Here is a 113672-nt window from a genome sequence, read left to right on the forward strand (position 1 = left end):
TAGGGCGCTCTAAGAGCGCTTTAGAAAAAGAGTTTTACGAAGAAATTGTGAGTCTGGTAGAAGAAAGTCGGCTTATATTTCCCATTAGCCAAGATGTTTTCCTCGAAGTCATTAAGCAATCCGACCCGGAGACGCTGCACCAAACTGTGACGTTGATTGATCGACTTTCTTGTGGTGTTTCTCTGATCAATTTTGAGGAAAGGCTGGAATTAGAAATAAAATATTTTCTGTATTCTAGTTTAGGAAAAAGCGTCCATGACTGTCGGGAGATGGTTTGGACAAAGCTGGCATACAATATGGGTTTTCTTACTCCCTCAAATGAAAACATTGACCCAGAAATAAATAAAGTAATCCAGAAGGCATTCATCGACCAAATGTGGGTCATATCTTTATCTGATATTGTCAAAACAATAAATGAAAATGGTGGGCTTTCCGAACTGAATATGCCTCGACTGTCCGAAAAGCTCAATGAGGGTAAGTTTAGTCACGAAAATGAGAATAGCTCGTTTAAGCAGATGTTTCTTAGTGAGCTCGCCGGGGCATTAGAGGGGTATGGGGATGTTGTCGCTAAGTGCCTGGAAGATATGTATGAAGCTGAATACGGAAAGGCCTTGTCTGAGGATGAAAGGAAAGATTCCGATTCAGGAAAAGGTCTGCGCAATGCCATTTACAATTTATTCAGGCTGAATAAGGCAAAGGACTACTTCCCAACATTCGATGTAATATCAGGATTACATGCGGCAATCCGGTGGGACAAAGGTCAAAAATACCAGGATAACGATCTTCATGACATTAGACACGCTGCGTCAGCGCTTCCATACTGTGATGCGTTTTTTACCGAGAAAAGGTTAGCTCATTTGGTTACTCAGAATATTACCGGATATGATCGGAAATATTCATGTGAAGTTTGTTCATCTGTATCCGGAGCGCTTGGCGTACTTCAGTATTTATAGATTGTATTTGTCCGCTTATGTCCGGATACGGAACATAGGAGTTACATTACCCAGTAGGAGATATTCTTGGAATGGAGTCCATTTCCATAATCGAGTTTTTGCCGTCGGCATTGGCTGCGGTCGCATCAGTCGCTGCTGCTGTTGCAGCTTTCGGATCTTTACGTGTCGGGCGAGAGGCAAAAAGGCTTGCCGAGAAGGCGGCCTTAGCCGACCACCACTCGGCCGCGGTGGCGCTCCTTTCCGAGGAACTGATTTCTGTAAATGAGTACACGAGCTCGCTTGTTCGGCTGTCTAGACGGCTGTGGATCGATTGGTCGTCAGAAATTGGTGCCCTAGATGAGCCCGAGAAGGGCGGGGTAGATCCGCGCCCATTGAGACATGTACTGGGTAATGGCGTGGAGATGCTAGTTGCTCACGGTAAGGAAAAGAATGGTTACCGGGGAGTGGGGCGCAATGCCTTCTCTATTGTTCGTGATGGCATAAATCAGCTAGATGATGTTGAGTATGCCAAGTTGCTTCAAATAGCAGATAAAACTTACAGCGATTTTGAAGCCACTTTTGGGAAGCCAAAACAGCAAGAACTAATTTCAGAGGCGCGGGCGTTTAGGTGGGTCATTTATCAGCTGCAAAAGAGGATTGGGATGCAGCAATGGAGAGACGTGTGGAAAAAGGGTTGGTCAGAAGATGGGTGGCTTACAAGGTACAAGAAAGAGTACGAAGAAGTATCTCCTATGCTGAGGGAGACGATGTCGAAGATCCAGCGCGAAAAGGTAAGGCTTTCCAATAGCACTTTTCCGCTAAATTCAAACCCAAAATTGGCTGCTAAATTCAACCTCCTCTTGGAAGTCTTAGAAATTGTTGACGAAGATTGCGATATGGGAATGGCAGAGTTATATGGGTTACAGCCGCATGATGATGACCTGATTGCTTTAGTTATCTACACGATGGCAATTTCGTACCTGCTTTGGCGTGTGGTCGAGGAGGCAATGGACGAAATGGTGACGCGCGCGGCGTAGTGATTTTTCACTACTGTCACTTTGATAAATGCGACAAAGAATTGCGGGTTAGAATAGGCGTGGCTCGGCAGGCGACAACTCCATTTTTTGTGCTCACTTGGAGCTAGTGAAATTTTCGCTAATTCTGCTGAGCCAGCCTCCATTCACTGGCCTAGACGGGCCTTGGCCCTATCACTTCGGCGGCAATATTCGCACATGCAAACCTTTGCAAAACATGAGTGTTTGGTGCGCTCGTTTTGACGCCGAAATGAATCCTTGTTTATCGGTATAAGTGCCGATAATAAAAATTCGAGTAATGACCCAAATCGAACAGCTTTATAGAGTTTCCTACCATATCTAACGAAAGGGGCTAGGTCGAGTTGCTGTGCTAATCGGATGCCAGCGGCCTTCTACAAAATTGAAGTGCCTGATGCCGCGGTTAATCACTCGTCTCGCGTGGTCAAGAATATGCTTCTTTGTGCTTGCGAAAATCAATCCGAGAATCTCGTTCTGTCGGATAGCTCCTGCATATAGAGATAGCATAAGCTCTATTTTAAATGACGACATTGGTGACTCCTGCACCTCTATGAGTATCTGATAGGGATTTTTGTGACTTCCGAGGTGAATGACGGCATCGGGTATTTTGTAATTATTTCTTAGATAAAATTTCTCCCTCAGCCGGAGCTGTCGATCACTCAAAAATCTGGCATTTTTATGCTCGTTTTTAAGGCGTAAAACATTTCAAGGCCTGTCTCTCCCGTTGGTAGGTTTCGAGAAGGCAGTGGGAGGGGGTGGAGCATAGTTCGCGTGTGAGCGGCGCGCATTTGTCCAGAATTGGTCCAAAACGGCGGCATGGCCACATCGCAATTATGCTGGGATTTTTAAAAGTATAGGAATATTAGGTAGTCGAATGGTGCCCAGAGACGGAATCGAACCGCCGACACGAGGATTTTCAATTTTCAAAGCGAGAACATTAAATTTTGTTAATGCTGTTATAACAAAGGCAGTTGGTCTCCTGTTTCAATTCTCTTTGCAGCCTGGACCAAATGATCACCACTTAAATGCGCATACCTAAGCACCATTTCAAACGTCTTCCATCCCCCTAAAAGCTGTAACTCCTGAAGTGATGTCCCATTCTGAACATGCCAAGACGCCCATGTGTGCCTAAGGTCATGCCATCTAAAATTATCAATATTTGATCTTTTCTTAGCAGCGGCCCATGCCTTAGTTGATGTGCGATCAACTGGCGCTCGATTGTAAACAAAACAATATTCATGATGTTCATTGGCGACCGAATTCAAGATATTCATAGCATCAGAGTTTAACGGAACTGTTATAGGTCGATTATTCTTAGATTCTGATGCTGGAATAATAGCTAATTCACGATCAAGATCTATTTGTGACCAACGTAAGTAACTTACATTGTGCTGTCTAAGACCGGTTGAAAGCGTAAATGCAGCCATCTTCGATAAATGCGGCGGGAGCTCTTTTATTAATCGTGCCGCCTCAGCTCTTTTAAGCCATCTAACGCGAGGCTCTGGCTCTCTGAATAGCTTTACCTTCGGTGCATGATCAATCCACCCCCAATAATCCCTTGCAGCTCTTAAAATAGCCCTTAGCAACGCAAGATATCGGTTCGCAGTAGACGGAGACGTTTCTAATTTCTTGTCATGACCTATCGTAAAGATAATATCTAAACTGATATCCGTAAGCGGTACACCGGATAAATACCTATTTAACCACCTAAGCTTAATCAAATCCTTTGAATGATCACGCTTATGGCTAGTAGTCAAAACCCAGCGATCAACAGCGTCATTCCATGTTTTACTTTCCACACCCTAACCTTAAAAATTCCAAAAGAATAATATGTAAATAACAATATGGGAATGCTGGCCGCAAGCACCCACGGAAAGTAACCGAAAGATAAAGCCATTCAGTTACTTTACGCGGGCATTTACGAGATATACACGACGACAAAAAAATGAGGTAGTATTTCCAGCCAAGATCTTAAAGGGAAAAGGATATGGTCAAAGGATTGATAGCGCTGGTATTAATTTCTACACCAGTAGCCGCGAGTACAGTCTATAAATATACCGACGCAAACGGTGTAACCGTTTATAGCGATAGCGAACCAACTAACACACAAAATGTCCACACAATAGAACGTAAAGACCTGCCGCCACTCCTGATAACTCAACCCGAGAAAGTCCAAAGAAAGCCGATATTCAACAACCCTAAACCCCGTCCAGCACAGCAACGCAACTATCAAAGTGAACAATGCAAAACGGTAACAGCACAGCTCGAATGGATAAAAAAAGAAATCAAACGCCGAACAGGAAGTTGGACTATCGAACAATTAAGAGACGGAAAACGGAAATACACCGACCTTAAGCATAAACACTGCATTTAAAATCCTTGAGAATAAGACGGCTCAGCTGAGGAATAATTGTTATTTGCAACGCTCCCACCAGCATTGACGGCAGAGGAAGGAGCAGTACGCTCAACACCCGTACCGTTAAAAAAATGATCATAAGGACGACGAGTGCCGATAACATATTTATTAATATGTTTTTCAAATTCCTCAACCGGATTTAACCCAGCTTTAGCGGCAGATTCCATAGCGACCCTATATTGCATTTCTTCACGTTGATTAGCTCTTTCGATTTCTTCTGGATCTTGTTTTGCGGGATCAAAATAACCATTATTCGCTAAATTTTTACAAGTAGAGATAGGAACCTTAGTGGTAGTTCCTTGCTGGGTAATGCACTTGCAAGTTTCGTATTCAGTATCGGGACGCCAGATAATACACGCAAGCTTAGGATAAGTTTTAGGCTTTGTTACATCATCATAAACAGGCGCGGTATGCGGTAAACCTTCGATTCTCGGTTGGTATTGAGCTACATATTGTTCAAACGTAATTTTTTCAGCAGTAGACGCTTTCGGGAAAAAACTATTATTAGAACTTGAAGAGGTAGTTTGAACAGTATCATCAGATAGACGATCACCACCGAAAACAGTAGACACACCATACCAAACGAGAAAGACAGCAATAATTAAAAGCACTGGAATAAGTAAAAACCTTTTCCACGGTACGTTAGCTTTTACAGTATGAACTTCAGCCGAATGATATAAACCGAAATATTTTTTATCTATTGTAATCTGTTTAGCTTGCGCTGCTTTTCTGGCGTGATAATCATTGACATTTTCACAACATTTCTGGAATTGATATCTAGTGACTAGTTGAGTACCGAAACGGCGATCAAAATGATAATGAAGCTCAATAAGGCCGCGCACAAAACTATCTATCTGCCCTCCGACTTTTTGCGTGATGATAACAATGTCATAACCATTATGGCGGTGAGTAGCTAATTTTTTAACTTGCTCTGGAGCCTCACCGCGTAAACGTTGCGGAAAAACATCATAAGCCTCATCAAATATAATTACAGAACCAAAAGGTAAGTCAAACCACTTCATAGCCTCTTCAAGAGTTAAGGCGGACCAAGGAAGTTTAACGTCACGAATGTTGAAATAGTAAACAGGTCGCCGTTTATCAGTTTTCACACCCTCTTCAAAAATAGCAAACGTGTCATCTTCATTTACAAACTTAATCGCATTAAGTGTTTTGGATGCGCCCGGTGTGCCAGTAAATAAATAAATCATGAATCACCTAATCACAAACGAAGTCTAATTTTTTAACCTTTCGGCCAGCAGAAGTCGCACCGCACAAAAACTTAATAGCGAGTGACGCATTCATCGCACTAAACAAGATGCTTAGAGCGTCAAAAACCCCTATATAATCAGCCCATAACAAAATCGTAGAGGGTAGACCATTGTAATATTGCAAAACCGTATTGATTCCATAATCAAACGCTAAATCTAGGCCAACCATCGACACAACACCAAGGCCCAAAGTAAACAACGCAACTTTAATAAGCCAAGGGACGGTATAAGCAGCGGCGGTAGTGACAACACCAGCAATCACAGCTCCAACAAGAGGCGCAGGCATAATTAATAACTCCAATGTTAAGCGGCGCGGTGGTGTAGCCAGCTACTACCACTCGCGCTCGCTTTTAACTATTAACAAACGAACGATAAAACATCATTAAACCGAGAAAAGATGCAGATATCAGAATAAAAACGCGAACGTAGCCACCGTACTGACAAATTATTGTCATCGGAACAGCTATCTGATTACCCATGATGGGTATCACTAAATCGGGAGGGCAAGAACCAGACCGAGAGTCAGCATTAAGAAAATCGCCAACGATGGCGTTACCATCACGCTCAGTAAAAATATCATCATCAGTAAAATCTTCTACTTTTGAAAACCCAAGATTCTGAAATGCAGTTTCCATATCAGAAGTCACTTTTTCTTGAGTGAGCGCACAGATGTTATCTCGATGCATTTTGGCAATTGCACATTGCACGGGATCGTTTTCGCATTTGAATTGCGTATTGCAATCGGAGATATCGCCAGCAGTTTTAACGGCATCGCATGACGTAACCCACGACTGCCGAAGTATGGCGCACTCTATAGCATCAGCATCACCACACTCAGGAGTTACTTTGCAATCTTTAGAAAATTGACCTTTTAACGAATCACAAGTTTCAGTTTCAGGATCACACTCTTGATTACAATCGCCTTTAACATAGCAAGACCCTAAGTCATAACACTTAGGATCAGAGTCACCGATCGAGCCGTAAACCTGACCATCTTTACAAACAGTCGCACCGTAACAGCCTTCTTTACCATCAACCTCACCCCAATATTGACCCTGCCCACACTGACCACCGTTTGAGGGTTGCCCATAACAACCATTCACACCGTTTTTTGATCCCCATGATGTACCAGAGGGACAACCGCCGGAAGGCTCAGGCTCAGGCAAACCTCCACTTTCAGACGTAGGAACGGCTGTGTCAGGCGGAGTAGCTTTAGGCGGCGGATGACAGTCAATGAACTGACAAGCCCAAGGTTCAGTAATGATTTCCTGAAATGGAGGCACTTCTGGCGGTGGCCCAGTCGGAGGCTCTACCGGAGGAGGCTCACAACCAGCGCCTAAACACTCTTGAGGCGGAGGCGGTGGCGGTGGATCATCGTCAATAGGAGGCGGTGGCGGTTGATCAGGTGGCGGAGGAGCGGTCGGGGGATAGTTCGGCGGCGGCGAATTTGGATCACGAATTGGCGGAACATCACGAACAGCAGTTGGAGGAATATAATAATCATTTATAGATTGTTGATTTTGGTAGGGGGGGATTCCACTAGAACCGCCACAACTAGCGTTCTGAACGTATAGGGATTCAGAAAGACTAATAGCGTAAGAATAAGCATCTTCCGAAACATCCTGAGTAGTAAGCCGCGTGGCTTGACAGCCGTTTAAACAATAGTTTTCTGTCTGATACCCAACGCTGACGTGGAGACCTGTACCGCTAGCAGGTTTTGCAAAAGGGCCAAAAGTCTCAGGGCCACCACTTTCTGCATTAGCAGCGTCCACAGCAGATTGAGCCGTAGCAATGTCACAAACTACAGTACACGTGGAAATAGCTACAAGCGGATAAGATAGAACCTGGCCACTAGACTTATTCTTTAAACGACAAGGACCATTAGGATTAGTCCAGTTACCAGAGTATGTCTGATGATCAATCGCTAAACACGCTTGTTGTTGTGTCGTATAACAATCAGTCTCATAACCGACTTGAGAAACCTTATATCCAGCTAGGGAATTAGCGGAAAATGAAACTAAAAAAATATATATAATTTTACGAAAGCGCGATATAGAACCCAGCGCAAATGACACAAAGAGTAAGGAACGATAACGACACACGCAGAACCCCTTAAATTGGAAAGGAAAAACCGCGCCCGAAGACGCGGCAAAAGAACAATTCAACCTTAGAAGAATTGCGCTTTAGTCCAGCGGATAGCCAGAGTCAGACCGGCAAGCGCTAAGATAGCAACGCCAACAGCAGTGATCGCAGTACCAGCGTCAGTAATCGCAGCAACTGCATCAGTAGTATCAAGAGCAGCGTGTGAAGCATTCGCAGCCAACATACCACCACCAACGACGGTCAAACGACCGACATTTTTTCCGATTTTTTTAAGCCCTTCGAAATGGGCTACTTTTGCTAATGGCATAAAAACCACCTCTTTAAAATGACGACCGCGAAAACTAATTAAGGTGATAGGCAGTCATTACTATCAACCACCCCGAGAGGGGCTAGATTCTGCAACGAAGCGAACGACAAAGCGAACCACCGCGCACACCGTAAAAAAAACTAATACCGCGCCTGTTAAATCCTGCACCTCATTCGCTGATAAATCTTGAACATATGAAGATGCATATTCGCGATTTTCTAACGTGCCAGTACAGCGGATTTGTTGTCCGCCCAGAGTGGAAGACTGAACGAAGGTTCCTTCGATACAAACAGCGGTATACGTAGCCATTAATTCAACCTACTTTTGCGCTTGCGAATTAACAGCAGAGGAACGCTCAAACGAAACAACCTCAAGCTTCCCATCATCACGAAGCTCGACTTGCGCCATCACTTCAACAGGGAATTTTTCCGAAACGAGAGACATAGCCAATTCAGGAGGACACCCCATCTCAACGGATTTATACCCGGCAGCAATGTTATTCGCATCACGACCGCGCGCAGGTTGCATAGTGTGTAAAGTGCCCATGTCGTAAGGATTACCGGATTGTCTACCGATGCCTTGTCTACGAGCTGTACCCAAAATAGTTAATTTCTGTTGCATGGTTATCACCTCTCTTAACCGCCGCTAGTTGGGCGTACATTGAATAGTAGTCAACGCGACTACCAGTTTCGGAATCAAAATAGCTGTGGGTTTGCTGATATTCCCTATCAGATAAATGTTTCGGCTGATTACGTAGTGCACGCCGCCAATAATGTTGTTTTTTGAACTCAGCGTAAAATTGAGAGTCAGGACGATCACCCGCCCGATACGCTTCACCGGATGGCTTTTCAGGTAAGAAATCACAGACGTCAGCGTGCCAATGCCCGGGCGACCTAGCCCAGTTCATAAATTCATAAAATGAATCTTTATTTTTGAAAATAATTTGATAGCGAGTTGCAACAACAGGAATTTCATTAATTAAATCCCTCGTCTTTTCTAGTTGCTTTCCAACGTAGCGACGAAGGTCACGCATTGTTACAGCATCAACCGTTTCTAAACTATTTTTTAAAGCCTTGCGCTTGTTATAAAGATCACCATATTTATGAGTCAGATGATCAGCAACATCAGCAATTAGAGCGCCCATAATATGAAGTTGACTCTCTTCGATTGTTTCCCAGTCGGGAGCACGAGCGCCGGCGGATATACCGTAACGGTTACCGCGAATAGAACCTTGATCAGATTTACCCTGAGCTTTACAAAGATAACCGGCGGCTTTCATCATATACGCGGCAGCAGCATCAGAATCACGGAGCTTTTCAATATGGGCCATGCCCTGACCCCAAAGCGATTCAATACGCTTAGCCCACGACGGAAACAAAGAATATTTAACACGCCAATTAATCAAAACGTGTACATGCGGATTAGGTGTGCCGTCTTTACCATCTGGACATTCAGCCACCCACAGATAACGCAATTGTTGATCTGAACCCGACTCACCAAGAACAGAGCCGTTTTGTCTAACGCAAGCGATACGACGCCCATTAACAACGAATTGAGCTTTCCAACCCCTAGACCACATTTTTTGCAAACCATCCATAAAACGGGAGACTTCTTTTTGAATTGAAGTTTCACCTAGGGCCATTGCGTACCGAGCCTCAGGAGAAAACGTCAGGGTGAAAAACGTCCTAAACCCACCGTGTTTTTTCGCAACGTAACACGCAGAATCACATATTTTTCTGACACCACGGTCAGAGAGCAAAGAGGTAATGCGCGGCCCGTAATTGTCTGGAGGTACAGAACCAACAGTAGTTTCAACACGCGAACGAATACGATATTCATTCGACCACTCACGGAATTGAAAAACCGCATAAGCAGCCCTTTCGCCCTCTGGAGTGTGCGAACGCTTAAAGCCACCGTAGTGAACATCACGACGAGGGGCAGACTCTAACGAGTCTGAAAAAACCGGCTCAGAGTGTTGGATATTTTTCTGAAATTGTCGTGTCGGACATTTGGTTGCCTTGACTAGCCTATTGCGCTCAGCTTCGCTGAGCGCCTTACACCAGTGCTGATCACGCTTTACATCAGCCAATGAAACGCCATCAGCAAAAATAAAATTTTCATTTATTTTCGTCGGCTTTTGAGGATTGGAATAGAGAAGATGCGCATTACGAATATGCGAACTAGAGTAACCGGCAGAATTGAAAAACGCGGGGTTTTTATCCATCAGTTAAAACCACCAATTGAATAGAATCAGCGTCATAAGGCAAGCCGAGAGTATATTTCTCTACTTCCTTGGAAACGTGGACAAATAACGAAACCGCCGTAACAACGGCTTGACCCAAATCACGCGGCAACGATTCAAGAGCCTCATGAAAACAGTCACCACAGAAGTGGCCAATAGGTGTATCGATTGCGATTGCGTCCCCGCATTTATCACACGCCATGAGTACGGTCTCTTAATAAATTCAGTAGAAGAATTGTCCGTCAGGACAGGAGAAGGAGTTTTTTCAACGAAGTCAGCTAAGCGAAGAACCATCCACAAAAGACAAAAAGTAATGATTACCGTAATGACATAAGGCGAGACGGGCGATACGGGCGCGAAATAGACCGCGAGAGGGCAGAAGCCGAAAAACCAGAGATCAAGGAACCGTTTTTTATTTATCATGCCAGAGCCTGTATAGTGCGCTTCAACGTTGAGGCGGACTGTACATTGATAATTTTCGCGATGTCAATCATGATTCAACAGGTGACAGACACGCTAAGTAGGCAAAAGCTATGAAAAGTTACGAATGGATAGTAAAAGTTAAAGAGTTTAAGAAATTGCCGAGCGACAATTCAGCGGCAAATTTGATAGGAATTACGCGATCAGCGGTAAGCCATCACAAGATCGGGACATGCTTAAGCTTAAATGACGAGCAATGTCTGAAAGTGGCGGAATTACTGGAAATCGAGCCGATTGTTGTAATTGCAGATCAACGCGCAGCAGGTGCAAAAAGTGACAGCATGAAAGCGGTTTGGGAGAAAGTGAAGAGCAGTATTGTAATGGTGCCCAGAGACGGAATCGAACCGCCGACACGAGGATTTTCAATCCTCTGCTCTACCGACTGAGCTATCTGGGCCTAGTATGAGGGCTTTGGCTGCCTCTCAGAAGGCGCGTATTAAACCTGTTCCGAAACAACGAGTCAAGCCCCTGAGATTGAAGACTTATTCGCTGGGGGGGACGTAGCCTTCAGCTTTTTCATAGTCTTCGCCGGATAGAAACTTTTCCATCTCCGCCTGTAGGAATTTCCGTGAGGCGGGGTCCATCATGCTCAGGTGCTTTTCATTGATGAGCATGGTTTGGTGGGCGTGCCATTCTTCCCAGGCTTTTTTGGAGACGTTCTCGAAGATGTCTTGGCCTTTGGGGCCTGGGTAGGGCGGCTTGTCTAGGCCGTCGAGTTCTTGCTGGAATTTCTTGCAGAATACGGTGCGGGTCATAGTGGAGTTTCTCTTAATAAATCTGAGCTGAATACGGCGTCGAGCAGTTTTTTAACTGGCGCTGCGAGGCCGACTTGTTGTTCAGGATGTCCCTTATACCAAAGCTGTGGCTTGGCTTCCATGACGACGTTTGCTTCGGTGTTCAGCCGTACGTGCACAGGAGTGATGTCTAGATGGAAATGGCTGAAGGTGTGGCGCATGACCGGCCAGTGTTGTTTGGTGCTGCCAGCGCTGAGGTTTTTGTCTATATAGTGATCGAGTTCGTCGGCATTTGCTGCCTCAGGAAAGCTCCACAGGCCACCCCATATCCCGCTGTCGGGGCGCTGCTCTAGTAATATTTCGCCGCGATTATTTTCAATAATCAGCATGTGAACTTGTCTAGTCGGTATTTGTTTCTTCGGCTTTTTGCTGGGGTAGTTGGTTTGGGTGTTGTTTGCGAAGCTCTGGCAGTTACTTTGTACTGGGCAGCTAGGGCAGTCGGGGTTGCTGCGGGTGCAGAGGGTGGCACCGAGATCCATGATGGCTTGGGTGTAGTCGGCGACTCGCTTTTCAGGGGTGAGTTCTTCTGCTAAATCCCATAATTGGCTTTCGACTTGTTTTTGACCGGGCCAGCCATTTATGGCGGCGTAGCGTGTGAGCACTCGCTTTACATTCCCGTCGAGTATTGGCGCGCGGCCACTGCAGGCGATGGAGTATATGGCTGCAGCGGTGGAGCGGCCAACGCCGGGAAGTTGCTGCAATAGTTCGTGGTCGTGGGGGAATTCGCCACCGAATTCGTCGCAGACCATTTTTGCCGCCTTGTGTAAGTTTCTGGCGCGGGCGTAGTAACCCAGGCCTGTCCACAGAGCTAGCACGTCATCACTTGGCGCATCGGCGAGACTTTTTACGGTCGGGAAGCGCGCCATAAAGCGCAGGTAATAGTCGATAACGGTGGTGACTTGGGTTTGCTGAAGCATAATTTCAGACACCCACACCCGATACGGCGTGATGTCTTGTTGCCACGGCAGATCTTTGCGACCGGCAACGTCGAACCAGGCCAGCAACTGTTGGCTGAAGATAGGCTTATTACTCGATGTCATTAAGTATTGCGCTGCCAACACCAGAGGCTGTTATTGGCGTTAAAACCCAGTTCTGAGAATAGATTGACTAGCTCTGGCGCTTTGCGCAGATCGGCGGAAATAGATTTCAGGTCATCGGGTAGTTGCTTCATCGCTTGAATGATGAGCTGCCTCGCCACGCCCCTGCGACGTGTTACCTCGCGAACGGATAAGCGCGCTATTTGGTAGTCGCCACCGTATATGGGGGTGAGCGTGAAGGCCGAGAGAATTCGACCATTAAAGCGGCCACCGTAGATAATTAGCTTACCTGACACGGCGGACGCCAGTAGTTTTACACTATCGTTGGGGTACAGTATTTCGAGGTCAGCCGCATCCTGAGGATCGGGTTGTGTGATTATTTCTGCATATACAGGCATTTAGTACGTTTCTGCTTGGTGTAATACGGGTCGGGATTTTTTATAATACGCTATTGTAAGCAAATAACCGATGAGGCGTCGATGAACGAGCGCAAAGCTACGATCAGCCGTAACACCCTAGAAACCCAAATTACCGTGACAGTGAATCTGGATGGCACGGGCACGTCTCATTTTGAAACTGGGGTTCCGTTCCTAGATCATATGATGGATCAGATCGCACGTCACGGCCTGATTGATTTGGTGGTCAACGCCAAAGGTGATCTTCACATTGATGCGCATCACACCGTAGAAGATATTGGTATTACCTTGGGCCAAGCTTTTGCTGAAGCCGTGGGTGATAAGAAAGGTATTACTCGCTACGGTCACGCTTACGTGCCGCTGGACGAGGCTTTGTCGAGGGTGGTGATCGATTTCTCTGGCCGCGCTGGCTTGGAATATCACGTGCCTTATACCCGAGGTAGCGTTGGCGGATTCGATGTGGACTTGTTCTCTGAGTTTTTCCACGGATTTGTAAACCACGCCAAAGTAACGCTGCACATTGATAATCTGCGCGGTAAAAACACCCATCACCAAGCGGAAACGGTGTTTAAAGCATTTGGTCGCGCCTTGCGCATGGCTTTGCAGGCCGACGAGCGTATGGCGGGAATTACGCCTTCTACCAAGGGCAGTCTCTAGGGTTTATCGGTATGAGTTCTTCTTCCGTTGCCGTCGTTGATTACGGCATGGGTAATTTGCATTCGGTAGCCAGCGCTCTCGAAAAAGTGGGTGACGGCGTTAAGGTGATTGTCACCGACTGCCCAGAGACTATTCTCGGCGCCGATCGCGTTATCTTCCCCGGTGTTGGTGCGATTCGCGACTGCATGGCTGAACTAAAAGCCCGTGGCCTTGATGAAGTGATTCAAGAGGTGGCAGCGCAAAAGCCAATGCTCGGAATCTGTCTTGGCATGCAGGCGCTACTGGAAAGTAGCGAGGAAAACGGCGGTGTAGAGTGTTTAGATATTCTGCCCGGTGCGGTTAAGTTTTTTGGTAACGATTTGCATGACAGCGCGGGTACACGCCTTAAGGTGCCGCATATGGGCTGGAATAACGTTGCCCAAACTATTGAGCATCCGCTGTGGGCCGGCATCGCCAATCATAGCCGCTTTTACTTTGTGCATAGCTACTACGTAGATGCGCCTGACTTTGTGGCTGGCACCGCCGATTATGGCGTACAGGTTCACGCAGCGCTTGCCTGTGAAAACGTGTTTGCTGTGCAGTTTCACCCAGAAAAAAGCGGTGAAGCTGGCCTGCGCCTGCTGCGTAATTTCTTGAATTGGGATCGCCCCGTGGCGAGCTTCTTTCCGGTAACAGATTGATCTCGTTGTCAGAATTTATTTTTAGGTTTTTATTATGTTGATTATCCCCGCAATAGATTTAAAAGACGGCCAATGCGTGCGCCTGCGTCAAGGCGAAATGGGCGACTCTACGGTATACGGTAATGACCCCGTGGAAATGGCCGCGCGCTGGGTTGCCGCGGGCGGTCGTCGTCTGCATTTGGTTGATCTTAATGGCGCTTTTGAGGGCAAGCCGGTGAATGGTGAAGCGGTAACGGCCATCGCTAAAGCTTACCCAGATCTGCCGATCCAAATAGGCGGCGGCATTCGCTCTTTAGATACCATTGAGCAGTATTTAGATGCGGGTGTTAACTACGTGATTATTGGCACCAAGGCAGTAAAAGAGCCGAAGTTTGTTGCCGAGGCGTGTAAGGCATTTCCCGGCTCCGTCATTGTTGGCTTAGACGCTAAAGACGGTTTGGTTGCCACCGACGGGTGGGCAGAAGTGTCGACATTATTGGCGACGGAATTAGCCAAGCGTTTTGAGCAAGATGGCGTTAGCTCCATTGTCTACACCGACATTAGCCGCGACGGCATGATGCAGGGCGTTAATGTTGACGCCACTGTGGCCATGGCCAAGGCCTCTGGTCTGCCTGTTATTGCCTCTGGTGGCGTGACCAATATGGATGATATTCGGGCGCTAAACGCGGTTGCTGAGGCGGGCATATTAGGTGCCATTACCGGTCGCGCGATTTACGAAGGCGAACTCGATTTAGCCGAAGCGCAGCGTTACTGCGACGACAATCGCTAAAAGCGGACAGGACGAGAAACCAATATGGCTCTGGCTAAACGCATTATTCCCTGTCTAGATGTAGACAAGGGGCGCGTTGTAAAAGGCGTTAATTTTGTAGGGATTCGCGATGCTGGTGATCCTGTAGAAGTGGCCAAGCGCTACAACGAACAGGGCGCTGACGAAATCACCTTTCTCGACATTACCGCGACCCACGAAGGCCGTGAAACTACGGTTCACACCGTTGAGCAGATTGCCGCCGAGGTGTTTATTCCACTCACGGTGGGCGGTGGTATTCGCGAGATTAAAGATATTCGCACTATGCTCAATGCTGGCGCGGATAAAGTTGGTATTAATTCGGCGGCGATTCACCGGCCAGACTTTGTTAAAGAGGCAGCGGATCGTTTTGGCTCCCAGTGTATTGTTATTGCGATAGATGCCAAACGTGTTGCCGATGAAGCCGATGGTCGGCCGCGCTGGGAAATTTTCACCCACGGCGGGCGCAAACCAACCGGCATCAATGCGGTGGAGTGGGCGATTAAAATGGTCGCCAACGGCGCTGGCGAAGTGCTACTGACCAGTATGGATGGAGACGGCACCAAGGCAGGTTACGACTTGGCATTGACCCGCGCTATATCTGAAGCCGTGCCGGTTCCGGTTATCGCCTCTGGTGGCGTGGGTAATCTGGATCACATGGTGGCAGGTATTCAAGAAGGCTTGGCGGATGCGGTATTGGCGGCAAGTATTTTTCATTTTGGGGAGTACACGGTGCCAGAGGCTAAAGCCTACATGGCGGCGCGAGGAATAGAAGTCCGTTTGTGATGTGGTAAAAGAAAGCATAAAAAAAGCGGGCCTTGGCTCGCTTTTTTTATGCTTGTGTATTGGCTACGCCTTATTGCGTTCCTGTTTCGCTTTTTTTGTCTAATAAGGCTGTTTTGGGTGCAGACATGATATTTAAACCCTTGAGAAGATTCAGCGCCTCGTAGAGTTGGTTGTCGTCCGCAGCTAGGTCTTTGCGCTCACCTTTCTCAGCTTTGCGGCTAGAGCTGTCGCTTTCCTTTCCGTCTCCTCGGCCTAAATGACCGGCAAGATCCGCTTCGGTAATCTCTAGGCCATTGGCGGTTAACGCTTCAATACGGGCGCGTTCTACTATGATGTCAGGGGTGATGCCCTGTGCCTGAATTGAGCGGCCACTAGGCGTGAAATAACGCGCGGTGGTTAATTTAATAGCGCTGTCTTCTGATAGCGGCAATACCGTTTGTACCGAGCCTTTACCAAAGCTAGTGGTGCCCATGATCACAGCGCGACGATGATCTTGCAGAGCGCCAGCCACGATTTCAGACGCGGATGCAGAGCCGCCGTTAATCAGCACAACCATAGGTGTACTGTCTGCTGGATTTCTTGCGCTGGCCATAAACCGGCTGTAGGCGTTAGGCAGGCGGCCTTCAGTGTAGACAATTAGGCCATCGTCGATAAATTCATCGACCACCTGCACTGATGCCTGTAGCAATCCGCCAGGGTTATTGCGCAGGTCTAAGATCAGACCTTCGAGTGGATCGCGGCCAGCTTTCAGCTTTGCCAATTCCTTTTTTAAGTCCTGGCCGGTGCGACTCTGGAATTGTGAGATACGAATATAGCCATAACCGGGTTGCAAGGTTTCACTGCGGACACTCGCGACGGTAATCACATCGCGTTTTAGTTTTACCTCAAAGGGCGCGCTAATACCGCTGCGTAAAATGGTGAGTACAATTTTGCTGCCGGCGGGGCCGCGCATTAGTGTTACCGACTCCTGCAACGACATACCTTTTATAGGCTTATTGTCGATTTGGATAATCAGGTCGCCGGTTTGGATGCCCGCGCGCGCAGCTGGGGTATCATCAATGGGCGTAACAACTTTTATAAAGCCATTTTCCATGCCGACTTCGATGCCTAGGCCGCCGAATTCACCGGTAGTGTGATTTTGCAGATCTTCAAAGGAGCTGGCGTCGAGGTAATCCGAGTGTGGGTCTAGTCCGCTGAGCATCCCGCGTATCGCATTTTCAAGCAGGGTCTTATCGTCTACTTCTTCTACATAGCTAAGACGAATCTGATTAAAAACGTCGGCGAAATTCCGCAATGATTGTAAGGGCAGTTGGCCCAGTGGTGCAGCGTCGGAGTCTGCGGTATCGGCGGTGTCATTTTCGGCGATCGCGCCTATGGGGGCGGCCAGGAGCACGACCATAAGAGCAGTAAGTGTGTGGCGTAGCATGTGTGGCATGTATTCAGTTCCTGGACGACTTAAATCGAGGTTTATTGTATCTTGCTTTATCGGCGATTACTTCGCCCTTACTGGCACCAGCGCCGTGGATCTGTGGGTTGGCCTTTGTAGCGAATCTCAAAATATAACCCAGCTTGGCGTTGGCCACCGCTATTTCCTACAGTTGCCACCGCTTCGCCACCCTTTACCCAGTCGCCTTCAGTGCGCAGCAGGCTTTGGTTGTGTGCATATAGGCTAAGATAACCGCCGCCGTGATCGACAATAATTAGTAAGCCCGCGCCGCGCAGCCAATCGGCAAATACCACGCGGCCATTGTGTATCGACATAACCGCATCGCCTTCTTTCGCCGCTATTTGAATGCCCTGCCATGTCACGGCGCTGCCTTGGCGAGACGCCCCATAACGATTGAGGGGTTTACCTCTTACCGGCCAGGGCATTTTTCCGCGCATGTCTTTAAATGGTTTATAACTAGCTGGAATGGCGATATTGGTAATTTCACGCTCGACCGCTTGTAAGACGCTTTCTAGGCTTTTACGTTCCTTGTCGAGCATGTTGAGCGAGCTGTTTGTGTTGACTATTTCCCGATCTATTCCGGCTAGCGCCCTGGCGCGCTGTTGTTTTTGTTGCAGCAATGCCTGTTGCTGGCGTTGCAACTCTGAGCTCGTCTGGGCCAGAGCTTGAGCTTCGGCTTCAATGGCTGGTTTGAGCGAATCCAGTTCTGATAGTGTGTCCCGGTACTTGATGAGTTCTTCGCTGCGGGCGCGGTTAAAGTAGTAAAAGTAGGTCAGTGTTCGGCTGAGTTTTTCGGGATTCTCCTGATTCAGCAGCATTTTTAATTGGCTTTCTTTGCCGAGAGTGTAGGCGTGGCGAACATGCTCGGCAATCAGCTTTTTCTGGCTCTGTTGCTTCTGACGGAGCTGCCCCTGACGCGTTTCCAATTCGGCCAGCTTACGCTGCTGTTGGTCACGTCTATTGCTGGTGTGGTGAAGTTTTGCCGCCAGTGTGCCGATGTCTTTTTCGATAGTGCGCAGTGCTTTAGCGGTATTACTGCGATCGGTTTGCTGTTTGCTAATTGATTTTTTTAGCGAGCTTATCTTTTCGTTTAGGGTATCGAGCTGGCGCTGGGTGTTGCCATTGTCTGCGACAGCCAGCGTTGCAGCGCCTATCAATAACAAGGCAAAAAGTGATTTGCGAAGAATGGCGGCGCGCAGCAGCACGTGAATAATCGCCTTAGGCTTCGCGCAGCAAATTAACGCCGGTCATTTCAGCGGGTTGGTCGATAGCCATTAGTGCCAACATAGTGGGGGCGATGTCGGCGAGTCTCCCGCCATTGGCTTGTAGTACGCCCTGTTGGCCGCCCACGTAAACCAGCGGCACTAGTTCGGTTGTATGTTGGGTGTGGGCTTGACCGGCGTCGTAGTCGACCATTTGTTCGCAATTGCCGTGGTCTGCGGTGATTAGGCAATGACCGTTCATTTCAATAACCGCATCGGTGACGCGTTTTATGCAAGCGTCCAAGGCTTCAACGGCTTTGACTGCGGCGGAAAGTATACCTGTGTGGCCAACCATGTCGCCGTTGGCGTAGTTGCAAATAATGGCGTCGTACTTTCCGCTGCGGATGGCGGCCACTAATTTATCGGTTACTTCGGGTGCGCTCATTTCTGGTTTTAAGTCGTAGGTGGCGACATCAGGAGAGGGGATGAGCTCTCTGTCTTCACCCTTATAAAGGGCTTCGCGTCCGCCGCTAAAGAAGAATGTCACGTGGGCGTACTTTTCTGTTTCGGCAATGCGAAGCTGGGTTTTGCCGGATTTCTCTAGCACTTCACCTAAGCTGTTGTGCATTTTTTCTGGTGGGTAGGCGACGGCGGCTTTAATAGTGTCGGCATACTCGGTGGTCATGACAAATTCCGCTAAGGCGGGGATGGCGCCACGTTTAAAGCCATCAAAGTCCTGATCTACAAAGGCGCGGGTGATTTCCCTTGCGCGGTCGGCGCGGAAGTTCATGAAGATGACACTGTCACCGTCTTTGATATTGCCGTCGAGTTGACCTTCGGCCTTGATCACTGACGCGTTTACAAATTCGTCGTTTTCATCTCTCGCGTAAGCGGCTGCAAGTGCTTCTGTGGCGGAGCTATAACTGTATTCTGCGCTAGATTGGGTGAGCAGATTGTAGGCTTTTTCGACGCGATCCCAGCGGTTGTCTCGGTCCATGGCGTAATAGCGGCCGATGAGCGATGCGATGCGTCCCTTCCCGAGTTCGGCGAATTTCTGATCTAATTTTTCTAAAGAATGCTGCGCACTGCGCGGTGGTGTGTCGCGACCATCTAAAAATGCGTGCACATAAATTTGCTCGGCGCCGCGCTTGGCGGCGAGTTCTATCATGGCGAGAATGTGGTTTTCGTGGCTGTGGACGCCACCAGGCGAGAGCAAGCCGAGAATGTGTACTGCTTTGCCCGCAGAAACGGCTTTATCAACCGCGCCTGTGTACGTTGGGTTGGTAAAAAAATCACCGTCAGCAATGTCTTTGTCGATGCGAGTAATGCTTTGATAAACAACGCGTCCAGCGCCAAGGCTCATGTGGCCGACTTCAGAATTCCCCATTTGACCGTCAGGCAGTCCGACATCGAGACCCGATCCAGAAATAAGTGTGTGCGGTGACTTTTTCCACAGGGCGTCCCAGTTGGGCGTATTTGCCTGGAGAATAGCATTGTCTTTGGGGTCTTCGCGGTAGCCAAAGCCGTCAAGTATGATTAATACAACGGGCTTTTTGGTTTGCGTGTCGGCCATAATAGAACCACTTTAAATCGGCTGGAATGAGCTCGCTATTGTAACTTTTTCGGCACAATGAGGCTATGCGGTGAAGGGTGAGAATTGCACAGTGGCAGTGTATACTCTCGCTTTTTTCGCGAATTGTGTTCACCGCGACGTATAAAGAGAGTTTTCATGGAAAAATTAATCCCCTTTGTTGCTGAGCAGTGGATACTTATATCGGCATTGATCTCTTGCTTGCTGTTATTGAGCTTTCATGAGTCTAAGCGTGCTGGTAAATCCATCACGCCTCAGCAGATGGTAAGCTTACTGAATCAGGAGAGCGCGGTGGTCATCGACCTTCGCGATAAGGCTGAGTACAGCAAGGGTCATATTTTAGATTCAGTGAATGTGCCGTTTGCAAAGCTAGATAAAGAAATTGACGGTATTGCCGACAAAGACAAGCCAGTTGTATTAGTGTGCAAGCTCGGGCAGCACGCAAGTGCGGCGGGCAAGAAGTTCGGCGCCAAAGGCTATACTCAGGTTCACCGCTTGAAAGGCGGCATTTCTGAGTGGCAGGCCATGCAAATGCCATTGGTAAAAAAGTAATCAGCCGACTTACAGTTGGTACTAGTGTAACGGGGAGAAGTGAAGATGGCGAAAGTAACAATTTACACCACGCGATTCTGCCCCTATTGCGTCCGCGCTAAGCAGTTGCTTAGTAGCAAGGGCGTGACATTTGAAGAGATTCCGGTCGATGGCCGCAATGATCTTCGCAGTGATTTATTGGCTCGCACCGGTCAGCGTACCGTGCCGCAAATCTGGGTCGGTGAAACCCATGTTGGTGGTTGTGATGAGCTAATGGATCTTGAGCGACGTGCTCAACTAGATGGATTGCTCGCCTTGTAATTAACGATGGCGCCCATATTGTTTATTTATACCCAGAATTAGGAAATAGAAAATAATGTCAGAAGAAGCACAAGCTCCCGCCCAGCCTAAATTTGCGTTACAGCGTATTTACGTTAAAGACGCGTCGTTTGAATCGCCTAGCGCACCGTTGATTTTCACGAAGACGTGGAAACCAAAAATACAAGTCGATTTGAATACCCGCAGCAACCCTGTCGCTGAGAATAATTTTGAAGTTATTCTCACCGTCACCATCACTGCCAAATTGGAAGATGATGAGACCGCATTCTTGGTGGAAATTCACCAAGGCGGATTATTCCTTGCTGAGGGCATTGAGGGCGAACAATTACGTCAGCTTTTGGGTATAGCGTGTCCAAATATGCTATTCCCGTATTTACGCGAAGCGGTTGATGCGTTGGTCGTTAAAGGTGGTTTCCCTGCCCTTGCCCTGCAGCCGGTTAATTTTGAGGCGCTTTATCGTCAAGCGCAGCAGCAGGCAGAGCAAAAAGCGGCCGCTGAACCAACTACTCACTAAGTGAGCTTGCGACGCTGGGCTGATCAAGTCTAGCGTTGCCCAATTTCCTCATGTTTCATATCGCCCTGCATGAGCCGCGTATTGCGCCCAATACCGGTAATATTATTCGTCTTGTTGCGAATAATGGCTGTCATCTGCATTTAATTGAACCGCTGGGTTTTGATCTCGAAGAAAAGAAACTTCGCCGGGCAGGGTTGGATTACGCTGATTTAGCTCGGGTGAGCCGGCATGCGAATTATGAAAGTTTTCTGCAAGAAATGGCCGGTCGGCGTATCTTTGCTCTAACTACCAAGGGTAGCCGCAACTACGCAGATGCCGAATTTAAAGCCGATGATGTGCTGTTATTTGGCTCTGAAACCGCTGGCCTACCGCAGAATATTCGCGATGATTTGGGAGTTGAGCATTGCTTAAAAGTCCCGATGATCGGTACGTCCCGCAGTTTGAATTTGTCGAATACCGTGGCGCTGGTAAGTTATGAAGCGTGGCGGCAGGTGGGGTTTCTGGGTTCGAGCTAGGCGACGTGAATCTGAGGTCGGATGTAAAAAAGCCCAGCGCGAGTGCTGGGCTTTTATGTTTTGCGTCAGACGTCCGACATTAAGCGTCTGTCTTATTTAACATCAATCATCGTCATCATCACCACCCATGCCTAGCTCTTTAATTTTACGGGTCAGAGTATTGCGCCCCCAGCCGAGTAAATTGGCTGCATCGCGACGGCGTCCGTGGGTATGCTTCAGTGCGGACTCAATCATAATGCGTTCAAACTGTGGCACAGCGCGGTCGAGTAGTTTATCTCGGCCAAGTATTAATTCTTGGTCTGCCCAGCGTTTAAGATTATCTTGCCAGTTGGAGGCGGGTGCCGCTTCGCCCTGTGGTCTTTCTAGTAATTCGGGTGGCAAATCGTCTATATGTATCTCACGACCAGCAGCCATTACGGTCAACCAGCGACAGGTGTTCTCTAATTGCCGTACGTTACCTTGCCATTCCATTTGGCAGAGATATTCCTCTGTTTCTGGGCGTAGTCTTTTAGGTTCAACATTTAGCTCATTGCCAGCACGAGTAAAGAAATGCTGCATGAGTTTGGGAATATCTTCTCTGCGTTCTGACAGTCGCGGCAGATGAATTCGAATAACATTGATGCGGTGGAAAAGGTCTTCCCTGAATGTGTTGTTTTTTACCAGCTTTTCGAGATTCTGGTGGGTCGCGGCAATAATACGAACGTCGACTTTCACTGGCGTGTGGCCACCAACGCGGTAGAACTCGCCATCGGCAAGTACGCGTAATAATCGTGTTTGGGTGTCGGCGGGCATATCACCGATTTCATCTAAAAATAGCGTGCCGCCGTTGGCCTGTTCGAAGCGGCCGCGACGCTGCGCGCTGGCGCCAGTAAATGCGCCCTTTTCATGGCCAAATAACTCGGACTCCATGAGATCTTTAGGGATAGCTGCCATGTTTAGGGCAATGAAGGGCTTTGTGGCGCGGGGGCTGTGGCGATGCAGTGCCTGAGCAACTAGCTCTTTACCGGTGCCTGATTCACCGTTAATTAGTACGGTGATATTTGACTGGGCCAATCGGCCGATAGCGCGAAACACCTCTTGCATTGCGGGTGCTTCACCAATGATTTCCGTGGTTTCTAGCGGCGGCTGCTCGGGCAATAAATTACGATTTTTATTGGCGTGTTGAAGGGCGCGCTGGGTTGTTGCAACCGCTTCGTCAACGTCAAAAGGTTTGGGTAAATATTCAAATGCACCACCTTGATAAGAGGCGACAGCGCTGTCTAAGTCCGAGTGTGCGGTAGTGATTATGACTGGTAAGCCGGGGTGTGCGGCGGTAATTCTGGAGAGCAATTTTAAACCATCGATTCCGGGCATACGGATGTCGCTGATGATTGCGTCCGGAACTTCACCTTCAAGTTGCCCGAGTAGCTCATCACCATTTTCAAAACAGCGGGTAACAATGCCAGCTTGGGTGAGGGCTTTTTCTAGTACCCAGCGTATCGATCGGTCGTCGTCGGCTATCCAGACGGAGTTGGCTTGGCTCATTAGGCGTGCTCCAGTGGAATGTGCAGCGAGAACGCGGTATTCCCGGGTTCGCTACTACATTCTATAAGTCCGTTATGTTGATTGAGTATTGACTGTGCAATAGACAGTCCAAGTCCGGTACCGTCGGCGCGCCCGCTAACCATAGGTAAAAATATCGAGGCGCGAAGGTCGGCAGGTATGCCTGGCCCGTTGTCGATGATATCTATGCTGCAAACGAGGCGATGACGGTGTGCGCCAATGGTGAGTTGGCGTATCGTGCGAGTGCGGATAATGATAGTGGGGTCGCGGTCGCCGAATGAATCTTGGCGTAGCGCCTGCTGGGCATTGCGAATAACATTCAGGAAGGCTTGTATCAATTGTTCTCGGTCGCCAAGAATGTCTGGAATGCTCGGGTCGTAATCGCGAATGATGCGAATGTCGCCATCGCTTTCCGCCTCAACAAGCTGGCGCACACGCTCTAGTACTTCGTGAATATTGGTGTTTTGTTTTTCGGGCGCGCGATGCGGGCCGAGCATGGTATCGACTAAATTGCGCAGACGATCCGCTTCTTCAATGATGATGTTTGTGTAGTCATGCAGCTTGGGGTCGTTAAGTTCACGCGCTAGGAGCTGAGCTGCGCCGCGTAGCCCTCCGAGCGGATTTTTGACCTCGTGGGCGATCCCGCGAATCAGTGCTTGGCTGTTTTGCTGGGAGGACAATAAACCTTCCTCTCGACTGATGCGGATTAGTCTGTCTAAGGGCTGCAGCTCGATAATGAGTGACGTGCGGCGATTTTCCGTGACCGGAGTGACAGCGTAGTCAACGGTGATTTCGGTGCCTGAGCGAAGTGTTAAAACGGTCTCTCGCTTGGTGTAGGCCTCGCAATTATTGATCGCGTCGAGAAGCTTAACTAGAGTGTCTTCCTGCTCGTGAAAAAGTTTAGTGATTGCCTCGCCGTGTATGCGTTGATCCGACACCGCCAAAAGTGACTCTGCCGCCGGATTAATATAGCTGACGGTCAGATTCGGCTCGACTAACAGGATCGCTGTTTTCAAGTTGTCGAGTATTTGGTGGTAGATATTGTGCGGGGGCATAGCATGGCCAGTAGGTTTGTTATGCTTTGCCTTCAAGCAATTTTTAGGCCAAGCGAAAGCTGAATGATTTTATAGGTGGAACAACAATTTTCAATGGTTGCAACGTTAAAAGGCCCTGATATGGGGCTAGCCTATGCTGCGACGCGGGGTCGCTTTTTGGGGCGAAAATCGACTTCAATTTGCAGTATGCACATATATGGTGCAAATAAATACTTAAAACAGATGTCGGTGAGATTAATTTGATGGGCGGTAAACGGTGACGTTGATGCTACTTTTGCTGAGGCTTTTACCGTCGCGGTCGATAATGTGGGCGCTAATCTGATGTGGGCCACGTTGGATTTGTGGGATCGAAAACGATGTCGATGTCGATGTTGATGTACTAACGATACGGTCGTCTACTCGAATGCGTACTTGTTGGCCGTCGCGCAGAGGATGATCAGTGCTGATGGTAATGGTGGTTGCTACTAGGCCATTCGGAATAATGCTGCCATCCCTGGGACTGGTGATTTGAATACTGTTTTTATCTTGGTCTGTATTGCTGGCTTTGCGTTGGGGTTCGGTGACTTCCACTGCTGGCGTAGTGTTGATGGTGGGTAAAATAATGGGGTTTCCACTTTTCGGTGCTTTGTCCGAATAAACGGTGTGTCCGTTTTTATCGGTATATCGATAGATCTCGCCATTTGCTGCGTGGGCGCATATCGCAAACAAAAAACTGGCTAAGAGTATGCGGTGCATGGTGGCTCCGGTGTGGTGGTCCTCCTTACATCATCTCTTGAGAAAGGGTTTGCTACAAGTATAAAAAAACCCGCCAGAGGCGGGTTCTTTTAAAGCGCTATCAAGTATTACACGCTGTAGTACATGTCGAACTCAACGGGGTGAGTTGTCATGGCTAGGCGCTCAACTTCTTGGGCTTTCAGTGCGATGTAAGCGTCGATGGTATCGTCGTCGAAAACACCGCCAGCGGTTAAGAACGAGCGGTCTGCGTCTAATGCTTGCAGTGCTTGATCTAGGCTAGAGGCAACGGTTGGGATTGCCGCTGCTTCTTCTGCTGGAAGATCGTAAAGGTCTTTATCAGCAGCATCGCCAGGGTGAATCTTGTTTTTGATACCGTCTAAGCCGGCCATCAGCATTACCGCAAACGCGAGGTAAGGGTTGGCAGATGGATCTGGGAAGCGAACTTCTACGCGACGTGCTTTCGGGTTTGGAACAAATGGAATGCGGATTGACGCAGAGCGGTTGCGCGCTGAGTAAGCCAGCATAACAGGTGCTTCAAAGCCAGGAACCAAACGTTTATACGAGTTGGTAGAGGCGTTGGTGAAAGCATTGATAGCGCGAGCGTGCTTGATGATACCGCCGATATAGAACAGCGCTGTTTCAGACAGGCCGCCGTATACATCCCCAGCAAACAGGTTAACGCCGTCTTTGCTCAAAGACTGGTGAACGTGCATGCCGCTGCCGTTGTCGCCAACGATTGGCTTAGGCATAAACGTTGCTGTTTTGCCGTAGGCATGAGCAACATTGTGTACGCAATACTTTAGAATTTGAACTTCGTCAGCTTTCTTAACACAAGTGTTTGGGCCAACGCCGATTTCACACTGGCCAGCTGTGCCCACTTCGTGGTGATGTACTTCTATAGTCAGACCCATGTCGGTCATGGCGTTACACATAGCGCCACGCAGGTCGTGTAGGCTGTCGACTGGCGGTACGGGGAAATAACCACCTTTAACGCCTGGGCGGTGACCGGTATTGCCTTCTTCGAAGTTGTCGCCAGATTTCCACGCCGCTTCGTCAGACGCAATCGCGTAGCTAGCGCCTTCCATTGACACCTTCCACTTCACGTCGTCGAAAATGAAGAATTCTGGCTCTGGACCGAATAGGGCGTTGTCGGCTATGCCGCTTGAGCGCATATAGTCTTCAGCGCGCTGAGCGATAGAGCGTGGGTCGCGGTTGTAGCCCAGCATTGTAGAGGGTTCTACAATGTTGCAGCGGATGATAATGGTGGATTCTTCGGTGAAAGGGTCTAAAACAGATGCTGAGTCATCTGGCATGAGAATCATGTCTGATTCGTTAATGCCTTTCCAGCCAGCGATTGACGAACCGTCAAACATTTTACCGTCTTCAAAAAAACCGGCGTCAACTTCGGTTGCCGGAATGGTGACGTGCTGCTCTTTGCCTTTTGTGTCGGTGAACCGCATGTCGGCCCATTTCACGTCGTTATCGGCGATTAACTTCAGAGTGTTCTCTGACATTATGTACGTCCTCCAGAATAGAGAGTCTGTTAAAAGTTCGGCTAGGCCGAGTTGATGATAATTATATTCGCAACGTATTGTGCCGCATAGCGGAGCAATCTGTGAACCGTAAAAGCAATATATATGCCGTTTAATTGTGCCTGATTTTTAGGTTTGGTGGCTTTCTTCCTTTTCTTGTGGCTGAAGATTGTGCGTCGAGATAAAAAGCGCGGTCTTTTTTGGTGCAATATCAATATTTATGTTCTTTTTTGGTGCGGGTGCGCTTTGGGCTGCGTCCGATGCTAGGGGCCGCTATAATGGCCGCCCATTTACAAAAGTGACCCGTTAATGAAATTTATCGTCAAGCTGTTTCCTGAAATCATTGTTAAGAGTAAGCCTGTGCGTAAGAAATTTACCCAGCAGCTTCGGGATAACCTGCGTAAATTGTTATTACCGCTCGATCCGGATTTAGTCATTGTTCGTGATTGGGATCGTATCACTTTAGAGACCCGTAGTACCGACCCCAGTGTGTTAAAACGCTTTACAGTTGTTCTATGTCAAACACCAGGCATTGCTCATGTTATCGAGGTCCTGGAATATCCTTTGGTGGATGTGCACGACATTTATGAAAAAACCCGAGAGGTTCTTGGCGACAGTCTTAAGGGGCGTACTTTTGCCGTGCGTTGCAAGCGGGTTGGTAGCCATGATTTTAGTTCCGGCGAGGTAGAGCGCTACGTGGGTGGCGGGCTTAATCAACATGTTGAGTCCGCCGGTGTTGATTTGCGCAACCCGGATGTCACCGTGCGAATCGAAGTGCGTAATGCGGTGGTCTATATCGTTAAACGTCGTATAGAAGGTTTAGGCGGCTACCCTATGGGAACGGTTGATGCCGTGATGTCGCTTATTTCCGGTGGCTTTGACTCCACAGTGTCGAGTTACATGACTATGAAGCGGGGTATTCGCACTCACTTCTGTTTTTTCAATCTCGGTGGGCGTGAGCACGAGGTTGGGGTAAAGGAAGTCGCGCTGTACTTGTGGCTTAAATATGGAGCGTCACATCGGGTTAAATTTGTCAGTGTACCGTTTGAGGATGTTGTTGCTGAGATTTTGAAAAACGTCGAGAACTCTCAAATGGGGGTTGTTCTTAAGCGCATGATGCTGCGCGCAGGGGCTGAGGTGGCAGCTCAGCTGGAGGTGCCAGCGTTGGTTACTGGCGAAGCTGTGTCTCAGGTTTCTAGTCAAACACTGCAAAATTTATCGGTGATTGATCAGGTAACGGACACACTCGTGCTTAGGCCTTTGATTACCATGGATAAGCTCGACATTATTAAAATAGCCGCGCAGATAGGTACCGAAGAGTTCGCCGCTAATATGCCTGAATACTGTGGGGTGATTTCGGTTAAACCTACGACCAAGGCGAAGCCTGAGCGCGTAGCGGCCCAAGAGGCGAAGTTTGACTTTGCCGTACTTGAGCGGGCGATTGCTGCCGCGGAGTTTATTAATATCGATCAGCTAGCCGACGAGGATAGAACGGTAGCGGAAGTTGAAATGCTACCGATTCCGTTGCCTGGCTCGGTAGTGCTAGATGTTCGTCACCCTGATGAAATTGATCGTTTGCCTTTAAAGCTTGTAAGTGGCGAAGTGCAGGCGATACCTTTTTATGAATTGCATCGCCGGTTTGCGGAGCTGGATTCTGCTCGCACGTATTTGCTGTATTGCGAAAAGGGTGTAATGAGTCGGCTGCATGCTTCGCATTTAGTTGAGCAGGGCTTTAATAATGTGAAGGTGTATCGTCCGTCATGAATGAAATAAACGTATCTCCTTTGTTTGATGTCTTGGTGTCTCCGCGCTGGGCAGACCAAGACAGCATGGGCCACATAAACCATGTTCAATACTTTCGCTATTTAGAGCAGGCGCGCGTTCAGTGGCTGATCGATTCGGGTTTTGGCAATAGCGGCGATGCCAACAATCTTTCAGGCTTGATTGTTGCGGCAATTGGGCTCAATTACAGAAAGGAGTGGCACCACGACAAACTATTGCGCGCCAAGGCGTGGGCCGTCCATATTGGCAATAGTAGTTTTCGTCTGCTGCACAGACTTTATTCTGAAGACGGCAGCGAGTTAGTCGCTGAGGGCGAGATAACATTGGTCTGTATTGACGCCGAACATCGTCCGATACCGATAGGCCATAATGAGCGCAGCCAATTGCATGCCTGCGCCTTGAGCTAGCGATTTATTCGCTAGCGGGTTTGCCTAGGTTCAAATTGTAGTATTTGAAGTGCTGATTCTCTAGCGTTAGTGTCGCAGTCATAATCGCACTACCGTGTTCAAAGCGAACGTTGCTGCTGTAGCTGAGTTTCGGCGGGTGGTTAAGGATAGATAGCGCGCCACTAAGGCGGGAAAACAAGGGCTCGTCCATGCTGGTGAATGCGCCAAGATGGCGATAGTTATCTGTTAATTGCTGGAGTTGCTCATCGCTCACTTCGTCGAGTGTTTCTCTGCCTAGCTCCGACTTTAGATCCTGTACATCCCAGCTCGAAATTTTCGCCAGTGACGCCTTCAAATAGCGATTGGCATTGTCTTTATAATGGTCTTCAACTTCCCCGCTGTAGTAGTAGAGCCCGCCAAAGCCAAGTAGGCCAGAAATAACAAACACGTTTAGAGTGATATTGCGCACAGAGAGAATCCTGTTTAGATAAGTTTAAGGCTGTTTAAAAAGATAAGAATAATACCGATAGGCGCAAGGTAGCGCAGTACAAACCACCAACATTTAAATAGCATGCCCGTTCCCATGCCTACTTCTTCCTCGACAGTATTTTTCGAAAGCGCGCGGCCTACAAATAGCGCAATCATCAGTCCGCCTAGGGGTAGCATAATATTAGCCGTTATATAGTCTAAGGCGTTAAACACTTCTCCGTAGAATATACAGGCGACCCCGCCTAGCCATGCAATGCCGGTGAGCCCAAATGTCGAAAACACTCGTTTAACATCACGTTTTTCTAACCAAGCGACGCCGGGCTCGATTAGTGAAATCGAAGAGCTGAGTGCGGCAATGCTAACCAAGGCAAAGAAAATAGTACCGAAGAACTGCCCGCCGCCCATATTAGAAAAGGCAATGGGTAGTGTGACAAACATCAGGCCGGGACCTTGGCCCGGAGTGAGGTCATTCGCAAAGACCAGTGGGAACATTGCCATGCCAGCGACAAGAGCGATTACGGTGTCGAGGGCGGCAATCGTTAATACGGTTTTGCCAATCGACGCTTTTCCGGGGAAATAGGCGCCATAGGCCATGATCGCGCCCATGCCCAAGCTTAGCGTAAAGAAGGCGTGGCCCATGGCAACGAGCACCGCCTCGCTGGTAAGTTTGCTGAAATCGGTGTCGAACATAAAGTGCAGGCCGGCGCTAAAATCGCCGTTGAACCAGCTATACCCAAGTAGTAATAGAAGGAATCCAAACAGCACTGGCATTAAAATATCGACAGATTTGCCGATGCCATTGGTAACGCCACCGGCGACAATCGAGGCGGTGATGAGACAAAAGATGCTGTGCCAAAACAGTTGTTCATACGGGCTGCTGAGCAGTTCTGAAAAGCTCTTTTCTATCTGCTCCACCGGTGCTTGGTGATAACTGCCACTTAGGCTTTGGGCGACATAATCTAGCGCCCAGCCAGCGACCACGCTGTAGAACATCATAATCATTAGGCCGGCTAGAATGCCAATGGCACCCACTGCGCCCCAGTTGGCCGTTTTGCCCGCCGCTTGTCCTAGACTGCTCATGCTGTCCACCGGATCGCTGCGACCGGCTCTGCCAACCATGATTTCTGCAATCATCACCGGTATACCGATCAGCAAAATGCAGGCTAGGTAGATCAGTACAAATGCACCGCCGCCGTATTCGCCGGTAATGTAGGGAAATTTCCAGATATTGCCGAGTCCGACGGCGGAGCCGGTAGCGGCAAGAATAAAGGTCCAGCGGCTCTTCCAGGTGACATTGGCGGTCATCGTGATCGGTATCCGTAGCGGAATTTTTGTCAATTCGGGTTTGATTGTAACGGCTATCGTGCTTCCGCCCAAGCGGCGCGCTTTTTTGAATTATTATGGTAATAGTTGCTCAAGGTGAAGATAAATTGATCAGTTACTGCTTTGCGGTGCGGTGCTGGTGTATAATGCGCGGCCATTTTATCCAACGACGAATGCCATTTCATGATTGATACGCTGCGTAATATCGCCATTATCGCCCACGTTGACCACGGTAAAACCACACTGGTGGATAAACTGTTGAGTCAGTCGGGAACCCTTGACCGCCGCAACCAAGATTCCGAGCGGATCATGGACTCCAACGACCAGGAGAAAGAACGCGGTATAACCATTCTTGCTAAAAACACGGCAATTGAGTGGAACGGCTACCGTATCAATATCGTTGATACCCCAGGTCACGCTGACTTCGGTGGTGAAGTAGAACGCGTTCTGTCGATGGTCGATAGCGTGTTGCTGCTGGTTGACGCCGTTGATGGTCCGATGCCGCAAACTCGTTTTGTTACTCAAAAAGCCTTTGAACAGGGTTTGAACCCTATTGTTGTGGTTAATAAAGTCGACCGTCCGGGCGCACGTCCAGATTGGGTTGTGGACCAAGTGTTCGATTTGTTCGATCGCCTAGGAGCAACTGACGAGCAGTTGGATTTCCCGATCATATTTGCCTCGGCCTTGAACGGCATTGCCGGCTTAGACGCTGACGATATGGCCGAAGATATGACGCCGCTGTTCCAGATGATTGTTGATAAAGTGCCGACTCCAGAAGTCGACGCCGATGGCCCGCTGCAAATGCAAATTTCGGCACTCGATTATAATAGCTATGTCGGCGTAATCGGTGTTGGCCGTATTACTCGCGGCACCATGAAGGCCAATGACCAGCTAGTTGTGGTCGGTGCAGACGGCAAAACTCGCAAATGTAAGCTGCTGTCTGTCATGGGTTATTACGGCCTTGAACGAGTAGAGGTACCGGAAGGTAAGGCGGGTGAAATTGTCTGTGTGACAGGTATTGAAGGCCTGAATATCTCAGACACGCTATGCGCACCGAGTCATCCAGAGCCGCTGCCACCCTTGAGCGTAGATGAGCCTACGGTCAGCATGACCTTCCAAGTAAACGATTCCCCGTTTGCCGGTAAAGAAGGTAAATTTGTCACCTCGCGAAATATCCGCGACCGCCTAGATCAAGAATTGATTCACAACGTGGCACTGCGCGTTGAACCAGGCGAAACCCCCGATAAATTTAAAGTATCTGGCCGGGGTGAATTACATCTTTCAGTACTGATTGAAACCATGCGTCGTGAAGGTTTCGAAATGGGCGTGTCTCGTCCTGAAGTGGTACAAAAAGTGGTTGATGGCGTAGTTCAAGAACCGTTTGAACATGTTGTTATCGATGTAGAAGAGCAGCACCAAGGTTCCGTTATGGAAGAACTTGGCTTGCGTAAAGCCGAGATGACCAATATGGAGCCTGACGGCAAAGGTCGCGTTAAGCTTGAGTTCATTGCACCGGCGCGCGGCTTGATTGGTTTCCGTGGTCAGTTCCTGACCATGACGTCTGGTAGCGGCATCATGACCACCGTTTTCGATCACTACGGTGAAGTGAAAGGTGGCGAACTGGCAGGCCGTCAAAACGGCGTGTTGGTGTCGATGGTAGGCGGCAAAACCCTGAGCTACGGTCTGTTTAACTTGCAGGATCGCGGTCGCCTCTTCTTGGGCCATGCTGCAGAAGTTTACGAAGGCCAGATCATCGGAATTCACAATCGCAGCAATGATTTGGTTGTTAACCCAACCAGAGCGAAGCAGCTAACCAACGTTCGCGCCTCAGGTACTGATGATGCTTTAACCTTATCACCGCATATTAAGCATACCCTTGAGCAGGCCCTGGAGTTCATTGAAGACGATGAATTGGTAGAAGTAACGCCTAAGAGTATTCGTCTGCGTAAAAAACTGTTGAAAGAAAACGAGCGTAAACGCGCTAAGTAAGCTTTCAACTTCGAGCGGCTGTGTTCCACAGCCGCTTATCATTCTTCCTGCTCGACCACATACCGATAAGCTTGCGACTGCGCTACACTGAATAGGCGCAATTTCAGATTGGTTATCGATATGCTTACCCTATTCCCAGATATAAAGCCCTACCTTACCCATCACCTGCCGGTTCAGTCACCGCATATATTGTATGTCGAAGAGTCCGGAAACCCAGATGGCATTCCTGTATTGTTTGTTCATGGTGGCCCCGGTGCGGGTTGTAGTCCGCGAGCGCGGTGTTTTTTCGACCCCGAACGCTACCGCATTATTCTATTTGATCAGCGCGGCTGTGGTCGCTCTGAGCCCCATGCTTGTTTGGAGAATAATTCTACCTCTGCATTAATCGACGATATGGAGCATATTCGCCAGCATCTCAAGATCGACGATTGGGTGCTGTTTGGTGGTTCCTGGGGATCAACGTTGAGTCTCGCCTATACGCAGGCGCACGCAAGTCGGGTGCGAGCGATGATTCTGCGCGGTATCTTTTTGTGCCGTCCAAAAGAGCTGGATTGGTTCTACGGCGAAGATGGTGCTAAAAAGGTCTTCCCAGATTATTGGCAGGAATTTAGTGATTGTGTTACGCCGCGCGATGGCGAAAACAGAATTCAGGCTTACCACCGTGTGCTGCATGGCGAAAACGAAGTGGCTAGAATGTCTGCCGCCAAGGCTTGGTCTTTGTGGGAAGCCCGCTGTTCAACACTGCGTCCACATCACGATATAGAAGATCACTTAATGGATGCGCATACGGCAGTCTCTATGTCGCACATAGAGACTCATTATTTTGTTAACCACGCGTTTTTGGAAGAAAACCAATTGCTGAATAATATGGCGGTAATAGAAAATATTCCCGGCATTATCGTTCATGGCAGATACGATATGATTTGCCCGCTGGAAAATGCGGTTGAACTGCACCAACTGTGGCCTAGCTCTGAGCTTCATATTATCCGTGACGCTGGTCATTCTGCGTTCGAGCCTAGTATCTCAGATGCACTTGTGAAGGCGAGTAATGATATCGCCGACTTATTAAGCAACGGTGAGCTGAGTTATTAGACGCATTTTGTGAAGTGTAAGATTTTTAAGACATTTTAATATTTAAAGAAAGAAGAAAATAAATGAAAGCATTGTTACAGCGAGTGCGTTCCGCGAAGGTAGAGGTTGACGGGGCGTGTGTTGGTTCTATAGAGCAGGGTTTACTGGTTTTTCTTGGTTTAGAAAAAGAGGACAGTGAAGAGGCTGTTACTAAACTTTGCGCGCGAATGATGGCGTATCGAATTTTCGCTGATGATGAAGGCCGAATGAATAAATCTGTTGCAGATATAAATGGCGGCGTTTTACTTGTGTCCCAGTTCACCCTAGCTGCTGATACGAACAAAGGGCTCCGGCCGGGCTTTTCAACTGCGGCGGAACCTGTCCGCGCAGAAGCGCTGTATGAGTTTGCGCTAAAGGAAATGCGCAGAATGCACGGCAACGTGGCTTGCGGTCGTTTTGGTGCGGATATGCAAATTAGCTTGCTAAATGACGGGCCGGTCACATTTTTACTTGAGGCTTAAAGTAAAAAATTATTAAAAAGTTCATTTATTTTTGCCAATAGTAATAATTCACAAACTCATAAATTAAGATGAACTGTTTACCTAAGTGCAGTCTAAATCTCCGTCTACATTATGGAGAGCGAAAATCATGTTATACAAAAGAACGATATTACTTGCTGCAGGTTTCACTAGTGCAATTGCCGCAGGACCTTTATTAGCAAAAGATTTTAGCTATACCTATGTCGAAGGTGGTTTTGCCGATGTTGAAGTTGATAATGATGATGCGGATCAGATTTACGGCGGCGGCTCATTAGCCCTAGACAAAAATATTTTTGTTCGCGGTTCAATTGGTAATCTGGATTACAACAGGAACTTAGAGTTTGACACCGTTAGTATTGGTGTCGGCGCACCGCAAAGACTGTCTGACCGGACTGATTTAGTTGTGGCTTTAGACTATAGCTTTGCTGAATCGGAAAGTACCAATCCTGTTTTGGATAATATCGATATTGATACGTTAACAGGTAGCGTCATGTCACGTACGTGGCTCACCAATAATATTGAAGGCAACTTGAGTGCAGGTTTGGCGTACCAAGATGTGGACGGTGACTCTGATTCGGGCGCTGTATTGGGTGCAGGTTTACGTGTCTATATCGTGCCGCAGTTTTCGGTAGCAGGTAATATCAGTCGTAGTTTTGTTGGCGATTATGATACCGATTCAGTAGGGTTAAATGCGCGTTTAGAGTTTTAAGTCTCTTAATAATATTTGTGCCTTTGATATTGCATAAAGGCGCATTGTGTTGACTAAAGATCCTCGTCATTGGCGGGGATTTTTTTTGACGTTGTTTTCTGTTTTTCTATAGCTTGGTATATTCCTGCTGTGTTTTCAAAAATCAATATAACACTAAATTACCAATGACTTTGGTCGTCGAATTTACTTGCCAAACTTATACTTGAAGACGATTTGGGTCTATAGTGTATGTACTATAATTAAAATTAAATGTGTGAGCAAAGGTGGTTGGTGAAAAGAGAAAAAGTGACGCTCGGGAGCCATTAGTAGAGGGAGTAAAACTTTACTATTGGCACGGTGGTTTGCTTTTGTTGGCTAAATCCTTAGTGCTGCATCGGCCGACAACATCGATTGCCGCAACCTTACGCATTGCGCTTCGTGAGCCTTATCTTATAGAGGTCGAAGGCCGACGGTTGACCGCGCGGGCGTCAATTGTTGCACCTAAGAGTTGTCGTGCAAGTGTAGAGGCTCGCGATAGTAATATGGCGCTTTTCTATCTTCCCATAGAGCGGCCAGAGTATGGCGGTCTGCGTCGTCGTCTCGGGGCTGAGTCGGTGCTCGAACTGGACCTGGATGATTTTAGCTCCGTGTTGCCCAAGCTACAGCAGGCTTTTGATGGAAAATTAGCTGACTCAGACGTAAAGGCCTTGGCGTATGAAACCTTGGGGATTTTAGTTGGATCGAGTACCGAGGTTGCGCCAATCGATCCGCGTATTGTGAGGTGCTGCGAGATCTTGGCCACTTTACCGTTGAACGAATTTAATGTTGACTGGATTGCGAAACAAGTTCATTTGTCACCGTCGAGGTTGCGAAGTCTCTTTAAGCAAAGCATTGGTCATTCTATTGGCGAATACGCAAGATGGTCAGCTGTGTGGCAGGCAGTCGGTCAGTACACGCAAGGCCGAAGTTTTACTGATGTCGCAATGGACGCAGGCTTTTTTGATCTTGCCCATGTAAGCAGAACCTTCGTAGAGGTCTTTGGTATTAGCCCTACCCTAGCGGTAGATTCGGAACTTGTCGAACGTCACTACGTCCCGTGAATATTGTGAATTAAGGTATTTTTACTGTCGTCCCCGCCATATTTTATAAGACATAAACCAATAACAGTCATTTCATACAAGTCAGCGCTCAGCGTCTATGGAATCATGGGCACTTAGACCAATAAAAGTCGGAAATAGACCGTCTTAGGGGTAAGTACATGATGTATAGAAATAATACTGCAGCCATTCTTTTGGCGGTGGCTACCACACTGTCTTCTTCACATGCGCAGAGCACGTTGTTCGGTTATTCGTTGGCGGCGCAGACGGTCGCAAATTGGGTGGCGGAGCGCGTTGAAAAATGAAATATTTATCCAGATTGGTCGGTGAATTGTCAGCTCGATCTGATACCACGTCAGACATGTCTTTGTTGAAACGACGGGCTTTTTTACAGCGATCAGCGCTCGTGGCGGGCGCTGTGGCCTTACCGGTCGCCTTTGGAGGATGTAAATCCTCTAGTCAAAGTTCAACGTCTACTCCAGGTAGTAACTCTGTGGGTGGCGAACAGTCTGTGCTGTCGTCGGACCCGATGAATCCTGAGCGTCTGCACAGCTGGGTGCGTCAGCTCTGTGAGTTTCAACCGCGCTGGGCTGGATATCCCGAAGAGCGGCGCGCTGCTGAATGGTTGGCGGCGAGGCTAAGTGAGGCAGGACTGAATACCAAAATTGAGCCCTACGACATGAGAAAGTGGCAGCTCGATGATTGGCGTGTGGCCTTGATACACGATACCTATGACGAGGAAATTAAAAGTTTTCCGATGTGGTCTACCAAGGGGGGAAGCGGCACCGCCGAATTGGTCGATGTTGGATTGGGCACCGAGCCTGAATTACTTGCTAGAAACATACAGGGCAAGGCCGTCGTAGTGACAGGTAAGGCTCTGCTGAATGTGTTTGCAACTTACAAGGATACCTATCGTCGCGCGGCGGAACTCGGCGCTGTTGCTATGTTTGTTACCTCAGACGCGCCAGATAACCTTATTCGGCCAACCAGCTCTGGTCAGAATAATTTAGACGATAATGAAATCCCCGCCTTTCAATTAGGTGCGCAGGACCTTGCTCGGCTGCGCGATGCTGCCCGTGATGGTGCTTCGATCACTTGGCGACTAGATGCTGAACATGTAGATGGCACTACCCACGATGTTGTCGGCCGTTTGCCGGGTTCTGGAGCTGAAGCTGGCCCGATTATGGTTTGCGCTCACTACGATGCGTGGTTTACCGGCGCGCTAGATAACGCGACTGGCGTGGCAGGTCTTATTGGACTAGCAGAACACTTCGCGTCGTTGCCAGTACAGGATCGGCCCCACGATATGATTTTTGTCGGCGTAACGGGGCATGACGTTGGGTTTCCCTATGGAGGTGTTCATCATAGGGTGGACGCTCATCCTGACGAAGTTACCAGCCTCGATTTATTTGTAAATTTAGATCACCTCGCCGCGAAAGGAGAGGAGCATATTTCCGGTACCGGGCTGATTGACATGCTCGGCTTGGTTGTTGAGCGACCCGGTGATGAAGAGCGTATGTTATTCACAACGGCCCACCCAGCACTGGCGCGCACCTTCCTACCTTATCTTGTTAAGTATGGCCTTTTGGCCGGGGTATTACCGACTATACCCACTGTTAACGCTAACAGTGATTTAGAGGGTGCGATGGGCGAGATCGGTGTGCCAAGCGTTAATCTCACCATGGCGACGCCACACTATCACACCGAGGAGGATACACCCGATCGTATTCCCGCTGAGCAGCTATCTCGCGCAGTGAGTGCCCACAGAGATTTTCTGGAGGATATGCAAGGCATGAGTCGTGGGCAAATCATGTCGCCATTGTAGTTAAACATGAGAGATATTCTGATGGATTGATCCCGCTGATACTTTTCGTGGTGTCAGCGGGATCAACCTAAAAGACGTCTTAGATAGAGGGGCGCTGCTGAAAGCGTTGCTTCTTACGGTAAGGGAATACGTCTGCGACATAGCCGTTGCGAATTGTTTCCTGTAATCCGCGCCAATACTCAGGGTCGTAAAGTTCACTGTGTAGCCTGTCGAAAACTTTCTTGGCGTGCTGATTGCCAGAAAAAAATAATCTAAATTCTTCTGGAAATACATCTTCCGGATTGACTTCATACCAAGGCTGGGTGGCCATGGCTTGCTCGTCATTTTTTGGTTCCGGCAAACTTCTAAAATTACAGTCTGTGAGCGGGCATATTTCGTCGTAGTCGTAAAAAACAACGCGGCCGTGACGTGTTACCCCAAAGTTTTTAAGCAACATGTCCCCAGGGAAAATATTACCCGCTGCAAGCTGTTTAATTGCGTTGCCATACTCACCCATTACACTTTCTAATTGTTGCTCATCACAATTTTTAAGATATAAATTTAACGGTATCATTTTGCGTTCTATGTATACGTGTTTGAGCAGCAGTGCGTTGCCGCTCACTCTTATTTTCGAGGGTGCTTCTTTCTCAAGTTCAGCAATCAATTCATCAGAAAAGCGACGGCGATCAAAGGCTAAATTATTAAATTCTTGGGTGTCAGCCATGCGGCCGCCGCGATCCCAGCGCTTTACTAGGCTATAGCACTGGCGCACATGTTCTTGGCTCATATCCTTTGGCGGCGTGAAGCGGTCTTTTATCACCTTGTATACATAGCCAAAGTCGGGGCGGGTAAACACCAGCATAACCATGCCCTTTATACCGGGGGCGATAATATAAGGTTCTTCACTGCTGGTAGTGTCTTCAACGGCAAAACGATAGAACTCGGTTTTCCCGTGTTTGGGCATGCCGATGGCGCTATAAAGCTCGAAGATTTCCTTGTTGGGCATAAGCCGGTGTAGGAAGGCGATGTACTCTGATGGTATTGAGGTATCTACCATGAAATAGCTTCGGCTAAAGCTAAACAGAATAGAAATATCATCGGGGTCGTACAGTACGGTATCGACGAAAATGGATTTATTTTCGCTATGCAAAATAGGTAGCACAAAGGGCATATTAAAATCGCCGCTTACAATGCGACCAACGAGATAGGCCGCTTTGTTACGGAAAAATAGCGATTCCAATGTTTCGACTACGATCTCTTTACCGCTGTCGCGAATTTTAGGAATGAACACTTGGTTGACCACGTTCATAATAAAACCGATGTCGCGTTGCTGATCTTCCCACGGAATATTAAATTCACAGTCGTCTAGCATTGAGCGAACAATATCAGAGGCGTTGTCACCGTTAAAACGATAGCGCTTAAGTATTGAATCGCTCGCTGTGGGTGGGCGCTCTTGGTTGGAGGTTAGTGCGAAGGTATGTATGTCGCGGATTTTTTCGTGATCGAAAACATGGCAGTAAATTGAATTGAAAAATGACTGGGCGATTTCATAATTGTCGTGATGCTGGATAAGCTCAGCGTATTCTTGTTTGGCAATTTCCCAATTATCCCGATCTTCTACACTGCCACCAGTGATGGTGTAGGCGGCTTCGGCAACTATGGAGCGCTTTTGTTTCCAGAGGACTAGTCGGTCGCGAATAGCTTTTTGGGCGCCATGCCAGTCTGCCGCTTCAAAGCGTGCTTGTGCACCCAATGTGATATTTTTGTATTCTGCGAAAAACGCATCAAAGCCATTTAAAATGGCCATGGCTAGCCGACGAGTATTGGTGGTCACGTTTGTGTTTAGTCCTGTTGTTACGGGTGCTGTCGAATTGATTGCTAGCAGACGTGATCAGGCTAGCATGCGCCGCTGATCACGTCTGTAGTGAGGGAATAATTCACGCAATAGAGCCGACACTAGCGCCGGCAATTTACAAGAAGCAGTCGGCCATCACTTCCATTACTTCGGGTTGCGCGCAGTTCAGTAGCATTGAATTTATTTCACCCCGTTTTGACGCTGCCTTCCAGTCGGCGGCGCGTTCGCGAATCCGCGCTTCTGGTCCAACCAGTGCAATTTCGTCTACCAATGCATTTGGAACGGCGGCGCGAGCGTCGTCTTTCTTGCCTGCTAAATACAAATCTTGTATTTGTTCTGCTGCATCACCGTAGCCCATGCGCGTGGCGTAGTCAGTGTAGAAGTTTTTACCTTTAGCGCCCATGCCGCCAATATAGAGTGCAAGGAAGTCTTTAATAAAGTGCCGGCAGCCGTCGATATTGTCGTCCATGATCACGCCGACAAACGGAGCAACGTCGAAGTCGGCTTTGCTGCGACCACTTTTTTCTAGTCCTTTAGTGATACTAGGTTCTAGCACTGAGTATTTTTCTGGGCTCATCCACACAGGGAAAACGCCATCGGCCACTTCCGCAGAAGCGGCAACGCCTGCGGGTGTAATCGACGCGGTATAGATGGGGATGTTCGGGTCACCATGTAAAATAGATTTCAGGGGCTTACCAAGGCCAGTCGCACCGGGGCCTTTGTAAGGCATTTGGTACATGCCGCCGTCGAACTCTACGGGGCCTTCGCGCTCAAAAATCTTTTTCATGATTTGTATGTATTCGCGGGTGCGGGTGACGGGTTTACCGTAGGGCACGCCGTGCCATCCTTCCACCACCTGTGGGCCAGATGCGCCAAGTCCGACAATAAAACGCCCATTAGAAAGCTGGTCTAAACTCATTGCGGTCATTGCACACATAGCTGGAGTACGTGCAGGCATCTGCATAATCGCCGTGCCGACTTTAATTTTGCTTGTCTGTGCTAAGATCCATGCGGCGGTGGTGACCGCATCTGAGCCATAGGCCTCGGCCGTCCATACTGAGTCAAATCCGAGTGCTTCCGCTTGCTTAACGGTATCCATGGGCAGTGATAGTTTTGCGCCTGAATAGCCGAGTAGTAATCCTAGTTTCATGTGCGTATCCCGCTTTTTGTTTTATTTTGTCGTGCCTAGCTTAGATGTAGAGTAGCGCATTTACGCTGCCTATAATGCCTCGGACGATACGATAATCCCGCTTAGATCGGCATAGAGGTATTCTCCGGCATCAATAGTCGTGCCGCCAAATTCGAGCTGAATGTCACAGCGGCCGTCGCCGAGTTTTTCAGTTTTGCGAGGTACATTACCCAGCGCCATAATTCCAATGGGCATATCAGCGATTTCTTCAACATCTCGAAGATAACCGTAAATAACGATGCCTGCCCAGCCTTTTTCGGCAGCGGCTCTGGCAAGGTTGTCGCCCAATAGCGAGCGCCTTGGCGATGCACCGCCGTCGACGACCAGCACTCGTCCATTACCCGCTTCCTTTACCCGTTCGGCGACTTTGGAATTGTCTTCAAAACACTTGATGGTAGCAATTTGCCCGCTGAAGTTTTGCTTGCCGCCATAGTGTCGAAATTGCCCTTCAATAACGCGAACCTTGTCGCCATGTTCATCGCAGAGATCGGGGGTGGATACAGTAGGCATGATTTGCTCCTGTGTTCTGGTTTGCCTTGGAAAATAGGCTTAATAGATTTGTCATTGTTTTGTATCTGACGGCTGGCGTCCAGTATCTTTGTAATAAAGGCTAATATTCTGGTCACCGTATTCTTTAATGCACCAGTCTCAAGTTAGCTGTGATCCTCAGCCGGTAATGACTTCGATGCAGGCGGCGTCAATGTCCGCGTCAAAATAGGCCATACCTAATATATTTAAATACTCTAGGCGGTTTGCCTTCATTAGGTCAATCCCAGGCATGTCGTAACCATTTTCCTGGTAAATTCCGGCCAGGAACGCCATAAATTCTTCGCCTTCTTTCAAAAGTAGCAAGCTTGCGGCACCTACGTCCGGTTTCACCTTCTTATTTAGTTCGTTTGGGAGTGTGATACCAAATACTGCGGGCTGCTCGTCGCCCTCAATGCGTACGCTGCGGTTTCGCACCGTTTGCTGTGCCCAGTAAAATGCGACTTCTTTGCTTGGTGTTAAAAACACGGGCTCAATCGATTCTGTATAGCTATTGCCGATGGTTGCCATGGTTTTTTTGGCGGCATCTTTCAGCGCTTTGTCACCTGAGCGCTTCAAGCCTTGCTGTTTGATTGAGTCGACCAGTGCAGATGAGGTGCCGTGATACCAGATGTTGCTCGCCGCAAATCCTTGGTCACTCAGCACATCTTTTGCGTCTTTAAGAAACGTAGGTGTATCAGTCATAATTGAAATCACTTAATCAGGTTTAGGTCGTTATCCTATTCTATTAATAAAAAAGGCGACACCTTTTGCAAGGGGCCGCCTTTTTTTCATCGCCAGAGTGTCTGGCGATGAGGTGTGCCAAACGCTAATCCAACTTAGTTGAACTGGTTAGACGTGTTTTTCGCGCCACCCGCTTTCAGTGCAAGTTCGCCGGCATAGTATTCTTTGTGGTCGTCACCCATGTCTGAACCAGACATGTTTTGGTGCTTAACACAGGCAATACCTTGACGGATTTCTTTGCGCTGTACGCCAGCAACATAACCCAGCATACCTTGCTCACCGAAGTACTCTTTTGCAAGGTTGTCAGTAGACAATGCTGCAGTGTGGTAAGTCGGTAGAGTGATCAAGTGGTGGAATACGTTCGCTTCGCGAGCAGTATCTGCTTGGAAAGTCTTGATACGTGCATCAGCAACAGCAGCCAATTCAGTTTCGTCGTATTCAGCTGACATTAGGTTCGCACGATCGTAAGCAGATACGTCTTTGCCTTCAGCGGTCCAAGTGTCGAACGTTTGCTGACGGAAGTTAAGAGTCCAGTTGAAAGAAGGAGAGTTGTTGTAAACCAACTTCGCATCTGGGTGTACTTTACGAACTTCGTCCATCATGCCTTTGATTTCGTGAACAGTCGGAACGGCAGTTTCAATCCAAAGCAGGTCAGCGCCAGCGTTGATCGCTTCGATACAGTCAAATACGCAACGCTCGTGGCCAGTGCCTTCGCGGAACTGGTACAAACCAGAAGGTAAACGCTTAGGACGAACCAGCTTGCCGTTACGGTTGAAGCAGACATCGCCTTCAGCCATGTCAGCTACGTCGATTTCTTCAACGTCTAGGAACGAGTTGTATACGTCGCCTTGGTCGCCAGGTTGTTTAACAACAGCGATTTCTTTAGTCAGGCCAGCACCTTCAGAGTCAGTACGTGCAACGATAACGCCGTTGTCGACACCCAGCTCTAAGAAAGCGTAACGCAGTGCGCGCAATTTAGTGTGGAAGTCAGCGTGCGGTACAGTAACTTTACCGTCTTGGTGACCACACTGCTTTTCGTCAGCAACTTGGTTTTCGATCTGCAAGCAGCAAGCGCCAGCTTCGATCATTTGCTTAGCCATTAGGTAAGTCGCTTCTGCATTACCGAAACCAGCGTCGATATCAGCAACAATTGGTACTACGTGAGTAACGTGGTTGTCGATTTGATCTTGGATTTTAGCTTCTTCAGCCTTGTCACCAGCTTCGCGAGCAGCGTCTAGTGCGCGGAACAAACCGCCCAATTCACGTGCATCAGCTTGGCGTAAGAAGGTGTAAAGCTCACGTACTAGGTCAGCAACAACTGTTTTTTCGTGCATTGACTGGTCAGGCAGAGGACCGAACGAAGAGCGCAGTGCTGCAACCATCCAACCAGAAAGGTACAAGTAACGACGGTCAGTTTTGCCGTTGAAGTGTTTCTTGATAGAAATCATCTTCTGTTGACCGATAAAGCCGTGCCAGCAACCCAGAGACTGGGTGTACTTGGTCTTGTCTTTGTCAAACGCCGCCATGTCTGCACGCATGATGTCGGCAGTGTATTTGGCGATGTCTAAGCCAGTTTTGAATTTGTTCTGTGCACGCATGCGCGCTGCAGATTCGGGGTTGATGGCGTCCCAGCTGCTGCCAGCTTGTTCTTTCAGTGAGGCAACTGCCTGGATGTCTGCGTCTAGAGTTGACATATATAGTCCCTATTTTGTTGCGGGTTGGGTGGTGTAATGGTGGCCAGTTTACGCTCGGCGATTAAATTTTTCTAATTTATAGTTATTATGTCCGATATTCACGGGGAGAATGGTTTTTGCGTGAAGGTAATTCAGGCGCTATATGGTTAAACGACGTAAAAAATGCGAATCAACTCGCAGATAAACCTGCATCATTATAGCCGCTTTATTTGCACCTGGTATTCTTGTGAGAAATAGCAGTGATAATATGGATAAATTTGCAGAATTATCCTCAGGTGCTAGGATAGTAAACTAATTATCGCCACATTTTTGATTTTATAAAGGAGTGTTTATGTCTTCGGCCATTTCCAGAGTACAGCACAGCGGACTTCAAATTGCCGATGTACTTTATCGCTTGGTCAATGATGAAGTCGCTCCGGGCACGGGTATTAGTCCAGACACGTTTTGGGCAGCTTTTGCGGACATATTAAAGGATTTGGCGCCGAAAAATAGAGAATTGCTGCAAAAACGTGAGCAAATCCAAGCACAAATTGACGATTGGCACCGTGCCAATGCGGGTAAATTTGACGCCGCAACGTACAAAGCTTTCTTGCAAGATATTAACTACCTGCTGCCAGAGCCTGCAGATTTTAACGTTTCTACAGAAAACGTAGATGAAGAAATTGCCACACTAGCTGGTCCGCAGTTGGTTGTGCCGGTAATGAATGCGCGCTACGCACTCAACGCCGCGAATGCGCGTTGGGGCAGCTTGTATGACGCACTTTACGGAACCAATGTCATTTCAGAAGCCGACGGAGCGGATAAGGGCAAGGGCTACAATCCGGTTCGTGGCGCAAAAGTTATAGCCTATGCGCGTCAATTTCTAGATCAAAATACTAGCCTGAGTAGCGGCAGCCATGTAGACGCAACTTTATATAGCGTTGTTGATGGTGTTTTAGCTGTGACCCTGGCCGATGGCAGCGTGACCGGCCTTGAAGATCCTTCGCAGTTTGTTGGCTATCTTGGCGACACGACAGCGCCGACCAATATTTTGCTAATCAATAATGGGCTTCACATCGACATTCAAATCGATGATCAGCACCCCATCGGAAAAGATGACGCCGCACGTGTTAAGGATGTTGTTCTTGAGTCGGCACTGACCACTATTCAAGACTGTGAAGATTCAGTCGCGGCAGTTGATGCCGACGATAAAGTTGAGGTGTATCGCAACTGGTTGGGTCTGATGAAAGGCGATCTTCAAGAAGCCTTTATGAAGGGCGGTAAGGAGCTTGTTCGTACTTTGGCAGCTGACCGCGTATTCACTGCGGCCGGTGGCGGCGAAACCGTATTGCACGGTCGCAGCTTATTGTTGGTGCGTAATGTTGGTCACTTGATGACAAACGGCGCAATTATCGATGCCGATGGGAACGAAGTGCCGGAAGGAATCATGGATGCCATGGTGACCGTGCTCGCCGCTATGCATGACCTTAAACAAACAGGTGCTTTGCGCAATTCGCGCGCCGGCAGTGTGTATATAGTTAAGCCAAAAATGCATGGCCCAGAAGAAGTCGCTTTCGCCGCTGAGTTGTTCACGCGGGTTGAAGATGCTTTTGGTCTTGCGCGCAACACCTTAAAAATCGGCATTATGGATGAAGAGCGCCGCACAACGGTGAACTTAAAGGCTTGTATTGCCGCTGTTCCAGAGCGCGTTATCTTTATTAACACCGGCTTCCTCGATCGCACCGGTGATGAAATTCACACCAGCATGGAAGCGGGGCCCTTTGTTCGCAAAGCGGATATGAAGCAGCAGGCGTGGATCAAGGCCTATGAAGATTGGAACGTCGATATTGGTTTGGCCTGCGGCTTAAGTGGCCACGCGCAAATCGGTAAAGGCATGTGGGCAATGCCAGATGAAATGGCGGCGATGATGGACGCCAAAATTGGCCACCCACAAGCTGGCGCAAACTGCGCTTGGGTGCCTTCGCCAACAGCAGCTACCTTGCACGTAATGCATTATCACCAAGTGAATGTACTTTCGGTGCAGGAGCAATTGGCCAGCCGTCAGCGCGCTGCGTTAGACGATATTTTGACCATCCCGGTTGCGCAGAACCCAAATTGGAGCGCAGAAGAGATTCAGCAAGAGCTGGATAACAACGCCCAGGGTATGCTGGGCTACGTGGTGCGCTGGATCGATAACGGCGTGGGCTGTTCAAAAGTGCCAGATATAAACGATGTGGGGTTGATGGAAGACCGCGCGACCCTGCGTATTTCTAGTCAGCACATTGCCAACTGGTTGCGTCACGGAGTTTGTACTGAGGCCCAAGTTCTTGAAACGCTTAAGCGCATGGCAGCAGTCGTCGATCGCCAGAATGCAAGTGACGCTGGATATATGCCAATGGCCAATAATTTTGATGACAGCGTAGCGTTTCAGGCGGCGTTGGAATTAGTGCTGAAAGGTTGCGAGCAACCAAGCGGCTATACAGAACCAGTTCTGCACCGTCGCCGTATTGAGTACAAAGCAAAGCAAGCGGGTTAAGTTTTATATAGATTTCGTTTGCTGTAACAGTTCCTGTCAGTGAGGCTTGGCCCGGATTTTCCGGGCCTTTTTTATAGTGGGTGCTATGTTGTCAGTTGCCATCTATCATTGTATGGCTTCTCCCTATGCCGAACTCTGCCACTGGCAGAGTGGATAAAAAACGACCATAATTACGGTTAATTATAAAGTTTTGCGGAGTTATTCTTGCTATGAATCTGTCGCGTATCGACCTCAACCTGCTTGTGTATTTAGATGTGCTGCTTAGGGAAAAGAATGTGACCCGCGCGGCGGAGCAATTGGGGATTACTCAGCCTGCTTTGAGTAACGGTTTGCGAAGACTGCGTGATCTGTTCAACGACCCCTTATTGGTCAGAACCAGCGAAGGCATGACCCCCACTGAGCGCGCGGTGGAATTGCAGCCCCAAGTGCGTAATATTTTGTCGTCGGTTGAGCAGGCCGTGTTGCCAGTTTCCGATTTTGAGGTCACTAAAAGCACCCGCGTGTTTCGAATTATGGCCAGTGACTATGCAGAATCCACCTTGCTGGCGCCATTGCTATTCAAACTCAGAGACGAAGCCCCTAACATAACTTTAGATGTGCTAACGCCCAGTGATGTAACCTTTCAGGATTTAGAGCAGGGCAAAATTGATATGGCCATCAACCGTTTTGATCGCCTGCCGCAGTCTTTTCATCAAGCCACTGTGTGGCGAGACAGTTTTTCTTGCCTGATGAGCAGCGAGAATAAAGCGCTCGACAATTTCGATATGGATGCATTCTTGGCTGCGCCACATATTTGGGTAAGTAAAACCGGTATGGGTGTGGGGAGGGGTATGAGTCAGCGCGATAGCCAGCGCCTTGGCTGGGTTGATGAAGCGTTGGCAGAATGCGGCCACGAGCGCCAAATTCGGGTGTTTACCCGTCACTACCAGGTGGCTGCATTATTGGCCAAGCATCCTGACTTAATAGCGACCTTGCCGACCCAAGTTGCCCGTTTGTATGACGAGGATCCCCGTTTGGCGACGCGTAAACCGCCGTTTATGATTATTCCCATCGAACTCAAATTAGCTTGGAGTCCCCTGCTGCAGCACGATCCTGGCCATATATGGTTGCGTCGTCGTATTGTTGAAGTGGGGCAGGCAATTACCAATCCTGATTAAGTCGTCGAATAAGTGTGTGCATGGTGTTGCGGTTTACAGGCGCGGCTAATCTTTGGGCTAGCTAATTTCGGGATAGCGCGTCGATAACGTCGAATACGACGTTAATATCGGCCAATTTCCAATAAATTTGGGCTGTCGCGTGACCTCGTCGGGCAAAACTGTCATGCTAGTCGGCTTATTTTAACGGGAGGCTCCCATGATTATAGCGAATGATTGCGTAGTGTCGTTTCACTACACCCTGACTGATGACAGCGGTACCGAAATAGATACGTCAAAAGGTCAGGATCCACTGGCCTACCTTCACGGCCACGGCGGCATCATTCCTGGGCTTGAGCGTGAATTGACCGGTAAAACTATCGGCGATGCAATGAAAGTAGTTGTTCAGCCAGAAGATGGCTACGGTGAATTAAACCCTGAGCTGATCCAAGCTGTACCGCGCGCTGCGTTCCAAGGCGTTGATCAAATCGAAGTGGGCATGCAGTTTCAGGCGCAGGGCGCTGGCGGTCAAATGCAGACTGTTGTAGTTAGAGAAGTGGATGATGAAAACGTCACCGTTGACGCGAATCACCCATTGGCGGGTCAAGTATTGAACTTCGATGTCAGCATTGAAGAAGTACGTGCCGCAAGCGAAGAAGAGCTTAGCCACGGCCATGTGCACGGCGCCGGTGGTCATCACCACTGATTGCTAAAGCTTTAAACGAGAGGCCAAGCGGCCTCTTTTTTTTGCCTGTCACTTTTTATTCACACTTTCGGTACGATCATTCATCGAATGATGGCAAGAAACCTGCTTAATTTGCATGTAGTACTTAGCGCTTAAAATAGTCTAAGGTAAAGACAAGCAGGCTTGGACGGAGGGATGTTTTGCCCAACGCGACGGAAACCTTGAGCGAATTTCTTGAAAGAGAGAGGTTGCCCGATAGCTATCGGGCGCAGGCGCAAGACGTATTTATTCCATTTATCGAAACTCTTCGCCCAATTTTAGGTCATGAGGGGAAGGTGCCTGTGCTTGGCATTCATGGTTCCCAAGGCAGCGGAAAATCGACCCTTGGCGAACTCATCTACTGGTATTTGCATGAGCAGGGCGGATTAAATGTCGCCTTGTTATCCCTCGACGATTTTTATCTTACTTTGGCGCAGCGGCAGCAACTTGCAAAAACCGCTCACCCCCTCTTGCGCACCCGTGGTGTGCCCGGCACCCATGACATTCCCTTGGCGATGGCGACAATTTCTAAACTTCAAACCTTAGGCGCTGGTGAGACACTTCGCTTGCCTCGCTTTAACAAAGCGCAGGATGATCGCGCTCCAGAGTCGAATTGGCCAGAAATAACCGGGCCAATTGATCTAGTCGTGTTTGAAGGTTGGTGCGTGGGCTCTACGCCGCAGACAGCGGCTCAGTTAGTGTCGCCAATTAATGATTTAGAGCGCCTTGAAGATGTGGATAGTACGTGGCGTAACTATGTGAATAGCGCACTAGAGAATGAATATCAGGTCCTTTTTGCAGAATTGGATTATTTGCTCATGCTACGCGCGCCGAGCTTTAACTGTGTTGCGGCGTGGCGTGGTGAACAAGAGCGGAAATTAGCTCAGCGTCAAAGCGATAATTCGGCGGCAACTGGTTTGATGGATGAGGCGGCGATACTGCGATTCATTCAACACTATGAGCGCATTACTACCCACTGTCTTAACACCTTGCCCGCATTAGCCGACTGTGTAATGAGCCTTGATGAGCGGCGACAAATTTTAAATGTGAGTTATCGGGAGATTAAATGACTGCGGAATCTCCAAGAGATGTGATTTTCACAGACCTTGATGGAACCCTGCTAGACCATGAGAGTTACTCCTTCGCAGCGGCGGCTCCTGCTATGGCGCTGTTAGAAGCGCGTTCGATTATCTGGGTATTAAACACAAGTAAAACCTGCGCAGAATTAAAGCCTCTGGCTAAACGGCTTGGTAACCGCTACCCCTTTATTGTTGAAAACGGCGCGGCGGTGGTGGTGCCGGCGGGATGCCATTTGTTGGCAGATGTTGAAATGACCTTAATCGACGGGGCGAGGCATAAGTGCTTTGCTCCACGTCGTCATGACATTATTCATCTGTTACATGGTTGGCGAGAGGAGAAAGGCTACAAATTTTCCGGCTTCAGCGATTTCGACGCAGTTGCATTGCGCGATATCACCGGTCTTGAGCTTGCAGATGCAGAGTTAGCCTTGCAGCGCGATTATTCAGAACCTATCTGTTGGCAGGATAGCGAAGAGCAATGGCAGCGCTTCGAACGCGATTTAAAAGTGGTTGGTCTTCAGGCCCTAAAAGGCGGTCGCTTTCATCATATTATGGGCCCCGCCAATAAAGGGCTAGCCATGTCGTGGCTGGTTTCTTGCTTATATCCCTCAGGGCCCGCACCACGGGTTATCGCCTTGGGAGATAGCGGTAATGACGTGGCAATGTTGGCGGCAGCAGATATTGGCGTAGTGATTCGCTCCGATCACCATGCACCGCCAGATGTTCCCAATCCAAAAGGTGCGATTGTATTTACAGAACGGAGTGGCCCCGCAGGCTGGAACGATACCTTGTTGGACTTACTAAACTGACGCTAAGTAGTTAACGATTACGGCAGGTATTCAAAAACAATAGGTTTAAAATAAAACGAGATTTATATGGGCGATTTCTATCAGAACGGCATTATTACTACCTTGCATAACTTGGTCGACAGATCAGTCGAAGACCTAGAGGCAGAACTACTTAGATTTTCTCAACGACGGCCAATGGCCCTAATTTTACCGTCATTATTTTCGGAGTTGGAAGGCACGGCACTGCCAGCCATTATTGATGAAATTGCCAAAGTAAAATACATCGACGAAATTATTATTGGGCTAGATCAAGCGACCGAAGAGCAGTACCGTCACGCTTTGAAATTTTTTAGTCGTCTACCGCAGCGTCATCGAGTGTTGTGGAATGACGGCCCGCGCTTACAAGCAATTGATGAACGTCTTAAAGGTCGTGGCTTGTCACCGGCGGAACCGGGAAAAGGTCGTAATGTGTGGTTTTGTATTGGTTATATTCAGGCGTCTGGCCGTGCTGAAGCGATTGCCTTGCACGACTGCGACATTTTAACTTACGACCGCCGCCTCTTGGCGCAATTGTTTTACCCTGTAGCTAATCCTGGCTTTAACTATGAATTCTGCAAGGGCTACTACGCCCGCGTCGCCGACGGAAAGATTAACGGCAGGGTAAGTCGTTTATTGGTAACACCGTTAATACGTTCTTTGAAAAAAATATTCGGTTCCTTAGATTATTTAGATTATCTCGATAGCTATCGCTACCCCTTATCCGGTGAGTTTTCGATGCGCAAAGATGTGTTAAACGACCTACGAATTCCAAGTGACTGGGGGCTAGAAATCGGCGTCTTGTCAGAGATGTACCGCAACTATTCAACTAACCGTTTGTGTCAGGTTGATATTGCCGATGTATACGATCACAAGCATCAATCTTTGTCAGAGGAGGACGATAGTGGTGGTTTGTCAAAAATGTCCATCGATATTTCCAAAGCAGTGTTCAGAAAACTAGCAACCAACGGTGTAGTATTTAACAGTGAAACCTTTCGGACAATTAAGGCAACTTACTATCGTGTCGCTTTAGATTTTGTGGACAGTTATCGCAATGACGCAGTGATGAACGGTTTAGATTTGGATCTGCATCGCGAAGAGCAGGCAGTCGAATTGTTTGCTCAAAATATCGTAAAAGCGGGCAATATGTTTTTAGAAAACCCGATGGAAACTCCATTTATTCCAAGCTGGAATCGTATTAGTAGCGCGGAGCCAACGCTATTAGATGACATGATGGCCGCAGTGGTTGCCGACAACGAGGAATTTGCTTGAATGACAGATTTAGCGCCGCAGCAGCATTTACGTGAACGACTTAGCGCCCATTTAGAGGTTTTGTATCCAAGCCTTGATAGGGTGTCATTGTTGGAAAACATGATTGCGGTGATGGCGCTGGATCAACGCTGCTTTATGCCAGAGGCACATAAGAACCTGTGGGATGAAAGTGACACCTTGGTGATAACCTACGGCGATTCAATCCTGCGCGAAGGTGAGTGGCCGCTACATACATTGCATGATTTTTTACGCCGAGAACTACGAGGCTTAATCAGCGGTGTTCATATTTTACCGTTTTATCCCTATAGCTCCGACGACGGCTTTTCGGTCATTAACTATGTCGAAGTAAATCCCTCATTAGGTGACTGGAAGGATATTACCGCCATTGCTCGGGACTTCGATTTAATGGCGGATTTAGTAATTAATCACTGTTCTAGTCGCAGCCTGTGGTTTGAAAATTTTAAACAACGTCGCGATCCGGGCATGGACTATTTTGTCGAAGTCGATCCCGCGACTGACTTGAGCGAGGTCGTCAGACCGCGCACCAGCCCGCTACTAAACGAAGTGCAAACCTTAGACGGCAAGCGCCATGTATGGTGTACATTTAGTCACGACCAAGTAGATCTTAATTTTCAAAACCCTACGGTCTTGTTAGAGTTTGTGAAAATTATTCGCTATTACCTCGACATGGGGGTAAAGATTTTTCGTCTCGATGCTGTCGCGTTTTTATGGAAAATTCCCGGCACCACCAGTTTAAATTTAGAACAAACTCATGAGGCCGTGCGCCTGCTGCGTACCTTAATAGAGCACGCTGTGCCCGAGGCGATTATTATCACCGAGACTAATATCCCTCTTCGAGAAAATCTCGCCTATTTCGGTAATGCCAACGAGGCGCATCTTGTTTATAACTTCTCGCTGCCGCCCCTATTAATTAACACCATGGTAAGTGGTAGTTGTAAGGCCTTAAAAACCTGGATGATGGGCATGCCCGCTGCACAGGACGGCACCACTTATTTTAACTTTATTGCCTCCCACGACGGCATCGGCTTGCGCCCGGCAGAGGGTTTGTTAGAAGACGCCGAAATAAATCAATTAGTTACCCTTATGCAAAAGAGCGGTGGTCGCGTATCTTGGCGCGCCCTAGCTAATGGCGAAAATCGCCCCTATGAAATAAACATAAGTCTCTTCGACGCGATGCGTCGTCACATGCAGGCAGAAAACGAAAATGACGGCGAAGATGGCTTCCAAGAGCAGCGCTTCATCTGCGCTCATGCCTTGATGCTCGCTGTGCAAGGTGTACCTGCGTTCTATATCCACAGTTTACTGGCGACTGAGAATGACGAAAATCGCGTGCTACACACCAGCCATAACCGCTCAATAAATCGCCATCAATGGGTGGCGGATGATCTTGAGTCCCAACTTGCAACTAATAGCCACCACGCCAGAATTTTTGGCGTACTCAAAGCGCTTATCACCCTGCGCTCAACGCAGGCTGCATTCCATCCAAATGCTGCGCAATACCCGTTGCACCTAGGTGACAAGGTGTTTGGTATTCGCCGCGAGAGTCACAGCACGGGTGCCGCCATTGTTGCGGTTTATAATATCACTGCTGAGCCACAGGAAATTTTGCTGTCAGATTTAAATCTTGATGAATCAGCACGCTGGCAGGATATCTTGATTGATGGCGCTGATATTCGTAGTCAGCACAGCATACTGCTCGCACCTTATGACTATCGTTGGTTGCGTCGTGGTGAGGTGATGGGGGCATCAAGTTGATATTGGTATGCAGCTTCGAACTGCGATGCTACTAAATATTAGATTTTCGATTATTCTTGAAGAATATAATGATCATCGCTAGTGCGTGAGCCGAACATTATTGATATGACGGTGATACAGCGCTAAAAATTTTCATGCGAACTAGGCGCTATTAATTCCAGGGTTAACGTACCGTCATTGAAGTTGTACCTTAACTGCGTGGCAACCAAAGTCTAACGAGCAAAAAAGCAGCGCGTCTGCGTTGGGAGTGATGTGTAAAAGCTTGGCAGCGCTTATGCACTTAAGTGTCTAAGGTGATAACTCATGAAACTGGAAGTCATTCGTAAAGGCGAGCGCAGTCAAATTTGCCCGGCCCCTTTATTGTTTGTACATGGCGCTTGGCATGGTGCCTGGTGTTGGGATGAGTATTTTCTCGATTATTTCACTGGGCTGGGTTATGAGTGTATTGCGCCAAGCCTGAGGGGGCATGGTGGTAGTCCCGGCGTGGCGAAAATGAATCTCTATCGTATTGCCGACTATGTGGACGATGTGGCGAGTATAGCTCTATCGTTAGATACACCGCCCATCGTCATCGGCCATTCCATGGGAGGATTGGTAACCCAGCACTATTTAGCACAGCACCCGGCAACTGCGGGCGTACTGCTCGGCTCGGTACCGCCGAGTGGAATTAAAGGCGTGGTGATGAGTTTGCTCAAGCATCATCCGCTGCGGTTTATGATTGCAAACCTGAGTTGGAATCTGCATTTATTGGTCAACACGCCGGCGAAGGCGAGGTCGCTGTTCTATTCCTCCGCAGTTTCCGAGGCGGACGTAGAGCGCTATGTGCACAGGCTGACGAATGAGTCTTATCTTGCGTTTATCGATATGTTGGTGCTCGACTTGCCTAAACGAGCTGCGGTGAAAGTGCCGCTCAAGGTGATAGGTGGTGAGCTGGATACAATCTTTCCGCCCGCTGATGTGCAAGCGACTGCGGAGTTTTATAACAGTGTGGCGAAGATTTATCCTGACACGGCCCATAATCTGATGCTGGAGCCACGTTGGAAAGAGGTAGCTGACGATATTCATGGATGGATTCAGGCGGCCGTTGTGGGTCGGTGAATGTTTACCAGAGAATGTTAAGTAGTCGCGATTTGCTTGAGTGCTGCATACCGGCGATTCATCGGCCTCAGTAAACGAGCTGCATCACGCTCCCTTTAAGCTGCGATGTCATGTTGCGGGCCAGCAGCTATTTTGAGGGCCGCCACTCGCTTGCGCATATGCTGCCGTAAATAAGTCTGCACTTGGCCAGGCCGCTATTCTTGCGGTGTTAGTCAGCTTTCTCAGTCTGAGCACAGTATTTGCGTTCTGGTATTACGGTGGTGAATGTTTGGGATTTCTAATCGTTGCGCGTTATCAACACGATTGTATCTGGTTCTACCTACTGCTTATTATTGCAGGCTCTGTTGCCTCACTGAACTTGGTGGTTAATCTGGTAGACTCAATGTATGCCTTGATGGCTATACCCACGATGACCTCGGCGCTATTATTAGCGCCAAAAGCTAACGCCGCCAGAGCGTATTTTGCGAGTTAGGAGCAACAGTAATGAACGTGAATGCACGAAATTTATGGATCAACCCGTGCGTTGTGATCGTTTATAAATTGAAGAATATTGCGTCGATAAGCTTGGCGGGTATTGTTTCATTCCGGCGATAAAAATTTTACTCTTTAGGCTATTGAATCACTCATTTATACCCCAAACTCTTACCCATCAACAAAAACCATAAAAGCTCAATCCATTCCGCGAGGTGATCTACCATGTTCTATGACATTACAGTTGTGCAAGCGAGCAAGATGCTGGGTAATTTGAAGGTAATGCTGGAGAAAGCCGAGGAGTTTGCAGAAACCAAAAAGGTCGCCCCAGAGGTATTATTGAGCTCGCGTTTGGCGCCGGATCAGTTTCCTTTGATTCGCCAAGTCCAAATTTGCTGCGACACCGCCAAGCTAGGTGCAGCGCGTTTAGCCGGTAAGGCAGACAGCGCACCAAAGCATGAAGATACCGAGACAACCGTCGATGAACTCTATGCTCGTATTGCCGCGGTGCAGGAGTACTTGGCGACCTATACCCCAGCAGATTTTGCGGAGACCGCATCCAAAGAAATTAGTCTGCCGTGGTTAGATGGCAAGAAAATGCTGGGCAGTACGTTTGCGACCAGTTTTGTTATTCCCAATTTGTATTTCCACGTGACAACGGCGTATGCGATTTTGCGCCACAACGGTGTCGACTTAGGTAAATTGGATTATCTGGGTAGCATTTCCTTTATTGAGTAAGCTCAAGCCACGGGTCGCCTAACAGTCTGTGTTTGGTGGCCCGATCATTTTATGAAATCTACCATCGACGTTCTGATCGACGACACCACGGCCCGCACGCATTCCATTCGTGAGTAGTTGGGTCTGACCAGCAAGCAAATCTCCCTGCTCGGGACGGGCGCCTTAAAGTGTGTGTAGCGCAGACCGTGTTCCCCTTCTTTGATTGCCAGTTCCGGAATTAGGGTGATCCCCATGCCGCTGGCGATCATATAGCGCAAGGTCTCTAAGCTCGTTGCCTGAAATCGCGAATCCTCCTTGGCGCCGGCGGTAAAGCAATAGCCCAAGGCTTCGTCGCGCAGGCAGTGCCCATCTTCTAGTGTGAGTACCCACTGCCCGTTTAAGTCCTTTAGGCTAAGGTCATTTTTTTGCGCCAAGGCATGATTGACGGGGGTGGCTAATACCAAGGGTTCGTTAAATAGGGAGTAGCGTTCGACATTCTCCATATTGTCGAGCCAGCTTAGAATCAGCACGTCGAGCTTGCCTTCATCTAATTGTTTTAGCAGTACGTCGGTTTGATTCTCGTGCAGAAAGAAATTGATATTGGGCAGGGCGGCGCTCAGCGCCGACATAATATGCGGCAGCAAGTAGGGCGCTACTGTGGGAATTAAGCCCACATGCAAGTCACCACTTAGCGGGTCAGACAAAGCTTTGGCTGTTTCTTCAAAATCTTCGGCGGTACGCAATACCTGCCGCGCGCGTACCAGTAGTGCTTCCCCCGCCGGGGTCAGCATGACCTTCTTGCGATGGCGCTCAAACAGACTCAGCCCAAGCTGATCTTCCAGCTTCATAATCTGTCCGCTCAGTGTGGGCTGGCTGACAAAGCAGGCCTCTGCTGCTCGGCCAAAGTGGCCGTGCTTGGCGACGGCGTCGAGGTATTGCAGGTCGCGAATCTTAATCATGGCGCTCAATAAGTATTGGTAAAACCTATCAATATCATAATAATGATCGATTAGATACCAAATCTTCTCTTCCGTAGTATGGCTCCTGAGCTTAAGGCAAACCGAATTTACTTATACCAACACCTCAGGAGTAACACTATGTTTCCAACTATTATCAATACCAAAGTACAGCCCTTCAAAGCGACGGCCTACCACAATGGCGACTTTATTGACGTCAGCGATGCCGACCTACTGGGCAAGTGGTCAGTGGTTGTTTTCTACCCTGCCGACTTTACCTTTGTATGCCCCACCGAGTTGGGCGACATGGCAGACCATTACGCACAGCTGCAAGAAATGGGCGTGGAAGTCTACTCTGTATCAACCGACACCCACTTCACCCACAAAGCGTGGCACGACACCTCCGACACCATTGGCAAAATTCAGTACCCAATGATCGGTGATCCAACAGGCCGTATTTCACGCAACTTTGGCGTAATGATCGAAGAAGACGGTTTGGCATTGCGCGGCACTTTCGTGATTAACCCGGAGGGTGAAATCAAAGTGGCTGAGCTACATGACCTCGGTATCGGCCGTTCAGCCAAAGAGTTAGTGCGTAAAGTGCAAGCAGCTCAATACGTTGCAGAACACGACGGCGAAGTCTGCCCAGCAGCATGGCAGCCAGGTGAGGCGACACTGTCTCCGTCACTAGACTTAGTCGGTAAAATTTAACACCCCTGTTGGCCTCGGCGACGGGGCCTTTTTTAAAGTCTATTTCCTTGAATGAATAATGAATTTACGGGACGAGGTAGTCATCATGCTAGACGCGAAATTAAAAACCCAGTTGGAGGCCTACCTCCAAAATCTGAAAACACCGGTAGAGCTGGTCGCGTATCTCGATGGCCAGGATAAATCCCGGGAACTTGAAAGCCTAATGAACGAGATATCAGCGCTGTCTGCGCTGGTATCCATTGTTCAGGGCGAAGACGCCGCAGCGCGTCGTCCGGCGATGGGTGTGCGCTCAGTAGCGAACGGCACAGAAATGCGTTTTGCAGGCGTGCCGCTTGGTCACGAATTTACCTCGTTGGTATTAGCCGTGTTGCACAGTGGCGGCCACCCAATGAAAGTCGATAAAGACTTGATAGAACAAGTGCGCAATCTTGACGGTGAATACCGTTTTGAAACCTATATTTCCTTGAGCTGCCAGACCTGCCCAGAAGTCGTTCAGGCGCTGAATATGATGGCGGCGATCAACCCGCAAATCAGCAATGAAATGATTGACGGCTCGCTGTTCCAGCAAGAAGTCGATGGGCGCAAAGTGATGGCCGTGCCCACCGTATTCATGAACGGTCAGCAGTTTTCACAGGGTCGTATTGGCCTGGCTGATATTTTGAAAAAGATCGACAAAAATGCCGGTGCGCGCAGCCTTAAAAAGTTGGCGGAGAAAGACGTGTTCGACATGCTGATTGTGGGTGGTGGGCCAGCTGGCGCATCTGCGGCTATCTACGCTGCGCGTAAAGGTATTCGCACCGGTATACTCGCCGATAAGTTTGGCGGGCAGTTATTAGATACTGTCAGCATCGAAAACTTTATTTCGGTAACAGAAACCGAAGGCCCTAAATTAGTCGCCAATTTAGAAGCCCACGTGGGTGCTTACGACGTTGATATTATGCGCGGCCACAAAGCATCTGCACTGACCGTTGCGGACGACGGCAGTATTGAAGTCAGCGTTGAAGGCGGTGCAGTATTACGCAGCCGTTCGGTGCTATTAGCCACCGGTGCACGCTGGAGAGAAATGAACGTCCCCGGCGAGCAGGAATACCGCGGCAAAGGTGTGGCCTACTGCCCACACTGCGACGGCCCCTTATTTAAAGGTAAATCCGTTGCGGTCATCGGCGGTGGTAATTCCGGCATAGAAGCCGCAATTGACTTGGCAGGCATAACTGCACACGTCACGGTATTGGAGTTCGACAGTAAATTGCGTGCTGACGAGGTACTGCAACGCAAAGCGCGGTCCATGAAAAACATCGACATTATTACCAGCGCTCAGACCACAGAAGTGCTCGGCGATGGCCAACGTGTTACCGGTTTGCAGTACACAGATCGCAACACCGGCGACGTGAAAAACGTCACCCTGGCAGGCATATTTGTGCAAATCGGCTTGGTACCCAACACCGAGTTTTTGAAAGGCACAGTGGCATTAACACCCCGCGGCGAAATTGAAATTAATGCGCGGGGCGAAACATCAATCCCAGGTGTGTTTGCCGCCGGTGATGTCACCACTGCACCGTTCAAGCAGATAGTCGTTGCTGTAGGTAGCGGCGCAACGGCCGCGCTGGGGGCTTTTGATTATCTTATTCGGCAAGTGGTTGATGAGCCGGAGGCGTCAGTAAAGGCTGAGGAGGGACAAGCTGCTTAAATCACTCAAATTTGATATACCTAATTGCCCCTCATTATGAGGGGCATTTTTTGTCTGGATATTGATTAAGGGTAAGTCCATTTCGTCTTGCCTTTACACCGAGAGGAGTAGCTCAATGGCATGGGTTCTCCGTCATTCATACAGCTTTGTGCTAACCACGCTTCATATCACCCTTAGTGAGTTTTGGACATAACAGAACCGTTATATCGAAAACGTCTATATAATTTGACATAAGGGTGGTCTGGGCATACATTCGACATTGAAATAATCTAATGTCGAAAACTAGTGTGGAATATGACATAGCGATGGATATTCACGACTACAAAGCTGGGCAATATAAGCAGCAATATCAGTACAAAAGTTTTTCTCCTGAGCCAATTAACCACGCATGGGTCTTTTCCGATGGCGATATTCAGCAGCTTTTGAGTGAGGCTGACCGGATGTTGGGGGAGCTAAATGCTTTTTCGCAACTCATTCCCGATGTGGATTACTTTATCCGTATGCACATTACCAAGGAAGCTACCCAGTCCAGCCGAATTGAAGGTACTCGAACCACAATAGAGGACGCCCTGCTAAACAGGCTCGATATTGACCCGGAAAACCGCGATGACTGGGAAGAGGTGCAGAATTATATTTCGGCTATTAATCAAGCTATAAAAGAGCTGGAAGCCCTGCCGCTATCGAATCGGTTGCTAAAATTCACCCATAAAATATTAATGACTGGAGTAAGAGGAGAGGGTAAGCAGCCAGGAGAATTTCGAAACAGTCAAAACTGGATTGGCGTTAGTTTAAAAAACGCGATTTTCGTGCCGCCACATCAAAGTGAGGTGGTCGAACTGATGAGTGACCTTGAGAAGTTTTTCAACAACGATGAGTTTAAAACCCCTCATTTGATAAAAATTGCAGTAGCGCACTATCAATTTGAGACCATACATCCCTTTTTAGATGGTAATGGCCGCTTGGGTCGGTTGATGATTACTCTCTATCTGGCAAGCTCTGGATTGCTAAATAAACCTGCCTTGTATTTATCTGATTATTTCGAACGCAATAAAACGCAGTATGTAGATTCTCTGATGGCTGTTCGCGAATCCAGCCGCATAAAGCAATGGCTAATATTCTTTTTGCATGGTGTCGTTGAAACAGCGGGAAACTCTATTCAAGTGTTTAAAGACATCTTGGCGTTAAAGCTTCGTGTGCAACAAGACGTCTTGCCACGGTTTAGTACGCGCAGGCAAGAAAATGCGCAGTTGCTGATGCGCCATCTCTATCAAGACCCAGTGGTTTCAATTAAAGAAGTAGCCGAGTTGTTGAACATTAAGGTTAATACAGCAGCCGCTTTAGTGGGGGATTTTGAAAAGTATGGTGTACTAAACGAATTGACTGGGGGGCGCCGCAATCGACTTTTTCACTTTGAAGATTATACGAGCATCTTCAAAAGTAAGAGTTGATCGGCTAATGCAGCGGTTGCGATAAATATTTAGTGGGTATCCTGAATAATACCGACGCTAAGGAAGTTGACTTAAATATAGGGAGCTCATGTTATGTTTGGCTGGCGTAAAATTCTGGGGCTGGTCTTTGAGTTATGATTTTATTCGGAATTTATGAAAGGTTTATGTCATGTATTGAATTTTTATAGGAGAAATAAAAGTGTTAAGGGCTTTATCTGATAATTAAATATACTAAATGCTTACGTTATGAAAAAACAACTCGACGTCGCCGCCGCTATTATAGTCAAAGATAGTAAAGTATTTGCTGCCCGCCGTAAGATTGGTAAGCATCTAGCCGGCTATTGGGAGTTTCCTGGTGGCAAATTAGAAGAAGGCGAAACTCCTGAGCTCTGCCTGGCCCGTGAGCTAAAGGAAGAACTTAATATCACTACCCGCGTTGGAATTTTTGTCGGTGAAAATATTTATGACTATGGTACTAAGGTCGTTCATTTAATGGCTTATCAGGTTGAGCACTTGGCAGGTGATTTTACATTGATTGATCATGACGAAATACGATGGCTAGCTTTTGATGAGTTGAATAGCGTTCAGTGGGCGCCAGCTGATATTCCCTTGGTAGAACAGTATCAGTTAATGACTAAAATGTTATCAGAGATAGATTAATCGAATGAATCGAACTTATTACAAAAATACTATTGCTAGGTTCTGTGCTGATGACCCCAATCATATTATGGGGAAGATGGTAGTTGAACATCACTTTGCCTTATTAGCCACGCAACGCGATGCTTGGGTGGGGCAGATCTTATTGTTGCAATCGATTCTGAAAGATTTCACCGGTCATATTTATTTTGAATATTCAATCCCGCGGATGGGTAAGCGCATCGATGTTTTGTTAATTATCGATGGTGTGATCTTTGTGGTTGAGTTTAAGGTGGGAGCATCTTCATTTTTAGGGGTAGATCTTGATCAAGTGACGGATTATGCGCTCGATTTGCGAAATTTTCATGAAGGCAGCCATGACGCCTATATTGTACCTATATTAGTTTCTACTGAATTTGAAGGTAGAGTTGGCGATGGTATGGCGAAACCGAAAGACAAATTATTTTTCCCTATTTGTTGTAATGGCGTTGAATTGGAGAGGGTTATTCTCTGTGTTTTAGAATTAATTCCAGCTAACTTTCTTGATATGACAAGCTGGGAGAATAGTGGTTATAAACCAACCCCTACGATTATTGAGGCAACGCTAGCGCTATACAATGGGCATTCAGTGGTCGATATATCTCGTAATGATGCGGGTGCTATCAACTTAAGAGATACATCTGCATCAGTTGCAAACATTATTAAATCGGCAAGGGAGAATAATGAGAAAGCAATTGTTTTTGTAACGGGAGTACCTGGTGCAGGTAAAACCTTGGTCGGTTTGAATATTGCTACTACGCATATCGACAAAGATGACGAGCTTTATAGTGTTTTTTTATCAGGTAATGGTCCTCTGGTTTCAATCCTTCAAGAAGCGTTGGCTCGCGATAAGGTTGTACGCGGTAAAGAAAAGGGCGAAAGAGTAAAGGTTGGTGTCGCACGAAGTGAGGTCAAAGCTTTTATCCAAAACGTTCATCATTTCCGTGATGATGGTTTGGCAAACCTTGAAAATGCACCGGTAGAACATGTTGCGCTTTTCGATGAAGCACAACGTGCTTGGGATAAGGCTCAGACTGTGGACTTCATGAGGATGAAAAAGGGGCAGTCAAATTTCAATCAATCTGAACCTGAGTTTTTAATCTCATGCATGGATAGACATAAAGATTGGGCTGTTGTGGTTTGTTTAGTGGGGGGCGGCCAAGAGATTAATAAAGGCGAAGCTGGAATACATGGTTGGTCACAAGCTGTTAAGGAATCTTTTCCTGAGTGGAATATTTATGCTTCCGATCAATTATTTGATAGCGAGTATGGTGGGCAAGCGACGATTAGTGATTTAAATGCTATCAAAGGCACAACTTTTATTCCTCAGTTACATTTAAAAGCGTCGATGCGTTCATTTCGCAGTGAAAAGGTGTCGCTTTTCGTAAAGCAGTTATTAGACCTAGAAATCTCGCAGGCCCAAGACACTTTTAAAGAACTGTCTGAGAAGTATCCTATAGTCTTGACTCGTGATTTAGATCGCGGTCGGGAATGGTTGCGTTCTAAAGCAAGGGGGTCTGAACGCTATGGTATCGTTGTTTCTTCTCAAGCTGAAAGACTGCGACCACTAGGCGTACATGTTAAAGCGCCTGTTAATCCAGTTAATTGGTTTTTAGATGGTAAAGACCATGTACGTTCGTCTTATTATTTAGAAGATGTGGCAACAGAGTTTCATGTTCAGGGTTTAGAGCTGGATTGGGCCTGCTTGGTTTGGGATGCCGATTTTAGGTATACGCCTAATGGATGGATGAATTGGTCGTTTAGGGGTAATAAATGGCAACGGGTTAAAAAAGAAGAGCGCCAGATGTACCAAAAGAACGCTTACCGCGTTTTATTAACTAGAGCTTGGCAAGGAATGATTGTGGTTGTACCTGAGGGTAATGATACGGATATAACCCGGGCTAGGCGCTATTATGATGACACTTATGAGTATTTGGTAAAGGTTGGGCTTGAGGTTGTCTGAGTATAAAAGTCGTTAAAGACCGATGATTTAGGATTAATGGGGTTAGATTCGAATGGCACTAACTTAAGTATTAGGCCTCTTATATGCAAGGTCGTTAGTGAGTCTTTGATCCTGAGTTTCCTAATGCAGAGTTGCGTTTCCTTGTAGTAATCTTGCTTACACAGGTCGCAGCTGCACTTTGTTCCGCCTAAAATAAAATTCGATTCACTGTCGAGATAGAGAGAAAATTATGGCGCTAGCAATCATTATGATCTTGTATGTCAGCGTCGGTGTTTTGGCTGCGGTCGGTTCGATGTATCTCTCCCACCGTTTTGTGCCGGCTCGATTCGAGTCTGCGTTTTATGGCGTATTTCTGATTTTTATCGCTGCGTTCTATCTTGCATTTACTTCCTATTTTGGCGATGAGTCGGCGTGGCGGCTTGAAACGACAGCGGTTGTCGTCTTTGCCATTTTGGGTTGCCTCGGTATAAGGCTGCCGATATTGCTTATCGCTGGCTACGCACTGCATGGTGCGTGGGATCTTCTTCATGAGATTCATCAGCACAGCGGAGCAGATGTGTTCGTCGGTAGGCAATCTACACAGGTGCCACTTGCTTATGGCGCGTTCTGTGCGACCTTTGATTGGGCTGTGGCGATGTATTTCGTGTATCGGCGTAATGACTGGGTTGCAGCTAGGGCTTGATTGTTCACAAAGAGCGCAACAACATAGAAAGCTCTCGTTCAGTTATGTTGGTAAATCTATCGGGTGTTGAGGCTAACATTTACTCGCTAGCGTAATCCCTTGTCTAGTTTCGATTTCTCTATTTTTGCCGCTAATTCCACCTGTTTTTTCGTCGACGTCTATACTTCCTAAATACGATGTAAGTTGACACTGCACATTTTGCCTATAAAGTGTCATAGTGGTTTTTGTTTAGTAAGGCAGTTCGCAAGCGCGAGCAGGGGTTGTGGCAGTGATTTTAAGAATAATAACGATATTAATGGCTCTGACATTGGCCGCCTGTGGGGGAAGTAGTTCCAGCGGGGGTGGTTCTGCGGGTACGCCAGACCCTGATCCGGGCTCCGGCGGTACGGCGGAAGACACGGCACAGCTGAGAGTGTTATCGAACCGCCCAGATATGGTGTCGGCGGGCGATGTATTGGTCGAGGTAGTCTTAGATAATGCCGCAGCGGTAGATGAGCTCGTGTTGACCCGCAATGGCAGCGATGTGACTAGTGTGTTGCAGGCGACGGCAGATAACCCTCTGCGCTTAGTGGGCGTGGTTGACGGTTTAGCGGTAGGTGACAATACCCTCAGTACCAATATTGGCAACGACATTACCGTGGTGAACCATCCGTCTGGTGGCCCAGTATTTACAGGCCCGCATATTCAGCCTTGGAAGTGCCAAGACACCGCCGTGGATGAGGATTGCAATCAGCCGGTTGAATATACTTGGCTGTATAAGTCGACCAATCCGCTGAACGAGGGTTTGCAACCTTACGATCCGGAAAACCCGCCAGTCGATGTGGCTATGACGACGACGGATACCGGCGAAACCCTGCCGTTTATTGTGCGTCAGGAAAATGGATATCAGGCCCGCGATCAGTACACGATTTTTACTTTGCAGAAGGTCGATGAAGATTGGACGCCAGTGCAGCCTCAGTCGCAATGGAACCGCCGCCTATTAGTCACCCACGGCGGTAACTGCCGTGGCGATCACGATACCGAGGCACCGAGTACCGATGATTATTCCGGTACAATTCCGGGCAACCCGCTTATTGATCAGTCTTATATAACAGCGCTGGGTATGGGCTGGTCTGTACTGTCTACTGCGCAGCTTAATCTTGGTCATAACTGTAATCTTAGCTATCAGGCCGAATCGCTGATGATGGCAAAGGAGCGCTTTATAGAACAATACGGCGAGCTGCGTTATACCGTCGGTACGGGTTGTTCCGGCGGCGCGATAACCCAAAATATGATTGCCAATGCCTACCCCGGTTTGTACCAAGGCTTGTTAACTACCTGCACTTATCCCGATGTGATGAGTACGGCGACCCAGTTTGCGGACTATCATATTTTGCTGCGTTATTTTGGCACCGACCCTGATAATCCGTCGCTATTGGCGAGGGATGGCACGCCGTTTACCGTGCAGCAGCAGAATGAGGTTTACGGTCATCTTAATGGCATCGTTAATGCGTCATTAGCTAACTCGGCTTTGTTTGCCGAGGCGGTTGATCCTGCATCCGGTTGTGGCGGTATCAGCGATGAAGAACGTTTTGATCAAGACACCAACCCAGGCGGCGCGCGCTGTGATGTACTGACCTTTATGCAAAATATGATTGGTCAGCGTGAGCAATTCCCCGCTGAGGATCAGCTTCGCGATCATTGGTCGCAAATCGAAAAAGACTTAGGTTATGCCTTTTCTGGTTTTCCGCTGGGTAATGAAGGTGTGCAATACGGCCTTATCCCCCTACAGCAAGGCATCATTACCCCAAGTCAGTTTTTAAAGTTGAATACCAATATTGGCGGTCTTGATCCTAGCTTGAATGTGACCGCTGAACGTTTGAAACCTGACTATCCGGCACTGCCGAATGCCTACCGCACGGGGATTTTGAATACCGTTGTGAATATGGATACCGTGCCAATCATTAATATGACGGGACCTGATCCCGGGGCTGCTCACGACAGTGTGCATGGCTATTGGGTGCGCTGGCGTCTTGAACGCGAATTTGGTAACCGCGATAACTTTGTCCACTGGGGCGGCCTAACGCCATTGATTGGTGATCTGACGTATATGAGTCAATCGTTGGTCGCCATGGCATCGTGGTTAGACGCGATAGAAGCCGACACCAGCGACGCGCCACTGGCGCAGAAAATTGTCACTAACAAGCCTGCGAGTGTGCAAGATCAGTGCAGTGGCGTTCCCGGTCAAATGTGTCCTGAAGAGGCCATGCTAGTGTTTGGTACGCCGCGTACAAAAGCGGGTGCCGACAAATATGGTGATCAGGTGCAATGCCAGTTAAAGCCCTTTAGCCGCGCTGATGATTACGGCTTGGGGAATATCGTATGGCAAGAAGCGGACTGGCAGAAGCTAGAGCAAACTTTTGCGACCGGCGTATGCGATTGGTCAAAGCGGCCTTTGGAATGGCAGCGGACAATTCCGTGGTTGAAGTACCAAGACGCATTGGGTGAAATGGTTATCGGCGGCGAGCAAATGGCGCCTGCGGATTTTCCTGCTGGCTGGGCGAGTCCTGCGTTTAGTAAAACCTGGGTGCCGGGTTGGCAGTAGCCTTGAATTAACTTTTATCTAGTTTCCAGCTGAATGGGTGCTTGTTCAGTGCCGCTAAGTCCTAGCTGTTGCTAGGACTTAGCTTCGATTTTAGTGATTGAATATTTATATTAAATCCATTTTGGTTCGGGCGAGCGACGACATAATTTTACTGAGCAATTCAGTTTGAGAGCGCACGCCAAGCTTTGCATAGATAGCTTTAAAATGTGACCTTATGGTGCTCTCTTTTACCGTCATGGCGGCTGAAATTTCTCTGACCACAAGGCCGCTGCTTAAGTGGCGCGTAACCATGGCTTCGGTTGTGGTAAGTCCGTATAAAATTTCGAGTCCTGCCAAATCAATATTCATATTTGTATTAATACTTTTAATTTGCAGAAGAAAACCGAGTTCCTGTGTGCCGGGCGTTAAGCTCGGAAGTAAGTGCGGCTCTATGCTAATTTGGTAGTGCTCGGTTCGCGCATAATTTCTTCGATTGCGCCTTTTATTTTCCGTAAATTCATTATTATTATTTATTAATCGTTCGATTGTATTGCGCAATTTATGTGACCGGAACGACAGCTTGCCTGCGTTAATACAGGCGATGTCCTGGCAAAGAAATTCTTCGGCCAATGCATTTTGCGACACGATGGTGGAGTCTGATCGCAGCAGGTAGGCGGCGCTGTCGGTGATGCTGGTGATAGAGTCAAAAATGCTTTGCAAAGATTCTAACGCAATGTTGCGCTTATAAATGGCCAGCGCATTTTGCAGGTGGGGAATAAACAGGTTTAGTGTTTGGAGTTCTTCCTTGCTAAATGGCTTATGCTGGTGGCCGCGCTGAATAGTTACGCGAAAAGCCTGGCCAATCTTTGGGTCTTCAATGTACGCGCCGCAGGCATATCTTATGTCGAGTGGCTTGGTATAGTCGGCATAAAATTCTGAAGATAGAAATTTTCGATCTGGAAACATCTCGTTGCTGTGGAATTGTAATAGCGGAAGATCGGCCATCGCCTCCGCCCACACATCGGTATGTATAAAGTGCTCGCCGTAAAGCTGCAATTCGTCGTCACTCAAGTGCCGAGAAAAAACAATATCGCTTGCGTGAGTTTCGATTTCCTCAAACATCAAGGTTGTCGACCTGGATGGTATTTCAGTTTCTAGCATGGCAAAAAATGCCATCCATCCATCAGCTTGGTGAGCATGTCGATATAGCTCACCAATTAGCTGGGACAATTTACTATTTCGCATTAATTACTTATGGCCTTGTTATTTTTTCTTGACTCGCTTCCCTACGGCCATTTTTAAGTCGTTCTCCCCAATCTAGGGGAGGCGCTGAGTAAACTATACCGTTAGATTTAGTTGTGAGCAATTCTAAGTGCCCCTGCTGTTAATGCTGTGGGTGCTAGATGCGCTAATGAAGGAATATGACGGATTTCTTAGCACGTTAAATAGAGAATCCAAGGTCATAACAAAAATAAAGCGTGTGGCAGCGTTCAGCTACGTCGCGCAAAACCAAGGGTAGATTTATGGTGGGATTTCATAAAAGACAAGCCAATACGGGTTTGCTTGGCATCACATTGTCATCTGTGTTGCTAGCGGCTTGTGGCGGTGGAGGTGGGGGCGGCGGTTCTGCCGGCGCTGGGGGCACTGACATTAGCGGGACGCCGATTAAAGGCCCGATGGTCAATGCAGATGTATCGGCTTTTCGTTTTGATGCCAGCGATGACCGCTTGATAGGGAGTTTATTGGCAAGCGGCACGACCAATGAGCAAGCTGCAATTACCGGCCTAAGACTGCCCACTGATTACAGTGGCGTCTTTATTCTGGAAGTTCGAGTGAACGAGCAAACCCGCGATTTAAGCACTGATCTGGCTCCGGCGATCACCGTGTTTCGCACGGTGTTGAATAGCAGTAATGTGCAAAGCAATGTTCCTGTGTATCCATCGCCGCTGACCTCGTTAGCCTACGAACTGGCAGTGGATAATGCCGACTCGGCCGCATACGGCGGGAATGATGACGGCAGTGTAAGTGAAGAAGAACTGACAGCCGCGTTTGCTCTAGCTTCGCAAAAGGTACTGGCGACGGTGGGCTTTGGTCTAGAGCTTGATACAGACCTTAATGCCACCCCAGCGTTACTTACCTCGGCAACGACGACTACTGATGCCAAGCTTAAAGCGATACGTTATCGCGCTGCGATAGAGGCTTTGAGTGCCATCTTGATAACGATGAAAGATGACGCGATCGCGAACAATGCCAGCTCGACACAAACTACAGATTCACTGTTATCCGCGCTGGCGGCTGACCTTGGTGATGACGTAATTGATGGCTCGGCCGGTGGTGAGCCAATTTCTGCATTTGCCGACATTACCGATGTTGTTGCGCTGGTGACGGTTGACCCGGCAACGCTTAAGGTTCCCGGCACCGACACGTCCATTGCGGATATTGAATCTGTGCTGGTCGCTGAGCAGGACGCCACTGGTGAAGACGTAGATAGCGCTGATGTTGCAAGTGGCAGCGTTTCCGCAGATCCAGAGCCTGCAAAGACAGCCTCGGATATCGATGGTGATGCTGTTGCGGATAGCACAGACAATTGCCCAGCCGTTAGTAATCCCGGTCAAGAAGACTTGGACGAAGATGGCGCTGGTGATGTCTGTGATGGTGATCGCGATGGAGACGGTGTCCCAAACGCAGATGATGCCTTCCCAAATGATGCTACTGAGACCGTCGATACCGACAGTGACGGTATTGGCAACAATGCGGATACCGATGACGATGGTGATGGTGTTGCCGATGTTGATGATGCCTTCCCGCTAGATCCGTCGGAAACCACTGATACCGATCTCGATGGTATTGGCAACAATGCGGATACCGATGACGACGATGACGGCGTTGCTGATGCTGAGGACGCCTTTCCGCTGGATGAAAATGAGTCCGTGGATTCGGATGGCGATGGTGTTGGTGACAATGGCGATACCGATGTGGATGGTGACGGTGTTGACAATGACGTAGACAACTGCCCGGCGGTTGCGAATGAGGATCAAGCCGACAGCGATAGCGATGATATCGGTGATGTGTGTGATGAGGATGATCCAGAACCGACGTTAGCCGTGTGGGATAGCTTTAATTGGGATGACGCCAATTGGCAGTAAGAACACTGTAATTAAAAAAACAGATTTTAGTGAGCAGTTTTAGGGGAATATAAAAATGAAAAAGCAGATTATTTTTGCAGCGGTACTGGGTTTTGCTACACCAAGCTTATTTGCCGGCGAAGTGGATGCCTCTTCGGTCACAACGTTTAGCGCCGGTACTCCGGCAAAGGCGGCGGAAGTCAACAGCACTTTCGGCGCGCTTATTGCTGCGATTAACGACAACGCTGAGCGAATCAGCAATTTAGAACTCGCGGAACCCAATAATTCCGTTGCTGGCGGCACGTACCAAATTCGCAGTATTAATAGCGAAGTGGCAGTGGGTAGCAGTGCTCAAAATGGATATCAACAAGACGGTCCTAACGATTTTGCCAATATCAGTAACGGCAGCCTTGCCGCTACGCTTAGCTTTTCTAGCGAAAGCCTTAGCGGCACATTTGTTGTGGACGCTGGCGCTGATAAGACCTATGAGGCAAATACGCCATTCAATCGCTTCACCGATTTTTCTGATTCAGAAAGTGAAACTAATCAGATTACTTACGTGCAAACTGGCAGTACGGTAAGCGTGACGTTTCCAGACGATGGCGACACATTCACGGTCGACTTTATAGTGAGTGGTGATGGTTCGGTGCTATTAACCAGATCATTTGATGCCGGTGATACTACCTTTAATGATGGTTCTACTGGCGAATTTTCCTTTATGGAATTATTGGTTGGGATTCGTACCGAGTAAATCTTGCTTGTCGCCATTACCAAGTGCAGCTTGTGCTTGGTAATGGGTTTTGTTTGCAGTATTCACTATCTAGCCTGCAATGGGCGGATGGTCGTCATACTCGTCGGCGATGGGGTATATCTCTGGCTCAAAGGCCTCTCTAAACGCATTAACCTGTTCCAGCGCTTCTTCAATATTGGCTTTGTATTTGGCAATGTGGAAGAGTGCGTCGCCCTCATAGACCAGCGGTAAAAACGTTCGGCCGATGACAATGCCGTCGTCGCTGGCGAGTATTTTTACGTCTGAGCTATTGTCGCCCATAGGGTCGGAGATCAGTGCCAGAACGTCGCCCTTCGTAACAAAGGCCCCGAGGGGAACAAGTGCTCTTAATACGCCGCTGCTGGTCGCGCGTAGCCATGCAGACTGGCCGGTAATCATGCTACTGCGTTTTGGTTTTTTACTTCGCGATGGCGGCAACATGCCAATGTGACGCATCACATTGAGAATGCCGCTGACACCGGCGCGAATGGCCACTTCGTCAAAGCGTAGGGCTTCGCCGGCTTCGTAAAGTAGAACCTGAATATTGTTTTCGCTGGCGATTTCTCGCAGCGAACCATCCCGCGTTGCTGAGTGCAAAATAACCGGTGCGCCAAAGCTTTCGGCCATGGCGAGGGTGCTTTTGTCTTTAATGTCGGCGCGAATTTGTGGCAGGTTACTGCGGTGCCTAGCGCCGGTATGTAGGTCGATGCCGTGGGTACACTTCAGCACCACTTCATTTAAAAAGGTGTGGGCCATACGTCCCGCGAGTGAGCTTTTTGGTGAGCCGGGAAACGAGCGATTAAGGTCGCGACCATCGGGAAGGTAGCGGCTATTGTTTAAGAAGCCGTGTACGTTGACGATGGGAATGGCCAGCAGTGTTCCGCGTATTGAGCGCAAGGCCTTGTGTTGCAGGAGCCGCCGAACAATTTCTACGCCGTTGATTTCGTCGCCGTGAATAGCGGCGCTTACGAACAAGGTTGGGCCATCTTTGCGGCCACGCACCGCTTTTACCGTCATCGATAATTCGGTGTGGGTATAAAGGTTGGCAACGGGCAGCTCGATTTGTTGGCGAGTGCCCGGGGTGATATCAATCCCTGCGATGGTTAGTTTTTGCATTCTTGTTTTTTCAGCCGGTTCCACGGGTTTTATTTTTATTCGGGCCGGCATTTTCTTCAATAAATTTTACGATTTCTGCGGCAACATTTTTCTTACTGGCGGTTTCAATGCCTTCTAGCCCCGGTGACGAGTTGACTTCCATCACCAGCGGTCCGCGGGCAGAGCGTAAAATATCTACCCCCGCCACGTTTAGTCCCATGATTTGGGCGGCTTTTACTGCGGTGGCCCGCTCCGCAGGAGTTAGGCGTGTTAGCTCGGCGGTGCCGCCACGGTGTAGGTTAGACCGAAATTCGCCGCTGGCGGCGGTGCGTTGCATGGCAGCAACGACCTTTTTACCAATGACTAGGCAGCGCACGTCGGCTCCGCCTGCTTCTTTAATAAACTCTTGAACAAGGAAGTCGGCTTTTAATTCACGGAAGGCGTCGATGACGCTCTCTGCCGCCTTCGCGGTTTCTGCCAACACTACGCCGCGACCTTGTGTGCCTTCCAGCAATTTGACCACCACCGGCGCGCCACCAACCAGTTTGATGAGCTCTTTGGTGTTGTGAACGTCGTGGGCAAAGCTCGATATGGGCATGCCGACGTTTTTGCGCGATAGCAATTGCAGTGCGCGCAGCTTGTCGCGGGAGCGGCCAAGTGCGACTGATTCGGTCAGGCTGTAGGTGCCGAGCATTTCAAATTGGCGAATTACCGCCAAACCGTAGGGCGTAATGGATGCACCGATACGCGGGATGATGGCGTCGAAGTCTTCTAGTTTTTCGCCTCTGTACCAAACAACGGGTTCGTGCGAGCTTAGCTCCATATAGCATTTTAAGGTATCTAGTACACGTACTTCGTGGCCACGCTCGGTGCAGGCTTCAACTAGACGGCGGGTCGAGTATAGGCGTCTGTTGCGTGACAGTATTGCAATTTTCATGGTGGAAATGTCTCGTTGTGTTGCGGACTCGTGGCGGTGTGCTGTGATCCACCTTAGTCCTAAATAGTTCCCGTGCTGCGTGGGGGTTTTTTGCTGGCACAATAAGATCTGCCTGGATCTACAGTGTAGCGATTTTTCATGGCAGTGCGTCCCAATAGCATTCGGAACATCATTTGTGATCGGTCTGCCAGGGTCATTTCTGCGGTAAATTGTTCACTGCCGATGGTGATGGTGGTCTCTATAACATAGCGCATACTGCGATGACCGCCAGAGTCGGTAACTTGGCGATAGTCTTTTATACGAGCCTTGCAGGGCACTGCATCGGTGTTTTGGTGTTGTAGAGGGTTAACTTTGAACTCTACCCATGCTTCGCCATCAATATCGATTTTTTGAATATCAATAGCATGTAGTGAGGAGCTGCGAGCTCCTGTATCAATTTTTGCTTTGATACCACTGATTGCCAGATCAGGCAGGCTGATCCATTCACGCCATCCCAGAATTGTCTGTGCCAAACGGGGCCTCTCGGTAGATTGATATATCAAGTTGGCCAGCATAGCGGCTTAGGTAGTCAGGGAATAGCGTTAAGCGGGGGTTTTTTGCGAGGTGTAGCGAAGTAGCACTGGTAATCAATGAGATTACCAGTGCTTTGCTGCGGGAATTAACGTTATTTTCTGATCATTGCGGTCAGGGTTTTATCGCATTTCTCGCCGTAGGGCGGCAGCATGCCCCCCAATTTTTGGAAGTTTATATTGCTTTGCTTGTATACCGCCTTGGCGTGACTGAAGGTTTTGAAGCCGTCGAAGCCGTGGTAGCTGCCCATACCGCTTGGGCCGATGCCGCCGAAGGGCAGGTCTTCGCAACTGACATGGAAAATAACGTCGTTGATGGTGACCGCGCCAGATACTGTTGAGTCGAGCACGTGGCGCTGCTCTGCCTTGTCTTTGCCGAAATAGTACAGTGCCAGCGGGCGAGGTCTTGCATTCACGTAGTTAATGCAATCGTCCACCAATGTATACGTTTTGATGCAGATAATGGGGCCGAACAACTCTTCTTGCATCACCATCATGTCGTCGCTGGGGTTTACGATCAGTGTGAGCGGAATTTTATGGGTGCCCTTTTGCTGGCTGAAGTCCTCGTTGGCGGGGTTTATTTCGCGAATGTCCGCGCCTTTTTGGCGTGCGTCCTCTAAATAGCCCATCAAGCGTTGATAGTGCCGCTCGTTTACAACTGAGCTGTAATCTGGGTTTTCCCGCAGGGTTGGGAATAGATTGCAGATATAGCTGTTGGCCGCAGTGGTAAACGCATCGAGCTGATCTTCCGGCACAAATACATAGTCTGGCGATAAGCAGACCTGACCGACGTTGAGGATTTTACCAGTGAAAATCCGCTCTACGGCTTCTTGTAGAGGGTAGCTTTTGCTAATAATGACTGGGGATTTACCGCCGAGTTCGAGCGTGACAGGAGTGAGGTTATCAGCCGCTGCCCTAAGAATGTGGCGGGCAATGCTGGTCGCGCCGGTAAAAATGATGTGGTCGAAGGGCATCGCTGCAAAGCTGGCGCCAACATCTGGTCCGCCGTTGAATACCGCAACTTCGTCGGGGGAAAAGTACTTGGCCGCTAGGGTTTCTAGCAGCGCGCCGGTCTGTGGTGTTACTTCAGAGCATTTAATCATGGCGCGGTTGCCCGCAGCCAACACGCCCGCCAGCGGCGCGAAAACCGTGTTCAGTGGGAAATTCCACGTGCCGATAATGCCGATCACGCCTTTGGGTTGGTACTCTACTTTTGCCTTGCCACCCATTAGATTCATTGGGAAGGGGGCTTTGCGTTTTTCGGTTTTCATCCACTTTTTGAGGTGCTTTTTGCTGTGTTTAAGGCACTCAATGGTGGCGTAGATGTCAGACATGAGTGACTGGTGGCTACTGCGGTGGCCAAAATCTAGCGCTAGTGTGTCGACGATGGTGTCGCGGTTATCGAAAATTAGGTCGATGGCCCGAGATAGGCGGTCGATACGCAGTTCTGCGCTGACCGCACCTTCACTGGTGCAAAGCGCGCGCTGGCTGTTTAGGGTGTCGCGCATGGCGGAAATCACGGAATTGTCGCTGAGATTAGTCATAGTATTCTCCCTGTCATCATTGTTTTAATGGGTTTGGCGTGGTGAGTGTTTGTTTTGGCTGAGCGCAGCCAAGGGTTATTCAATAAATAAGGAATTTGCAGATGAAAAATACGGTGAGTCTTATTTTGAACCGCAGAATTGCATTCGTCTTGTGTGCTTTGCTGCCGATGTTTGCCGCAGCCGCCACGTTGCCAGACGCGCCCCATGTGGTGGTGGCTGCCCATGGAGAGGTCGAGGCCCTGCCCGATATCGCAAGGTTGCAGCTGCAAATTTCTGAAACCCGCAACACCGCCGTTGATGCTAAAAACCGCGTCGATGAACGGACGGCTAGAGTACTGACTGCGATGCGCGAGCAGGGAATTCCCGAGAGCGATATTCGCGCCTCGCAAATTCGAGTTTATCCCGACTACGAATGGCAAGACGGCAAGCGCCTGCTTCGTGGTCAACGTGTTGAGCGCAGTGTCGATGTGACCTTGACCGATTTGAGTCGATATGGGGCCCTGCTGGACGGACTGGTTCAGGCTGGTATTACCGAACTCGGCAATGTGAGTTTTGACTTGTCTAACCGAGATGCATTGATGGCCCAAGCTGTGCAGGCGGCGATTGCCGATGCCAATGCTCAGGCGGCGACGCTGGCTGCCGGTTTCGGTAGAAAAGTGGCTGGGGTCTACCACATTGATCAGGGCGGTAACGGCCCCATTCAGCAAGAGCGTATGGTTATGATGGACGCGAAGATGAGTGCGGCGCCGATGCTGTTGGGTAACGAGACGGTTAGCGCTGATTTGAACGTGGTGTTTTTGCTGAAATAATGAGGTGCGTTTAGTTGGCCTAACGCTGACTAAATGCCGACCATAAAAAAAGCACCCATAATATGGGTGCCAAGCGGGGGTGCTACTATGGAGACCGTTGATAATGGGCTTAGTCATTAACGATGGTCTTAGATTATTCCCAGTGGCGCTCTGTAAATATTCGTAATTATGCGTACGCACATTACTTTTAATGAAATAACTCACCGTGGAGTCGGTTCTAGAAATGAAAGTAATAGTTCAGGTGCGTCACTGAAGTCGCGGGCGCTGTTGACTGTGCGTTTTGCGACCTCGATTTGCGGTCTGCTATAGCTATAGCAAGCACCTAACATCACGTCGAGATGTTCTGCTGCGGGTTGCCCCGCCTGCGCATTGATGTTGTAGCGGCGTGCGCTAGAGACAAAATAGCCTTTTTGTAGCGCGAAGGCCGCTTCTTTGGTGTCGCCGCTAAACTCTGTATTTGCCCACTTACTGAAGCCCTTGAATAAGACTTTGCCTTTCAGGCTTTCTGGTCCGGTAATTTGCCAATTAAGTGCGCGCCAGCTGTGAATGCGTTGGCCGTTGGCGAAGATTTCTGCGCGGGCAGCCTGTTCGTCTATCTGGTCGTCGATGCAAATATCGTAAAGCCATTCGGTTTGTGATCGGTGAGCATGGCGAATGGCCATGAGAACAAGGTCTAACAAATGGGTACAGTTGCCGCTGGCATCGGTATGTGGGATCAGATCTTGAATGTCGTCACATAGCGGCAAGCCAATGAGTTTTCGAATTGGCTCAGATGCGCCGGGGCAGGTGTCGAAGGGGATGCGCAGCACTTCGCTTTGAATGTCGGTGACATGATGCCCGTCGTGGCTGATTGTGCAGCGAAAGGCGTGATTTGTGTCTTCAAGCTCACCGTTGACAGTATTGTCTTGGTTAATTAGGCGTATCCGGCGACGATAGCAGCCTTGCCCGTAATTCGGGTTTTTTGGGTAGTCGGGCTCTGATGACATACTGTTCTCCATTATAGGCTACGATATTATCGACTTGGTGGCCAAAGAGAGTGACCTAAGCGGTCTATTTCAGTGACCGTTTCGGTCATGATGGCGCCTCATTGCACACTGGCGGGAAAACGGCGGGATTTATGGCAATATTTTTGGTTTATTTAATGCTGATGTGGCTTGGTATCGGCGGGTGGTTAATTGTCGATCCCGCCGCTTTGGAAGCATCGGCGGGGGTGGCAGCATTATCGCCAACCGGTGAAACAGAGCTTCGGGCTATGTACGGCGGCTTGGAACTAGCTATTGGCGGCGCCGCCCTGCTGGCACTACTTCGGCCACGCTGGCGCTGTCATGTATTATTTTTAAATGGCGTGGTTGCTGGTGGTATCGCTGGCGGGCGATTAGTCGGTGTTGTACTTTCTGGCGAGATGTCGGTATATACCATGACCGCCCTGGCGTTTGAGCTAAGCACGGTGGTGATATGCGTGATACTAGCCCTGCGAATGCAGCGAAGCGGAGAATAAAAACGTGGAAGAATATCAGCAGTTAATTGGCGTCATCTCTTTGACGATGGGGGTGGCATGGGCGAGTGGTCTGAATCTCTATGCTGCCATTTTAGTATTGGGATTTGCCGGTTCTACCGGTGGTATGGAACTACCAGAAAACTTACAGATAGTGCAGGACCCTGCGGTGATGTTGGCGGCGGGACTGATGTACGCGGTGGAGTTTTTTGCCGATAAAGTTCCCGGTGTCGATACCGGTTGGGATGCGCTCCATACCTTTATTCGAATTCCTGCCGGCGCGTTGCTAGCAGCCGGTACGGTAGGCGATGTCAGTCCTGCCTTGCAGCTAGCGGCGGGTATTGTTGGTGGTTCGGTGACCTCGGTTACCCATGCCGCTAAGGCGAGTACCCGTGTGTTAATAAATACCTCTCCAGAGCCGGTAAGTAACTGGCTGGCGTCTATTTCAGAGGATGTGGCGGTATTTGGTGGGCTTTGGGTGGCTTTGAATCATCCGGTAATTTTCTTAATTGGTTTTGTCGCTTTCCTATTTTTGCTCATTTGGTTACTGCCGAAATTGTGGCGCGGCATTGCGCGAATTTTCCGAAAAATTGGCCAGTGGCTTGGGTTGGCGAAAGAAACTCGGGAGGCAATCGAAGACCCCAGTGCACCAGCTGGCTCGCCCCTGTCTCCCAACGTGGATACTATTGAGCCGCCGGCAGCCTCGGCGAGTCAGTCTTTGGTAGATGCCTTGCGAGGATTGGAAGCCTTGCATAAGTCTGGCTCGTTGAGCGATATGGAGTTTGAGCAAGCTAAAGCCTCAGTGATTGCCAAACATCAATTAGCCTAGTCTATTGGGGGTTTGTGATAGTTATCACAAAACCTCCAGCAAACCGATGTCACTTTCTTAAAAAAGCACGGTATCGCGATAAACTTCATGCGTCGTCGTGCTAAATACGATTTAATTCACTATTACATGGAATTCTCGCGCTGCGTCTTGGTGTGATGCAACGCTCAGGAGTTGAGTTGTCTACATGAAGGAAAAAAGAAACCGCGTAATTGCCGTCGTGCTATCGCTTTTAGCGGTGCTTGTTTGTATACCTGCTCAGGCAGGTGTCTTGCGTGAACTTCTCTCTCAAACCGGCATTTTGGCCCTTGTAACGCCGGTGACCACGGCGGTGGGTATTGAACTAGATGACACTGTGACGACGCTGGATGGCGTTGTAGGCGGTGTCATCGGAGGAGATATTACCGGCGCTGAGTTGAGCATGACTGCGCAAGAGTCTGCTGATTTATTGACCATGGATACACCGGTTTCCGCCTTAATCAGCGATATTGTCGCGGTGGTGTTTACCTCGGCACCAGCAGATGATCAGCCAGCCTTAATTCCGCTCGTTAGCCTTGATCCAGTGTTTTTGGTTGGTCAAATACAAAACCAAACCTACCGCTGCACCGACGTTGATGGTGACGGTGTTTGTGATCAGGATGATCAGTGTTTAAACACGCCTGCGGGCATGAAAGTGTTGGCCAATGGTTGTTATTTGGACGGCCCGCGTGGCGTTGCGTTAGAGGGCGTCTTTTTTGCTAATGACAGCGATGAGCTTAGTATTCCCGCCCAGCAAATCCTCCGTAAGGTCGCGGAAATTATTGAGCAATCTTCGGCCACGTTGATTGAAGTCGGCGGTTATACCGATAACGCTGGTGAACCCGAATATAATCTGCGTTTGTCTGCGTCTCGGGCTGCAGCGGTTCGTGATTATTTAGTAAGTCTAGGTGTTAAGAAATCGCGCTTGCAGGTGAGAGGCTATGGTGAAGCCGCGCCGCGCGCAGACAATGCGAGCGCAGTAGGTCGAGCTAAAAATCGCCGAGTGGAATTGCGAATTTTAAGTCGTGAGCAATAAATAATGCTGGCGGGGCGGTTCTGCCCCGCAGTCGTCAAATGAGCATCAGGAGAAAATGAATGGCAATTGACCTGCCACCCGTCATGCCACCCCAACTGGCAACGCATAGTCAAATAGAGGCCGCTACGCAAAAAAATGCTGAGGCAATCACCGCGGTGGTGGCGGGGATTACCATGCGTGTAGTGGGCAATCAGTATTTATCGCCAGAGCAAATTACGACGATATTGTCGGCAGCAGAAACACCTTCTGCGGCAATTACTGCCCTAACTCGGCGTTACTATAACGCGGGGCATTTACTGGTTGGGGTTAGTTACTTCCGAGTGGATGATACGGTTACGGTATTGGTTAGTCAGGCTACGGTTAAGGGCATGCGGGGTAACCCAGCAATCACGGCACATTTTGATGGTCTTGTAGGGGATCCAGATTTAAGTTTGGCGGAGTTTGATCGCGCGCGGGTATTGGCAGATTTACACGCCAAGCGAGCGGGCTTGGCGTATAGCATTGCCTATGAGCAGCACTATGATGATCAGGTGATTCTTGATTTTCGGGAAGTGCCGGTGGTCGATCACAATGCGACCGATGTTGTAGTGGAAATGAATAATAAGGGCAGTCGATTCCTCGGTCGTTATTTTGGCTTGGCCGGGGTGCGTCATCGTTTTGGAACGGGCACCGAGGCTAGCCTAGCGTATAAAACAATATTTGAAGACTTGGGTGAGGCGGGTGATGGCGATGGCTATCAGCAGCTGGATTTTAGTATTGAGCATCCGTTTACCTTTGGTTTATATGGTTTAGATTTTACTCGTATCGAGTATCAGCGTCAGCCGACGTTTGCTTCTGCGGGAGGCGGCGGCTTGTGTTTGCCACCGCTGATCAGTTGCACGCCAGCTAGTGGTGCAACAGTGGTGAATCTCGACGCTGAAATAGATATAGCAACGCTTTCTGGTGAGCAGGTGCTCTACAGTAATCCCGTTCGTCGCTGGTCTATGTTTGAGCGCATTGAGGTTGTGGATTCAGAGATTCAGTCTGACCTGCAGTCCTTGCCTTTGCTAGACGAGTCCTACCAAACGGTTGAGTTAGGTGCTAAGTACTCTATGCGCGGTGCGCTGGCCGATGCACCGTCGTATTTTAAGGCGCAAGTATCGGTAAGGGGTGGCTTTGGCGACGGCGGTAGTCTAGAAAGTGATGCTAGCGATGGTGTCGGCATAGGCCAACGCTCGGCGGATTTTATAATGTTATTGCCAAAGCTTGGATATAAATTTGCCTTGGCACCACATTACGAATTTGCCTTGAATTTAGACGGACAGTTTGCTGATGACACCCAGCTACCGCAGCAGCAGCAATATGTTTTAGGTGGGATGAACAGTCTTAGTGCTTATTTGCCAGGGGTGTTGATTGGCGACAATGGTTATTTAGTGCATCTTGCGATCACTGCCAAAAGGCGATTGTGGGGTATGCCATTAGAAGCCTCAATTTTTGCGGAATACGGCGCCACGAGTTTCAATGGTGTGTCTGGCGAACTGGGCTCGGATCAGGTATTGGCGGATGCGGGTATTCGTTTTAATTTAAGTCTGGGTTACGGCTTTGAAACGGAGTTGCTTGCAGCGGCGCCATTGATGGATGACGTTGTAGATGAGGCGCGTTTAGATTCTTTGGAAAGTGATTTCTTCTGGCGCCTGCGCTGGACATATTAAACGGAATCTTCTAATTCAGGCCGTCAGCTTTCGCTGTCGGCCATCATCTTTTTCAATAATCGATCTAAATGTGCTCGCTCATTTGCGCTTAAATTGCGCATTCGGTTTGCGTGCAACTGTCCCATCGGGGCGACAAGTGTTTCAATTAATTCTTTTCCTTTTGAACTAAGTTGAACCAATAAACTTCGTCCATCTTCGGGACTGGCCGGTCGGCTGATGAGCTTGGCAGATTCAAGGCGATGCAATAATTTAGTCAGGCCACCGGAGCTGATCAACAAGGCTTTACATAATTCTGTTGGTGTAATGCGGTGCGGGCTACTTTGCCGTCGCAGCGTTGCCAATGCATCAAACTCTGCACGGGACAGCTTATAGTTCTGTAGTTCGGCGGTGGTCTGTTTCATGAATACGTCACTCGCCCTCAATATTCTTAGTACTGTGGGTTCTGCTGCTTCATACATTTCAGGCCAATTATCTAATTGCTGGCGACGCAATTCATCGACGGTGGTACGTTTGTCATCCATAGTCAGTCTCGTGACTTGTTTTGCGTGCGAATAATGGCACCTTCACTTTGGTGAATAGTTGGATTTTATCTTGCTGGAAAGATAAAATCCAACTATTATCTTGCCGGAAAGATAAATTCCGGAAGTCATTATGCCCCCCGTTCTGCCGCCTATGCGGTTAATTATTTCCTTGGCGCTCATTTTTACGCTGTCACCACTCGCCATTGATATGTATTTGCCGACGATTCCTGTCATTGCAGGGGAGTTGGCGGTGCCTGTTCAAAATGTTGCCATTACTGTCAGTCTTTATATTTTAGGTCTAAGCTTTGGGCAGTTTTTCGGTGGGCCAATCAGCGACTATCTTGGTAGGCGGCCTGTGCTGTTTTTTGGTTTGGCGGTTTTTGCGCTAGCAAGTTTATGTATTGCCTTCACGGATTCAATCAACATGCTTTGGGCTGCCCGGTTTATGCAGGCGCTGGGTGGCGGTTTCGCTTCGGTCGTGGTGCCGGCAATTATTCGAGACCATACCGAAGGTCAGGCGACAGCGAAATTGTTCTCGCAAATTATGTTGATCACTATTATTGCACCGGCAGTTGCGCCCAGTATTGGTACTTTTTTATATAGTGTTAGCGGCTGGCGAATGGTCTTTTTTGTGCTGGCGGGATATGCCGTCTTGGTTAGCATTATGGTAGCTGCTTTTATTAAAGGTGAGAGTAAGCCGTCGGCATCAGATTCGGCGCCCGCGCGGGAAAGTTTGGTGGCACGCTATCGCTTTGTGTTAAGTAACGCGACTGCTATGCGTTATCTCGCGTCACAGGGTTTGGCCTTCGGTGTAATGATTACCTTTTTGGCCAATGCAGCACTGGTATATATTGATCAATTTGGCGCAACCGAAACGCAATTCTCTATGTTGTTTGCGGCGAACGTGGTGACCCTGGCTGTCGCCAATCGCGTGAATAATAAATTATTAAATACCGTTCCCGCAGCGCGAATTGTGTCGAAGGCATTAATTTTGCAATGTTGTGCTACGTTTGGCTTGATTTTGATTAGTGGCTTTTCACCCTCATTATGGGTGGTGGTGCCACTAATTATGTTGAGTATTGGCTCACTGGGCGGAGTGATGGGGAACTCTCAGGCCTGTGCGCTGCAATTCTTTCCCAACCACAGCGGTATTGCGTCGGCCTTGTTGGGCAGCGCGCAGTATTTGATTGGCGGTGTGATTAGTGCAGCGTCGACGTTATTTCTGAGTGACAAGATGTGGCCGATGACTATAACCATGTTTGCGGCGGCGTTACTTGCCTTACTCATTGTGCCTAAGACTAGTAAAAGTTGCGTAGCTATTTAAAATACTAGAGCATTGTTGGCGACTATTAATATGGATATTTGAGCGGCTAATGCGAACGAACATTTTTGGTTTTTTATTCTGTGTGGCCTCACTTGGACTTGCGGGCTGTGGTCATAGTGGCTCAGGTGGACTTTCTGATTCGCCATACCCGACTGAAAATGGCAGCGATTTTATCTCCGTTGTGGACGGTCTAGAGCTTAATTTAGCGGAGCAGGGTGGAAGGCTATTTATTCCGGGTGATGCAGTCGTTGAGGATACGCCAGTCAGTGTCGCTGTCCTTCAGGGTGCAGACTTACCTGATGCAAGTAGGCTGGTTTCTGCAGTCTATGAATTCTCTCCCACAAATTTAAGTCTTTCTAAAGCCGCGAGCTTAAGCCTGATCGTTCCCGCAACGGTTAACGATAGCGACAGCCTTTATTTGGCCGAGTTGATTGATGGGCGGTGGCAGGGTATCGCCTCGTCAATGCGGCTTGGTGATACAGTAACGGCGTCGATAAGCCGCTTTGGCATCTACGCAGTTTTGCGTCGTGAGCCTCGTATCGCTGATAAAACGATTGGCCCCGATTGCGAGGCTGGCGGTACGGAACAGTCGGTTCGATTTATTCATGTTGCGGATTTGCATTCTCGATTTGGTTACCGGGAGCAGCTCTACAGCCGTATCAAGGCGGCGCATCTCCAAGCCCTAAGAGAAGAACCCTATACCGTATTTACTAATGGCGGCGATGATTTCGAGAAAGGCACTGTTGCTGAGCAGCTTTCTTCCGGTTCAGCTACCATTGCTGCAACGAAGGCGATGGCATTTGATGTGCGCGTGGTGGGTAATCATGATTATGCGTGGGGGCCAGAACAGCTACTCGAATACTCGCAAGATGACAGTGCGGTAGTGTTGGCCAGCAATACCTGGTACACCGGTAGCAGCGGTGAATTTGCCGCTGTTGATTTTGCGACGGTGAATGTAGGTTGTATCAAAATTGGCTTTTTTGGTATGACGTCGGTGCCTTGGAATGAATTGGATGAGCCAGTAGAGTCGGCGCCTATCCCTGACTTTATTGCTGATTTCTCTATGAATTGGTCCTGGCAGTCTGTGGCCCAGTCTATTGTCGGTCGATATCGCGGTGATGTGGATTACATGGTTATGTTAAGCCACATGGGGCTTGGGCCTGATGAAGACCTCGCTGCAAAAGTGAGTGGCGTAGACTTAGTGTTGGGCGGTCATACCCATGGCGGCGAAAGTTTTGAAACCCTTGATAACGGAACGATGATTGTTCAGCCTGAATTTTATGGTAGAGGCTATACAGACCTAAAGCTGGTGTTTCGGCTCAGTGACAAGGTTCTTACCGATGTCGATTACAAAACCTACGCAAGCAATGATGTATTAACGGCGGATGCGAATACAGCGGCAAGCATAGACGAGATCATGGGGCTTTACGCCCCCGATGCTGAGACCGAAATTGCCGTGTCTGAGAATTTTCCGGATCAACGGGATATTGCCCGAATTGCTGCAGAAGCAGCGATGCATGTTCACGGTGTAAATGCTGCATTATTAGACCCGGCTCAGGTGACTGCGCTTTGGTTGCCGGGAAGTTTGAGCCAGGAAGATTTTATCAATAGTTATCAGGTAGAGCGTCAGCCTTCGAATACGCCGGGTTTTAATGCCATGTATGCGGTGTCGGTAAGCGGCGCGCAGTTAGAGCAAATGGCGGCTGAGCAGACAGGATGGTTTGCAAAATTACCATCGCCACTGCAGGCAACCAAAATCTATAAGCTGGTATTACAAAAAGGGCCGGCACTCAATCTAGCGCTATTTTTTCCGCTAACATTTAATGAGCAAAGTAATCTTAGCGTCTCGTCCTTATCTGAAACGTGGTATGCCCTGGATCAGTACGCGCGATATCGTACAAGTCAGTGTTTACATATTGATACTGACAAGGCGCTTATCGCCTGTAGTCCAAAAACGCAAACTACGGTGTGGCAATTTGATGATTCGGATCAGCCATTTGCAGCAGACTTTGGGCCAGCGCAATTATCTTTTTTTGATCCCGAGGCAAATGCTAGTAGTGCCGCAGTAACTCGGTTCGTCAGTACTACGGAGCTTGGTATTAGCGATCTTCCAGATGGTGCATCAGGGGTGTTGGCGTTTGATGATTACCGACCAGATGAGGGTTTAGTTTTACGACACAATGGCTTGGCCAATGGCGCATTTGCTGAACTCGGCTTGGTCTCAGATTATACGGTAGTCATGGATTTGTATTGGCCAGCAGCCAGCGACAATCAGTGGCGCGCCCTACTGCAGACCTCACTAAATAATAGCGATGATGCTGACATATTTGTTGAAAAGGCCGTTGCGGGTGGTGTCGGCGTGGCAACATCGGGCTCGGGGTATTTTGGTAGTTTACCCGCCGAGAGCTGGCATCGGGTGGCTTTCGTCTTTTATGCGGCGCCAATAGAAGACGGCGCGGGTGGCACGTTTAAAGTCTTTATTGACGGCGAGTTGGTCGGTGAAAAAACCGCCGGGGATGTGGGGCAGCGGTGGGCGCTGGATGAGTTTGCCTTGTTGTTCACTGATAACAGTTTTGAAACCGCGCCGGGCTATCTGAATGCACTTTTATTTTCCGGGCGCGCATTGTCAGACAATGAGATTGTCGTATTAGGGGGGGCATCGCGAAAGCTGGTATTTAGCCCCGATGTGCGCACTCTTAATCAAAGCGTCTTGCGCCACTACACGTCAGCGCCAGATGTACGCTCACACTAAGGCGCGGCCTACCTAGCTGTTTTTGCACAGTTCGAGCCAGCGCAATATGCCTTCGCTGCGGTATTTTTGGCGGTGCAGAATGAAATAGAAGTAGCGTTTAAAATCGCGGTTGGCTGCGGTGAGCGGCACCAAGCGGCCGCTGTCGAAGGCTGTTTGTAATGACAAGGTTGATAGGCAGCCAATCCCTAGTCCGGTTTCGACTGCGCGTTTAATTGCTTCGGTGTGCTGCAACTCAAGACGAATATTGAGCTCGGGTAGAAGTTCGTGAATTGCGCGATCGAAGGCTTGGCGAGTACCTGAGCCGCCTTCGCGCAGTATCCATTGAGCGGCCAATAAGTCTGCGTCCGTCAGATTCTTTTTAGTGGCTAGCGGATGTTTCGCGCTGCAAAAAATCTGCAGTTCATCTTCACGCCAACGCGTGACTTCTAAATCTGGGTGATGTAACTCGCCTTCAATTAGGCCAATGTCCAAGTCAAAATTTAAGACCTGTTGGCTAATCATGGCGGTATTCGCCACATTTAACTGCACTTTTGCCGCAGGGTGGCGGTTGATGAACTCCGCCATGATGTCTACCGCGAGGTAATTGCCAATGGTGAGGGTTGCGCCCACGTTCAATTCGCCGACTTGGTCGTGGCGGCGGAACCCCTGTTCTAATGCCCGCGCTTGGTCTAGCAGAGCCTCGGCCTGAGGGCGCAGCGCGCGGCCTAATTCATTGATTTGTAGTCGTTTTCCTATTCGATCGAATAGCTGTATGGAAAATTGCTGCTCAAGGTCTTTTAAGGCACTGGAGGCGGCTGATTGTGACATAGAGAGCTGTTCCGCCGCGCGAGTGATGTTCTCGGTGTGGGCGGCGGCAAGAAAAACTTCAAGTTGTCGCAAGGTATAGTGCATATTCGCAAAACCGATATGAAAAATCATAATTAGTCATTTTGCCGATAGCATAATCTTCCCGTACAGTGTTGGCAAGCAAGATGAGAGGCGCGGCTTTGGCGCCAATACGGAAGAGGAGTTTGCAATGAGCAATATAATTTCTGAGCGAGTTACCAGCGTCCATCACTGGAATGACACGCTATTCAGTTTTAAGACTAGCCGCGATCCGTCATTTCGTTTTGAAAATGGCCACTTCACCATGATTGGTCTAAAGCAGGGTGAAAGAAACCTGATGCGCGCATATAGCATTGTGAGTGCAAATTATGAGGAGGAACTTGAGTTCTTCAGCATAAAAGTAGCCGATGGTCCGCTTACGTCAAAATTGCAGCAAATTAAAGTGGGTGATGAGATTTTAATCAGCCGCAAGCCAACGGGTACGCTAGTCGCTGACAATTTACTACCCGGCAAAAACTTGTACCTTCTCAGTACCGGCACTGGACTGGCGCCGTTTATGAGTATTATTAAAGATCCCGAAGTGTATGAGAAGTTTGAGAAAATAGTGCTGGTTCACGGCGTTCGTTATGAGAGCGAGCTGGCTTACCAAGACTTTATTCGCAATCACTTGCCTGAGCAGGAATATTTTGGCGATATCGTGCGGGATAAATTGGTTTACTACCCCACCGTTACCCGAGAAAAATTTGCAAATCAGGGCCGTCTGACGGATTTAATTCGCAGCGGCAAGTTGATGGCTGACGTAGGCTTACCGGCGCTGAACACAGATGACGATCGCTTTATGATTTGCGGTAGCCCCAGCATGCTGAAAGATACGTGCGGCCTCCTAAGCGCAGCAGGTTTTCAGGAAACCCGAGGCGGTCAGTACGGACATTTCGTGATCGAGCGAGCGTTTGTAGAACACTAATTTTCAGCGCAGTTCTTATCTTGACCTGTTTAAAGCCCCTTAGTTGGGGCTTTTTTTTTGCGCGCTCCACTCTCCGCTGATTAGCGGCAGGGTTTTATTTTGCTATTTATTGCTTGATTAGGTGTTTAGGGTGGAGTCCTGTTAGCAGCCTTGATAAGTTAGAGCACGTCTTTGTTAATGGCATGAGATCGCTATGTTTAAAAAAATACTACTATCACTCTTCGTACTGATTATTGCTGTGGGTGTGTATCTTAAATTTGGCAATTTGCCTGAGCCTTTGCCAGCAGACTCGCAAAGTAGCCAGTGGCTGGAACGGGGCATTTACGACGTTACCTATTTTGACGTTGAGCTTGTGGATGATACTCGGCCCACTCAGAAGAATGGCGATTTTGAAGGTAGTAATGAGCGCCGTTTAGAGACGCGTATATGGTATCCCGAGGGTCTGGTTGGGGCGGCGCCCTTGCTTATTTATAGCCATGGTTTTATGTCTTCGCGAACCGGCGGTAGCTACCTTGCCGAACATTTTGCCAGTCATGGTTACATTGTTGCCGCCATGGATTATCCACTGACAAATATGCAAGCGCCGGGCGGGCCGCTTGTGAAGGATGTGGTCAATCAACCTGCCGATATCAGTTTTTTAATAGATCAGTTCGTGTCTTGGGACGCAGATCCCAGTCATCAGTTTTATGATCAGATTGATGAGCGGCGTATTGGCGTTATGGGTTTGTCATTGGGTGGTATGACCTCGACCTTGGCGGCATTTCATCCTCGTGAGGCAGATTTACGAATTTCTGCTGCTGTGTCTATTGCCGGGCCAGTATTTGTATTTGGGCCTGCATTTTACGGGCATAGGGATATTCCATTCATGATGATTGCGTCGCCCATTGATGCAATGATTGATTACAAGACTAATGCCGCAACCATTTTGCCCAATGTTAAGGGAGCGATATTAGTGACCATGGACAAGGCGTCGCATACCGGGTTCGCGGCGCCAGGGCGCTATTTGCGCTGGTTAGATAATGCGGATTTGTTGGGTTGCTCTATGGTGACCCGTGGACTTGAGAAGACCGCTGACGAATCTTGGGCTAGTGCTTTAGGTGGGCCTGAAGAGGGAATTTTGCCAGTGTTGCAAAGCGATTTGTGCACGATGGACCCCTTGCCGCCGGCAATGAATCCGATTCGTCAGCAATGGCTGACTACACTGGCGGTCTTTTCCTTCTTTGAATCGCAATTTGCCTTGAGTGAGTTACATCGGCAGGAGGCTCGTGACTACTTAATAAGTACCTACCCTAAAGAAATCTCTGAGGTCAGTGTAGACTACGCGCCAAAGTAAATTTAAATTTCCAGAATTGAGTCCCAGGTCTATCTGCGGAAACGATGGCCAGTTATATTGCTGAGTGCAGTAAAGCCACCATCTATAGTGTTGCCGTGGGCGGCGCGAGTATTGGCTAAATTAATAATAATTCGATAAGGAAGAGAACCGATGACAGTGGCTTTTTGGTGTGTCTTGATAGCATGTTTACTGCCTAATATGACGGCATGGGTATGCGGGTATTTTCGTGGCAAACAGTTCGGTAAGATAGATAATAAACATCCTCGCGCGCAGTATGCGCAGCTCGAAGGGCCCGGCGCGCGCGCTTTTGCCGCCCAGCAAAATGCCTGGGAAGCCTTGCCGGTATTTACTGCGGCGGTGGTGATTGCGCATTTGGCGGGTGTCGACCCAGCTAAGTCCGCGATAGCCGCTGAGGTGTTTATCGTCGCACGGGTTTTGTACCCCATTTTTTACATCGCAAATAAGGATGCGCTTCGTTCTTTGGTGTTTATTGTCGGCCTTGGTGCCTGCATCTCTTTGTTTGTCATGGCGGCGTAAATCGGGTGATAGCAGTGATGCACAAATGGACACGGATGTTGTGCTTGCCTTTAGGTTTAGCGCTTTGCATGGGTGCTATCGCTAAAACTGAAACGCCTACGGACGATGGCCTAGCTGCTGTGGAGGAATTTTTGCCCGTGGAGGAGGCGCCTCCTCCTCCGTCGTTACTCCGCGCTGAGCAAATTCAGTCTGCAAGCTTTGACAGCTTTCCGCGAGGCGGTCCCGATAGCATTGCCGGGCTTGGCGATTGGTGGCTGACTAATGGGAAAATCTGTATAGCTGTAAGTGGCATTAATCATCACGCAGGTATTGTTGCCGGTGGTGGTACGCTTATAGATGTGGGGCATTGCGAGCGCGGTGACGATCAGTGGACCTATGCCAATATTCTTACCGGCTTGGCGAAAGAAACCGCGATACCTGCATCAAAAATCAGTGCGCTTATCGATGGTGGGCACGCGGATATTATCACTGTGGGTGAAAGCGATGGTATTCGCCAAACGGTGACGTACCGTTTGTTTGAAGGTGGCGAGTCTCTCGATATCGACGTGCAGATCGAGCGTATCGGTGACGGCCGCGCCGTGCAAATGAGCGGATTATTTACCCTGTATTCTCAGCGCGCGTTAACTCCCTTTAGTTTGTCTAGCTATATCCCTGATGCAACCTTGGGATTTAAGCATCCCGCGATAGATCGCAATAAGGTGTCTTCTTTATTAGAAGGGATGCTGCCCAGCGATTGGAATATTTTAGTGGGTGCCGATACCTACGATACCGCGATTAGTTACGGGGTGCAGTTGGCTTCTGCCGAGTTGATTAAGGCAAATGGGAGTCGTCAGCCGCTGCCGCGTTTTTTGGCGGTATTTCCTGACTATAGCTTGCATGGTTGGATGACTCGTCCGTTGTGGTTTCAAAGTGAGCGCTTAACTTGGCTATCTTTGTTGCAAAACCAGTTTATGGATTTGGAAAAAGGCGAGCGGATGCTGGCCAAATTTAAAGTCTTACTTGGCGATCGTGCTGACGTTGCCACGGTGACCGACCAGATTTATACCGGCCCGCAGCTGCGTGGCTACGTGAACAATGTTGATGTGTCTGTGGCCGTGTGGGATCAAGATGATCGCCCTGTTACCCAGAGTCGTGTCGCGGCGGATGGAAGCTTTAATATCCGTCTGCCGAAACATGTTCAGTGGGTAAAAATGCAGGCGACCGCGCCCTGGGGGCAGAAGATTACTAGGGAGTTGTCACTGGCTGATGCGCGCAATGATAGCGGTCGCTGGGTTTTCAGGAAGAATGGCACCCTAACTTTGCCCCGTGGCGTGCCAATGAGTCTCTATTTCTTTGGTTTTGGTGACACTGCAACACCGGAGTTTGGTAATGATTTACTTGGCTTCACCGAGCAGGGTGTGTCGCTGCCCGGTATGATGCGTCGCAATCGCATCGATCTGGCGGGTGTTGATTCAGACTTGGAAGCAATTGATTTACCCCCAGGCCAGTACCGAGTTCTGACTGCCCGCGGTCTAGAGTTCGATGTAAAAGAATATTTACTTACTGTTGTGGCGGGTAAGACAAGTCAGCTACCGATCGTTTCTCCAAAACGCATTTGGTATGGTGGCGATTGGCACTCCGCCGATTTACACGTACACAGTGGGGCAAGTTTTGATTCAATATTGCCCTTTGACGAACGCCTGAGAAGCTTCGTGGCGCAGGGCGCGGAGGTTTTAGTTGCCAGCGAGCATAATCGCTTGATTGATCAGCGCAGCCGAGTGGCTGCCTTGGGCTTGGAAGGCAAGGTACAGGTCGTTACTGGTAGTGAGTTAACGGGTATGTCGAGAACTGCTAAAGCACTCACCACCGTTGGGCATAGCAACGCCTTTCCTTTAACGGCGAAGCCGATGGAGTTTGCTGGTGGCAGTCCTCAGGTGGAAGATCGGGCATTGCGTGAGGTCATCGCAGGTGTGCGCGAGCAATCCCCCAATGCAATATTTCAATTGAATCACCCCCGCGCCGCAAATCCAATTGATGCGGACTTGGCTTTTTTTGATCATCTTTCGGTGGGTAAACGCTATGATCCGATGCAGTCTTTAGAGAGTTTTAATAACAAGAGTTTATTGGCACCAGATCCTGTCTCTGGTTTTCGAGATATTGATTTCGACGTGATAGAAGTACTTAATGGCGCTGAGTTTGCGGTGTATTCTCAAATTCGTGACGACTGGTTTTCTCTGCTGAATCAAGGCGCTCGACGCGCTGCGACGGGTAATAGCGACTCGCATGGACTTCGCAGCGTTGTTGCTGCACCGCGAAACTATGTTTATGTTCCAAATTCTAACAAGCAGCTGCCTTTAGATGAGGGCGCATTTGTCGATGCAGTAAGAGCGGGTCATAGCTTTGCGACTACTGGTCCACTGCTAGCAGTTACGCTCCGCGATGCCTACTCAGAGGTGGGAATGGGAGATACATTTTCAGGGCGGCGTGGCGAACTGCATGTACAGATTGACGCAGCGCCCTGGGTGACGGTTGATACTCTTACCCTTTGGGTTAACGGTGAGATCTACCGACAGTTGAAGGTGGCTGTGGGCGACCATAAGGTGATTGAAATCATCGCTAGCGAGGACTCTTACGTAGTGGTAGAGGTGAGTGGGCAACCTAGTGCGGTGTATCGTGCGCTGATGCCAGATTTGGCGCCGCTAGCCCTAAGTAACCCTATTTATATCGACGCAGATGGCAATGGAGAGTGGCGCGCACCTAGAATAATGAACTAGTCTAAGGCTCCGGCTGTCATACTCGGCAAGTACTAAGTATGACTACTGAAAGCGCGCTAATGATTTAATGCTGTGAATATTGGCATGTTTTTTTTGATGTAAGCTGTGTCATGATTGATTCAGGACGCAAAGAAAGATGACGAACGAGGGGGTTCACCAATGAAAATGTCTATTAATGTTAGCCGTTGGGCAGTTGTGCTTATGGCCGCAATTTTCGCGACGGCCTGTAGTATCGATCCGTATACCGGCGAAGAGAAAACCAGTAATACTGCTAAAGGTGCCGGCTGGGGTGCATTGGGCGGCGCGGTTTTAGGTGCTGCGGTATCAAGTAAAAAAGACCGTAAAAAAGGTGCCTTGCAGGGTGCAGTAGTTGGTGCGGCTGCCGGTGGTGGCTATGGTTATTACATGGACCGTCAAGAAGCGAAACTGCGCGCACGCCTTGAGGGAACTGGGGTTGGTGTTCAGCGCGTTGGTGACACAATCAAATTAATCATGCCGGGTAACATTACCTTTGACACAGGCAGCGCTTCGATTAAAGGTGGGTTCACCGATGTGTTAGACAGTGTTGTTTTGGTTGCTAAAGAGTTTGATAAAACGTTGATGCAAATCAATGGTTATACTGACTCTACTGGTAGCTTCCAAACAAACCAATCCTTGTCTGAGCAGCGTGCAGGTAGTGTAGGTCGCTACTTTATGAATCAGGGTGTTGCTGCAAGCCGTATCCGTACTACCGGTTATGGCCCTCGTGATCCAATTGGTGACAACAGCACTGCATCAGGCCGTGAACAGAACCGCCGTGTTGAAATTGAGATGTTACCTACTCAGTAATATCTGTACTTAGAAACACAAAAGGGCGTCATCAATGGCGCCCTTTTTTTGTCTGAAAATCATGTGGGTTAGTTTGAGGTGCCAGTAATGATACAAAATGCTATTCGACCAATATTAATTTTTGTTGCGGTGACATTGCTCGGTGCCTGCGCCGCATTTAACCCTATTGAAAAACCGCGGGCGGCCATTACAAATATTAAAATGGCGCCGGGTAACGGTTTTCAACAAAAGCTGTTGGTTGGTTTACAGCTAGATAATCCTAACGCTTTTGCCGTTAATCTTGGTCGTTTGAGATACACCTTGGAGTTGCAAGGGCAGTCTTTGGCGGGCGGTAGCTTAAACGAAGCGATTAGTTTGCCAGCGAATGGTCAGACTCAGCTCGTTATTCCTGTTGAGGTTAATTTACTGAGTGGATTGGGTGTGCTGAGTAAGATTTTAGGCAATATGCAATCTGACCTAGATTACAAACTCAGTCTGACTGCGGCAGTGACTAATTTTGGCTTGGGTGATATCACCATTAACAAGGTGGGTAAAGTTGGGCTGGGAGGCTCGGCACCCTAGTGGCTAGAGTCATTCGTGGCAGGCTCGCTGTCCTGCCGCGTAAGTTTAAGCGCGCTTAGCTGAACTCCCTTTTTTACTATTGTCGAGACTGTCGTGAAGGCTGACTAGCTGCTGGGTTAGCTTGTGTGAGGGAGCATAGTAAATCAGCGGAATTTGTTTACTGCGTGACTCTTTCATTTTCACCGAGCTGCTTAAATATTGTTCGAATATTGGTAGACCTTCGGCTTTCATACTTTCAATCAATTGCGTTGGCAAGCTAGCTTGTGCTTGGAATTGATTAACAACAATACCTTCCAGCTTTAGCCCTTCGTTGTGATCTTCGCGAATTTCGTCAACGGTTTCCAATAAGCCCAGCAATGCGCCCTGAGAGAAGCTATCGCAGTCGAAAGGAATGACCAATGAATCAGCGGCAATCAGTGCCGACCTGCTATAAAAATTTAGGGCGGGAGGCGTATCTATGTAGATATGCTCATACTCTGCTTCTAGCTTAGTTAGCGCGTCGCGGAGCTTGTAAATTTTGTGGCGTGATTCTAATTCGCGCTCAATCACCGCAAGCTCGGGGTGGGCGGGCATCAAATACAAATTTTCAAATTCGGTTTCGTAAATACAATCACTTGCTTCTTTGCTTTTTCCGAATAAGGAGAGCTTTTGCTTAAAGAAGTCTGCGGCGTTGTCTTCGAGGTCGCGAAATTGCGGACCAATTAAATATTCACTGCTATTTCCCTGAATATCGAGATCGATCAGCAGGGTTTTAAAACCTTTCCACGCGCTTATGGCTGCGAGGTTGCAGCTGATGCTTGTTTTACCGACGCCGCCTTTTTGATTAAAAATTACCCGCTTCATTGCTCCGCCCTGACGATGTGTTGCTGGGAAAAACTAATCCTAGCAGCTCTCGTGCCAAGGTGCTATGGCCGCGCTTTATAAGCTAATGCTGCGGGTGCAACTCAGGACGTGGATTTAGATTTTTTGCCAATCCATTCGCCAGTGCGGAGCACGCCAAACAGTAAAACGACAATATAGCCTTCGGCGGGATTTGTGTATTCGCGGTGAATGTCTTTGCGAAAGACGATGCACTCTAGTATGTGTGCAACAAATATAGCGAGACCGCCCCATGTTAGCCAATGGCTGTTTTCACCAAGTAAGGGATAGAAAAAATTTACGACAAAGGCAATCCAGATACCGAGTTGCCCGATTTTTAAAAGCGTTATCATAAACCTCAAATCCTTCGTTATTATGCACAATGGCTGCATAATGCAGTATTGATTGTGGCGCTTCAAGAGCTGTTACACTCTTGTCACTTTATGAGAGATTGTTTTTATGTATACGGGGATTGTGCACGGTGCTTTTCCGCTTGCCTCAGTGGTAAGAAAGCCCGGACTGCATCAGCTTTATATTGATTTACCGCCTGTGCTATTAGAAGACTTAACGATTGGTGCAAGCGTCGGGTTAGATGGTGTATGTATGACGGTGACGAGCATTGATGGCGGCCGTGTTTCGTTTGACGCTATGCAAGAAACTTTGTCCCTGACCACGTTGGGCGATTTGAGCGAAGGTGACCGGGTCAATGTAGAGCGATCTGCTAAACAAGGTGCAGAAATTGGTGGTCATAACATTTCGGGCCATGTAGATGGTCGCGCTGAAATTATTGCTATTGAAGAGTCTGAGAATAATTGCACGCTTCGTTTCCGTTTGCCGTCAAATTTAAGTAAATACGTATTCAAGAAAGGCTTTATCGGCGTAAGTGGCTGTAGCTTGACCGTTGCGGATTATAAGCGCGACGAAGCGGAGTTCTCCGTGTGCTTAATTCCCGAAACATTGCGGGTGACTACTTTTGCTGAGAAACGGGTTGGTGATCGGGTAAACATTGAGGTTGATCGACAAACTCAGGTTATTGTCGATACGGTAGAGCGGGTATTAGCTGAGCGAGCTTAGAGTAGCGACTCCAGCGATTTACACGCTGGAGTCGCTGTCGTTTTACGCCTCGTCTGGCATGAGGCTGTTTAAGCGCTCTAAGGCATCTACATATTCAGTAACCAAGCGGAAGATGACTGCACGGGTAGATTCAACGTGGTTGATTTGACCAACGACTTGGCCAACTGGGTTGAATGCAACTTTTTGGCAGTCGCCTACTGAGGCATAGCGGGCTGTGCGACGAATACCATCGCCACTAACTAGCCCTTGCAGCGGCATGCCTAGCGGGCTAGGTGAATCTGCACGATCCCATGCTTCAGTCCACTCGTTTTTCAGCATCCGGCAGGTTTTACCTGTCCAGGAGCGTGAACGAACAGTGTCTTCGCTAGATGCTTTAAGTAGCGATTCTTTCTGCGCAGGTTCGGCGTGAGCTTCTTCTACTGTCAGCCACAGTGATCCGGTCCACACTCCGGCGCAACCCATACTCATTGCAGCAAGCATTTGCTGACCATTACCTATACCGCCTGCGGCGAGAACAGGAACTGGCGCTGCCGCGGCGACAGCTTGGGGCCACAATACTACCGAGCCAACATCGCCGGCATGTCCACCACCTTCACCACCTTGCGCGACGATAAAGTCCAGTCCAGCTTCTTTATGAGCCTTAGCCTGTTTAACTCGACCACATAGTGCACCAACAAGTCGACCGCTATCTTGTATCATTTTGACTTTGTCGGCAGGCGGTGTGCCCAGCGCGTTGGCGATTAACTTACATTTGGGGCGGGTTAGTGCTTCCATCAGTAGCGGTGTCGCGGTCGCTTCCGTCCAGCCCAATAGGCCCATACTGTTGGTGCCGTCTGGCCATTCCGGAACACCGGCATCGGCCAATAGTTTTTGGGCGAAATCGATATGCTCCTGTGGGACCATTTTCCACAATTCCTTTTCAAGGTCTTCTGGGCTCATATCGCCCATGCCTTCGTATTTTTGCGGAATAACGATATCCACACCGTAGGGAAGGTCACCAATGTGTTCATCAATCCAATCTAATTCAGCTTTCAGTTCTTCCGGTGAGAATCCAACCGCACCTAGTACGCCGATACCACCGGCTTTACTGACGGCGACTACGACATCGCGACAATGCGTGAATGCGAAAATGGGATATTCAATGCCGAGCTTCTTACAAATTTCGGTATACATTTCGGGCCTCTGACTTATTGTGGCGCGGAACACACGACGCCATGAGTTGACCTGATCAGTATTGCGGACGCCCTCGAGATCGACAATGGCGTAAGTAATCAATCGCCATTGACTAAAAAGATCAGTATTCTTTACTCCTATATGCCCTTGGGCTTGTGTGTTCCAGTCTTGCAGCGTAAAAAGTGGTGCTAGACTTCGTAAATCCCGTATAGGAATTTCGTTTAAAAATGGACAGAATCCCCTCCATAAGTGCACGCATATTGCTTTTACAAATTCGTCATCGTGCTCTGGATACGGAAATAACAGAACTGGCTTTGAACCCATATCAAAACCAGTTGTTGCTGCAGCGGCTTAAAAAAGAGAAGTTGCGTATCAAGGATGAAATACAGTGGTTAAAAGACGAGTTAATACCTGACCTAGATGCGTAAGCAGGCTGGGTGCGTTGACTTGTGAGATATATCTCACGTAGCGTGCTGCTGTTGTCTGCTTTTACTTCCCTAGTAAGGGCCCATAATAGGTCCTGTCAGGAAGACGTAAGCATTCAACGGAATGAATGCGACATAGGATGTCGAAATTTTAAGAAGCCAGAGCGAAAGCTCTGGTTTTTTTTTGCATTGAGCTTTTCCCTTGGCTTACTTAAGCTGCAGCCCTTTAAGTTGTTCCATTTATATGACCTCCATATATAGCCACAGGGCTGATCAATGACAGATCGAAACTTTGACGGTATCGCCGAGCGATTTCAAAAGAATATATACGGCAATGCCAAGGGAGAGTTGCGTCTGGCGCTGTGTTGGCGCGAGCTAGTCGATAAATTGCCAGAGCTAAATAGCGGCCGGTGTATGTCGGTATGGGATGCGGGCGGCGGCCTAGGGCAAATGAGTATCAGCTTAGCGGAACTCGGGCATTCTGTGCTGCTCAATGATATTTCGGCTGATATGTTGGATGTGGCTCGCCGCGACATTGAAAATAAAGGCCTGGCGCAAAATGTCGATATTCGCCACGACGCTATTCAAGCGATTACTGCAGAACCTGAATCCCTGCAGTCCTTCGATCTGGTGCTCTGCCATGCGGTACTTGAATGGGTGGCTGATCCTGAAAAGGTGGTTGCCGCTTTAGTTGCCGGGATGCGGCCCGGTGCGCATTTGTCGCTGATGTTCTATAACCTTAATGCGCTTGTTTTGAGTAATATGGCGAAGGGGAATCTTTACAAGCTGCGCGACCGAGATTTTGCCGGTCACCCCGGTGGCTTAACCCCGCCATCGCCGCGACAGCCCCAGTTAATTATGGAATTGCTGCAGCAGGCTGGTGTGGAAATTGTTGCTAAGCGCGGAATTCGCCTAGTCTATGATTTGATGCCGAGGGCGGTGAGGGCGGAGCGAAGTTTGGACGATGTGCAGGCTTTAGAGTGGCAGTACGGCGCAGAGGAACCCTTTTGGGCTTTGGGTCGTTATGTGCATCTGCTGTGCCGACTGCCGCAGTAGTTTAGTTCTTGCGAAAGCGTATACCGAGCTTGTCGTATAGTGCGCCCAAGATCCAAAGAGGCCCGATTAATAAAAATAATATATCAGTAAAGAAGGAGGGTTTTTGCGCTTCTTCTTTATGGCCAATAAATTGAAAAATCCATGCGATGATCCAAATTACCGCGGCGGGTATCCATAGCGGAAATGCGACATAACTTTGGTAAGCCATAATCCCAGCCGCGAGAAGGATGACAAATGGCAGCATTCCCAGAGCCAATCTTCCCGATAAGTAACCATAAAAAAACATGGCGCCTATGAGAATAACTTGACCTAAGTTGACCTGTGTGGCGGGAATCTGTACTAGCCACAGGAGTGCAACGGTACATACCGCAATCGCAGGTACGCACCAATAATGAATACGCTTGTTGCCTGGATGTTGGTGCGAATCATTATATTCGTCGAGCCATTGGTTTAGGTTGCGCATTGTAAAACTCCGCTGCTAGGTCAAAATGTCTACGCTAAGTGAAGCGCCTTTGTGGGTCAATGACCTGACTGACATAGCGGCTAGACTATTTAGGTCAGTTCGATCTTAATAAATGCACGTTTTTTCTTGCGACCGCTTAGCGCGGAGGTAATATCTAGTAGTCGCATTTGAAAACCATATTTCTTGACGAGTAGGCGGTGTGCATCCTCGCTTTCTTTTGCATCAATTAAATATGCGTTTCCATCAACAGCATCACCCAAGGGTTTGCCGGTAACTGTGCATGGTGAAATTTTACATTCGCTAAAATTGCGAACGCGTTTCACCTTACCTGCTTCACCCGCAGAAAAAATATAGAGGGTTTTGTTGTCGCCAGCGCACCAAACAGGAGTCGCTACGAAGCTGCCGTTGCGCTTTTTTGTGCTAAATAGAATGTAGCTAGACTGATGAAGGGCCGTCATTATCTCAAATCCGTAGGTTTATTTATGCTGGCTAGTGTGCGTTGTGACCGCGTGTCTTGCAATACACTGCCATAGTAGGGCGTAGACGATGAGCTATATTTTCGTATGCGGAATGCATTAAATTTATTAGCGGGCGAGAAAGGGATTTGCCGCCGATGCTTGGCGGCAAATTTTACTTCATATCTGAGTGTGGTGATGGATAAGTGGTTAACTCAGAAGAGTGTTGCAATACAATAAAATAAGCCTGTGAAAACGATGGAGATCAGACTCAGTTTTGCGCTCTGTTGAGCAATATCGCTAATAGTGCACGCGCTACTAGTGTGCGTGTTCATTTTTAAATCCTCTCAGTGGATAAATTAAAGTAGACCAATAAAGCATGATGCGATGCCGACAGCGACGATCGCGATAAGGCTGTATTTGGCGGCAAGTTCACCAATAGTATTAGTATCGTGGTTTTGGATTGCTTGTTGTAGTTGAGTCATGATGTTGCTCCGTCTATAAGTTTTGTGTGTGTCTTGATGACGGTGTCAGTATACGAAGAAGCAAGAAATAATTGGGTTACACGCGCTGTGACATAGTGAATGTGAAATGGCGTTTTGGACCGTATTTTTAACTATTTGGACAGGTAGTGCGGAGAATAAAAACAAGGACTTAGCGGGTCTATTACCGAATGTTTAAACAACTGTTAAGTGGGGTTAATGATGGCTTGCGGGTTAAATTGTTGTAATAACAGAAATGAACCGCCGAATAGTGATGCCCTTCAAAGAAAAATACTAGGTATCTAACGAGAACTCGGCGAGTAGCTCGCCAATTAAGAAGCTTTCTACGGCAGCGGCCCCGCGAGTAAACCACGTTTCGGCCTCTACTTTGCTGCCGACTTCATAAATGAGTATTGGCCATGGCAATGTCGTAAAGTCGGCGTCGACGGGTACGCAGTTGCGGTCGCAAAAAATGACTTCAGGTTTTAATTCAACTAATGCGGTAGATTGCCAATCAGGCCATACATCAAAGACGGCGCCAAAGCGTTTCCAGCCTTCGTGGAGCGCAAGGTGAAGTGCATTTAGCTCAAAGCTAATCAAAATGCATCGAGATGCCACAGATCTTAAGGTGTTTATAACGGCGTCTACGACTATCTGCTCGCCAAATTGGCTCAGACTTTCCTCTTTAATTTCCACATAAGCATTCACCTTGGGGTGTGCTTCCAATAGAGTCACAATATCACTAAGGCGGCACATGGGGTTGCGAAGGAATGCGTCACCAAGACGATAACTTTCGCTAGCATAAAAGGAGTCGAGTTCTGCTGCGTTATGCTCCCATATCAGTCCCTCGCGCTGACACATGCGCATTAAACTCGCGTCGTGAAATACAAAAGGTACTCCGTCGGCGCTTAGCTGAATATCGAGCTCGATATTAACCGCGCCCGCTTCTATGGCTTTTTCAAATGCAATGAGGGTGTTTTCGGGGTAGTGTTTACGCCAGCCGCGGTGGGCGACAAAGTTCTCTGCTTGCATATAAATTTCACCGCCAATTATGTTGTGTAGTGGTTGTTAGTTTATCTTAGCTACTATTAAGGAAGGTGCAATGGCATATTTAAACGCGCACCTTTGGAATAACTATTGCTATACGAGTTGCGCGCATATAATGCGTCATTAGCCTGAATTTTTGGAGAACATATGTCTGTGGTATCGATAAAAGCCTTATTGGCTGGACAGCGTGAACCGGGATGCGAGGTAACGGTAAAGGGATGGATTCGTAGCCGACGGGATTCAAAGGGGGGATTTTCTTTTTTAGCGGTGCACGATGGCTCGGCGCAGTCGGCAATACAGGTTGTCGCGCCCGGCGAGCTTGCAAATTACGATGCTGATATTTTGAAATTAACTGCGGGCTGCTCGGTGATCGTCAGTGGCGAACTGGTCGCGTCTCAGGGTAAGGGACAAAACGTAGAGATACAGGCCAAACAAATTGATGTTTGTGGCTGGGTTGATGATCCAGATACTTATCCTATAGCCAAGAAACGCCATAGCTTTGAATATTTACGCACAGTGGCCCACCTCCGGCCACGAACGAACACCTTTGGCGCCATCACGCGGGTGCGGACTGTGCTGGCGAATGCGGTGCATCGCTACTTTTATGAGCGCGGTTTCCAGTGGATTAATTCGCCGCTGATCACAGCGAGCGATTGTGAAGGCGCGGGTGAGATGTTCCGTGTTAGTACTCTAGATTTAATGAATTTGCCCCACACTGAAAATGGCGGTATCGACTTCAGGGAAGACTTCTTTGGTAAAGAAGCCTTTCTTACTGTGTCTGGTCAGCTCAATGCCGAGGCTTATTGTTTGGCAATGTCGAAGGTCTACACCTTCGGGCCGACCTTTCGGGCAGAAAACTCAAATACTAGTCGCCACCTTGCCGAGTTTTGGATGGTCGAGCCTGAAATTGCCTTCGCTAACTTAGACGATGACGCGGCGCTTGCTGAAGACTTTTTGCGCTATCTTCTCTCTGAGGTGTTGGAGCATTGCGAAGACGATCTCGCCTTCTTTAATCAGTATGTGGATGACGGCGTTCTGGTGCGTCTGCAGAAAGTAGCGACGACGAGTTTTGAGCGCATGGATTATAGCGACGCGATTAAGATTCTCGAAAAATCCGGTAAAAAGTTTGAGTATCCCGTGCGCTGGGGCTTAGATATGCAGTCAGAGCACGAACGCTTCCTCTGCGAGGAACATGTTGGTGGCCCACTTATCGTCACTAATTATCCTAAAGACATAAAAGCCTTTTATATGCGGATGAATGATGATGAAAAAACTGTTGCTGCAATGGATGTTCTCGCGCCGGGCATCGGCGAAATTATAGGCGGCAGTCAGCGAGAGGAGCGTTTAGATGTGCTTGAACGCCGTATGGCCGAACAGGGTTTAAATGGTTTGGAGTGGTACCGAGATTTACGTCGCTACGGCACCGTGGCGCATGCGGGCTTTGGTTTGGGTTTTGAACGGTTGCTGAACTACATTACCGGAATGGATAATATCCGTGATGCGATCCCATTTCCAAGAACCCCTAAACACGCTGATTACTAAGTATATAAAACTTCCTGAATGGTCGACCTATCACAAGATAGGTCGATGTTTCTGCTTAGTTGTTTTGCCTTTTATCTGTCTATAGCTTTTATTGAGTTTGCTTAGCCTTCCATAAATAGTATTTTTTGAGTCTCACCGTCTAAAATATCGGCGAGGCTATATCCAGTTAAGGCGCTTAAAAAGGCCTGAATCGCTCCTTCCAGTAGCCCCTTTAATTTACAGCCACGAATAATACGGCAGGGTTGTTCGCTGCAGTTAATCGGCTGCAGTGTGGTTTCAAAATGCCTCACGATCTCAACAAGCGCAATTTGCTCTGCGGGGTAACTCAGTCTTATTCCGCCACCCTTGCCACGAACGGCATCGACGTAGCCTAGACGAACTAACTGCATGACTACCTTAGAGATATGATTAGACGAAATGCGGTAAAAATCGCAGATGTGTTGGATTGTCGCGAGCTCACCTTCGGGCAAGTGCCCAAGGTAGATTAGCGTTCGAAAAGCGTAATCAGTCTGTTTGCTAAGTTTCATCGTTAGAGGCTTGCGTTTCCCTAAAAGATGCGGGTAGTATACATGCTTTAAAGATGCATTTAAATTGCATCTTAATGGCGCTGAGGACAAATAACATGACAACATTGTATGAGCGGATTGGTGGTGAGGCAGCGGTAGATAAAGCAGTAGATATTTTTTATGACAAAATTATGGCTGATGATCGCATTAAATCATTCTTTGAAAACATCGATATGTTTGCGCAGGCTCGCAAGCAAAAGCTGTTTTTAACGATGGTGTTTGGCGGTCCCAGTGACTATACCGGTAAAGATATGCGCAGTGGTCACGCCGGGATGGGCATAGATGACAGCCATTTTAATGCAGTCGTCGAAAATTTAGCGGCGACACTCGCTGAGCTTGGTGTGAGCAATGATGATATTGGCGAAGTCGCGAAAATTGCAGAAAGTGTTCGTGACGATGTGCTAAACCGTTAAAGTCGCTGGTCTTTAATTAGCAAGCAATTGCGATTTGATTCGGGGCTGAGCTAGCCCCGAATCAAATCTTTAGCACTTATTGCCTTGGCAAGACCAAAACGATCTGCTTGGATTTCTAGGCAACCAATAAAAACATCAGTTTGCGTTGGAAGTCGTCTAGCTCAGATGTTTTTACTTTTACCAGTTGGTCAAGCTGGAATGACTGCTTGTCGTTATATAGTCGCAGCGTGTCTGCATCGAAACTCAATTTTTCCGGAATCGCGCGAGCTTCTACGAAGCCGCTGATACCCGTATCAATCAGTTCAACGGTAAAGCCGCCGCCGTTCACGTGGGCAATGCGAGCGTCGTAAACCGTATCTGATGTATTGCGCGCTAAATACTGGTATTGCAGCCATTGTTCCATTTGCTTGCTGGCTTGGCGGCCGTTGCGAATGGTTTCTTGCAATACCGCTAGCTCGTCGTCATTGGGCAGTGTCGGAACTTCATTATTTAATTTGGCGCGAATACAGCGTTGTACCAGTAAATCACTGTATTTACGCAATGGCGAGGTGAACGTTGTGTAGCGTTCTAGACCAAGTCCGAAGTGGGGTTTCGGTTCAAGGCTAAGGTCGCCAGGCTGTAGCATGCGGGCGAAGATACTGCGCAGTGGCAGTGTAGATTCGCTGTTCTCGCTGGCCTTAATAAGTGCTTTGTAGCCAGTTAGTGTGCTCAGGTCGCAGTCGGTCAAACTTGGGATTTCTTTGTTCAGTACGGCTTTTACATTTTCGTAGCGATCTTCGCGAAGGCCTGCATGACAAACGTATAGCGCGGGTGAGTCGGCTAGCCAAAGTGCGGCGCTGCGATTAGCTGCGAGCATACATTCTTCTACTAGGCGGTGCGCGTCGTTGCGCTCAATTTTTGTAATGCTTTCTATCTTGCGCTGTTCATTTAGCTGGAAGTAGAAATCTGCCTGTTCCGGCATGATGATGTAGTGTTCGCGACGATATTTTTTTAGTGCCAAGCTAGCGGCATATAACTCGCTCAGGCAGGCTTGGTCTAAATCCATGTCACCGTGAAGATGAGCGTGTACGTCGCTATAACTGAGTTTGGCGCGCGACCGAACAAGTGCTTCGCTGAACTGAATGTCGCTGATTTCACCGTCATGACTGACCTGTACGCTACATACGATGGCGGTGCGGTCTTCATTGGCGATGAGTGAACAACTGCCTTGGGAAATGGGATTTGGCAGCATGGTTTGGGTGAAACCGGGTAAGTATACTGTGTTCGCGCGTTGACGCGCCGCGTAGTCTAGCGGACTGCCCGCGGTGATGAATGCGCCGGGGTCGGCAACGGCTACGTGCAGTTCCCAGCCATTGTCGTTGGCTTGCGCCCATAGAGCATCGTCGATATCACGGGTTTCCGCTGAGTCGATAGTGACAAAGGGAATGTCGCGGAGATCTAAGCGAGCTTCGGCGCGGATATCTTCGCCAATGCTGCAGTCTTTCGGCCAATCACGAGGCAATTTAAATTTGCGTTGGGTGTACTTGCCTTCAATCCCCGCGTTCTCTGGGCTACCGATGTTCTCTAATACTTTGACTTGGGATTTACCGTCTTTGAACGGGTGTTGTGCTACTTGGCAGTATAAGAAGTCGCCTTCACTGCATTTTTTGCGCTGCGATGGGGGAATGAATAATAGCTTATTAAACCGAGGTAAATCAGGTTCGATAAAGTGACCTTGTCCGCGCACCACATAGCGACCAGTAAAGCAGTCTAGGGGGCTTTCTAACAGTTTTTCTAATTCTGCTTTGAATTTCCCTTTGTCGTCGGTGTGTACAGTAATTTTTACGCGATCCCCAGGGAAGACCCGCTGCATATCGTCGGGGGCAAGGAATACGTCGCGGCCGTCGTCAAGGCGAACAAATCCGAACCGACGCTGGCTGCCGCGAACTTCGCCTTCGCCTTGATCTTTGGTTTCGATGATTTTGGTTTTCAGCTGGCTTAGCTGTTGCAGGGCATTTTTGTCGAGCATGAATCGATGGTACCTGTGTTCGGGTCGCGAAAAAGGGGTACAGGGTAGCGGAAATGTGTGGCGGAGTCTTCCGATATCACTGCGATAACGGTTGACAATGATAGCCATCGCTTTTAATAATCAAGCTACGCTGTGTTGTATGGATAGGTATATTGCCGTCACACCTTCATGGCCTTCGGGCTAACAGTCACCACCCCTCTGCGCGCTGTATCCGTTCAGTCTCGCTGTCTCAGTCCTACGCCCTGCGAGCTGGTATTTTCTTCCCGAGTACCCCCTTAACTGGTTATGCAAACTGCCTATTCACGGCGGCGCCGCGTGCTGGTCATTATTTCCGCTGTCAACAGAGAGTACCTTATGGAAAAAGTCTTTGTTCTTGATACTAACGTGTTACTGCATGACCCTATGGCGCTGAGCGCCTTTCACGAGCATCGGGTGGTGATTCCGATGACGGTATTGGAGGAGTTAGATCATATCAAAGACAGGCGCGACAAAGATGTGAGTCGCGAGGCGAGGATAGCGATTAATGCTATCGATAAAATTTTGTTTAACGCCAGCCCGAAGGCAATTCAGGAAGGAGTGCCGATTCCCAGTGCGCGTGGCGATGACAAAAATGGCACCTTGGCAATTTTCCCTGATCAATTAATTAATCACGATGTGCCAGCTCCCTACCTTGATGGTAGTCAGCAGCAGGCAAATGATAATCGCATCATTAATGTTGCATTGCATTTACAGGTGAAGAATCCCAAAGCCTATGTGTGCTTAGTGACCAAAGATATCAATATGCGTTTGAAGGCCAAGGGCTCGGGGCTGGAGAACGTTGAGGATTATCGGAAAGATCGGGTACTTGAAGATATTCAATACATGGCAAAGGGTTACGAGCATTTACCTGGTAATTTTTGGAGTCAGGTGGATAAGGTCGACACGCTTCGCGAAGGTGGACAAACCCTGCATGTGTTAAATCGCGACGTGCTACCAAAAGTGCATATTAATGAGTTTATCTACGACGATAGCGGCTTTACCAGCATGGTCAGATCGGTAGACGAAGATAAGCTTGAATTGCTGGATTTAAGTCGAGATCAGCTAATGCACCAGCGGATGTGGGGCTTAAGTCCGCGGAATTTTGAACAGGCCATGGCCTTCTTCTTAATTTCTCGGCCGCACATTGATATGACCGTGCTGACTGGGCCTGCCGGTTCGGGCAAAACCTTGATCGCACTGGCATACGGCCTCCATGCGATTTTAGAAGAAAAGCGCTTTGATAAAATGATAGTGGCGCGCTCAACGCCGCCGATGGCCGAGGATATCGGTTTTCTTCCGGGTACTGAAGAAGAGAAGATGGCGCCTTGGCTGGCGGCGTTTGAGGATAATCTTGAGGTCTTGCACGGCACGGATGAGTCGCCGTATAGCAGTATCGAGTATGTGAAGGACAAGGCAAATATTCAGTTTAAGTCTTTGAATTTTATGCGGGGGCGTTCCTTTAACAATGCCTATATCGTTATTGATGAGGCCCAGGGGCTAACCCAGTTCCAGCTTAAATCCATTATTACGCGGGTGGGGGTAAATTCTAAAATCGTTGTCTTGGGTAACCTTGCGCAGATTGATAACAAGTATATTTCTCCATTAACCTCTGGCCTTACCTACCTCGTGGAAAAAAGTAAGAACTTTGAGCACGCCGGTGTCATGCATGTGAACGGCATAGAACGTTCACGCTTAGCGGCATTTGCGGAGGAGAATTTGTAAGAGTAAATGGTCTAGGTTGTAAGTCATGGGTGGTAAGGGGGACTGCGTTGCTAAATGCAGCCTCTTTGCTCCTGCCATTTTGAAATTGTCAATAGGGTGAAGTGCGGCTGTTAGGTCGGCGTTTACTTGAGTATCGTAAATGTTTGCAAAACCATATTTGCGGTGGGGCCATGACACGAATTCAAGAACAGCGCGACGGGGGAGCGCTCCCAGATAATGCCCTTGAACTGCTGACCGATATGCAGCGTATTGCCTTGCGTCGTATCGAGAATTTTGGCTGGACCCTAAAATTTATTCGTCAGCCAAGTTTTGAGCCGCCGCTCGTGGTGGTTGAAAACTCGACGGGCGTAAATATTGGGGTGTTGGAAGAAGATGGTGGGGTTAATCTAAGTCCACGTATTGTGCTGCGCGAATAATAGCGCACTTTGCTTAGTTAAAGAATTTAACGACCTGTTCGTCTGGATCTCGGCTCTCTTTGTTATCATCTAGTTTTTGTAAGTACTCTTTCCATAGCGCGTCTTGTTGATCACATAATTCCCGCAGATACGTCCACGAAAAAATACCGCTGTCGTGACCATCGCTAAAGACTAATTGCAGGGCGTAATTCCCGACGGGTACCAGTTCGGTAATGTGTACGTTTAGTTTTCCCGTTTGCAGTGTTTCCTGTCCCGCGCCGTGGCCTCTAACTTCCGCAGACGGTGAGTGTACACGTAGAAATTCACTACTCAGAGAAAACGCTTCACCGTTAGGGTAGCTGATATCTAACTGTTGGGATTGTTTACGAAACTTGATGTTCGTTGGCGTGGTGTTCGAGGCGTCAGCCATCTTGGGTTACCGTTTTCAACCTAAATTTATTAAAAAAGTGATGCGCGCAACGAAGCGCGCATCACCGAACTTACAGAATAAACCGGCTTAAGTCTTCGTCTTTTGCTAGTTCGCCCAATTGATCATTCACGTAACCGGAATCTATGACTACGGTGTCGTGCTTGTCGCTGGCATCGAAAGAAATGCTCTCTAGTAAACGCTCCATAATCGTATGTAGGCGACGGGCGCCGATATTTTCAGTGCGCTCGTTCACTTCCCACGCCGTTTCAGCGATGCGTCGAATGCCGTCTTTGGTGAACTCGATTTTTAGGCCTTCGGTGTTCAGCAGCGCTTGGTATTGCTCTGTTAAGGACGCATGTGGCTCGGTGAGGATGCGTTCAAAATCCTCGGGGGTCAATGCAGATAATTCCACGCGAATAGGTAGTCGGCCCTGCAGCTCCGGTATCAGGTCTGATGGCTTGCTCAGGTGAAACGCACCGGATGCCACAAACAAAATATGATCGGTACGAATAACGCCGTGTTTGGTGCTAACGGTGCATCCTTCTATTAAGGGCAGTAAGTCCCGCTGAACCCCTTCGCGGGATACATCGCCGCCACCGGATTCCTGACGCTTGGCAACCTTGTCGATTTCGTCAATAAAGACAATACCATTTTGTTCTGCAGCCTCTAGTGCACGGGTTTTTAAGTCTTCTTCGTTAACCAGTTTGGCCGCTTCTTCGTCCTGTGCTTGCTTGAGTGCTGACTTGACCGTCATACGACGGGTTTTCTTTTTGTCATTGCCTAATTTAGAAAACATACCCTGGAGCTGACTGGTCATTTCCTCCATGCCCGGCGGCGCCATAATTTCTACGCCAATGGGGGTGGCGTTGAGCTCAATGTCTATTTCGCGCTCATCTAGCTCACCTTCGCGAAGCTTTTTGCGAAATAGCTGGCGGGTATTGTCGCTGCGTTCTTCGCCGTTATTTTCGCCACGTGCAGGGGGCAGCAAGATATCGAGAATGCGTTCTTCAGCCGCGTCGGCGGCGCGGTGTGCAACCTGCTCCATGGCCTGCTCGCGATAAAGCTTGATTGATACATCGACTAAGTCGCGCACAATCGATTCAACATCACGACCAACGTAGCCCACTTCGGTAAATTTAGTGGCTTCTACTTTGATGAAAGGCGCATTGGATAGTTTTGCGAGTCGGCGCGCAATTTCGGTTTTACCTACGCCGGTAGGGCCAATCATTAAAATATTCTTTGGGGTGATCTCTTCGCGCAGATCTTCTTCCAATTGCATGCGACGCCAGCGGTTGCGCAGTGCGATCGCTACTGCGCGTTTGGCGTCGTTCTGGCCAACAATATGTTTGTCGAGTTCGTGAACAATTTCACGGGGTGTCATATTAGACATCAGGTACTCCGAGGGCGCCTTGGCGCTAGTATTCTAGTGATTCGATGGTGCGGCTATGATTGGTGTAAATGCAGATATCGCCGGCAATAGTCAGGCCCTTTTCTACAATTTCACCAGCGCTCAATTCAGTATTATCCATCAGTGCGCGTGCCGCGGCTGTGGCAAAGGAGCCGCCAGAGCCGATGGAAATCATATTGTCTTCTGGCTCTATCACGTCGCCATTGCCACTGATGACGAGGGTGGTTTCTTTGTCGGCGACGATAAGTAGGGCTTCTAGTTGGCGCAGTGATCGTTCGCTACGCCATGCTTTGGCCAGTTCGACAGCTGCGCGGGTTAACTTGCCTGAATGTTTTTCGAGTTGGGCTTCAAATAATTCAAACAGGGTAAACGCATCGGCCGTGCCGCCGGCAAAGCCCGCGAGCACTTGATCTTTGTATAGACGGCGGACTTTGCGGGCATTGCCCTTCATGACCGTGTTGCCCATGGTGACTTGACCGTCGCCTCCGATAACAACTTGATTGTTACGGCGAACGGAGAGGATTGTGGTGCCGCGAAACTGTTCCACGCGGGACTCCTTATCATTAATGAAAAGCGGTGGGGGTTCGCTAAGGTAGGTGGGGGCGCCCTTGATGATTTCAAGGGCGGGAAGAGCAGTTTGGTCGGCGCTATTTTTTCTGGCGGATCACCAAGGTATCGATACTTTCGTTAATCAGTTTGCTGCGCGCATCCGAGAGTGTGTTGTGGGACTGGAAGGGGCCGACGTACACGCGGTGCCAGCGATCGCCGTTTGCTTCAACTGATTCCACTTTGGCGTCTAGGCCCAAGAGCAAAATTTGCGCTCTGCGGCGGTCTGCGTCCGCGCCCTGACGAAACGAACCCGCCTGCAGAATGTAGCGTTCGCCACTGATGTCGACTTGTTCAACGGGTGGCTTGTCGGCAGCCTTGATCGCCGCGGTGGTTGTTGGTGCTGGTCGTCGTTCTTCGGTGACGATAACTTCGCGCTCAGGTAACACGGTAAAGAAGTCGAACTTTGTATTGGAGGTGACCTCTTTGCGATCTTTTTGAGCCTGCTCTTTTGCCGCAGCAGCTTTGCTTTCGGCGAGCTTGGCTTCACGCTCTGGATGTTTGCTGATAATGGTGGAGTACACCAGAACCGAGCAGATAATACCGGCAATAAAGCCGGTGCCAAGCAGGGCAGATGCGGGTAGTCCATGTCGCTCGGGGCTGCGTGTTGCGCCGCGAGTGGTCTTTTTTTGTGGTGCCATGTCTTACATTTCCTCTGGGGCGGATACACCCAGTAGCGTCAGTCCGTTGTGCAATACCTGCTTTACTGCGCAAGCCAGCGTGATGCGGGCGTCGCGTACTGCGGTTTCCTCGCCCAACATTTTGTGAGCGTTGTAATAGGTATGAAAGTCCCCTGCCAATTCCCGCAGGTAATGCGCCAGCGAGTGCGGCTCAAATTGCTCGGCTGCACTGTTTAGTATTTCTGGGTAGCGGGATAATTTAACCAATAAATCCTTTTCAACGTCGTGACTTAGTTCAGACAATTGCTTAAGGCCTGATTCTGCAGTCCAAGTTTCACCCTGATCGGCAAGTTTGCGCAAAATACTGGCAACCCGCGCATGGGCGTATTGAATGTAGTAGACCGGGTTGTCTTTGCTCTCTGACTTTGCCAGCTCCAGATCGAAATCTGTCGCTTGATCTGCTTTGCGCATAATGTAGAAAAAGCGCGCTGCGTCATTGCCGACGTCATCACGCAATTCTCGCAGAGTGACAAAAGACCCGGAGCGAGTCGACATTTGCACCTGTTGGTCACCGCGATACAGCGACACAAACTGCACCAGGCGCACGACTAATCTGTCGGGATCAATATTCAACGCCTGAAGGGCGGCTTTTACACGGGCTATATAGCCGTGATGATCCGCTCCCCAAATGTTGACCACGGTGTCAAAACCGCGCTCGAATTTGTTGAGATGATAGGCAATGTCAGAGGCGAAGTAAGTGGTTTGGCCGTTGTCGCGTTTTACTACACGGTCTTTGTCATCACCAAAGCGGGTAGACATAAACCAAAGGGCGCCGTTGCGCTCTTCGATAAAACCGTTGTCCTGTAGTTTCCGAATAGCGCGATCAACCTGATCTGGGTCGTGGGTGAGGCTGCGCTCAGAGAACCACTCTTGGTATTCAATGCCGAAATCGACGAGGTCACTGCGGATGTCGCCTAAAATCGCGTTTAAGCCTTTGTTAAAGGTAATGTCGTAATTGTCGCCGAGCAGGGCCTTGGCGCGGTTGATCAGGTCGTCAATGTGCTTTTCTTTATCGCCTTCCGGCGCGTCAGCGCGCACACCGGCAAATACGTCGCTGGCACTGTGGTGCAAAATTTTGCCGTGTTCGGCTAATAGCTCGCGGCCATAATCGGCAATGTAGTCGCCTTGGTAGCCATTGTTTGGAAAGGTGAGTTCTTCACCGCAGGCTTGTAAATACCGCAGCCATACACTGGTGCCGAGGATGTCCATCTGGCGGCCCGCGTCGTTGACATAATATTCGCGGCAAACTTTATAGCCAATCGCTTCCAGCATATTGGCAACGCTCGCACCGTAGGCGGCGCCGCGGCCGTGACCAACGTGTAGCGGTCCAGTGGGGTTGGCCGATACAAACTCTACTTGCATGGACTTGCCTCGCGAGGCTTGCCGGCCAAAGTTTTCGCCCTGTGCAAATATGTCGTGCAGAACGTGGAAGTTGCTCTCTTCGTTTACGAAGAAATTAATAAACCCCGGCCCCGCGATTTCTACTTTAACGATGTCGCTATTTTTCGGCAGTGCGTCAATGATTTGCTGGGCAATGGCTCGGGGGTTTGATTTTAAAGGTTTTGCCAAGGTCATCGCGACGTTACTGGCAAAATCACCGTGGGCTTTGTCGCGGGTGTGCTCTACCTGAATACTTGCCACTAGCTCGTCTGGCCAAGACTGGGCGCTGCGCAAAGTTTGCAGGGCCTGTTCGATATACTGGGCGACTTTCTCTTTCATGGCAGGGCAGAAACTCTTTGGTCAAAATAAGGCCGCGTATTATCACTGTTTACACGGCTCGCCGCCAGTGCCGGAGGCCGCTGCGGTGCGCTCAAATTGTCTTTAAAACAAGTCGATGGGGTCTACGTCAACAGACCAGCGTAAATTCTGTGGTTTGTTGAGTTGGTCTGCAATATGACAGGCGAGGTGAAGGTGGCCATGCAGCACACTGCGTCGCTCGGCCTGCAAAATAAGGGCTGAGCGGAATCGGCCCGCTTTGCGAGTCATTGGCGCGGGTAATGGGCCAACAATGCTCCATTGGGTGTCGCCAACGGGGAGCGCAGTTCTAATTTGAGTGAGAAATTCTTCGGCGCCCTGAAGTGTGGTTGCGTCAGCGCGGATAACGGCGCTAAAGCTGATAGGCGGCAGTGAGAAAAGTTGTCGCTCGGCGAGCAATTGCTGCGCAAAGGGCTGGTAGCCATTGTTCACTAGTGCCTGCAGGGCGGGATGATCTGGGCAGTGGGTTTGAATGTACACGGTGCCGAGCTTGTCAGCGCGCCCGGCGCGTCCCGCAACTTGAATGAGCAATTGGCCGCTGCGTTCTGGGCCGCGAAAATCGGCGCTGAATAGTCCGCCATCAATATCGACAATGCCAACTAGCGTGACATCGGGAAAATGATGCCCTTTGGCCAGCATTTGGGTGCCCACCAAAATACAGGGCTTGCCGGTGCGAATATCATCGACCAGTGATTGCATGCTGCCTTTTGCAGAGGTGGTGTCGCGGTCGATACGAATAACCGGCACGTCGGGAAAGTGGTGTTTAAGGCTTAGCTCCAAGCGTTCGGTGCCTGGACCTTTGAATATTAATTGATGATTGTGGCACTGCGGGCACGCGGTGGGCAGTGATTCGCTGGCGTCGCAATGATGGCAGCGAAGCTCACGGCGGCCAAAGTGCACCGTCATTTTGGCATCGCAGGCTTGGCAATTCGCCAGCCAGCCACAGCTATGGCACTGCAGTTGTGGTGAGAATCCGCGACGATTTAGAAAAATGAGTGCCTGATTCCCTGCATCTAATGTCCGAGTTGTCGCGTCTAATAGCGACTTGCTTAGACCTTCATTTAAGCTCTCATCGCGAATGTCGAGTAAACGAATAGCGGGGGCGCTCGCGCCGCCAGCGCGTTCACGCAATTCCAGTAGTTGGTATCGGGCCTGCGCGACATTGTGGAGGCTGTCGAGGCTCGGCGTCGCACTTCCCAAGACAACGGGGCAACCATGATCTGAGCCGCGCTTTACGGCAATGTCTCTTGCTGAATAGCGCCAGCCGTCCTGCTGTTTGTAGGAGGCGTCGTGTTCTTCATCGACAATGATAAGCCCCAGTTTATCAAATGGCGTAAAGACAGCAGAGCGGGTGCCGAGCAGAATCTTGTGTTCGCCAGATTGGATTTTTTGCCAATTTTGTAAGCGCTCGCCGTCGCTTAAGCCGGAATGAAGTGTACTGATATTGCCGGGAAAGCGCTGTTCAAAGCGATGCAGTGTTTGCGGTGTTAGGCCAATTTCGGGGATCAACACCAGCGCTTGCTCATCCCGCGCAATGCACTCTTCTATGGCGCGCAAGTAAACTTCGGTTTTACCGCTGCCGGTGACGCCGTCTAGTAAAAAGCGATCAAAGCGTCCGAGGGATGCGGCGATGGCGTTTACGGCAACATTTTGTTCGCTGTTTAAGGTTGGCTTATTTGCGTAGGCAGTGGTCGCGTTGGCTAGCGGCGCGTCTGCCTTGGCCAAGTAGCCGCCATTAATCAGCGAATTTAAAACATTATTACTGTAGCCCAAATCTTTAATCTGCCTTCGCGATAGCTGTCCCGATTGTTCAATGATCGAAAGTAGGCTGCGCTGTTGGTGCGCGCGCGTTGATAGAGGCGGTAGTTGATTTAGCTGTGTGCTGCACTGCCAGTATTGTGCAGGTTTCTCTTTGGCTTGCTCAGCTTTGCGTAATACAACCGGCAGCATTTGCTGAACACAATCGCCTATTGGGTGATGGTAATAGTCGGCGGCCCAGCTGGCGAGTCGAACTAGGTCTTGCGGCAGGGTTGGCTTATTATCCAGAACCTTGAGCACGGCTTTCATTTTACTACTGGGGATATCGTTGCTGGAGTTCGTCGCAATAATAACGCCCACCAAACGCCTAGGGCCGAAGGGAATACTCACTCTCATGCCTAGCTCGGCTTGCCGTTGTAACTCCTCAGGCCACAGGTAGTCGAAGCCTCGGCGCAGGGGGCAGGGGACGGCAACTGTGACTAATTTTGGCATGGCAGAACGATTTCGGTGCGGCAAAGAGCGACAGTGTATAAGAAATAGCGCGGCGGGAAGAGTCTCGTTTTTAGCCCATGGCGCGTGTTGCTTGCTTATTGAGCAATT

Annotated in this window: 108 protein-coding genes, 1 tRNA gene and 1 pseudogene; 59 read left to right on the forward strand and 51 right to left on the reverse strand. The window is 48.8% G+C overall.

The window, feature by feature from the left end:
• On the forward strand, window positions 1–953 hold a 953-nt coding region (locus O9X78_RS04730; protein ID WP_269618469.1), incomplete at its 5' end, for a hypothetical protein.
• A 71-nt stretch (window positions 954–1024) separates the two neighbouring features.
• The gene (locus O9X78_RS04735; protein WP_269618470.1) at window positions 1025–1969 is read left to right on the forward strand and encodes a hypothetical protein; all 945 of its coding nucleotides are present in this window, start codon (window positions 1025–1027) and stop codon (window positions 1967–1969) included.
• A gap of 971 nt (window positions 1970–2940) precedes the next feature.
• Here O9X78_RS04735 and O9X78_RS04740 read toward each other — a convergent pair.
• The gene (locus O9X78_RS04740; RefSeq protein ID WP_269618471.1) at window positions 2941–3783 is read right to left on the reverse strand and encodes a tyrosine-type recombinase/integrase; all 843 of its coding nucleotides are present in this window, start codon (window positions 3781–3783) and stop codon (window positions 2941–2943) included.
• A 188-nt stretch (window positions 3784–3971) separates the two neighbouring features.
• On the opposite strand from O9X78_RS04740, the gene O9X78_RS04745 reads away from it, so the two are divergent.
• The gene (locus tag O9X78_RS04745) at window positions 3972–4358 is read left to right on the forward strand and encodes a DUF4124 domain-containing protein (RefSeq protein WP_269618472.1); all 387 of its coding nucleotides are present in this window, start codon (window positions 3972–3974) and stop codon (window positions 4356–4358) included.
• Here O9X78_RS04745 and O9X78_RS04750 read toward each other — a convergent pair.
• The 12 genes from O9X78_RS04750 to O9X78_RS04805 all read right to left on the reverse strand — a co-directional run bounded on the left by O9X78_RS04750 (window position 4355) and on the right by O9X78_RS04805 (window position 13029).
• A complete protein-coding gene (locus O9X78_RS04750) occupies window positions 4355–5608 on the reverse strand; it encodes a zonular occludens toxin domain-containing protein (protein ID WP_269618473.1) in 1254 nt (417 codons plus the stop codon). The two genes, O9X78_RS04745 and O9X78_RS04750, sit on opposite strands and share 4 nt — an antisense overlap.
• A gap of 7 nt (window positions 5609–5615) precedes the next feature.
• Window positions 5616–5969 carry a DUF2523 family protein gene (locus O9X78_RS04755; protein WP_269618474.1) on the reverse strand — a complete coding sequence of 118 codons (354 nt, stop codon included), beginning with the start codon at window positions 5967–5969 and terminating at the stop codon, window positions 5616–5618.
• 49 nt (window positions 5970–6018) lie between these two features.
• Window positions 6019–7770, reverse strand: a complete 1752-nt coding sequence (locus tag O9X78_RS04760; protein WP_269618475.1) for a hypothetical protein — start codon at window positions 7768–7770, stop codon at window positions 6019–6021.
• Between the two features lie 65 nt (window positions 7771–7835).
• Entirely contained in the window at window positions 7836–8078 is a 243-nt protein-coding gene (locus O9X78_RS04765) for a major capsid protein (protein WP_269618476.1), read from the reverse strand.
• Window positions 8079–8141: 63 nt separating this feature from the next.
• Complete coding sequence (locus tag O9X78_RS04770) at window positions 8142–8387, reverse strand: hypothetical protein (protein WP_269618477.1); 246 nt, start codon at window positions 8385–8387, stop codon at window positions 8142–8144.
• A gap of 9 nt (window positions 8388–8396) precedes the next feature.
• Window positions 8397–8699, reverse strand: coding sequence for a hypothetical protein (locus O9X78_RS04775; RefSeq protein ID WP_269618478.1), 303 nt, complete (start codon window positions 8697–8699; stop codon window positions 8397–8399).
• Window positions 8662–10302, reverse strand: coding sequence for a rolling circle replication-associated protein (locus O9X78_RS04780; protein WP_269618479.1), 1641 nt, complete (start codon window positions 10300–10302; stop codon window positions 8662–8664). The genes O9X78_RS04775 and O9X78_RS04780 overlap by 38 nt, the downstream gene beginning before the upstream one ends.
• Entirely contained in the window at window positions 10295–10522 is a 228-nt protein-coding gene (locus O9X78_RS04785) for a hypothetical protein (protein ID WP_269618480.1), read from the reverse strand. Before O9X78_RS04785 ends, O9X78_RS04780 begins: the two co-directional genes overlap by 8 nt.
• Before the next feature lie 599 nt (window positions 10523–11121).
• Window positions 11122–11197 (reverse strand) — tRNA-Phe (locus tag O9X78_RS04790).
• An 85-nt stretch (window positions 11198–11282) separates the two neighbouring features.
• Window positions 11283–11555 (reverse strand): oxidative damage protection protein, encoded by a 273-nt coding sequence (locus tag O9X78_RS04795; protein ID WP_159240573.1) that lies wholly within the window; start codon window positions 11553–11555, stop codon window positions 11283–11285.
• On the reverse strand, window positions 11552–12634 hold the full coding sequence (gene mutY, locus O9X78_RS04800; RefSeq protein ID WP_269618481.1) for an A/G-specific adenine glycosylase: 1083 nt from the start codon (window positions 12632–12634) through the stop codon (window positions 11552–11554). The genes O9X78_RS04795 and mutY overlap by 4 nt, the downstream gene beginning before the upstream one ends.
• Window positions 12634–13029 (reverse strand): acetyl-CoA sensor PanZ family protein, encoded by a 396-nt coding sequence (locus O9X78_RS04805; protein WP_269618482.1) that lies wholly within the window; start codon window positions 13027–13029, stop codon window positions 12634–12636. The genes mutY and O9X78_RS04805 overlap by 1 nt, the downstream gene beginning before the upstream one ends.
• Before the next feature lie 81 nt (window positions 13030–13110).
• On the opposite strand from O9X78_RS04805, the gene hisB reads away from it, so the two are divergent.
• The 4 genes from hisB to hisF are packed head-to-tail and all read left to right on the forward strand — an operon-like array spanning window position 13111 to window position 15954.
• Window positions 13111–13704, forward strand: a complete 594-nt coding sequence (gene hisB, locus O9X78_RS04810) for an imidazoleglycerol-phosphate dehydratase HisB (protein WP_269618483.1) — start codon at window positions 13111–13113, stop codon at window positions 13702–13704.
• Between the two features lie 11 nt (window positions 13705–13715).
• Entirely contained in the window at window positions 13716–14384 is a 669-nt protein-coding gene (gene hisH, locus O9X78_RS04815; protein ID WP_269618484.1) for an imidazole glycerol phosphate synthase subunit HisH, read from the forward strand.
• A gap of 34 nt (window positions 14385–14418) precedes the next feature.
• The gene (gene hisA, locus O9X78_RS04820) at window positions 14419–15153 is read left to right on the forward strand and encodes a 1-(5-phosphoribosyl)-5-[(5-phosphoribosylamino)methylideneamino]imidazole-4-carboxamide isomerase (protein ID WP_269618485.1); all 735 of its coding nucleotides are present in this window, start codon (window positions 14419–14421) and stop codon (window positions 15151–15153) included.
• A gap of 24 nt (window positions 15154–15177) precedes the next feature.
• On the forward strand, window positions 15178–15954 hold the full coding sequence (gene hisF / locus O9X78_RS04825; protein ID WP_269618486.1) for an imidazole glycerol phosphate synthase subunit HisF: 777 nt from the start codon (window positions 15178–15180) through the stop codon (window positions 15952–15954).
• A 70-nt stretch (window positions 15955–16024) separates the two neighbouring features.
• On the opposite strand, the gene O9X78_RS04830 is transcribed toward hisF, so the two are convergent.
• The 3 genes from O9X78_RS04830 to gpmM form a co-directional block, all read right to left on the reverse strand.
• Window positions 16025–17389: a S41 family peptidase gene (locus tag O9X78_RS04830; protein ID WP_269618487.1), complete on the reverse strand. Its 1365-nt coding sequence runs from the start codon at window positions 17387–17389 to the stop codon at window positions 16025–16027.
• Between the two features lie 68 nt (window positions 17390–17457).
• A complete protein-coding gene (locus O9X78_RS04835; RefSeq protein WP_269618488.1) occupies window positions 17458–18606 on the reverse strand; it encodes a murein hydrolase activator EnvC family protein in 1149 nt (382 codons plus the stop codon).
• A gap of 13 nt (window positions 18607–18619) precedes the next feature.
• Entirely contained in the window at window positions 18620–20176 is a 1557-nt protein-coding gene (gene gpmM / locus O9X78_RS04840) for a 2,3-bisphosphoglycerate-independent phosphoglycerate mutase (protein ID WP_269618489.1), read from the reverse strand.
• A gap of 156 nt (window positions 20177–20332) precedes the next feature.
• On the opposite strand from gpmM, the gene O9X78_RS04845 reads away from it, so the two are divergent.
• Genes O9X78_RS04845 through O9X78_RS04860 form a run of 4 tightly spaced genes read left to right on the forward strand, consistent with a single transcriptional unit; the run spans window position 20333 to window position 22093 of the window.
• Window positions 20333–20746 (forward strand): rhodanese-like domain-containing protein, encoded by a 414-nt coding sequence (locus O9X78_RS04845; protein WP_269618490.1) that lies wholly within the window; start codon window positions 20333–20335, stop codon window positions 20744–20746.
• A gap of 45 nt (window positions 20747–20791) precedes the next feature.
• A complete protein-coding gene (grxC, locus tag O9X78_RS04850; RefSeq protein ID WP_269618491.1) occupies window positions 20792–21046 on the forward strand; it encodes a glutaredoxin 3 in 255 nt (84 codons plus the stop codon).
• A gap of 55 nt (window positions 21047–21101) precedes the next feature.
• On the forward strand, window positions 21102–21578 hold the full coding sequence (gene secB / locus O9X78_RS04855) for a protein-export chaperone SecB (protein ID WP_269618492.1): 477 nt from the start codon (window positions 21102–21104) through the stop codon (window positions 21576–21578).
• A 50-nt stretch (window positions 21579–21628) separates the two neighbouring features.
• Window positions 21629–22093, forward strand: coding sequence for a tRNA (cytidine(34)-2'-O)-methyltransferase (locus tag O9X78_RS04860; protein WP_269618734.1), 465 nt, complete (start codon window positions 21629–21631; stop codon window positions 22091–22093).
• Window positions 22094–22195: 102 nt separating this feature from the next.
• On the opposite strand, the gene ntrC is transcribed toward O9X78_RS04860, so the two are convergent.
• From ntrC to glnA, 4 genes are all read right to left on the reverse strand, one after another.
• On the reverse strand, window positions 22196–23617 hold the full coding sequence (gene ntrC, locus O9X78_RS04865; protein ID WP_269618493.1) for a nitrogen regulation protein NR(I): 1422 nt from the start codon (window positions 23615–23617) through the stop codon (window positions 22196–22198).
• Window positions 23617–24690 carry a nitrogen regulation protein NR(II) gene (gene glnL / locus O9X78_RS04870; RefSeq protein WP_269618494.1) on the reverse strand — a complete coding sequence of 358 codons (1074 nt, stop codon included), beginning with the start codon at window positions 24688–24690 and terminating at the stop codon, window positions 23617–23619. Before glnL ends, ntrC begins: the two co-directional genes overlap by 1 nt.
• 234 nt (window positions 24691–24924) lie before the next feature.
• Window positions 24925–25425 carry a DUF4124 domain-containing protein gene (locus tag O9X78_RS04875; protein ID WP_269618495.1) on the reverse strand — a complete coding sequence of 167 codons (501 nt, stop codon included), beginning with the start codon at window positions 25423–25425 and terminating at the stop codon, window positions 24925–24927.
• Between the two features lie 107 nt (window positions 25426–25532).
• A complete protein-coding gene (gene glnA / locus O9X78_RS04880) occupies window positions 25533–26939 on the reverse strand; it encodes a glutamate--ammonia ligase (protein ID WP_269618496.1) in 1407 nt (468 codons plus the stop codon).
• Between the two features lie 327 nt (window positions 26940–27266).
• Between glnA and thiI the strand changes: the two genes are divergently transcribed.
• On the forward strand, window positions 27267–28721 hold the full coding sequence (gene thiI, locus O9X78_RS04885; RefSeq protein ID WP_269618497.1) for a tRNA uracil 4-sulfurtransferase ThiI: 1455 nt from the start codon (window positions 27267–27269) through the stop codon (window positions 28719–28721).
• Window positions 28718–29146 (forward strand): acyl-CoA thioesterase, encoded by a 429-nt coding sequence (locus O9X78_RS04890; protein WP_269618498.1) that lies wholly within the window; start codon window positions 28718–28720, stop codon window positions 29144–29146. Before thiI ends, O9X78_RS04890 begins: the two co-directional genes overlap by 4 nt.
• Before the next feature lie 4 nt (window positions 29147–29150).
• Here the strand turns inward: O9X78_RS04890 and O9X78_RS04895 are convergent, their stop codons facing one another.
• Entirely contained in the window at window positions 29151–29594 is a 444-nt protein-coding gene (locus O9X78_RS04895; protein ID WP_269618499.1) for a hypothetical protein, read from the reverse strand.
• A gap of 14 nt (window positions 29595–29608) precedes the next feature.
• Window positions 29609–30919: a sodium-dependent transporter gene (locus tag O9X78_RS04900; RefSeq protein ID WP_269618500.1), complete on the reverse strand. Its 1311-nt coding sequence runs from the start codon at window positions 30917–30919 to the stop codon at window positions 29609–29611.
• A gap of 201 nt (window positions 30920–31120) precedes the next feature.
• Here O9X78_RS04900 and typA point away from each other — a divergent pair, with 201 nt between their 5' ends.
• The 7 genes from typA (at window position 31121) to O9X78_RS04935 (ending at window position 38146) form a co-directional block, all read left to right on the forward strand.
• Window positions 31121–32926, forward strand: coding sequence for a translational GTPase TypA (gene typA / locus O9X78_RS04905; RefSeq protein WP_269618501.1), 1806 nt, complete (start codon window positions 31121–31123; stop codon window positions 32924–32926).
• Window positions 32927–33046: 120 nt separating this feature from the next.
• Entirely contained in the window at window positions 33047–34018 is a 972-nt protein-coding gene (pip, locus tag O9X78_RS04910; protein WP_269618502.1) for a prolyl aminopeptidase, read from the forward strand.
• 62 nt (window positions 34019–34080) lie between these two features.
• Complete coding sequence (dtd, locus tag O9X78_RS04915) at window positions 34081–34518, forward strand: D-aminoacyl-tRNA deacylase (protein ID WP_269618503.1); 438 nt, start codon at window positions 34081–34083, stop codon at window positions 34516–34518.
• Window positions 34519–34645: 127 nt separating this feature from the next.
• Entirely contained in the window at window positions 34646–35245 is a 600-nt protein-coding gene (locus O9X78_RS04920) for an outer membrane beta-barrel protein (protein ID WP_269618504.1), read from the forward strand.
• A gap of 263 nt (window positions 35246–35508) precedes the next feature.
• Window positions 35509–36324 carry a helix-turn-helix domain-containing protein gene (locus tag O9X78_RS04925; protein ID WP_269618505.1) on the forward strand — a complete coding sequence of 272 codons (816 nt, stop codon included), beginning with the start codon at window positions 35509–35511 and terminating at the stop codon, window positions 36322–36324.
• Between the two features lie 158 nt (window positions 36325–36482).
• The gene (locus O9X78_RS04930) at window positions 36483–36626 is read left to right on the forward strand and encodes a hypothetical protein (protein ID WP_269618506.1); all 144 of its coding nucleotides are present in this window, start codon (window positions 36483–36485) and stop codon (window positions 36624–36626) included.
• Complete coding sequence (locus tag O9X78_RS04935) at window positions 36623–38146, forward strand: M28 family peptidase (protein ID WP_269618507.1); 1524 nt, start codon at window positions 36623–36625, stop codon at window positions 38144–38146. The genes O9X78_RS04930 and O9X78_RS04935 overlap by 4 nt, the downstream gene beginning before the upstream one ends.
• 79 nt (window positions 38147–38225) lie before the next feature.
• Here the strand turns inward: O9X78_RS04935 and aceK are convergent, their stop codons facing one another.
• From aceK to O9X78_RS04960, 5 genes are all read right to left on the reverse strand, one after another.
• Window positions 38226–39959: a bifunctional isocitrate dehydrogenase kinase/phosphatase gene (aceK, locus tag O9X78_RS04940; RefSeq protein WP_269618508.1), complete on the reverse strand. Its 1734-nt coding sequence runs from the start codon at window positions 39957–39959 to the stop codon at window positions 38226–38228.
• Between the two features lie 136 nt (window positions 39960–40095).
• On the reverse strand, window positions 40096–41130 hold the full coding sequence (locus tag O9X78_RS04945) for an LLM class F420-dependent oxidoreductase (protein WP_269618509.1): 1035 nt from the start codon (window positions 41128–41130) through the stop codon (window positions 40096–40098).
• Between the two features lie 69 nt (window positions 41131–41199).
• On the reverse strand, window positions 41200–41679 hold the full coding sequence (rraA, locus tag O9X78_RS04950) for a ribonuclease E activity regulator RraA (RefSeq protein WP_269618510.1): 480 nt from the start codon (window positions 41677–41679) through the stop codon (window positions 41200–41202).
• A gap of 156 nt (window positions 41680–41835) precedes the next feature.
• Window positions 41836–42399 carry a hypothetical protein gene (locus O9X78_RS04955; RefSeq protein ID WP_269618511.1) on the reverse strand — a complete coding sequence of 188 codons (564 nt, stop codon included), beginning with the start codon at window positions 42397–42399 and terminating at the stop codon, window positions 41836–41838.
• Between the two features lie 134 nt (window positions 42400–42533).
• Window positions 42534–44132 (reverse strand): isocitrate lyase, encoded by a 1599-nt coding sequence (locus O9X78_RS04960; RefSeq protein WP_269618512.1) that lies wholly within the window; start codon window positions 44130–44132, stop codon window positions 42534–42536.
• Between the two features lie 331 nt (window positions 44133–44463).
• Here O9X78_RS04960 and O9X78_RS04965 point away from each other — a divergent pair, with 331 nt between their 5' ends.
• From O9X78_RS04965 to O9X78_RS05010, 10 genes and pseudogenes are all read left to right on the forward strand, one after another.
• A complete protein-coding gene (locus O9X78_RS04965) occupies window positions 44464–46647 on the forward strand; it encodes a malate synthase G (protein ID WP_269618513.1) in 2184 nt (727 codons plus the stop codon).
• A gap of 209 nt (window positions 46648–46856) precedes the next feature.
• Complete coding sequence (locus O9X78_RS04970; RefSeq protein ID WP_269618514.1) at window positions 46857–47804, forward strand: LysR family transcriptional regulator; 948 nt, start codon at window positions 46857–46859, stop codon at window positions 47802–47804.
• 196 nt (window positions 47805–48000) lie between these two features.
• On the forward strand, window positions 48001–48486 hold the full coding sequence (locus O9X78_RS04975; RefSeq protein ID WP_269618515.1) for an FKBP-type peptidyl-prolyl cis-trans isomerase: 486 nt from the start codon (window positions 48001–48003) through the stop codon (window positions 48484–48486).
• 179 nt (window positions 48487–48665) lie between these two features.
• Window positions 48666–49574, forward strand: coding sequence for a phosphoribulokinase (locus O9X78_RS04980; protein ID WP_269618516.1), 909 nt, complete (start codon window positions 48666–48668; stop codon window positions 49572–49574).
• Window positions 49571–50392 (forward strand): HAD-IIB family hydrolase, encoded by an 822-nt coding sequence (locus O9X78_RS04985; protein ID WP_269618517.1) that lies wholly within the window; start codon window positions 49571–49573, stop codon window positions 50390–50392. Before O9X78_RS04980 ends, O9X78_RS04985 begins: the two co-directional genes overlap by 4 nt.
• Before the next feature lie 66 nt (window positions 50393–50458).
• Window positions 50459–51679, forward strand: a complete 1221-nt coding sequence (locus tag O9X78_RS04990; protein WP_269618518.1) for a glycosyltransferase family protein — start codon at window positions 50459–50461, stop codon at window positions 51677–51679.
• Entirely contained in the window at window positions 51680–53455 is a 1776-nt protein-coding gene (locus O9X78_RS04995; RefSeq protein WP_269618519.1) for a sugar phosphorylase, read from the forward strand.
• Window positions 53456–53758: 303 nt separating this feature from the next.
• Entirely contained in the window at window positions 53759–54553 is a 795-nt protein-coding gene (locus O9X78_RS05000; protein ID WP_269618520.1) for an alpha/beta hydrolase, read from the forward strand.
• A gap of 193 nt (window positions 54554–54746) precedes the next feature.
• Window positions 54747–55025 (forward strand): annotated as a pseudogene (locus O9X78_RS05005) (alanine:cation symporter family protein); the annotation flags it as partial.
• A 224-nt stretch (window positions 55026–55249) separates the two neighbouring features.
• Entirely contained in the window at window positions 55250–55762 is a 513-nt protein-coding gene (locus O9X78_RS05010) for a DUF1993 domain-containing protein (protein ID WP_269618521.1), read from the forward strand.
• A 44-nt stretch (window positions 55763–55806) separates the two neighbouring features.
• On the opposite strand, the gene oxyR is transcribed toward O9X78_RS05010, so the two are convergent.
• Window positions 55807–56700, reverse strand: a complete 894-nt coding sequence (oxyR, locus tag O9X78_RS05015; protein ID WP_269618522.1) for a DNA-binding transcriptional regulator OxyR — start codon at window positions 56698–56700, stop codon at window positions 55807–55809.
• Window positions 56701–56838: 138 nt separating this feature from the next.
• On the opposite strand from oxyR, the gene ahpC reads away from it, so the two are divergent.
• The 7 genes from ahpC to O9X78_RS05050 all read left to right on the forward strand — a co-directional run bounded on the left by ahpC (window position 56839) and on the right by O9X78_RS05050 (window position 66447).
• Window positions 56839–57408: an alkyl hydroperoxide reductase subunit C gene (gene ahpC, locus O9X78_RS05020; protein ID WP_159240620.1), complete on the forward strand. Its 570-nt coding sequence runs from the start codon at window positions 56839–56841 to the stop codon at window positions 57406–57408.
• Window positions 57409–57493: 85 nt separating this feature from the next.
• Window positions 57494–59095, forward strand: a complete 1602-nt coding sequence (gene ahpF / locus O9X78_RS05025; RefSeq protein ID WP_269618736.1) for an alkyl hydroperoxide reductase subunit F — start codon at window positions 57494–57496, stop codon at window positions 59093–59095.
• A 305-nt stretch (window positions 59096–59400) separates the two neighbouring features.
• A complete protein-coding gene (locus tag O9X78_RS05030) occupies window positions 59401–60543 on the forward strand; it encodes a Fic family protein (RefSeq protein WP_269618523.1) in 1143 nt (380 codons plus the stop codon).
• A 246-nt stretch (window positions 60544–60789) separates the two neighbouring features.
• The gene (locus O9X78_RS05035; protein WP_269618524.1) at window positions 60790–61203 is read left to right on the forward strand and encodes a (deoxy)nucleoside triphosphate pyrophosphohydrolase; all 414 of its coding nucleotides are present in this window, start codon (window positions 60790–60792) and stop codon (window positions 61201–61203) included.
• A 4-nt stretch (window positions 61204–61207) separates the two neighbouring features.
• The gene (locus tag O9X78_RS05040; protein WP_269618525.1) at window positions 61208–63181 is read left to right on the forward strand and encodes a DUF2075 domain-containing protein; all 1974 of its coding nucleotides are present in this window, start codon (window positions 61208–61210) and stop codon (window positions 63179–63181) included.
• A 229-nt stretch (window positions 63182–63410) separates the two neighbouring features.
• The gene (locus tag O9X78_RS05045; RefSeq protein WP_269618526.1) at window positions 63411–63863 is read left to right on the forward strand and encodes a DUF6010 family protein; all 453 of its coding nucleotides are present in this window, start codon (window positions 63411–63413) and stop codon (window positions 63861–63863) included.
• 268 nt (window positions 63864–64131) lie between these two features.
• Entirely contained in the window at window positions 64132–66447 is a 2316-nt protein-coding gene (locus O9X78_RS05050; protein ID WP_269618527.1) for a DUF6351 family protein, read from the forward strand.
• 105 nt (window positions 66448–66552) lie between these two features.
• Here the strand turns inward: O9X78_RS05050 and O9X78_RS05055 are convergent, their stop codons facing one another.
• Window positions 66553–67671: a helix-turn-helix transcriptional regulator gene (locus tag O9X78_RS05055; protein ID WP_269618528.1), complete on the reverse strand. Its 1119-nt coding sequence runs from the start codon at window positions 67669–67671 to the stop codon at window positions 66553–66555.
• 278 nt (window positions 67672–67949) lie between these two features.
• On the opposite strand from O9X78_RS05055, the gene O9X78_RS05060 reads away from it, so the two are divergent.
• Together O9X78_RS05060 and O9X78_RS05065 are read left to right on the forward strand one after the other, a co-directional pair.
• Window positions 67950–69572: a thrombospondin type 3 repeat-containing protein gene (locus O9X78_RS05060; RefSeq protein WP_269618529.1), complete on the forward strand. Its 1623-nt coding sequence runs from the start codon at window positions 67950–67952 to the stop codon at window positions 69570–69572.
• A 55-nt stretch (window positions 69573–69627) separates the two neighbouring features.
• A complete protein-coding gene (locus O9X78_RS05065; protein ID WP_269618530.1) occupies window positions 69628–70302 on the forward strand; it encodes a hypothetical protein in 675 nt (224 codons plus the stop codon).
• A gap of 69 nt (window positions 70303–70371) precedes the next feature.
• On the opposite strand, the gene O9X78_RS05070 is transcribed toward O9X78_RS05065, so the two are convergent.
• The 4 genes from O9X78_RS05070 to O9X78_RS05085 form a co-directional block, all read right to left on the reverse strand.
• Window positions 70372–71436: a succinylglutamate desuccinylase/aspartoacylase family protein gene (locus tag O9X78_RS05070; RefSeq protein WP_269618531.1), complete on the reverse strand. Its 1065-nt coding sequence runs from the start codon at window positions 71434–71436 to the stop codon at window positions 70372–70374.
• Window positions 71437–71446: 10 nt separating this feature from the next.
• Window positions 71447–72352, reverse strand: coding sequence for a 30S ribosomal protein S6--L-glutamate ligase (gene rimK / locus O9X78_RS05075; RefSeq protein WP_269618532.1), 906 nt, complete (start codon window positions 72350–72352; stop codon window positions 71447–71449).
• Window positions 72353–72411: 59 nt separating this feature from the next.
• A complete protein-coding gene (locus O9X78_RS05080; RefSeq protein WP_269618533.1) occupies window positions 72412–72864 on the reverse strand; it encodes an ATP-dependent zinc protease family protein in 453 nt (150 codons plus the stop codon).
• Window positions 72865–73016: 152 nt separating this feature from the next.
• On the reverse strand, window positions 73017–74465 hold the full coding sequence (locus O9X78_RS05085; protein ID WP_269618534.1) for a coniferyl aldehyde dehydrogenase: 1449 nt from the start codon (window positions 74463–74465) through the stop codon (window positions 73017–73019).
• A gap of 101 nt (window positions 74466–74566) precedes the next feature.
• Here O9X78_RS05085 and O9X78_RS05090 point away from each other — a divergent pair, with 101 nt between their 5' ends.
• Window positions 74567–75274, forward strand: coding sequence for an SIMPL domain-containing protein (locus tag O9X78_RS05090; RefSeq protein ID WP_269618535.1), 708 nt, complete (start codon window positions 74567–74569; stop codon window positions 75272–75274).
• A 200-nt stretch (window positions 75275–75474) separates the two neighbouring features.
• Here O9X78_RS05090 and O9X78_RS05095 read toward each other — a convergent pair whose 3' ends face one another.
• Window positions 75475–76260, reverse strand: coding sequence for a DUF2889 domain-containing protein (locus O9X78_RS05095; protein WP_269618536.1), 786 nt, complete (start codon window positions 76258–76260; stop codon window positions 75475–75477).
• Between the two features lie 131 nt (window positions 76261–76391).
• On the opposite strand from O9X78_RS05095, the gene O9X78_RS05100 reads away from it, so the two are divergent.
• The 4 genes from O9X78_RS05100 to O9X78_RS05115 all read left to right on the forward strand — a co-directional run bounded on the left by O9X78_RS05100 (window position 76392) and on the right by O9X78_RS05115 (window position 80340).
• On the forward strand, window positions 76392–76772 hold the full coding sequence (locus tag O9X78_RS05100) for a DUF4345 family protein (RefSeq protein ID WP_269618537.1): 381 nt from the start codon (window positions 76392–76394) through the stop codon (window positions 76770–76772).
• A 4-nt stretch (window positions 76773–76776) separates the two neighbouring features.
• Entirely contained in the window at window positions 76777–77598 is an 822-nt protein-coding gene (locus tag O9X78_RS05105; protein WP_269618538.1) for a DUF4126 domain-containing protein, read from the forward strand.
• A gap of 184 nt (window positions 77599–77782) precedes the next feature.
• The gene (locus O9X78_RS05110) at window positions 77783–78649 is read left to right on the forward strand and encodes an OmpA family protein (RefSeq protein WP_269618539.1); all 867 of its coding nucleotides are present in this window, start codon (window positions 77783–77785) and stop codon (window positions 78647–78649) included.
• A 59-nt stretch (window positions 78650–78708) separates the two neighbouring features.
• A complete protein-coding gene (locus O9X78_RS05115) occupies window positions 78709–80340 on the forward strand; it encodes a ShlB/FhaC/HecB family protein (protein ID WP_269618540.1) in 1632 nt (543 codons plus the stop codon).
• Window positions 80341–80363: 23 nt separating this feature from the next.
• Here the strand turns inward: O9X78_RS05115 and O9X78_RS05120 are convergent, their stop codons facing one another.
• Complete coding sequence (locus tag O9X78_RS05120) at window positions 80364–80861, reverse strand: MarR family winged helix-turn-helix transcriptional regulator (RefSeq protein ID WP_269618541.1); 498 nt, start codon at window positions 80859–80861, stop codon at window positions 80364–80366.
• 130 nt (window positions 80862–80991) lie between these two features.
• Between O9X78_RS05120 and O9X78_RS05125 the strand changes: the two genes are divergently transcribed.
• Together O9X78_RS05125 and O9X78_RS05130 are read left to right on the forward strand one after the other, a co-directional pair.
• Window positions 80992–82185: a multidrug effflux MFS transporter gene (locus tag O9X78_RS05125; protein WP_269618542.1), complete on the forward strand. Its 1194-nt coding sequence runs from the start codon at window positions 80992–80994 to the stop codon at window positions 82183–82185.
• Window positions 82186–82234: 49 nt separating this feature from the next.
• Entirely contained in the window at window positions 82235–84937 is a 2703-nt protein-coding gene (locus O9X78_RS05130) for a metallophosphoesterase (protein WP_269618543.1), read from the forward strand.
• A 12-nt stretch (window positions 84938–84949) separates the two neighbouring features.
• Here O9X78_RS05130 and O9X78_RS05135 read toward each other — a convergent pair whose 3' ends face one another.
• The gene (locus O9X78_RS05135; RefSeq protein ID WP_269618737.1) at window positions 84950–85828 is read right to left on the reverse strand and encodes a LysR family transcriptional regulator; all 879 of its coding nucleotides are present in this window, start codon (window positions 85826–85828) and stop codon (window positions 84950–84952) included.
• Between the two features lie 124 nt (window positions 85829–85952).
• Here O9X78_RS05135 and O9X78_RS05140 point away from each other — a divergent pair, with 124 nt between their 5' ends.
• The 6 genes from O9X78_RS05140 (at window position 85953) to O9X78_RS05165 (ending at window position 92738) form a co-directional block, all read left to right on the forward strand.
• Complete coding sequence (locus tag O9X78_RS05140; protein WP_269618544.1) at window positions 85953–86726, forward strand: ferredoxin--NADP reductase; 774 nt, start codon at window positions 85953–85955, stop codon at window positions 86724–86726.
• A gap of 193 nt (window positions 86727–86919) precedes the next feature.
• The gene (locus O9X78_RS05145) at window positions 86920–88059 is read left to right on the forward strand and encodes an alpha/beta hydrolase family protein (RefSeq protein ID WP_269618545.1); all 1140 of its coding nucleotides are present in this window, start codon (window positions 86920–86922) and stop codon (window positions 88057–88059) included.
• Window positions 88060–88209: 150 nt separating this feature from the next.
• Window positions 88210–88596, forward strand: coding sequence for an MAPEG family protein (locus tag O9X78_RS05150; RefSeq protein ID WP_269618546.1), 387 nt, complete (start codon window positions 88210–88212; stop codon window positions 88594–88596).
• Window positions 88597–88613: 17 nt separating this feature from the next.
• Window positions 88614–91349, forward strand: coding sequence for a CehA/McbA family metallohydrolase (locus tag O9X78_RS05155; RefSeq protein ID WP_269618738.1), 2736 nt, complete (start codon window positions 88614–88616; stop codon window positions 91347–91349).
• Window positions 91350–91508: 159 nt separating this feature from the next.
• A complete protein-coding gene (locus O9X78_RS05160) occupies window positions 91509–92177 on the forward strand; it encodes a YiaD family glycine zipper/OmpA-like lipoprotein (protein WP_269618547.1) in 669 nt (222 codons plus the stop codon).
• A gap of 87 nt (window positions 92178–92264) precedes the next feature.
• The gene (locus O9X78_RS05165; RefSeq protein ID WP_269618548.1) at window positions 92265–92738 is read left to right on the forward strand and encodes an LEA/WHy family protein; all 474 of its coding nucleotides are present in this window, start codon (window positions 92265–92267) and stop codon (window positions 92736–92738) included.
• Between the two features lie 45 nt (window positions 92739–92783).
• On the opposite strand, the gene O9X78_RS05170 is transcribed toward O9X78_RS05165, so the two are convergent.
• Together O9X78_RS05170 and O9X78_RS05175 are read right to left on the reverse strand one after the other, a co-directional pair.
• A complete protein-coding gene (locus O9X78_RS05170) occupies window positions 92784–93581 on the reverse strand; it encodes a ParA family protein (protein ID WP_269618549.1) in 798 nt (265 codons plus the stop codon).
• A 101-nt stretch (window positions 93582–93682) separates the two neighbouring features.
• Window positions 93683–93949 (reverse strand): DUF1145 domain-containing protein, encoded by a 267-nt coding sequence (locus O9X78_RS05175; protein WP_269618550.1) that lies wholly within the window; start codon window positions 93947–93949, stop codon window positions 93683–93685.
• 106 nt (window positions 93950–94055) lie between these two features.
• Between O9X78_RS05175 and O9X78_RS05180 the strand changes: the two genes are divergently transcribed.
• Complete coding sequence (locus tag O9X78_RS05180) at window positions 94056–94670, forward strand: riboflavin synthase subunit alpha (RefSeq protein WP_269618551.1); 615 nt, start codon at window positions 94056–94058, stop codon at window positions 94668–94670.
• Between the two features lie 42 nt (window positions 94671–94712).
• On the opposite strand, the gene O9X78_RS05185 is transcribed toward O9X78_RS05180, so the two are convergent.
• Window positions 94713–95843, reverse strand: coding sequence for a nitronate monooxygenase (locus O9X78_RS05185; RefSeq protein ID WP_269618552.1), 1131 nt, complete (start codon window positions 95841–95843; stop codon window positions 94713–94715).
• A gap of 227 nt (window positions 95844–96070) precedes the next feature.
• Between O9X78_RS05185 and O9X78_RS05190 the strand changes: the two genes are divergently transcribed.
• Window positions 96071–96271 (forward strand): YdcH family protein, encoded by a 201-nt coding sequence (locus O9X78_RS05190; RefSeq protein ID WP_269618553.1) that lies wholly within the window; start codon window positions 96071–96073, stop codon window positions 96269–96271.
• A gap of 273 nt (window positions 96272–96544) precedes the next feature.
• Window positions 96545–97324 (forward strand): methyltransferase, encoded by a 780-nt coding sequence (locus tag O9X78_RS05195; protein ID WP_269618554.1) that lies wholly within the window; start codon window positions 96545–96547, stop codon window positions 97322–97324.
• A gap of 1 nt (window position 97325) precedes the next feature.
• Here the strand turns inward: O9X78_RS05195 and O9X78_RS05200 are convergent, their stop codons facing one another.
• From O9X78_RS05200 to O9X78_RS05215, 4 genes are all read right to left on the reverse strand, one after another.
• Window positions 97326–97787 carry an Mpo1 family 2-hydroxy fatty acid dioxygenase gene (locus O9X78_RS05200; protein WP_269618555.1) on the reverse strand — a complete coding sequence of 154 codons (462 nt, stop codon included), beginning with the start codon at window positions 97785–97787 and terminating at the stop codon, window positions 97326–97328.
• An 89-nt stretch (window positions 97788–97876) separates the two neighbouring features.
• Entirely contained in the window at window positions 97877–98245 is a 369-nt protein-coding gene (locus O9X78_RS05205) for a PPOX class F420-dependent oxidoreductase (RefSeq protein WP_269618556.1), read from the reverse strand.
• A 356-nt stretch (window positions 98246–98601) separates the two neighbouring features.
• Window positions 98602–98727, reverse strand: a complete 126-nt coding sequence (locus O9X78_RS05210; RefSeq protein ID WP_269618557.1) for a hypothetical protein — start codon at window positions 98725–98727, stop codon at window positions 98602–98604.
• Between the two features lie 291 nt (window positions 98728–99018).
• Window positions 99019–99756 (reverse strand): glycerophosphodiester phosphodiesterase family protein, encoded by a 738-nt coding sequence (locus tag O9X78_RS05215; RefSeq protein WP_269618558.1) that lies wholly within the window; start codon window positions 99754–99756, stop codon window positions 99019–99021.
• Window positions 99757–99918: 162 nt separating this feature from the next.
• Between O9X78_RS05215 and asnS the strand changes: the two genes are divergently transcribed.
• Window positions 99919–101313: an asparagine--tRNA ligase gene (asnS, locus tag O9X78_RS05220; protein WP_269618559.1), complete on the forward strand. Its 1395-nt coding sequence runs from the start codon at window positions 99919–99921 to the stop codon at window positions 101311–101313.
• 101 nt (window positions 101314–101414) lie between these two features.
• Here the strand turns inward: asnS and O9X78_RS05225 are convergent, their stop codons facing one another.
• Window positions 101415–101840, reverse strand: coding sequence for an Rrf2 family transcriptional regulator (locus tag O9X78_RS05225; protein ID WP_269618560.1), 426 nt, complete (start codon window positions 101838–101840; stop codon window positions 101415–101417).
• Between the two features lie 95 nt (window positions 101841–101935).
• Between O9X78_RS05225 and O9X78_RS05230 the strand changes: the two genes are divergently transcribed.
• Window positions 101936–102292 (forward strand): group I truncated hemoglobin, encoded by a 357-nt coding sequence (locus O9X78_RS05230; RefSeq protein WP_269618561.1) that lies wholly within the window; start codon window positions 101936–101938, stop codon window positions 102290–102292.
• Between the two features lie 115 nt (window positions 102293–102407).
• On the opposite strand, the gene O9X78_RS05235 is transcribed toward O9X78_RS05230, so the two are convergent.
• Entirely contained in the window at window positions 102408–104300 is a 1893-nt protein-coding gene (locus O9X78_RS05235; RefSeq protein WP_269618562.1) for a VacB/RNase II family 3'-5' exoribonuclease, read from the reverse strand.
• 354 nt (window positions 104301–104654) lie between these two features.
• On the opposite strand from O9X78_RS05235, the gene O9X78_RS05240 reads away from it, so the two are divergent.
• Complete coding sequence (locus tag O9X78_RS05240) at window positions 104655–106040, forward strand: PhoH family protein (protein WP_269618563.1); 1386 nt, start codon at window positions 104655–104657, stop codon at window positions 106038–106040.
• A 170-nt stretch (window positions 106041–106210) separates the two neighbouring features.
• Complete coding sequence (locus tag O9X78_RS05245; RefSeq protein WP_269618564.1) at window positions 106211–106456, forward strand: hypothetical protein; 246 nt, start codon at window positions 106211–106213, stop codon at window positions 106454–106456.
• Window positions 106457–106469: 13 nt separating this feature from the next.
• On the opposite strand, the gene O9X78_RS05250 is transcribed toward O9X78_RS05245, so the two are convergent.
• The 6 genes from O9X78_RS05250 to O9X78_RS05275 all read right to left on the reverse strand — a co-directional run bounded on the left by O9X78_RS05250 (window position 106470) and on the right by O9X78_RS05275 (window position 113564).
• Entirely contained in the window at window positions 106470–106865 is a 396-nt protein-coding gene (locus O9X78_RS05250; protein WP_269618565.1) for a gamma-butyrobetaine hydroxylase family protein, read from the reverse strand.
• A gap of 70 nt (window positions 106866–106935) precedes the next feature.
• A complete protein-coding gene (gene hslU, locus O9X78_RS05255) occupies window positions 106936–108255 on the reverse strand; it encodes an ATP-dependent protease ATPase subunit HslU (RefSeq protein WP_269618566.1) in 1320 nt (439 codons plus the stop codon).
• A 25-nt stretch (window positions 108256–108280) separates the two neighbouring features.
• Window positions 108281–108820, reverse strand: a complete 540-nt coding sequence (gene hslV, locus O9X78_RS05260) for an ATP-dependent protease subunit HslV (RefSeq protein WP_269618567.1) — start codon at window positions 108818–108820, stop codon at window positions 108281–108283.
• Window positions 108821–108920: 100 nt separating this feature from the next.
• Window positions 108921–109520: an SPOR domain-containing protein gene (locus O9X78_RS05265; protein WP_269618568.1), complete on the reverse strand. Its 600-nt coding sequence runs from the start codon at window positions 109518–109520 to the stop codon at window positions 108921–108923.
• Window positions 109521–109523: 3 nt separating this feature from the next.
• Complete coding sequence (gene argS / locus O9X78_RS05270) at window positions 109524–111278, reverse strand: arginine--tRNA ligase (protein ID WP_269618569.1); 1755 nt, start codon at window positions 111276–111278, stop codon at window positions 109524–109526.
• A 102-nt stretch (window positions 111279–111380) separates the two neighbouring features.
• Complete coding sequence (locus O9X78_RS05275; RefSeq protein ID WP_269618570.1) at window positions 111381–113564, reverse strand: primosomal protein N'; 2184 nt, start codon at window positions 113562–113564, stop codon at window positions 111381–111383.
• Window positions 113565–113672: the final 108 nt, after the last annotated feature.

The sequence above is a fragment of the Zhongshania aquatica genome, from assembly GCF_027257955.1.
Classification (GTDB): Bacteria; Pseudomonadota; Gammaproteobacteria; order Pseudomonadales; family Spongiibacteraceae; genus Spongiibacter; species Spongiibacter aquatica.

What these genes read in the sequence shown, in the direction of transcription:
- O9X78_RS04935 (WP_269618507.1), top strand. Translation starts at nt 36,623, where the DNA reads ATGAAATATTTATCCAGATTGGTCGGTGAATTGTCAGCTCGATCTGAT.
- glnL (WP_269618494.1), bottom strand. Translation starts at nt 24,690, where the DNA reads ATGCCCCCGCACAATATCTACCACCAAATACTCGACAACTTGAAAACA.
- O9X78_RS05170 (WP_269618549.1), bottom strand. Translation starts at nt 93,581, where the DNA reads ATGAAGCGGGTAATTTTTAATCAAAAAGGCGGCGTCGGTAAAACAAGC.
- hisF (WP_269618486.1), top strand. Translation starts at nt 15,178, where the DNA reads ATGGCTCTGGCTAAACGCATTATTCCCTGTCTAGATGTAGACAAGGGG.
- O9X78_RS05275 (WP_269618570.1), bottom strand. Translation starts at nt 113,564, where the DNA reads ATGCCAAAATTAGTCACAGTTGCCGTCCCCTGCCCCCTGCGCCGAGGC.
- O9X78_RS05160 (WP_269618547.1), top strand. Translation starts at nt 91,509, where the DNA reads ATGAAAATGTCTATTAATGTTAGCCGTTGGGCAGTTGTGCTTATGGCC.
- O9X78_RS05060 (WP_269618529.1), top strand. Translation starts at nt 67,950, where the DNA reads ATGGTGGGATTTCATAAAAGACAAGCCAATACGGGTTTGCTTGGCATC.
- O9X78_RS05055 (WP_269618528.1), bottom strand. Translation starts at nt 67,671, where the DNA reads ATGCGAAATAGTAAATTGTCCCAGCTAATTGGTGAGCTATATCGACAT.
- hisA (WP_269618485.1), top strand. Translation starts at nt 14,419, where the DNA reads ATGTTGATTATCCCCGCAATAGATTTAAAAGACGGCCAATGCGTGCGC.
- O9X78_RS05145 (WP_269618545.1), top strand. Translation starts at nt 86,920, where the DNA reads ATGTTTAAAAAAATACTACTATCACTCTTCGTACTGATTATTGCTGTG.
- grxC (WP_269618491.1), top strand. Translation starts at nt 20,792, where the DNA reads ATGGCGAAAGTAACAATTTACACCACGCGATTCTGCCCCTATTGCGTC.
- O9X78_RS05090 (WP_269618535.1), top strand. Translation starts at nt 74,567, where the DNA reads ATGAAAAATACGGTGAGTCTTATTTTGAACCGCAGAATTGCATTCGTC.
- O9X78_RS05265 (WP_269618568.1), bottom strand. Translation starts at nt 109,520, where the DNA reads ATGGCACCACAAAAAAAGACCACTCGCGGCGCAACACGCAGCCCCGAG.
- ntrC (WP_269618493.1), bottom strand. Translation starts at nt 23,617, where the DNA reads ATGAGCCAAGCCAACTCCGTCTGGATAGCCGACGACGACCGATCGATA.
- O9X78_RS05110 (WP_269618539.1), top strand. Translation starts at nt 77,783, where the DNA reads ATGAAGGAAAAAAGAAACCGCGTAATTGCCGTCGTGCTATCGCTTTTA.
- O9X78_RS05130 (WP_269618543.1), top strand. Translation starts at nt 82,235, where the DNA reads ATGCGAACGAACATTTTTGGTTTTTTATTCTGTGTGGCCTCACTTGGA.
- O9X78_RS05250 (WP_269618565.1), bottom strand. Translation starts at nt 106,865, where the DNA reads ATGGCTGACGCCTCGAACACCACGCCAACGAACATCAAGTTTCGTAAA.
- O9X78_RS04845 (WP_269618490.1), top strand. Translation starts at nt 20,333, where the DNA reads ATGGAAAAATTAATCCCCTTTGTTGCTGAGCAGTGGATACTTATATCG.
- O9X78_RS04945 (WP_269618509.1), bottom strand. Translation starts at nt 41,130, where the DNA reads ATGAAACTAGGATTACTACTCGGCTATTCAGGCGCAAAACTATCACTG.
- hisH (WP_269618484.1), top strand. Translation starts at nt 13,716, where the DNA reads ATGAGTTCTTCTTCCGTTGCCGTCGTTGATTACGGCATGGGTAATTTG.
- O9X78_RS04965 (WP_269618513.1), top strand. Translation starts at nt 44,464, where the DNA reads ATGTCTTCGGCCATTTCCAGAGTACAGCACAGCGGACTTCAAATTGCC.
- O9X78_RS05190 (WP_269618553.1), top strand. Translation starts at nt 96,071, where the DNA reads ATGGACAGAATCCCCTCCATAAGTGCACGCATATTGCTTTTACAAATT.
- O9X78_RS05230 (WP_269618561.1), top strand. Translation starts at nt 101,936, where the DNA reads ATGACAACATTGTATGAGCGGATTGGTGGTGAGGCAGCGGTAGATAAA.
- O9X78_RS04930 (WP_269618506.1), top strand. Translation starts at nt 36,483, where the DNA reads ATGATGTATAGAAATAATACTGCAGCCATTCTTTTGGCGGTGGCTACC.
- O9X78_RS05070 (WP_269618531.1), bottom strand. Translation starts at nt 71,436, where the DNA reads ATGCAAAAACTAACCATCGCAGGGATTGATATCACCCCGGGCACTCGC.
- thiI (WP_269618497.1), top strand. Translation starts at nt 27,267, where the DNA reads ATGAAATTTATCGTCAAGCTGTTTCCTGAAATCATTGTTAAGAGTAAG.
- O9X78_RS04775 (WP_269618478.1), bottom strand. Translation starts at nt 8,699, where the DNA reads ATGCAACAGAAATTAACTATTTTGGGTACAGCTCGTAGACAAGGCATC.
- O9X78_RS05175 (WP_269618550.1), bottom strand. Translation starts at nt 93,949, where the DNA reads ATGATAACGCTTTTAAAAATCGGGCAACTCGGTATCTGGATTGCCTTT.
- O9X78_RS05035 (WP_269618524.1), top strand. Translation starts at nt 60,790, where the DNA reads ATGAAAAAACAACTCGACGTCGCCGCCGCTATTATAGTCAAAGATAGT.
- O9X78_RS04890 (WP_269618498.1), top strand. Translation starts at nt 28,718, where the DNA reads ATGAATGAAATAAACGTATCTCCTTTGTTTGATGTCTTGGTGTCTCCG.
- O9X78_RS05200 (WP_269618555.1), bottom strand. Translation starts at nt 97,787, where the DNA reads ATGCGCAACCTAAACCAATGGCTCGACGAATATAATGATTCGCACCAA.
- O9X78_RS04780 (WP_269618479.1), bottom strand. Translation starts at nt 10,302, where the DNA reads ATGGATAAAAACCCCGCGTTTTTCAATTCTGCCGGTTACTCTAGTTCG.
- dtd (WP_269618503.1), top strand. Translation starts at nt 34,081, where the DNA reads ATGAAAGCATTGTTACAGCGAGTGCGTTCCGCGAAGGTAGAGGTTGAC.
- O9X78_RS05100 (WP_269618537.1), top strand. Translation starts at nt 76,392, where the DNA reads ATGGCAATATTTTTGGTTTATTTAATGCTGATGTGGCTTGGTATCGGC.
- gpmM (WP_269618489.1), bottom strand. Translation starts at nt 20,176, where the DNA reads ATGGCCGACACGCAAACCAAAAAGCCCGTTGTATTAATCATACTTGAC.
- O9X78_RS05215 (WP_269618558.1), bottom strand. Translation starts at nt 99,756, where the DNA reads ATGCAAGCAGAGAACTTTGTCGCCCACCGCGGCTGGCGTAAACACTAC.
- O9X78_RS04985 (WP_269618517.1), top strand. Translation starts at nt 49,571, where the DNA reads ATGACTGCGGAATCTCCAAGAGATGTGATTTTCACAGACCTTGATGGA.
- O9X78_RS04770 (WP_269618477.1), bottom strand. Translation starts at nt 8,387, where the DNA reads ATGGCTACGTATACCGCTGTTTGTATCGAAGGAACCTTCGTTCAGTCT.
- O9X78_RS05225 (WP_269618560.1), bottom strand. Translation starts at nt 101,840, where the DNA reads ATGAAACTTAGCAAACAGACTGATTACGCTTTTCGAACGCTAATCTAC.
- O9X78_RS04735 (WP_269618470.1), top strand. Translation starts at nt 1,025, where the DNA reads ATGGAGTCCATTTCCATAATCGAGTTTTTGCCGTCGGCATTGGCTGCG.
- O9X78_RS04765 (WP_269618476.1), bottom strand. Translation starts at nt 8,078, where the DNA reads ATGCCATTAGCAAAAGTAGCCCATTTCGAAGGGCTTAAAAAAATCGGA.
- O9X78_RS05235 (WP_269618562.1), bottom strand. Translation starts at nt 104,300, where the DNA reads ATGCTCGACAAAAATGCCCTGCAACAGCTAAGCCAGCTGAAAACCAAA.
- O9X78_RS05135 (WP_269618737.1), bottom strand. Translation starts at nt 85,828, where the DNA reads ATGCACTATACCTTGCGACAACTTGAAGTTTTTCTTGCCGCCGCCCAC.
- oxyR (WP_269618522.1), bottom strand. Translation starts at nt 56,700, where the DNA reads ATGATTAAGATTCGCGACCTGCAATACCTCGACGCCGTCGCCAAGCAC.
- argS (WP_269618569.1), bottom strand. Translation starts at nt 111,278, where the DNA reads ATGAAAGAGAAAGTCGCCCAGTATATCGAACAGGCCCTGCAAACTTTG.
- O9X78_RS04990 (WP_269618518.1), top strand. Translation starts at nt 50,459, where the DNA reads ATGGGCGATTTCTATCAGAACGGCATTATTACTACCTTGCATAACTTG.
- O9X78_RS05000 (WP_269618520.1), top strand. Translation starts at nt 53,759, where the DNA reads ATGAAACTGGAAGTCATTCGTAAAGGCGAGCGCAGTCAAATTTGCCCG.
- O9X78_RS05030 (WP_269618523.1), top strand. Translation starts at nt 59,401, where the DNA reads ATGGATATTCACGACTACAAAGCTGGGCAATATAAGCAGCAATATCAG.
- rraA (WP_269618510.1), bottom strand. Translation starts at nt 41,679, where the DNA reads ATGCCTACTGTATCCACCCCCGATCTCTGCGATGAACATGGCGACAAG.
- glnA (WP_269618496.1), bottom strand. Translation starts at nt 26,939, where the DNA reads ATGTCAGAGAACACTCTGAAGTTAATCGCCGATAACGACGTGAAATGG.
- O9X78_RS04875 (WP_269618495.1), bottom strand. Translation starts at nt 25,425, where the DNA reads ATGCACCGCATACTCTTAGCCAGTTTTTTGTTTGCGATATGCGCCCAC.
- O9X78_RS04920 (WP_269618504.1), top strand. Translation starts at nt 34,646, where the DNA reads ATGTTATACAAAAGAACGATATTACTTGCTGCAGGTTTCACTAGTGCA.
- O9X78_RS04785 (WP_269618480.1), bottom strand. Translation starts at nt 10,522, where the DNA reads ATGGCGTGTGATAAATGCGGGGACGCAATCGCAATCGATACACCTATT.
- O9X78_RS05120 (WP_269618541.1), bottom strand. Translation starts at nt 80,861, where the DNA reads ATGGATGACAAACGTACCACCGTCGATGAATTGCGTCGCCAGCAATTA.
- O9X78_RS04975 (WP_269618515.1), top strand. Translation starts at nt 48,001, where the DNA reads ATGATTATAGCGAATGATTGCGTAGTGTCGTTTCACTACACCCTGACT.
- O9X78_RS04805 (WP_269618482.1), bottom strand. Translation starts at nt 13,029, where the DNA reads ATGCCTGTATATGCAGAAATAATCACACAACCCGATCCTCAGGATGCG.
- O9X78_RS05180 (WP_269618551.1), top strand. Translation starts at nt 94,056, where the DNA reads ATGTATACGGGGATTGTGCACGGTGCTTTTCCGCTTGCCTCAGTGGTA.
- O9X78_RS05125 (WP_269618542.1), top strand. Translation starts at nt 80,992, where the DNA reads ATGCCCCCCGTTCTGCCGCCTATGCGGTTAATTATTTCCTTGGCGCTC.
- O9X78_RS04795 (WP_159240573.1), bottom strand. Translation starts at nt 11,555, where the DNA reads ATGACCCGCACCGTATTCTGCAAGAAATTCCAGCAAGAACTCGACGGC.
- O9X78_RS05245 (WP_269618564.1), top strand. Translation starts at nt 106,211, where the DNA reads ATGACACGAATTCAAGAACAGCGCGACGGGGGAGCGCTCCCAGATAAT.
- pip (WP_269618502.1), top strand. Translation starts at nt 33,047, where the DNA reads ATGCTTACCCTATTCCCAGATATAAAGCCCTACCTTACCCATCACCTG.
- O9X78_RS05205 (WP_269618556.1), bottom strand. Translation starts at nt 98,245, where the DNA reads ATGACGGCCCTTCATCAGTCTAGCTACATTCTATTTAGCACAAAAAAG.
- O9X78_RS04900 (WP_269618500.1), bottom strand. Translation starts at nt 30,919, where the DNA reads ATGACCGCCAATGTCACCTGGAAGAGCCGCTGGACCTTTATTCTTGCC.
- O9X78_RS05195 (WP_269618554.1), top strand. Translation starts at nt 96,545, where the DNA reads ATGACAGATCGAAACTTTGACGGTATCGCCGAGCGATTTCAAAAGAAT.
- O9X78_RS05040 (WP_269618525.1), top strand. Translation starts at nt 61,208, where the DNA reads ATGAATCGAACTTATTACAAAAATACTATTGCTAGGTTCTGTGCTGAT.
- O9X78_RS05085 (WP_269618534.1), bottom strand. Translation starts at nt 74,465, where the DNA reads ATGACTAATCTCAGCGACAATTCCGTGATTTCCGCCATGCGCGACACC.
- O9X78_RS05165 (WP_269618548.1), top strand. Translation starts at nt 92,265, where the DNA reads ATGATACAAAATGCTATTCGACCAATATTAATTTTTGTTGCGGTGACA.
- O9X78_RS04970 (WP_269618514.1), top strand. Translation starts at nt 46,857, where the DNA reads ATGAATCTGTCGCGTATCGACCTCAACCTGCTTGTGTATTTAGATGTG.
- O9X78_RS04995 (WP_269618519.1), top strand. Translation starts at nt 51,680, where the DNA reads ATGACAGATTTAGCGCCGCAGCAGCATTTACGTGAACGACTTAGCGCC.
- O9X78_RS04960 (WP_269618512.1), bottom strand. Translation starts at nt 44,132, where the DNA reads ATGTCAACTCTAGACGCAGACATCCAGGCAGTTGCCTCACTGAAAGAA.
- O9X78_RS05150 (WP_269618546.1), top strand. Translation starts at nt 88,210, where the DNA reads ATGACAGTGGCTTTTTGGTGTGTCTTGATAGCATGTTTACTGCCTAAT.
- O9X78_RS05155 (WP_269618738.1), top strand. Translation starts at nt 88,614, where the DNA reads ATGCACAAATGGACACGGATGTTGTGCTTGCCTTTAGGTTTAGCGCTT.
- O9X78_RS05140 (WP_269618544.1), top strand. Translation starts at nt 85,953, where the DNA reads ATGAGCAATATAATTTCTGAGCGAGTTACCAGCGTCCATCACTGGAAT.
- O9X78_RS05240 (WP_269618563.1), top strand. Translation starts at nt 104,655, where the DNA reads ATGGAAAAAGTCTTTGTTCTTGATACTAACGTGTTACTGCATGACCCT.
- rimK (WP_269618532.1), bottom strand. Translation starts at nt 72,352, where the DNA reads ATGAAAATTGCAATACTGTCACGCAACAGACGCCTATACTCGACCCGC.
- O9X78_RS05095 (WP_269618536.1), bottom strand. Translation starts at nt 76,260, where the DNA reads ATGTCATCAGAGCCCGACTACCCAAAAAACCCGAATTACGGGCAAGGC.
- O9X78_RS05010 (WP_269618521.1), top strand. Translation starts at nt 55,250, where the DNA reads ATGTTCTATGACATTACAGTTGTGCAAGCGAGCAAGATGCTGGGTAAT.
- O9X78_RS04830 (WP_269618487.1), bottom strand. Translation starts at nt 17,389, where the DNA reads ATGCCACACATGCTACGCCACACACTTACTGCTCTTATGGTCGTGCTC.
- O9X78_RS04745 (WP_269618472.1), top strand. Translation starts at nt 3,972, where the DNA reads ATGGTCAAAGGATTGATAGCGCTGGTATTAATTTCTACACCAGTAGCC.
- typA (WP_269618501.1), top strand. Translation starts at nt 31,121, where the DNA reads ATGATTGATACGCTGCGTAATATCGCCATTATCGCCCACGTTGACCAC.
- O9X78_RS04860 (WP_269618734.1), top strand. Translation starts at nt 21,629, where the DNA reads ATGTTTCATATCGCCCTGCATGAGCCGCGTATTGCGCCCAATACCGGT.
- O9X78_RS05210 (WP_269618557.1), bottom strand. Translation starts at nt 98,727, where the DNA reads ATGACTCAACTACAACAAGCAATCCAAAACCACGATACTAATACTATT.
- hslU (WP_269618566.1), bottom strand. Translation starts at nt 108,255, where the DNA reads ATGTCTAATATGACACCCCGTGAAATTGTTCACGAACTCGACAAACAT.
- asnS (WP_269618559.1), top strand. Translation starts at nt 99,919, where the DNA reads ATGTCTGTGGTATCGATAAAAGCCTTATTGGCTGGACAGCGTGAACCG.
- O9X78_RS05065 (WP_269618530.1), top strand. Translation starts at nt 69,628, where the DNA reads ATGAAAAAGCAGATTATTTTTGCAGCGGTACTGGGTTTTGCTACACCA.
- O9X78_RS04750 (WP_269618473.1), bottom strand. Translation starts at nt 5,608, where the DNA reads ATGATTTATTTATTTACTGGCACACCGGGCGCATCCAAAACACTTAAT.
- ahpC (WP_159240620.1), top strand. Translation starts at nt 56,839, where the DNA reads ATGTTTCCAACTATTATCAATACCAAAGTACAGCCCTTCAAAGCGACG.
- hisB (WP_269618483.1), top strand. Translation starts at nt 13,111, where the DNA reads ATGAACGAGCGCAAAGCTACGATCAGCCGTAACACCCTAGAAACCCAA.
- O9X78_RS05045 (WP_269618526.1), top strand. Translation starts at nt 63,411, where the DNA reads ATGGCGCTAGCAATCATTATGATCTTGTATGTCAGCGTCGGTGTTTTG.
- O9X78_RS05115 (WP_269618540.1), top strand. Translation starts at nt 78,709, where the DNA reads ATGGCAATTGACCTGCCACCCGTCATGCCACCCCAACTGGCAACGCAT.
- secB (WP_269618492.1), top strand. Translation starts at nt 21,102, where the DNA reads ATGTCAGAAGAAGCACAAGCTCCCGCCCAGCCTAAATTTGCGTTACAG.
- O9X78_RS04955 (WP_269618511.1), bottom strand. Translation starts at nt 42,399, where the DNA reads ATGACTGATACACCTACGTTTCTTAAAGACGCAAAAGATGTGCTGAGT.
- ahpF (WP_269618736.1), top strand. Translation starts at nt 57,494, where the DNA reads ATGCTAGACGCGAAATTAAAAACCCAGTTGGAGGCCTACCTCCAAAAT.
- O9X78_RS05185 (WP_269618552.1), bottom strand. Translation starts at nt 95,843, where the DNA reads ATGTATACCGAAATTTGTAAGAAGCTCGGCATTGAATATCCCATTTTC.
- mutY (WP_269618481.1), bottom strand. Translation starts at nt 12,634, where the DNA reads ATGACATCGAGTAATAAGCCTATCTTCAGCCAACAGTTGCTGGCCTGG.